The following is a 111,717-nucleotide window of genomic DNA, read 5'->3' on the forward strand; positions in this document are numbered from 1 at the left end:
CGTCCGGGAAGACCCAGGCGCGGAAGAGCAGGAAGCGCAGCACCGTCGCCGCGAGGTTGGCGGCGATGAGCACCGCCAGTTCGGTGGAGTGCGCCGGCTCGCTGGTCCCCGCGTTCAGCGCGACGAGCGAGCCGCTGGTCAGCGCGAGGCCGATACCGAAGACGACCAGGCCCTGCGCCTGGTGCCGGACGACACCCCTGCTGCCCCGCACCCCGAAGGTCAGCCGGCGGTTGGCCGCCGTGTTGGCGACCGCGGAGACCAGCAGGGCGAGCGCGTTGGCGGTCTGCGCGCCGCCGGACTGCCGTAGGACGGTGTAGAGCAGCAGATAGAAGAGGGTGGACAGTCCGCCGATGACACAGAACCCGACGAGCTGGCGGGCCAGCCCCTTCGGTACGTCCTGGATCTCGCGGTCGCGCGGATCGTCACCGAACGGGCGGGTGAGCCGGTCCAGCGGAAGCGAACCCGTGGCCAGGGCCTTGCCCACGCGCCACACACCCTTGAGGTCCTCGGTCGCCGTCTTCACGATGTGCACCGTCGAGTCCGGGTCGTCGACCCAGTCGACGGGCACCTCGTGGATCCGCAGCCCCGCGCGCTCGGCGAGCACCAGCATCTCCGTGTCGAAGAACCAGCCGGTGTCTTCCACGAGGGGCAGCAGCAGCTGGGCCACTTCCCTGCGGATGGCCTTGAAGCCGCACTGCGCGTCCGAGAAGCGGGCCTGCAGCGAGCCGCGCAGGATGAGGTTGTACGCGCGGCTGATGAACTCCCGCCGGGGCCCGCGGACGACGCGCGAGCTGCGGGCGAGCCGGGAACCGATCGCCAGGTCGGAGTGGCCCGAGATCAGCGGTGCCACCAGCGGCAGCAGCGCGTTGAGGTCGGTGGACAGGTCCACGTCCATGTAGGCGAGGATCGGGGCGTCCGAGGCCGACCAGACGGTCCGCAGCGCACGGCCGCGGCCCTTCTGCTCCAGGCGGAAGGACATGACCTCCGGGAACTCCGCCTCCAGCCGCGACGCCACCAGCGCGGTGGTGTCCGTCGACGCGTTGTCCGCGATCGTGATGCGGAACGCGTACGGGAAAGTGCGCTCGAGGTGGTCGTGCAGCCTCAGCACACACGGCTGGAGGTCTTTCTCCTCGTTGTAGACGGGGATCACTACGTCCAGGACAGGCGGACCGGCGTCTGTGGCCGGGAGGTGCTCCCGCGCCGGCAGGGAGCCGGGAGAAGAGTCGGTTCGCATGGCACCGACTCTGGTCAGGCCCCCTGTTGCACCCCTATGGCGGCGCTGTGCTGCACCTGTGAGTGCGATGGCCGGTTCGTCTCCGGCGCCGGACGGGGTCCCTGCGGGCGGCCGAGCGCGGGCAGGTGCAATGTGAACACGGTGCGGCCGGGGATGCTGTCGACGGTCACGGCACCGCCGTGCGCGGACGCGACGGCCTGCACGATGGCGAGGCCCAGTCCCGTCGAACCGGAGGCTCGGGAACGCGACGAGTCGCCTCGTGCGAACCGTTCGAAGACACGCGGGAGCAGGTCGGGCGGGATGCCCTGGCCGTCGTCCTCCACGTCCAGGCACAGCCACGGCCCGCGCCGCTGGACGCGTGCGGTGACGGTCGTACCGGGGGGTGTGTGCGTTCTCGCGTTCGCCAGCAGGTTGACGAGCACCTGTTGCAGGCGCGGGGCGTCCGCGGACACGAGCGCGGGCTCGTCGGGCAGGTCGAGCCGCCAGATGTGGTCCCGGCCGGCCGCGCGCGCGTCGCTGATGGTGTCCACGACGAGCGGTACGAGGTCCGTCTGCTCGAACTGCAGCGGCCGCCCGGCGTCGAGACGCGCGAGCAGCAGCAGATCCTCCACGAGCAGCGTCATCCGGCCCGCCTCGGACTCGATGCGTCCGAGCGCGTGCCGGGTGTCGGGGCCGACCTCCTCGCGTCCGCGTCTGGTGAGTTCCGCATAGCCGCGGATGGAGGCGAGGGGCGTTCTGAGTTCATGGCTGGCGTCGGCCACGAACTGCCGTACCCGCATCTCGCTCTGCTGGCGGGCGTGCAGCGCGCCGTGCACATGGTCGAGCATGCGGTTCAGCGCGGCGCCGACCTGGCCGACCTCGGTGCACGGATCGGTCTCCGACTCGGGCACACGCTCACTGAGGTGCACTTCGCCGGTGTGGAGGGGGAGTTCGGAGACACGGGTGGCGGTGGAGGCGACCTTGCGGAGGGGGCGGGTGGCGAGGCCGACGAGCACATAGCCGGCGAGGACGGCTGCGGCGAGGCCGGCTGCGGTGACGCTGATCTCGACGAGGATCAGGGTGTTGATGGTGCTGTTGACCGTGTCGGTCGGCAGGGCGACGTAGTAGTTGGTGCCGTTGTAGCCGTGGACGTACGTCACCCTGTACTCGCCGAGGCCGGGAATGGTCACGGTGTGCCGGCCGGTCGTGGGCACGTCGGCGAAGACGGCCCGCTGGACCGCGCTCAGCTCGGTGGCCTTCATCCGGCGGAAGGTGTCGGTGGGGTCCTGGTCGGCGACCACCGCCTTGGTGATGGTGCCGCCCGCACCGACCTGGGCGGCCACGGTGTTCTCCTGCGTCGGCCCGTTGGTGGCGAAGCCGTCGAGCCGGTCCTGCCCCGTCGGGTTCGGGTCGTACTGGTCGCCCGCCTTGCCGAACGGAGGTCCCGCAAGGCGCTTCCCGGCCTCCACGACCTGCCCGTTCAGCTGCTCGTCGAGATGGGTCCGCAGCACCAGTGTCGTCACCGTGCCGATCACCGCGCAGACCACCGCGATCAGCACCACCGACGCGACGACGAGCCGCGTCCGCAGGGTGCGCGGCTTGTCGGCTCGCTTCTGCGGATACGTCCGTCGTCGCGCGTTCATGACACGGCGGGCTTGATCAGATAACCGGCACCCCGCCGCGTGTGGATCATCGGCTCCCGGCCGGCGTCGATCTTGCGGCGCAGATACGAGATGTAGAGCTCGACGACATTGGCCTGGCCGCCGAAGTCGTACGACCACACACGGTCGAGGATCTGCGCCTTGCTGAGCACCCGGCGCGGATTGCGCATGAGGAAACGCAGCAGCTCGAACTCGGTGGCGGTGAGGTGGATGCTGTCGCCGCTGCGGGACACCTCGTGGCTGTCCTCGTCCAGGGTGAGGTCACCGACGACCAGGACGGAGTTGCTGCGGCGGTCGGTGGCACCGGAGCGGCGGATGAGCCCGCGCAGCCGGGCGACGACCTCTTCGAGGCTGAACGGCTTGGTGACGTAGTCGTCCCCGCCGGCGGTCAGGCCCGCGATACGGTCCTCGACGGCGTCCTTGGCCGTCAGGAACAACACGGGAACGTCGGGCAGCTCGCGGCGCAGCCGGCCGAGGACGGTCAGTCCGTCCAGGTCGGGCAGCATCATGTCCAGGACGACGGCATCGGGGCGGAACTCGCGCGCGGTCTGGATCGCGCCGGTCCCGTCAGCCGCGCTCCGGATCTGCCAGCCTTCGTAGCGAAGGGCCATGGACAGCAGTTCGGTGATCGACAGCTCGTCGTCCACCACCAGCACCCGGACGGGGCTCCCATCCGGCCTCAGCAGTTCGGTGCGCCCCTTGGGCGAGGTCGAGGTCGAGGTCGTGGTCATGGTGAACACCTTGTCCGTGCCCTCTGAGAACACGCTTTCACCAATCTGTGATTTTCCTGAGAAACGCACAGGCGGCTCTCAGGTAGCCCCTGGGGGGATTCCGTGCCTGCAGTGCGTGCCTGCAGTACGTACCTTCAGAACAGCCCGTCCTGAAGCGCGGCCGTGTCCGCCCTGAACTCCCTTACGGGCACCGAGAGTTCGTCACCCGTGGCGGGGACCAGCTCCCACCCGGTGATCAGCCGGGTGTCGAGCACGACGACCCCGCGCCGCGTCGCCAGATGCAGATCCGGCCCGGCGGCGGCAACCAGCTCACCGCTCACCGCGCCGCCCGCGACGAGCTCGCTCACGCTCCCGACGGCAGCCGGCACCCCTTCCAGCCCGAACACCCCTACATGGTCGACGGGTTGGCAAGGCTCACGCTCCAGCGACTCCGGCCAGTCGCCGAGCGCCACGGCCCGCGCATGCAGCTCCACCACCTCGGCCGCCCGCCCGGCCGCAGCGCGGGGCAGCACGGACCGCACGGCGCGCTTGTCGGCGTAGGGAATCCGGTCCGGGACCCGGAGTGCGGCGCGCAGCAGCTCCTCCGTGCGCCGCGCCGCCATCAGAGGCCCCGCACCCAGCCAGCTGAAGCAGACGGCCCCCTGCTCCAGCAGCCGCGCCGGCCCCCGCTCCAGTGCGGTGATCCCGACCTTGACCATGCCGGGCCCGAACCAGGCCAGATATACGTGGTACGGCCGCGGGTCGTCCGCGATCGTGTCCGCGGCGACGGAGTGCGCCCGGTCCAGCCGTGCACACTCCTCGCACCGCGCCCCCGTGCTCCGCCCCGGCACACTCGCCCGCATCGGGCAGACATGCCCACGCGCCCCCACACACCACCGCACACCCCCGTCCGCGACCTCGAAGGCCACCTGTTTCCCCCAGGTCAGCGCACTGCGCCGACCGCCGTCCCACATCAGCACGGGACCGTCCGCCGACCATCGCAGCCCCGAGCATCTCCATGCCTGTGCCATCGCTCCCGAGAGTAGGGGGCACCACTGACAACGGCGCCCGCGACGAGGTTCGGCTCGCGGCGTCGGCGGCGGGTTATGCGGCGTCGTTCAAGTCCGCTCGCGCCGGCTCTCCGCGGCCGACGGTCAGGGACCAGTGGACGCTGGGCGGGGCCTCGACCGAGACCGTGCCGGCCTGGCTTGCGCCCGTTACGGCTGCCTCGTTGTAGATCGTGCCGGCCTCGTCGGCGCGGCACTCCACCGGGAAGGACATGCCGACGGAGGGCACATCGACCTTGATCTTCCCCTTGCCCTGGCAGCGGACGGCGACTAGGAGGGCGTCGCCCTTCCGGCCCTTGGTGAATGCGATCTGCGCGTTGCCCGTGGTGCCCTTCCGGCGGCCGGCGAGTGTTTCGCCGTCGTCCAGCTCGGGCGCCTGCCGGACCGACGGCCGGGTCGGCGTGGGAGAAGCAGAGTGCCTTCGCTTCGCCGGGTGTTCGGCGACGCCCGTGTCGCTCGATGTGCACGCCGGAACCGTGAACAGCACCGCCGCGCAGGCGATGCCCACACTTGCCAGGGCCTTACGGGACATGACGGATCTCCTTGGTCAGGGGAGGAAGTTGATTTCTTGCCCAACAGGCAACCTGTACACCCTGTTCACCGGTCTCACAGATTGCTCACAGACCGGTACGAGGCGCGTGGGGTGCGTCCGAACCACCGTCCGGCCGTGGGCAGTTCAGTCCGATGCCAGTTGACCATGGCACTCGCAGACGAGGAACCGATGACCAGACAGTTGCACCGCAAGCGCCTGAGAAACTCCGCGCTCGCCACAGGGGCCGTACTCACCGTCGTCGTCACCGCGGTCCAGGCCGCTCCCGGCGCCGGAGCCGCCCCGGCGAGCACGGCCGGCAAGCCGAAGGTGAAGCTGGTCGCCGCGTCGAAATCCGTGACGCTCGACCGCTGGAAGGGGGAGCCCGGGGTCTACCTCGACCTGGGCACGTACGTCACCGTGGACGGCGCGCCGCTCGAGTTCAAGGTGACCCGCAAGTCGTACAAGGACCCCGTCGTTGCCAAGCAGATCCTGCGCAACGGCAGCCGTACACAGACCAAGACCCTGCCCGCAGGCCTGGTGAAGGACTTCTCCGGGCTGCCCGGCTTCCTCCAGGTGACGGTCAAGAACGCGGCCGGCGAGGTGGTCTCGAAGTCGAAGGGGACCTTCTGTCCCAACAATGCCTCCGGGCGCCTTCGTCCGGACGCCCCGGCGACCTCGCACTATCCGGAGAGCTGCCCGACCAACCCGTTCACGCTCGGCTCGGTGTGGGGCGTCGAGAAGGGATGGGCGTCCAACTCCAGCACGGTCGACTACGACAAGCCGGTGGACCTGCCGGCCGGCGAGTACACCGCCAAGGTCTCGGTCGCGAAGAAGTACCGCGAGCTCTTCGGCATCCCCAACGACCAGCCGACCATCAAGCTGACGGTACGGGAGCTCACTGACGAGGGCGGTGGCGAGGGTGGCGGCGAGGGCCTGACCGGCTCGCACTCCTCCGCCCACCACGCAGCCGGGCACGGCGCGCGCTCCGCCCACCACTACGGCCCCCGCGGTGCCGACGCGCCCACCCCGCCGGCCCTCAGCCATGCGCTCGAGGACCTCGGCACGGCCCACCACCTGGGCGACGGCCGCGGCCACACCGACGGTTCGCGCATCGCGCCCGCCCTGAAGGCCAACGCCAAGCGGCCCACCGGCCGCGCGGGTGTCCCGGCGAACGTGCCCAAGCCGGACCTGCGGGCGCTGCCGGCCTGGGACATCACCGTCACCGACGGCGAGGACGGCGACGTACCGGGCAAGGACTACCTCGCGTTCAGCGCGAACGTCTGGAACGCGGGTCCCGCGCCCCTCGTCGTGGACGGCTTCCGCAGCCCCGGCCAGGACCTGATGGACGCGTACCAGTACTTCTACGACGCGAACGGCAAGCAGGTCGGCTACACCCCCACCGGCACCATGGAGTGGGACCCGCGTGTCGGCCACGAGCACTGGCACTTCACGGACTTCGCCAGCTACCGGCTGCTGAGCGAGGACAAGACGAAGGAGGTGCGCAGCGGCAAGGAGGCGTTCTGCCTGGCCAACACCGACGCCATCGACTACACGGTCAAGAACGCCAACTGGCACCCGTACAACACGGACCTGTCGACGGCGTGCGGCGAGCGGAGCTCGATCTCCGTACGTGAGGTCCTCGACGTCGGCTCCGGCGACACGTACACCCAGTACCGTCCCGGCCAGTCCTTCGACATCACCGACCTGCCGAACGGCACGTACTACATCCAGGTCATCGCCAACCCCGCGAAGCGGCTCCAGGAGACCAGCAGGAAGAACAACGTCGCGCTGCGGAAGGTCGTCCTGGGCGGCACGCCGGGCGCCCGTACGGTGAAGGTCCCGCCGTACGACCTGATCAACGCCCCGTAGCAGCTTCCCTTCTCAGGGACGAGGGTCCGTCAGCGAGCTGACGGACCCTCGTTCAGGTCGGGGCTGGAGGCTGCAGCGACCCCGGAGTGCCGACCGTCTCCGACGTCGATCGCCAAGGTTAGCGATCACACGCGTCCACAGAGCGGTCAATTCCGCTCAGTCCGCGACCGGGCACGGCCGAGGGACCACGCGCCGAGCGCCACCAGTACGGCCGCCCCGAGCCCGTACGCCGGCAGCCACCGCGTCGTGGTGGCTGCCAGGCAGTCGGCGACCGCGTCCTGTCGCTGCCTGTCCTGCGCGTACGCAAGGGCGGCACTGTCGCGACCGGCCAGGTTCGCCAGCGAGGCCTGTGTGCGGAGGCTCTCGTACCTGCCCAGCTTCTGACAGGCGCTGCGGGTGTCCGACATGGGAAAGAGCCACGCCGAGCGCTGCAGCACCGGGGCCAGCGCGATGGCGACGCACAGGCCCAGCACCATCGAGTACGCGACCAGATTCTGCATGTACGTGGTGCGCAGGCCGGGCGTCCACGGCGGCAGACGGTAGAAGGAGAAGATCACCGCGAGCAGCGTCACTCCGATGTAGGCCGCGAACCACTCCCAGGAGCCCTCCGCGAGGCTGAAGGTCAGCACGGCGGCGAGCCCGATGCCGATGACCCCCGCCTGGGAGGAGGCGCTCTGGCCGCCCGCGCCGACCGGCTTCGTCTTCTGGGCTTCTTGAACGTCGAGGCCGTCCACGGTCTCTCCTCCCTCGTCCTGCTCGCTGCGCCATTCGCACCGCACTTCTTGGACCACGCATGCCGACGGCGCCGACAAGCCCGGGTTATCGCCTGATCGCCTGATCGCTTGACGGTGCGTCAGCTTAGGTGCTGGACGGAGGCATCAGCGGCAACACGGCTCAGAGAGTCGCCGACATCCGCACCTGACAGCAACGACGCCGGACGGGGCGTACACGTGCGCGTCCGGTCAAGGGCGTTCGTAGAGCTGAAGGAGGCCGCCGAGGGAGAAGCACGAAGCGCCGGTGAGGGTGGCCCAGTTGGCGATGTCGGCGTTGACCAGGCTGCCGGTGGCAGGACGGGTGAAGGCGGCGAGCGCCGAGACCATGAAGAGGACGGAGCCGAGCTGGTTCACGGCCACGATCCACCAGCCCAGACTGCGGCGGCGGAGGCAGAACCGGCCGTGACAGATCTCGACGAATGCGAGGTGGCCGGAGATCAGGAAGAGCAGGCAGCCGATCACGTCCGGGGCCCAGATCAGCCGGTTGATCTGCTGGACGCTCAGACCCTGGAGGAAGGAGTCCAGCAGGTCGACAGCGAACACCAGGGTGCCGGCGAACAGGACGAACGTGCTCAGCCAGTCCACCCGTGTCGGCTCGTAGCTCCACCAGCGCCAGCTGTGGGTGACCAGTCGGCCTTCGCCACCGGGTACGTGGCGGGGAGCATTGATGACCTGGAGCAGCGAGACGTAGCCACCGGTGTTGAAGAAGAGGCCGCCGGCGAAGTAGATCGACGCGCAGGTGGTGGCGTCGCCGGAGCCGAACTGGGCGACGGCGGCACCGGCCGCGAAGAGGGCTCCGCCGATGATGAAGGCGGTCGCGGCGATGGCATTGAGCCGGCGCAGGCGACGGAGCGCGACCTCGTCGGCGCTGGTGTGCCGGCTGATGGGTGCCCCCGGCGAGCGGACAGCGATGAGTCCGCGCCGCCGGGCGAGCCGCGACTCCCACACGGCTGTGCCACCGCCGGGGAGGTGCCAGGTGAGCCGGGTGGTGAACGGTCCAGCACCCTCGGCGGGCTGCTCGGGTTGTCCCACGGGCCGAGACTAGAGCGCCCGCCGGGGCGGTCTCGCGAGCGAAACGCCGCCTGTGGGCGGCGCCGAGACTGGCTGACCGACCATCGCTGCATTTCGCTGAACTTCTCTGTACTTCGTTGTACTTCGGTGCAAACGCCCCCGAACATCGAGGGCCCCGGATCTCGGAATTCGCCTCTCTCCGGGGCCCTCGACCTGTGACGACAGCGCTGACGGCAACGGCAGCGCTGTCAGCCGGTGGCGGGTGAACTGGGCGAAGTGATCGACGCAATGCTCAGCCATGCTCCAGAGGATCGGCCCACTCTCTACGAGGTGGCGAAGGCACTGCACTAATCCCGAAGCGCTGGATCAGCCGACGCCTCCGGATCACAGACCAACAAAAGACCGCATCCCGCTCAGCCTGGACAGCACAGGCGCGTGGTCCGGGCTGCGCGATGCTCTGCGGGCCACGCTCACGCACGCCGTAGCCGAGAGCGGCGGCCCAGTCGCGCACGGCGCCGCCTGAAGGGCCTGCCAAGCTCGATGCGTCACGCGAATGGAAGCCGCGAGCGGCCCCTGAGTCGCGCGCCCGAAGGCGTTGTCCGACGCTAAGGCTATGACCGAACCCACCCCCGGGCAGGAGTCCCGTCCCGATCCTTCCCAACAGCGTTGGGGGCAAGACGCGCTGCAGCGACAGCCAGGGGGAGGGTGGCAGGCACCTTATGCAGCAGCACCGCCGACGAGGAAGCGGCGAAAGTGGCCATGGGTGGTGCTCGTGCTGGTCCTCTTGATGGCGGGCGGGTGTGTGGCCATCGTTGTCGGCATCTCGCACGAAGCATCGAAGACGGTCGAGGTGGAGTACGCGGTCACCGGCAACGCACGAGACGTGACGATTGCATACTCTGTCTGGAACGACGACGGCATCTCGACAAGATCCGAAACCGTCAGGACGTTGCCGTGGCGGAAGGTCTTGAAAGCGAAGGGGTTCACGAAGGGCGGCTCCCTCGTCATCAGCCTCAGCGGGTCAGGGGGCACCGCCACCTGTTCGGTGACCGTGGACAACGACAAGCCCAAGACGGCCACCGTGTCAGGGCCGTCAGCCGCTGCTAGCTGCTCCGGCTTCTGAGGCGTGCTGCGTGCCGGACGTTGATCTCATGCGCCAACGTCAAAGGCCCCTTGGGATGATCCCAAGGGGCCTTTGACCTATGTGCACTCGGCAGGATTCGAACCTGCAACCTTCTGATCCGTAGTCAGATGCTCTATCCGTTAAGCTACGAGTGCTTGTTCTGTTTTTTCGCCGCTCCCCGGCCCTTCCGGCCCGCTCGCGGCGACAGGAAGAACATTACATGACTGCCGCCGCCATGTGAAATCCATTAGCCGTAGCCCTTGTGACCTGCGAAAACAGCTATTCGGGCGGCCGGCGGTCCGAGGAACCGGCGAAGCCCCGGTCGGGCGGACCGGGGCTTCGGTGATCTTGCGCGGAGGCGGAGGGATTTGAACCCTCGATGGGCTTTAAGGCCCAAACCGCATTAGCAGTGTGTTGCCCCTCGTCCGATATGGACGGGGGGCAACCCCTCAAGACTCGATCACGCAGCTCACGGGCGGTTCGCTGTCGGGCCGGGTTTGGCCTCGTCGGAACGCGACCCGTCCTCTTGGTGCCATCGCCGTGCCATCAGGTCGCGCCAGCTTCACCGTCGCCCGCCGGCCCATCTGAGCCCCCTGCTAGCACGATGCGGCGGACCTGCTGGCGCGTGTACCCCGTCGCCTCGCAGATGTCCTTCTGTGCGACGCCGTCGGTGTCCGCCTGCCTGATCGCTGCCGCCAGCTCCTGCCGCAGGATCTCGGCCCGCGTCTCCGCATCTCTGAAGCGCTGGGCCATCTGCGTCAGTGATCGCTTATCCATGGCACATAGTGTTCCATCAGTCGTCATGGAACATGAGGTTACTCAAAACTGACTCAATGTCCATGGCTATACCGCTTGACGATGGAACACGATGTTCCCTAGAGTGGAGGTGTCGGCGGGGAAACCAGCCGACAACGCAAGCGGCCCCCGGAAGGTGCGTCAACACCGACCGAGGGCCTGACGGATCACCTGCTAGAGACAGGAGAGCCGCTGTGGCTCATCGTCCCATCCGCCGCGAGCACCGCGCCACGCGCCGTGCCCTTCGCGCCACCCTTCGCCGTCGTGCCGCCGAGACGCGTCTCGTGTCCTCGTGCCGCCGTCGGCCGCGCTCCATCACCACGGTGGCCATCGCCGCCGGCATCGACCGCGACACCGCCTCGGGCTGCGCCAACGGACTCCGGTCCGTCGCGAAGCGCCTCGGCGTCACCCCGGCTCTGACCGCCCGTACCCGCCGCACCGCCTGCGGTGGCCGCGCCCGGCAGACGCACACGGTGCACCGCTACACGCTCCGCCAGGTCGCCCGCCTGGTCGCCAACTACCGGCCGCGCAAGGCCGAGTACGTGACGGCCGCCGCCCGTATCGCCGCCTTCGCCGCCGCTGCCTGATCGGAGTGCCCGCAATGAACGAGACCATCACCGCCACGTCCGAGACGTCCACCGACCAGGCGCCGCCCGTCGAGCCGCGCACGATCACCTACCCGCTGCGTGGGGGCGGCCAGCTCGTCGCCACCTGCCCCGACTGGTGCACCTACGACCACACCGACGACGCCGAATTCGGCATCGAGCCGACGAACCTGTACCACCACGGCGACAAGATCGGGCTGGAGTACAGCGCGGACGGCGTCGACCTGAGCATCCTCGAGGCCCGCCTCGTGCAGTGGCCGTTCGACTCCGGCGAGGACGCGCCGTATATCGAATTCATCCCCGAGGGGCGTACCGCGGCGAGCCTGCCGCTGCTGGACCCGCTGATGGTGGGCGAGGAGATCCGCAAGGTTCGCGGGCAGCTGCGCGCGCTGGAGGAGCTGGGCGACCGGCTGTCCGAGGCGCAGGCCAAGCACCACGCCCGCCGCTCGCACGACAGCGAGGCGCCGTGGCTGTCGCTGACGCGCACCGACCTGCTGTCGATGCCGGTCGCGTACCTGCTGAAGGTGTTCGGCGTCACCGTCGTGGAGACGGAGGACACCGGCAGGAAGGCCCTGGTCGCCCTGCACGGCGAGCCCGGGGCGATGGAGCTGCGGGTCAAGCCGGACGTTCCGCAGCACCTGCGTGAGGACGAGACGCGCCGCAACTTCCTCGACTGGTACGAGGCCCGCCTCGGTGGTGCGGCGTGAGCGATGTCAACGTGAGGCAGCCCCTGTGCGGGGCTGCCGCCCGTCCTGTGGGCGACCAGCTGCACGAGCCCAGCGACCTCGAGGTCGCCATCAGCGTCGCCCAGCAGCTGCACGACAGCGACCAGATCCTCTCCCTGCGCGAGGCCCTGCGCCTCCTGCTCCGCGCCCTCGACGCCGAACCGGCCAGTTCCGTACCGGCGAACGGAACTGGCGACCGCTGCCCGGCCGCCCACCCCGACGACCCCAGCCCCTGCAACGGCCCGGCCGTCGTCACCGTGCTGGACGCGACCAACGCCGGCGCGGACGGCTGCGAGCACCACGGCGCCCGGCTCCTCGCCTCCCTCGAAGGTGGCCGCGTCTACGGCCTTCCCGACGCCCCGGACGGTGCCGCGGTCCGCGTCTTCCAGACCGCCGACACCACCCGCCCGTTCGCCTGGGTCGACGCCCCGCGCACCAAGCCGTCCCAGCGCAGCCACGCCGAGAACCGCCACGGAGGTGAGCACGCGTGACCGAGCACCTGCCCACCTACGGGCCGACCGAGGTGTTCCGCGAGGAGGACACGACGCCGGACGTGGTTGTGCGTGTGGCGTTCGCCCTGTCTCGCGAGCAGCTGATGACGGCCCTGTCGATCGGTTTCACGGAGCTGGTCCCGGACGTCGATGCCGAGACGATCACGGTGGAGGAGACGCGTACCGAGGTCGAGGGCTGGCTGCACGCCGCGGCCGTCATCGAGCTGGACCGGTACGTGAGGCAGGGCCAGCTGACGGCGTACCCGGTTGAGGCGCAGCCCGTCATGGATGCGCTCGCCGCGGCTCTCGACCGCGCTTATCCGCCCCGCAGTCCGCAGCCGGTCCGGCGGCCGCCCCGCTACGGCGACGGCACGGTAACGCTGGAGACGCTCGACCATGGCGATGTCACGGTGCCTGAGCCGGCCTGGTGCATCGGCCACTCGTGGCAGCCGAACCCGCACCGGGCGGACATCACCCACAACTCCACGCGGGTGAAAGCTTCGGCGATGACCGACAGCGCCGGCCCTGTGCACCTGCTGCACGCGTACATCAGCCACTCCCCGTATCTGGAGATCCGGCCGGAGCCGCACCCGGTCGTGTCCGTGCAGCTGGAATGCACGGATGACTTCGCGGCCGAGGACATCCCGCAGCTCGTCGAGGGCCTGAAGTCGGCTGAGCGGGTTCTCGAGAACGTCGCGGCCGAGGCGATCCGCCTGCGGGGTGAGCAGTCGTGAAGAAGAAGTGGCCGATCCCGCGCCCGACGGAGCACGCCGCCTTACGCGCCCTCGACCGCGAGCAGCGCCGCACCCGTCGCCCCCAAGTCCCGTATGTCCCCGCCCTGATGGCTGCTCTGGTTGACGCCGTCGACCGCAGCGACCGAGAGGGCATCTGCCTGGCCGCGCACCGCACGGTGCGGGCTGCTGCCCCGGAGGTGGGCAAATGACCAGCACGACCAGAGAACTCACCCGCGGTCAGGCCGTCGTGCTCGGCGCCGCGGCCGTCGCCATGGCTGTCGTGGGCGGCTTCGGCGCTTGGGGCACGTACACCAACGCCGTGTCTGCGTTCCATCGACAGGCGACCGCGGCCGGCGTGGTCGCCGCGGGCGAAGGCCTCACGCTGATCCTGGCCCTGATCATGCTCGGGCGGACGATGCTCAACCAGTCGTCGCCGACTGTCGTGCGCGGCGGCATGTGGCTCGCCCCGCTGTCCGCAAGCTGCATCGGCGTGACGATCGCCAGCGACGCCCGCGAGGCCGCCGTGTACGCGGTCACCCCGCTGGCCATGTCCGGCGCGGCCGAGGGCCTCGGGTTCATCGCCCGCAGCATCGTCGTCTACACGACCGGTGTGGACGCCGAGGTGATGCGCCGCAACGCCGACTCCGCCCGGCAGTTGGCGTTCAACCGTGCCGTCGCCGACGGTCACCCCGACAAGCGGAAGCAGAAGTGGGCCGTGCGCCGGTACTGGCGCCTCGCCCGCCATGTGGGTGTCGGCGACACCGAGCTCGGCGCCGGCCTGGTCGACGTCCAGCGCGTCCGGGTGCGGGAGGGAGCTGATGCGGCCCTCGCATCCATGTACGGCACGGCGCCCGCGGCAACCGTGGCCCAGAAGACCACGGTTGACCGATCGGCCTCCGCAACGGAGATCCTGCGCGCCCGCTTCGCCGAGATGGACCCGGCTGACGCGATCCGGCTTGCCCGCGATGCGCGACCTGATGCGCCCCCGACCGAGCTGGCTTCCATGCTCGTCACCTACGGCGTGCCCGTGGACGCCGTCGCCGTCGCCCTGGTCCTCGGCCAGCAGCCGCCCGAGTACGAGGTGACCCGCCCTGATGCGGCTGTTGCGCCACAGGTCAGGGAGCTGGCCGCGTTGAACCTGCAGGGCGCGATCGAGGAAGCCGCAACAGCCCTCGGCGAGGCCGCATCACCCCGCGACATTGCCGAGCACCTCGAGCGGAACCGGCGCCTGGTTGTCCCCGAGAACCACATCCGCATGGCCCTTTCGCGGGCCGCGAAGAAGGTCGAGCCGGAGACCCCGGCCAAGCCGATGGAGGGTGGCTACGCATGATGCGCATCCTGTTCTTCGGCGCCCTGCTCGGCCTGCTGTGGGTTCTGTTCCCGGCCCTGCTGTCCCTCGCCGCCGGCCTGCTGGTGGGGCTGGCCGCGAACACGGTGGTCGTCGGGTTCGGTCTGGGCTTCGTGCTCCGGCCTGCCATCACCCGCAGGTGGGCGTCATGACCGATCCGACCCCGCTCGCCAAGGCTGAGGCCGCGGTCAGAGAGGCCACCGTGGACACGGCCGCCGTACAGGTCGCCCTCGCCGCTGTGGAGCTCGCCAAGCTCGCGAGCGCCCAGCCGCAGCATCAGGGCTGCCAGCACACGCCGCAGCAGCAGTTCGACGCCCGGAAGTGGCTCACCATCGGCGGTCTCGCGATCGTCGGCGGCTGCGTCGCCTGCGCCCTCGCCCTCGCATTCGCTCTGGCGTCCATCGCCATCGCCATCGGCGCGACCTGCGCCACCGGCTGCTTCATCGTCCTGCGCTCCATGTGGCGCGACTACATCAAGACCCGCTGACCAGGAGGAACTGTGAGCAACGAGTTCATCGAGACCAAGACCGCCGAGGCGCTCGCCGCGAACGCGGCCGGAGACACGCAGGGCCTCGCCCACGCGATCGTCGAGGCCATCAACGAGAACGACGCCCCGTTCGAGCAGACCGTCGCCGCCATGACGGACGCCGTCCGCCGCCAGAACGGGAGCTGACCATGGCGCTCACCCCTCAAGACCCGCACAGCCTCGGCGACCTGGCCCGCGTGCTCGTCCTCGGCGCCCGCATCAGCCGGCGCGAGGCCCGCGGCAAGTCCACCAAGCGGCTGGAACGGCGCGTCGAGCGGATCCGCGAGGACGCCGTGAAGCGCGAAGAAGCCGACGCGAAGAAGCCCCTCGGCAAGAAGAAGACGAAGTAGCTCCACCCCGGGGGCGGCGTCCTACCGCCAAGCAAGCCGCCGCCCCCGGGCCCCTGCAGTTCCGTCACGCAATACGTCACGAAACCCGGAGAGACCAGCATGACCGAGATCGCCCCCGAGCGAGTGAATGGGCACGCCGACCCGGCGGTGTCCCTGCTGAAGTTCGCCCCTGATCCGGCGCTGCAGGACGGCCCGGCCGAGACCATCATCGACGTCATCGAGAACGCCGAGCCGCGGCCCGTCGACGACCCCAAGGCGGCCGCCGAAGCGGGCACATGGCTAGCGGAGAAGCAGGCGTACCTTGCTGAGGCCCCGCCCGTCATCCCCACGTTTTTGCGCAACGCTGCCCAGTTCGTCGACGCCACCCGCTGGACCGTGTCCTACTACGCGCACGTCACCGCCTTCCACACCGTGCGCGGGCCCGTGTACCTGGCCCGCCTGCTGCTGCGCGCCCCGCGCGGTGCTGGCCGGCTCATCGTCCGCTGGGGCAAGTGGGTTGCCGACACCGAGGCACGGCCCGTCGAGGCAAAGGCCGCCGTGACAGCGGACATTGAGGCGTGGCTCGCCCTGTCCCGCGAGCACTCCCGCCGCGTGCGGCCGCGCCGTATCGCGTCCCTCGCGGTCGCCGCCTCCACCAGCATCACCACCCTGATCAGCTCGGTCCTCGTGCCCGGCTGGACCCTGATCGGAGCTGTCTCCGCCGCGGCCCTGGTCGGCGTGGCCGGGAAGAAGGGCGACAAGCCCCTCATCACCCGCTACGTGGCCACCAACGTGCTGCGCCGCCTCGACTCCACCGAGGTGTTCGAGGCGCTCGCCGCGATCGGCATCGAGGGCAAGCGAGGCAAGAGGGGTGTCGAGTTCGCTGCCGAGGTCATGCGCGACGGGCCCGGCTGGCGTGCCGAGGTCGACCTGCCCCCGGGCATCGAGGCCACCGCCGTGCTGGAGAAGCGGGCCGCCCTCGCCGCGGCCATGCGCCGGCCCATCTCCACCGTGTGGCCCGAGGGAGACCGCAGCGCACACCCCGGCCGCCTGGTGCTGTGGGTTGCCCAGCGCGACCCCGCCAAGGCTGCCCGGAAGCTGTGGCCGCTGATGAAGGACGGCCAGGCCGACGTGTACGAGCCGCTGCCCTACGGCTTCGACCCGCGCGGCAACCTCGTCGAGATCACCCTCATGTACTCCAACCTGCTCGTCGGAGGCATCCCCGGCTCCGGCAAGACCTCGTGCGCGCTCGCGATCGTCCTCGGCGTGGCCCTCGACCCCACCGCCGAGCTGTGGATTTACGAGCTCAAGGGCTCCGGAGACCTCGACTCCGTCAAGCCCATCTGCCACCGGTACGTGTCCGGCGACGAAGACGAAGACCTCGAGGCCGGCCTCGCCGGGATGCGGTCCGGGATCGCCGAGTACCAGCGGCGCGCCAAGTTCATCAAGTCCCTGCCCGCCAGCGAGGTACCCGAGGGCCGCAAGGTCACCCGGGCGCTCGCCGAGAAGTACCCCGAGCAGGACCTTGGGCCTCGCGTCATCGTCATCGACGAGGTGCAGGAGCTGTTCACGCACGCCGACTACAAGGACGAGGCTGCCGCCCTGGCCACCCGCCTGATCAAGAAGGCCCGCGCCTACGGCATCATCCTCATCCTGCTCACGCAGAACCCGGACGCTCCGTCCCTCCCGACGTCGGTCTCCAGCTCGGTCGGTACCCGCCTGTGCCTCGCGGTCATGGACTGGCGGGCCAACAACAACGTCCTCGGCACCAGCGCCTACGAGCGCGGCCTGCGCGCCACCGACATCAGCATCGACGAGCAGGGCACCGGCATCCTCGCCCGCGGCCGTGAAGGGACCACTGTCCGCGCCGCATTCATCAAGCAGACCGAAGCCGAGGACATCGCCAAGCGGGCCCTCGCACTGCGCACAGCAGCGGGCACCCTCTCCGGCCAGTCCGTCGGCGCGGCCGTCGAGGAGCAGGACGTCGAGACGATCGTCGACCACCTGCGCGCCGTATGGCCCGACGGCATCGACTCGGTGCACTCGCACCGGCTCGTCGAGGCCCTCGCCGCCTACCGGGCCGACCTGTACAGGCCGTGGACAGAGATGGACACGGCGGGCTCGTCGACGGCCCTGAGCAACGCGCTGAAGCCGTTCAGGGTGGCCACCCGGCAGCTCACGATCCGCGAGTGCTGCGGCGGCGCCAAGGGCCTTCGCTACGCCGATCTGCCGACCGTTGAGGACGGCGAGTAGGGGGGCGCAGGCCGGTTTCGAGGCGGGGCTGTGGTTTCACCCCACCCCGAAACCGGTTTCGCCCCCGATATCGCACCTGACCTGCGAAGTTTCGAGTTTCGACCTTCGGCGCCCGACCCCGAAAACCGGGTCTGGCGCCGCTTCCCGGAGAGGCATCACGTTGAAATCAGCTTGGCTCGAACCGGCTCAGACGCTCGGCGACCACATAGCGCGCCTCGCCGCTATCGAGGCCGCAGCCGACAGCGTGCAGGCATGGCAGCCGCTGTTCATCCCCGGCCTGCTGCAGTCCTACGCGTATGCGGTCGAGGCCATCCACGCGACCACACCGGCCCTGCCGCTCGAGGTAGTTGGCCAGCGCGCCGAGGAGCGCCGGCAGCGCATCGACCGCCTCGGCCGGCCGGGCGCCCGCAGCATCCGCGTCATCGTCGACGAGGCGGCCCTGTACCGGCCTGTCGGCGGCTACGGCACGCTCGTCGGGCAGCTGGAACACCTGCTCTCCCTCGTCGCCCTACAGCCGTCCCTGAGCGTGCAAGTGCTGCCGCAGGGCGCAGGCGCCCATCCCGGTCTCGTCGGCGCCTTCACCCTGTACCGGGCCGCCGGGCAACGCGCGGCGTTCGTAGAGTCGTTGACGTCTTCCGAGATCACCACCCGCCCCGAGGACGTCGCCGCCTACGCTTCCAGTTGGGAGCGGCTGCACGACTTGGCGCTATCGCCGCAGGAGTCGGTGCAGCTCATTGAGGGAACGAGGGAGACCCTGTGCCGGAGACTGAAGACGGCCCGCTGATCTGGAAGACGTCGACGTACACGGACAGTGGCAGTTGCGTGGAGTGGGCGCGCCCCGGCTTCGGGGCTCTGGTCCGGGACACCAAGTGCCGGCAGCGCGCGACCGTGCCCGTCTCGGCTCCCGCCTGGCAGGAGTTCGTCAACTGGGCGAAGGATGCGACCGTCTGAACACGACACGGCCCCCTGCATGGCCACGCGACCGCGCAGGGGGCCTTTCGTCATTTCCGAGGGCTACTCGCCGCGGGGCTCAGCCGGAACACTGGCCCGATGGCACACAACTTCTCAAAGGGCGCCCCTGCTCCACTGCCCGAACCGCAGGCCTTCAAGGGCTACGCCGCGACCGTGACCCTTTACGCAGACCGGGTCGAGATCAAACGCAAGCTGATGGGGAAGATGACCGGCGCAAGGGACTCAGTGATCCCCCTCCGCAACGTGATCAAGGTTCTCTCCAAGGAGCCCACCCGTCTCATCAACGGGTACGTGCAACTCGCCACCGAGCAGGACCGGGGCCGGCTCGTCATCGTCACGAGGGAAGCCGAGAAGGCCATCGCGAACAACTCCCGCACGATCCTCTTCACGTGGAACCAGCGACAGGCGTATGCCGCCTACTTGGCCGCCGTCACCGCTGGTGTGCAGGCACAAGGCGGCAACCCGCTCGGGTAAAGGCGGCCTGCTCAGGGGGTGGCGCCAAGCAGCAGGTGCCCGTGCTCGTCGAGGACGGCCCGCACCTCGGGTACGTCCTCGTAAGCCTGTAGGCGCTCGAGGACCGTGCGGGTACGGGACGCCGTCCGGTCCGACGCCAGATCCCCGGACAGCTCGATGACCCGCACCGCCTCCTCCGCGGCCTGCTCCGGCTCGTTCGCGTCCGCCAGGGCGACGGCCAGCCACGACCGGTACAGCGCCAACTCGCGGGCGTGCGTGGCGTCGTACCGCTCGAGGACATCCGTCAACAGGGGCACGGCGCGCAGCGGACGGCGCAGCTCCGTGAACACGCGGGCGTCCATCACCTCGAGCTCTTCACGGCTGACCCAGTACGCCCACTGCGGCGCCTCCTGGCCGTCCTCGACCGTGAGCGCGTCGTGCGCCTCACCGAGTGCCCGCATGGCCGGCTGCGGGTTCCCTGCCCGCGTGTGTGCCCACGCGACCCTGTCGAAGAACAGTGCCCGCGTCTTGCCCGGCGCGTCCTCGCCGGCCTCGTCGACCGCTGCCCGGGCCAGGTCGAGGCCCTCGCCCTCCCGCCCCGTGTTCGACCACTGGTAGGCCAGCGAGCCGGCGAGGTTCGCCACCAGCGGCCCATCTCCCGCCTGCCGCGCCGCTGAGATGCCGAGCCGGTAGGCGCGCTCCGCGTCCTCGAGGTGGCCGGCATCCGACGCGATCCATCCGGCGATCTGTGACAACTCGCCGATCTGCACGAGCAGGGCGCGGCCCACGTCGTCGCTGTACGTCGACTCGCGATGTAAGGCCACCGCGGCGGACAGCTCACGGAACGCGGGGGCGATCAGGTCGCCGCCGGAGAGGACGTCATCAGCGAGTCGCAGGCCGTGCACCCGGCCGGCGAGACCGGTAACCGTGTCCGCCCCGATACGGCGCCCTGTGCGGGCCGTGAGCGGCGCCAGCGGGTCGCCGGGCGGCAGCAGTTGGGCGAGGGTGACAGCAGCCCCGGGGAGCTGCGCCAGGCGGTCACCGCGGGCGTAGTCGACGGCCTGCTGCAGCTGCGCCAGCGGCGTGCCCAGGGCGGCGGCGAGGAACGGCAGCCACGTATCCGGCACCCGCCCGCCCCGCTCCCAACGGGACACCTCGTTACGGGTGATGGACGTCGTACCCGAGAGTGCGCACAGGGCCGCGGCGAGCTGGCGTTGCGACTTGCTGGTGCGGCGGCGCAGCCCGGCGAGGTACAGGCCGAACTGGCGTCTGCGGTCGTCTCTCATCGGGCCCCCTTCCCGCGGACAGTGTGGCCCCCTCCTGGCCCCCCGTGTGGCTCCTTCCCCGACACGTCACCCGCGATTGCATGGCAGGGACAGCAGGACCCCGGCGACCGCTGTGAACGGCCCCGGGGCGTGGCCGACTGACTGGAGTCGACATGGCGCACCGTACCGCCCCACCAGCCGCCGAGGCAGGGCTCGCGGAACCCCCGCCAGACATCGCCACGATGCGCGAGACCGTGAACCGTCTGCTCGACCCGGACGCCGTCCCCGAGGCTCTGCCGCCGGCCGCCGAGGAGCTCGACACGCTCACCCTCCAGCTGCAGGGGCACCTCAACGTGCTGATGCCGGAGGTCGAGCAGGCTGCGCGGCAGCTCTCGAGGCAGAGCATCCCCCGATACTGCATGCTCGCCTGCCTCGGCGAGGCCCGCGGCAAGCTGGCCGAGCAGCCCCGCGGAGGTCCGAACGGCGCCCTCGTCCACGCGCGGCGCCTGGCCCGCGTCCTCAACGCCCTCGCCGACCATTACGAGAACCTCGGCAGCGCCCACGGCTGCCGATAGTCGCCACACAAAACACCGCAGCCCCGACGGGATCGCCGTTGCGGGGCTGCGGATAGTTCGGAGCATTAGAGTGGGGTCGCCACCCAGGTGCCAAGCGGAACAACTAAGCGAGGCGCCAAACGATGTAGCCCATGATCAGGAGACTCGCCAAAGCACCGATGATCAGGGCACATGTCAGAAGGATGGCGATCAGGCGGGCGGTCGGGCCGTTCTCACCGAGAGCGTGCCTGACCGTTCGCCACCACTCCCGAATCGCGACGTTAATCCATTCGAACAAATTGCCTCCTTGTAAGACCTGTCGACAACCCGCGGGCATGCCAAAGAAGGCCTCTATCCGCCCTGGGGAAGTTCGGTCGGAGTCCGATTGCTTCGACCGCTGCAAGGACACTAGTCGACCGCGGAAAATCCCCCCACAAGCGAGGGCCTCAGAATCAAGAGAAAGACCACCCTTGCGAATGAGGTTGTCCCGTCACCTGGCAACAAATGTGCAGGTCAGGAGAACCACATGTGCGGCGGAGCCCGCGTCGTAGCTTCACCCTTTTAGCCCAACGGCAACCCCCGGAACAACGGTTCCGGGGGTGGTCTCGCGCACTAGTGGGACGCCCCGAGCCGAGGCGGCCAGCCGGGGACGGGGATCTCCTCGCTGAGGAAGTTCAGGACGCGCCAGCCCGCGGCCTGGTCATAGCGCATGAGCAGCTGCAGGAACGGCGAGTCTGCCGCCGCGATGTCGCCCTCGGCCGGCTTCGGCATCATGTACAGCATCTCGAGGTCGAGGCCGGCCACGATGTGCCGCGCCGTTGCCCACCACTCGTGCACGCCAGGCTTCCACTCCAGCAGCGCGCGCACCTGCAGGTCCTCGAACACGGACCACAGCGAATGCTGCGGCTCCTCCTCGGTGAACGCCTCGACGACCTCGTCCGGTTCGAAGCCCAGCTCTCGCGCACGACCGCGCTGGTCGTGCAGCCAGCCCTGCGCCCAGCATCGGCGCAGCACCGGGTCGACGTGCGGCCAGGCAGCCGTCATGCTGCGGTCCCTCCAGATGGCGGACGTGAACGCGAAGCCTGCGTTGCAGAGCACCGAGTGCATGGCGTCCTCGAGCTGCTGCGGGGTGAGGTCGCCGAGGTTCACCGGGCGCGCTCCTTGTTCCACTTGCGGAGGGCTTCGTTCATGTAGCCGGGCATGGAGTTCGCCAGCCGCTGCAGCGCCTGCCTGTTGGTCAGGTCGAGCGTGCCGTCGATGTTCACCTCAAGGCGCTCGATCGTCACCGCACCACCCCTGCCGCCGCGCACCAGCTCCTCGAAGAGGGCGTTCTGCGCGGGCGTGAGGATCCGTTCAGGCTCGCGCGTCTTGTTGATCGCCAGGGTTGCGCCCTTGGCGAGCAGGCCGCCAGCGTCGTACTTCGTGGCCGGCGCGTAGCCCCAACGCGAAGTGAAGAGGGAGTCGTTGTAGCCGCGGGCTCCCCGCCCGATGATGACGCCGTCCCCGCCCCGGCTCTCCACATTCACTCCGCCGATGGTGCCCGCCGTGTGGCCGACCCCGGCGTTCGTGATGCCGATCATGTAAGGAGAATTCAGGTTCCGCACCCACCCGGACGGGCCAGATGTTCCGCTGAACGCGCCCGTGGCCCAACGGCGGTGCGGGCTCTCCCCGCGAATTACCGACTCAATCGCCGAGACCAGACCACTGCAGTCCCAGCTGGGATTGCCGTTACCGCCCCACTGATACGGCTTGCCATTCTGGGTTTTCGCCCAGGAGAGCCCCCGCTGTACCGCCGGCCCGCCTACAGCCTTCTTGTCCTCATTCCCGAACCAGCCGAGCATGCCGTCAACGGCCTTGTTCGCCAGGCCGCGCATGAGATTGCCGATGCCGCTCTGAGGGATGCGGTTGATGAGGGGCCTCACCAGCGCGCTCAGCGCCTTCCGCGCCGCCGACTTGAGGCCGCCCACGACGACATCCTTGGCCCACGACGCAATGGATCCCACGGTGCCGCCGATCGCGTCCGTCACCGTGCCGATGATGCCGCCGTCCGCAAATCCCGGTACGGGCTGGCGGCGCTTGCGCTCCTGCGTGCTGGTCGGGTTGCCGCCCGTGCCCGTCGGCCGGTCCTTCCCGAGCATCGCGTCGATAGCGCGGTATCCGCCGAGTCGGTCGACCTCGGTGTTCGACAGGACCCGCTCACCCGGGGCGAGCATGGCGGGCACGCTGTCACGGTTGCTGCGCTGCCCCGGAACGACACCGCCCGTACTGAAGCCGAGCGAGATCGTCGGCAGCGTGATACTCGAACTGATCTTGCCCGCAATCGAGTTCCACATCCTGCGGATGCCGTTGTTGTAGACCGTCCCCACAACGAACTTCACAGGGCTAGCGATCTTCGACTTGACGCCGTTCCAGATCGTTCCGAGCGAATCCCGCAAGGTGGAAAAGGCCAGCTTCATCGCTGCCTTGAAGTCGCTGATCTTCGAGCGGATCGTCGTGAATATCGAGCTGATCTTGTCGCGGGCGCCGTTCCACAGACCGTTCCACGTGCCGCTGATGGCCGTGCGCAGGCCGGAGACGCTGTCACGAACCCACTTCCAGGCTCCCGACACCGCCGACTTCAGCCCGGACCAGAAGGAATCCCAGCGCGCCCGGATACTTCCCCACAGGTTCTTCCACGTGTCGACGAGCCAACTCTTCAGCCCAGTAAAGATCTCCTTGGTCTTCGTCCACAGGCTGGTGAACCAGCCGATGATGCCGCGCACCAGATCCGGAATGATGCTGTGCCCGACGAGCTTGTCGTACAGCCACTGGAACGGCTCAACGATGTACTCCTTGATCCAGTCCAGCGTGGCCGAGAAGGCCGTCTTCACGGCATCCCAGACGCCCGTGACGATGTCCCGGAACGTCTCCGACTCATGCCAGGCGTAGGCGAAGGCGCCAGCCAGCCCGATGACCGCAAGCGCGATCCATGTGAACGGGCTGGCCGCCATGACCGTGGACAGGATCGCCTGCGCCGTCGCCACCGCGGCCGTGCCCAGCGCCCACAGCTTCATGCCGGCGGCGATGCTCAGCACTGCAGTAGCCAGGGCGCCGAAGATCGTCGAGTGTTCGCCGACGAACTGGAAGAACGACGTGAGCGGGCCCTTCACGTTCTCGGCGATCGACGCGATGGCGTCGGCGAACGGCGCGAGGATCGGCAACAGGCCAGCGAGGGCCGCGCCGACAACACTTGTCACCAACGAAGCGATCTCGTGGAACGCGCGAAAGATCCGCCGCAGGCTGTCCTGCATCTCCGGCAAGCCGGTAACCCGGCGGAGCTCCTTGAAAGCGTCGCCGAGCGTCGTCAGGGCGTCAGCACCGCCGGCCGACGCCGCACCGAAGATGTTCTTCAACGTGCCGAACGCGTCCGCGAGGAGCCGGCCGAACCGCTTGGCCATGTCGATGCCATGGTCGATGGCTTCTTGCAGCCGGCCCGATTCGAAAGCGTCCGTCAGCTTCTGGGAGATCCGGTCCGCCGAGCCGGCCATAGCCTTAGTGATCCGCTCGAATGCCGGCGCGGCAGCAATCGACAGTTGCACGAACGCCTGCCCCAACTGCCCGGGGATCTTCTCCAGCGGCTTCATGCCGTTGGTGAAACCGTCGAACATGCGCTTCAGCAGGCCCTGGTCGGCAAGGCGGGTGAAGGTGTCCATCAGGTTGCGGGCCATGCCGTTCAGCACGTCCGCCATACCGCCGAGCCCCGACCGCAGGGCGGGAAGCGCTGCGCTCGCCATACGGCTGACGGAGTCGCCGAGCCCGCGGAACAGCCGGTCCTGCACCTCCATACGCAGGTCGGAGAATGCGGGCCCGAGGCGGCGAATGGAGTTGACGAACTCGCGGGCGTTCGGGCTGAGCTTCGCCATGGCCTCGGCGAACTTGTCGGTCTGCGCCGCGCCCTGAGCCTGCGCCGTGTTCACAGACCGCTGCGCGTCCGCCAACGACTCCTGAGCCGCGCGCACCTGCCGGGCCGCCGCAACCTGGGCGTCGGCCACACCCTGCTGTGCCTCGGCCAGGCGCTCCTGAGCGTCGCGCACGGACTCGGCGCCATCCTTGGCCACCTTCGCCGCCTCGGCCTGCGCGTCCCGCACATCGCGGGTGCGGTCACTGACGTTGCGCTGCGAGTCGGCCACCTTGTCCTGAGCGGCCTGCACCGTCTCGGAACCCTGCACGCCGGCCTCGTTCGCGGCGGCCGTCTCCTCCCGCAGCCTGGCCGTCTCGGTCTGCTGCTCCTTCAACCGCTGGTTGGCGCGGTCATAGCCGAGCTGCGCCTGCTCCAGCTCCTCCGCGGTCGCCGCGGAACCCTTCGCCTTGACCGCGGCGAGGTTCTCCTCGGCGTCCCTCAGGTCGAGGACGGCCTGCCGCTGGTCGAGCTCGGCGTCCGCGAGCCGGTTGTTGAGGTCTTCGAGCTCCTCGGCGGCTTTCTTGCGGGCCTCGGTGAGGTCTTCCTGCGCCTTGCGGGCGTCCTTCTGCGCTTCTGCCAGGGCGCGTTCGGCGTCAGCGACGCGCTGCAGGGCTGCCTTACGGTCGGCGGCTGCCTGTACCTCGGCGTCGCGGACGTCCTCGACCGCGTCCTTCACTCGCTTCTGGGCGTCGACGATCTGCCGGGCAGCGTCCGCCTCCGCCTCCTTGAGGGCACGTGCGGCACGGGCGACGTTGAGGTGCGCTGCCTCGAGGGCGCGGCCGGCCGCAGCAGTTGAGGCGGCGCCCTTGGTGCCGCTGGAGAATGCGGCCTGGAACGCGTTGCCGATGCCGTGCAAGCCGACGGCGAGGGTGGCGCCCATGGTGACGAGCGAGCCGAGCGCGGGCACGGCAACGGCCGCAGCAGGGCCCATCTGCGCGATCGATGAGGCGAGCGAGGCGACCGTGGGCAGTGCCGAGAGGGCCATCGCGGCGAGGCCGGCAAGGCGAGTCGACAGGAGGCCAACGGACGCCGCACCAGCGCCGGCACCGTCCACGCGGACGTTGACCGTGCGCGTCCGTGTGAGAGCGGCCAGCCGCGCCGCCGCTGCCGCAGTATCGACGTCGGCGACAACTCGGACCTGCCGTCGGCGGGTGAGGTTGGCGAGCTCGTCTGCCGCAACGCGGGTGTCGACGTCGACGCCGAGCCGTACACGACGGCGCTGGGTGAGATTCCGCAGCTCCTCCGCCGCCACCCTGGTGTCCACGGTGGCGCGGATGTTCACGACCCGGTCGGCGGTCAGCCGGTCCAGCTGCTGAGAGACGCGCCGCGCCGCGCTCGCCGAAAGGTCAGCGTCGATGACCGCCTTCAGAACGGTGCGGGCGTGCTGGTCGGCGAACTGCCGCAGCTTCGCCAGGGCTGCACTGTCGTCGAGTTCGAGGGTGATGCCGACCTTGTTCTTCTTGGCCCGCAGGCGCTGCATGGCGCGGTCGTAACCGCTCTCATCCGCCGTGACCTCGACGAACCCCTCCGCGATGCGAAATGAGCCGGCCACCTACGCCACCGCCTTCTCGGGGGTGCGCGTGAGCAGCTGCTCGACGTGAAGGTCGAGGGCGTCGGCCAGGCCGGCGGCGATGTCGACGGACGGCCGGATGCGGCCAGTCTCGTAACTCCACACCGTCCACTCCGTGCGGCCGATCGCGGCGGCAAGTTGGGCGGCGGGGATTCCGGCAAGGCGTCGCGCGTCACGCAGCGCGGCACCGTCAAAGGCGCGGGCCATGAGGGCTCCAGACGAGCGCGTGGGAAAGGTGCTGGCCCTACCTGGGCGAACTGTGAGCGACCTGCTCCGTACCTGTGAGCGACCTGCTCCCTGCCCTCGGCGCGCCCATCACGGACGCCTGCGGTCCCATCACGGTCACCGCGGCCTACTTGAGTGTAACTCCAGTGTCCTACGATTCACAGGCTATGAGGGCTCGCTACCTTTGATTCATCGATCGATAAGGGGTTCTCGGCATGGCGTCGACGACTTCCCCGCGCTGGAGCCCACTGCCGGACGGCTTCGGCGACCTGCTCCGCCGGGCCCGACTCCGTGCCGGCCTGTCACGGGACCGCCTGGCCGCAGTCACCCAGACATCGAAGGGCCTCGTGCAGGCGCTCGAAGAAGGGATGCGGCCCCCATCCGCGACGATGGCCGCCCGCCTCACCGAGGCCCTCGCCCTCGACGACTGGGATGCGGCAGTCATTCACGCGGCGGCCGTCGACGACGCGGCCCTGCGCACCCGCCGCGGCATTCGACACACCCGCCCGCGGCGCCCCCGAACCCCCTCCCCCACGCGTGCCATCACAGTGCCAACAGCACCAGAAATGCGCAGGTGAGAGGTAGGCAATCGCATCCTCTATGCGGTTAGACCCCTGCCGAGTGGCGCCCTCGGGTGGGGCGAGGAACGCTGGAGATGTGGACATGTACACCACCGACAGGCTTCCCACCGATGACGATCGCCCCGTCGTCTCCGCCTTTCTCGTCTGGGCCTGCGGCGAAGACCTTGAGAAGACCCTGAAGGACCTCGAGGGCAAGGCAAAACGGGGTGGGGGCACGGCGGTCATTGGGCTTCGAATCACAGCCGTGGATGGGACGTACTACGTCCCGGGCGAGCCATTTATCGGCGGCGGAACAACCCAGAGGGGCGTGGGTTCTCGGGGATACACGGCCGGCGGGACGAACTGGACGGTGTACGGGACCGCAGTCCGCCGCGAGGGCGAGAAGGATCCCCGCGAAATCGAGATCCGCATTGGGACAGGGATCGATGCAAGGAGCATGGAGTTGAGGTACGTGGAGGAGCTCGTGAGACGTCGACGCCGAACATGAGTGCGCCCGGTCACCGTGGGGGAAGCGGCCGGGCGCAATTCGTCGGGCGGTGAATTCAGGCGGCGTCCCCGCCTCCCGGGCGGTAGACCATCCGCTGTGCCCACCCCGGAAGCGGGCGCGACTCCTCCTCCTCGACGGCCGCCTCCCGCGCCGGCTCATCCGCCCGCACCCCGCCCAGGGAACGCCTGGCGTACCAGTCGAACGTCTGCACGTTCTTCGGCTTCGCCGACTGCGGCACCTCTGCCAGCCGGGCAGCGTGCTGCGCCGCGGACGGGGTCACGTCCACCTCGACCTCATCCGGCTCCGGCCGGCCCAACGCGCGAGCAGCATGCCGCTCCGCCGACGTCGGCGGCCTGGTCGTCGTCTTCCGCTCCACGGTTCCCCCTCTCAGGCCAACTCGGGCGCGGTCGGCATGTTCTTCAGGGCGTCGGCGAGCAGGTGCAGCTGCACGGTAGTCGTCGACCGGTCCCGCGCGTCCGGCTTGAAGCCGACCCCCGACGGGTTGTCGGCCTGCTGCGCATGGTCGGCCATGGCCTGCACCGCGGCCTCGACGTCGCCGAGGGCCCGCTTGAACTTGGCGGCGGCGTAGGCGTAGCCCTCCTCGTGGTGCTGCCGGTCCGCCCGGCTCGTCGACGAGGCTCGGTCGTACAGGTCGCCGACCGCGTCCCGGAGGGCGTCGGACGCCTCCTGCTGCGCCTTCGCACCGCGCGCGCCTGCCGTCGCCCTCACCGCGTCCTGTACGGCCTCGAGCGCGGCCAGCGTCTTGGGCGGGATGGTCGTGCGGTCGAGCGGCAGACGGAAGTCGTGCGTGCGGTCACCCGCAACGCTCGCGGACTGCGGGCTGCCGTTGAAGTCGATCACTGCGTCTCCTGGTGCTGTCGTATCGGGGTGGTCGTGTCCGTCGGCTACGCGGCCGGCGGGGTCTCGTCGTCGGTGAAGCCGAGCCGCTCGAGGATGCGCCGCTCGGTCACCGTCCGCGGCCGGCGCTTCCAGCGGTGCGCGGCAGCCACGTCCTCCGGCTCCGGCTCGAGGCCCATCGCACGGGCCGCCACCTGCTCCGCCCACGTCTTCTTCTCATCGGCCACGACGGGCCTCCTTCCTTCCGACTTCCGTCATCGCGTCCCGCACGACGTCGAGCGGGGACGCGTCAGGCTTGATTCGGAGCCGCGCCGGGGGACGCAGGCGCCGCTCGGCTACGGCCAACAGGCCCCGCCCGTACAGGGCGTTGCGGTACTGCTGCTCGAGGGCCTGAAACGCGGGGTCGGTGCGCCGCCACCTCCGCACCGTCGCGGAGCTGATCGTGAGCCGGGACGCGATCCAATCGGCGCTCCGGCCCTCGGCCAGCAGCCGCGCGGCTTCCTCACGCTTCTCCGCGCTGATCCGAGCCATCAGTCGACCGCGTCCGGCAGGCTGCCCGCGGCGTCCTGCACCAGGCCGCGAGCGAACATGGCCGCCTTCCGGCCCGGCGACTCCTGGCCACGCTCGAGGTTCACGCACGGCTTCCCGTCGCGCACGCTGCCGTGCACCGCGGCGAAGCCGGCTGCCGCACGGAGTTCAGCCTCGGCCGCCTGCAGGTGCTCGCGCGCCCGCTCCACTGCCGCCGCGAACTTGGCGTGCGCGTGCTGCCGCATCTCCAGCGGGTGTTCGCGGGTGCCCTCGAGGAGCGCCGCGTGCGCCTCGCCAGCCTTACGGTTGGCCTCGTCGAGCGGAGCCTGCAGGAGATGCTTGCCGCGGACGGGCGCGACCCGCTGGTCGTTGAACGCGTCGGCGGCCTGGCCGCGGGCCTCGAGGTACGCGGCGAGCAGCGGGCGCAGCTGCTCGGGAAGCTGCTCGGCGGTGATCTCAACTCGGGTGGTCATGGGTTTCTCCTAGAGCGGGCGGACAACTACGGGCGAGACGGTTTGTGGTGCTATGCACCAGATGCGGCGGGTGTGGTGTTGTCGAGGATGGGAGCCAGCTCCCACCCCTTCTCGGCGAGGCGCCGAAGCTTCTGGGCGTGCCGGCGGGCGAGGCCCTTGGTGCGGGCCGCGGCGAGCTCCTCACGCTCCTTGCGCTTGCGCTCCTCCTCGGCGCGCACCCGGGCGATGCGCTCCTGTATCTGCTGCTCGACGTGGCTGGTCATGCCGCCCTCCGCAGTGCTCGCAGGTAGCGTTCGCGGGCGGCGATGAATGCCTCGTCGGTGCCGCCGCGGTCGGGGTGGGCGGCAGCCATTGCGGCCTTCAGTTCCTTGACGCCGGGCGTTGCGGCTGGCTTGGGGATCTCGGGCGGCTGGGCGAAGAGCAGCAGCCAGTGCGGGACGTGCACGGATCCGTGGCGTTCGAGTTCCTGCCGGTCGACGTACCCGGACTCCCAGTCGGGGCCGGGCATGTACAGGAAGCGGGGGCGCAGGTAGTAGACGCGCTTGGCGGTCTTCCGGGTGATCGGGAACTGGACGACCTTGCCGGGGATCCAGGTGACGTCGTCGAGTTCGTACCGGCCGGGCTCGATGGCGTACAGGTAGCCGACCGGGTTCGGCGGCGGTACGGCTCCGGTGCGGGCGCTGCGAGGCGCCTTGGCCTGACGCTTGGCAGCGTTGAGCTGCTTCAGCTTCTCCGTAGCGACGCCGTGCAGGACGCGCACGTTGGCGTACCGGCCGGCGGCGAGGCGGAGGGCGGCGGCGTTGGCCTGGCTGGATGCGGCGTCCGGGGTGTCGGCCCATCCATGGACCTGGTCGCCGTCGTACTCGCTGGCGGTCCAGAACCAGCGGCGCCCACTACGGCAACGCCCCCAGAAGATCAGCGGCGGATCGTTCGTGGTGGCCACGGGTGCCTCCTTTCGTAGATGCTGGGCGGGTGGCCGGGCCCGATGTCCGCGGGCCCGGCCTTCTGTGTGCGGATCAGTCGGTGACGCCGGCGCTGGCGAGGAACTCGGCGCGCTTGACGGGGTCCTGGAATTCGCGGGCGTCGGCCACCCACAGCTCGTGCATCCGTGCGGCGTCGTCCTGGTGGTCGGCGCAGAGCGTGACCCGCAGGGTGCTGACCTCCTTCGGGTGCTGCTGGTCGATGGTGTTCCGGACGGCGACGACGCCGGGCTTGCCACAGCTGTCGTGCTTGTGGCTGCAGGTGCCTTCGCTGGTCGGCACGGTCTGCACGATGAACTTGGTGTCGCGGTCGTCGCCCAGGGCGATGACGGTCGGAGTGGTCATGACGGTCTCCTTCGGGTGGGGCTTATGGGACGTGCAGGGATGGGTGAGGTGGGGGTGGGCTCACGTTCCACCCCTCTTTAGAGGGGGGTGGAAACGTGAAGCTGAGAGCGTGAAGCGCGTGAAAGAGAGCGTGAAGCTGTGACCTGCGAAAACTCCGTGAGCGTGAAGCGCGTGAGGGTGGCGTGTAGCTTCACGCTGAAATGGCCGCGTGAAGCAGTTCGTGAAGCCGCCCGCCCGCTTCACGACGCCTGCCGCAACTGGAGGTAGTAGGTCGCCGGGCTGGTCTTCGTAGGGCCGTCGTGCCGGATCAAGTGGCCCGCCTCTCGGAGGGTCTCCAGCTTTCGCCGGGCCTTCTCAACCTGGGCCGCGCTCGGCTTGCTCGTGTCGAACAGCGACTCGGCTGCACGTCGTGCTGTGAGTCCCTCGGGTCCGCCGCTACGGACAAGGTCGAACAGGTCCGTCGTGTGCTGCACGCTCGAGATGCCGGTCGGGTGGTCGTGCACGACGCGGAACGGGCCCACCTCGTTCATGGGCTGCTTGAGATGCCGGAAGGAAACGACTGGGTCTCCGGGCTCGCCGTACAGGGAGATGATCGAGCCGCTTCCGGAGGTGATCCAGACAGATCCGTAGACGTCGGCGATGGTGTTGGGCTCGCCTCCGTTGGTCCCCGCCTTGCGGTTGTGGTGCAGCTCGAGGACTTGGACGCCGGCGGCCAGAGCGCGTTGCCGTGCTCGGTTCCAGCCTGCTCCGACGGGGTCCTCGGACAGTCCGATTGCCGCGTCCTTGAGGCTGTCGACGATGACCGTGTCGGCTTTGGCCCGCTCACACATGGCGGCGAGGACGTCGGTGCGCTTGGCCAAGTCGAAGGGGGGCGGCCCCTTCCAGACGACAAGGTTCTCGTCGAGGACTTCCCGACTGTCCTTGGTGAAAAGCCTGTTGGCGGCCCTCTGTGCCTGCGCCGGGCGGTCCATGGCCAGGTAGAGAACGCGCTCCCCCTTGGTCACAGGTAGGCCGAGGACTTCGTTTTGGAGCCCGAGCCGGGCGCGAACGAGCTGGAAGGCGACGGTCGTCTTTCCAACGCCCTGCGGTGCGGCAATGATCAGGGACTCGCCCTCTGCCCACAGGACGTCGCCGCCTGCTCCCCAGATAGCGGGCGGAGTGTCGGGCACGTCGAGGACGAACGAGCCGCCAGAGACGAACGCCTTGGGCAGGTCGTCGCTCTGGTCGTTCGACTCGGCTTCCGCGTGGGCGTCGCTGTCGCCTTTGACGTCGTCGGCCCATTCCGGGTTGTTGGTCACGCGCCCACCGCCGCATCCCCCGGGTACGGGATCGGCGACCACACCTTGAGGAACTCGGAGTCGGTGTGCCCGGCGGCGAAGTGGTCGGCGGCGTCTTTGCCCGTGCGGGCCTGCACGACGTACACGGAGCGTGCGATTCCGCGGAGGGTCTCGACGACGTGCTCGGCGTGACGGCGGCCGGGGATGTCTCGGTCGGCGACGATGGTGACGTCCGCGCCGCGCAGGAACTGGGCGTGTTCCTCAGTCCACTTGCCTGCGCCGGCTGCGTTACACGTGGCCTGCAGCCCATGGTCGACGAGGGCGTGTACGTCCTTCTCGCCTTCGGCGATCCAGATGACGCGGTCCTCGGCGATGGCCTTGAGGATGTAGGGGAGCCTGTACGGCACGACGCGGACGAGCCGGTTCCCCTCCTTGTCGTTCAGGCTCCAACGTCGCCCGGACTTGGCCCCGTTGTCGGGCCGCCACTGGGCGAAGCACTTGTGATCGCATCGGGTGACTCCGTGGACGACGCCGCCGTTCTCGTCGCGGTACACGTACTGGGCCACGCGCTTGTGCCCGCGCTCCCGGCAGGGGATCCACGTGTCGTCGGCCGGCCGGTCCTGCTGACGCTCAAGGGGCTCGTCGTACAGGTCGGCCTCGGTCCAGCCGATCGCGGCGAGGAACTCCCGGTTGCCCTGGCACTTGTGGCAGAAGATGACGACGCCGCCGTTGTTGCCTCGCTTGATCGCAACGGTGTCGGGAGAGTCGCCGTCGTGGCAGATGCCCTGTGCCCGCAGCGCGCCGCCCTGGTAGCGGGTCGGCACGCCACGGTCGCGGAGGATGTCCGCAAGGCGGTTGAAGGCGATGCTCACTCTTCGTTCTCCGTGCTAAGGACGGCGACGACGCCGTCGGCGAGGTAGTTGATGTCTGCGATCCAGCGGCGCGCGCATAGGCGGACGGCACGCGCGTTGGGCTGTTCGGCGAGATGGCAGCGGAGGCTGTCGATGACGAGTTCGCGGCGGGCGCGTTCACGCATCCACTGCTCGCGCAGCTGGTTGCTGTGCATGGCGTCCGGCATGTCGGGCCGTTCGCCCGGCAGTCGCATCGCAGGCCGAACTACACTGGTGGTTGAGGAAGTCGGCGTTTGTGTCGTCGCGAGGGGCCCGGTGGCGCGGGCCCTTTCTCGTGTCGCCATGCTGGTTGTCCTTCGCGGGCGGCGAGCCGGTGCGGGTGCCCTGTGGGCCGACGCGCGATGGATGTGGAGTTGGTGGCCGCGCCCACAGTGGAGCGCGGCCGGGGCGCTACAGGTCTGCCTGGATGCGGGCGAGTTCGACGTAGGCGGCGAGCAGTTCGGGAAGCCGCTGGTCCTGCTGCTGCGAGTCGAGCTGCGACCAGGCCTTGAGGCCGACGACGGCCGCCGACGCCCCAGGGTTGAGCTGCTCAGCCTGTGTGACGGCCGCCTGCAAGTCGTTGTCGTCGTAGCCCTCGATGACGTCCGCGAACTGTGTGGCCTCGTCGCCGGCCGACTTCACGGCGACCTGCCGTCCGTGGACGCTGTCGCCCCATCCCTGCTCGGGGATGGTGAAGGAGCGGCCAGCGATGCGGAGCAGGTTGCGGACGATGGCCTTGGTCTCGCTGTTGTTGAAGCCGGAGGGGCGCCGCTCGAGCTGGTGCCCGAGGGCGAGCCACGCCTCGTCAGCCGCGGTCGACTTGAGATACGCGGCGCCGCAGCTGGCGTGCCACCAGGCGTGGAAGATCTTCGTGATGCGCTGGCCGGCGGCGGGGACCTTGTCGCATCCGGGGCAGACGGTTCCCCAGTCGGCCATCTGGACGGCTTTGCCGACGGTGTCCTCGCGCCAGCCGCCGGGGATGGCGCCCTGGGATTCGCTGATGGCGAGGCGGACGACGGTTGCGGCGTCCGGGCTGTTCTGCTTCATTGGCTGTGTCCGTTTCTTTCGTGGGAGCCCCGGTCGCTGGCGAGCGATGAGCCGGGGCTCTTGCGTGTGCGGGAATGGACTGGCCCCTGCCGCGTCGGTGTTGGTAGCACCGGCGGTCTGGTGGGGGCCGCTTCTATGCGCCCCGGAGCTGGTGGACGACGCCCGAGACAGCTGGGGTGCAACCGCATTGAGACTGCGATTGCTGGCCTGTCACCTGCGCCAATGCATGGTGTTGGCACGGTGATGGTGCGGCCGGGGCGGCGCCGTAGAGGAGCGCGATCAGGTCGAGGGTCGGGATGCGGATCTTCCGGCCGAGGCGCAGCACGCGGGTAGCGGTCCACTCGTCTCGGCGGATCTGCCCATAGACCGTGTCCTTGTCCACGTTGAAGATCGCGGCCGTGGTGGGGACGTCCGTCGTCGGACCGAGCGCTTCGATCGCCTCGCGGGTCCACGCGGACATCAGGCGGCGCTCGCCGTCTGGTCGCCGGCGATCCAGGCGAGCACGTCGCTGCGCCTGTACCGGATGCGGCCGCCCTTGCCCGGAGACAGCTTCCGATAGGGCGGGCCGGTCTTCTTCCAGCGCTTGTCCGAGAGCGTGCGCACGCTGAGCTTGGCGAGCTTGGCGGCCTCTGTCGGCGTGAGCCACTCTTCGGAATCGAGCGCGTCAGCTGCGCTTATGCGCATTGGTACCTCCAAGATTCGCAGCGGTCACTGCGACACTTGGACTGTACGGGACTAACGTTGACTGCGCAAGAAGCGCATGAGACGCTGCGAAAGTGACAGCGAATGAGACTCCTGAGCCCTCGAAGGGTCCCGGCTGGGGCCCCACAAGCCGGCACGTAGCGGCCAACCTGAAACGGCTGCGGACGGCCCGCGGACTGTCGACGACCCGGTTGTCGGACGCGCTGAAGGAGGCCGGCCAGCCCATTCCCGCAACTGGCATCACCCGCATCGAGAAGGGCGAGAGGCGCGTCGACGTCGACGATCTGACCGCTCTGGCCGTTGTGCTCGGCGTGTCGCCATCGGCGCTTCTGCTGCCGCCCACCAAGTCGCCGCAAGAGGTCGTCGAGATCACGGGTGGCGGCGAGGTCGCGTCGGACACGGCTTGGGCCTGGGCGGACGGCACACGCCCGCTTCGCATGGAGGCTGGTCACGAGTACGCCGCCACGCTCGAGTACGCGCTCTACTCCCGACCGCCGTGGCTTCAGCCCGGCGGGCCTCAGGGGTACGTCGGCGAGCACGCAAAGCAGGCGGCGAAGACGACAGAGCTCGCGGATCTGATCGGTGCGCTACTGAGCAACCCGACGGCGCTGCGGGAGTTCCTGAAGGAGCACGACCGGCCGGAGGCCGGGGGGGAGTAGATGTGAAGCCCTACAAGGCCTGCTCGTGCCGTGACCCGGAGACGAAGCGGCTGCTAGGAAAGAAGTGCCCTGACCTGCAGAAGAAGGGTCACGGCGGCTGGTTCGCCAGGTACGAGGCGCCCAAGTCTGCGGACGGGAAGCGCCGACAGCCGCGCATCGGCCCGTTCGACACGGAGCGGGAGTGCCGGCAAGAGCTCGCCAAGGTGCTCGGCACTGCCGCCAACCCGAAGGCGCACGACGAGCGGAAGACGACGCTCGGGGAGTACCTCGAGCGCCGCTACGCCTGGCGGACGTCCGAGGCTGAGACGGGCGAGGGCCTGAAGAAGAGCACGCTCGACGCCGAACGCGAGGCCATCGACCTGTACGGGAAGCCGGGGCTCGGTCACATCAAGGTCGTGGATCTCACGGACGAGCACTTCCGCGAGCTGTACGCGGCGATGCGGAAGCTCAACCGGCCGGAGGAGCAGGGCGATCGGTCGGAGATCCTGCGCCGCCTGAAGGATGTGCGGGCGACCCGCGACGGGAAGCGGCTGCACTCACGGCCGATCAGCGAGGGCCGCATCCGCCGCGTGCACGCGGTCCTGCACGGTGCCATGACGGACGCCGTGAAGCTGTCGAAGATCCGCCCGGACAACCCCACTGACGGGGTCTGGCGTTCGAAGGGTGGCAAGCGCAAGCAGGGCCGCGCGAAGCCCCTGCTGTGGACGGCCGAGCGCGTCGAGTCGTGGGAGAAGACCGGCAACGTCCCGGCGAAGGTGATGGTCTGGACGAGCGACCAGTGCGGCGCGTTCCTCGACTTCGCCGAGGCCGAAGGTGAGCGCCTGTACCCGGCGTTCCACCTCGATGCGCACTACGGGCCCCGCCGCGGCGAGCTCGTCGGCGCCGAGGAGAAAGACCTGAGCCTGGAGCGCCGGCGGCTGCACGTCCTGCAGTCCCAGTCCGATGACGAGCTGGACGACACGAAGACCGAAGCCGGGTATCGACAGATCCCCCTCGACGACGAGACGGTGCGCGTCCTGCGGGCCTGGCACAAGAGAAAGCTGGAGGAGCGGCTCGCTTGGGGCGAGGCGTACCAGGACGCCGGCCGCGTGTTCTCCTACGAGGACGGCACCGCGCTGAAGGCGGAGTACCTGTCGAGCCGCTTCCGGATCCTGATCGAGCGGTACGGCAACATCCGCGCGAAGGCCGCCGAGAAGTGGTCGGTCGAGCGGATCGCGCGGAAGTACCGGACGACCGAAGCGGCCGTCGAGGTGGCCGTGCGGATGCCGCTACCGCCCATCCGTTTCCATGATCTGCGTCACGGTGCGGCAACGATGTTGATCGCTGCAGGGGTCGACGACAAGTTCGTGTCGGAGGTCCTCGGCCACGCGTCGGTGTCCTTCACGAAGGACGTGTACGCGGTCGTCGCGGAGGAGTTGGCGGAGGACGCTACGCGGAAGATCGCGGCGTTCATCCCGCGCCAGAATCGCCTTGCGGCGGTTGGTGCCAACAACGTGCCATCAAGGGGCTAAAAGTGCCTCTGAAAGCAACTCAGGGAGCTCAGCCGTATGTGGCCGAACTCCCTGGTCAGGTGGCGGAGGCGGAGGGATTTGAACCCTCGATGGGCTTTAAGGCCCAAACCGCATTAGCAGTGCGGCGCCATAGACCGGACTAGGCGACGCCTCCAGCACAGCCGCCCGCGCGAGCGCGAGTGGTGTGTGCAGATGATGACACAGTCGAGCGTGCTGTCACCAATCGCCTCCCACGGTACTAGGCGGGCGGGCGGCAGGGCAAAGCCGTTGCCGGTGTCGGCACGGGGCCGACACGGGTCGGCACAGATCGGCACGGGGTCGGACAGCGGCGCGCAACGTCCGGGCGTGCGCCGCGTTAGTCAGGTCATGTCGCAGGTCAGTCGTTCTCGCCGCCCCTCCGGCCCGGCCCGTCTCGCACGGCTCCGCCGGCTCCTCGTCTCCGCCGCCGCCTCCCTCGCCGTCGTCGGTTCCACGGCTGCGGCCCCTGAGGCCGCCGCCCTCGCGCCGCCCCCCGTCCGGGACGAGGACCGAGCGCCAAGCGATCACCTCACCGGGACCGGGACCGGAGCCGGAAGCGGAGCGGGAGCCGGAGCCCGAACCGGAACCGGAACCGGAAGGGATCGTCTCCCCGGCATCGGGCGGGATCACCTCGCCCACGGCGCAGCGGGACAGGACCGGCTCGTCGTCACCGTGCGGCACGCGGGACGCGGGGCCGACGGGACGTATGTGGTGCGCTGCCATCCCAGTCGCGGCAGCCACCCCGACGCCCGCGGGGCGTGCGCTGTGCTCGACCGGAACACGCGGTGGGGGCGGGACACCTTCGCGCCCGTGCCGGAGGGCAGCTTCTGCACCATGCAGTACGGCGGGCCGGCCACCGCGCATGTCACCGGGACCTGGGCCGGACGCCCCGTCGACGCGTGGTTCGACCGCGGCGACGGGTGCCGGATCGCCCGGTGGGACCGGTTCGTGCCGCTGCTGCCCGCGCTCGGATCCCGGTCCTCGTAGCGGCGCCGGAGCGGCGTCGTAGAGGGGTCCGGGCGATGGGGACACGGCGGCTTCACCGGCATTTCACGGCGGAATCCCCGGTCCCGTAAGAGTCCGGCGAAGGTGTTGCGGAGCGACAGCATGCGGTCACACGTTCTGCTTCACTTCCTCGTGCGACCTCCCTCTCATCCGGCGTCGCGAGCGCAACCACTGCGCTTAGACTCGCTCGCGTGACACGTTGCGGGCCGGTTGGCAAGATGGCCCACGCGGTCGGCAAGATGCGGTAACAGGGAGGAAGCGTCTCGTGAGCAGCAGGCCATCCCGAGGCGCTGCTCGCCTCGCAGCCATACTCGACGCGCTCCCCGACGCGTTGGTGCTGGTCAACGCCAATGGCACCGTCGTCAACGCGAACACGATCGCACTCGAGGCCTTCGAGGCGCCCGGCACCGCTCTGGTCGGCCGGGGGCTGCTCGATCTGCTCCCGCAGTTCGACTCCAAGCTGATCCCCGGTTCCATGCGACGGCCCGACCACATGGGCCCGCGCGGCCGCACCAAGCCGACCCGGATGATCGCCCGGCGCACCGACGGGAGCGAGTTCCCGGTCGAGGTCACGAGCGCGAACCTGGAGAACGGGCAGCAGGCCTACGACAGCTATGGCCAGGCCGCCGACGAACTGCTGATGCTCGTCGTACGCGATCTGTCCGGGACCGTCGACACCGAGGCCGAGCTGGCGCGTTCGCAGCGGCAGACCGAGATGATCCTGCGGGCCGCGTCGGAGGGGGTCGTCGGGACGGACACGGACGGGCGGATCGTCCTCGTCAATCCCGCCGCCGCCCAGATCCTGGGCTACCGGGCCAGCGACCTCGGCGGCCGCGAGCTGCACACGCTCGTGCTGCACTCGCGCGCCGACGGTTCCCCCTTCCCGTACGAGGAGTCGCCGCTCGCCGACACCCTGCGCTCCGGGCGCAAGCACCGGGTGCGCGGTCAGGTGCTGTTCGCCAAGAACGGCGGCAAGGTGTCGGTCGATCTGACGACCGCGCCCGTCCGCGACGGCGACCAGCTCGTCGGCGCCGTGATGACCTTCACCGACCGGCGGCCGTACGAGAAGCTCACCGAGGAGAAGGCGGCCGGGGAGAAGCGGCACCAGGAGGAGCGGGAGCGGCTGGAGGAGGAGCACGCCTCCGAGCTCACCGCCCTGCGCCAGAAGCAGGTGACGGAGCTGGAGGAACTGGGCGAGCAGCACGAGGAGGAGCTCGCCGCGGGCGAGGAGCGGTACGCGGCGCTCGGCGAGCGCGAGAAGGACCGGTACGAGGCGCTGGCCGCCCGCCATGACCAGCTGCTGACGCTGCTCGGCGGCTCACTGCGCGGGCCCCTCGACGAACTGCGCCGCGAGCTGGCCGCACTGGCCGCCGACGACGCCGGGCAGTTGTGGCCCGAGGCCAACCAGGTGCTGCACCATCTGTCGGCCGGCTACTCGCGTATCACCACCCTCATCGACAACGTCCTCGGCTACCAGCGCCTCGACGTCGGCGCGCAGGACGTCGCCCGTACGAAGGTGATGCTCGACTCGGTCGTCGCGGCCGGCGTCGACGGGGCCGTGGAGCTCATCGGGCCCGGGCGGGTGCAGTTCGCCGTGCACGCCCCGCCCATCGAGGCCGAGGTCGACCAGCAGCTGCTCGCCACGGCGCTGGCCCATCTCGTCGCCGATGTCGCCGGCGTCGACGCGACCGGCAACGCGCCCGTGTCCACGGGCGGTTACATGGACAACACCGTCGTCGTGGCGGCGGCGCAGCGCGGCGAGGTCGTACGGATCGAGGTGCGCGGGCCGTATGCCGGGGGAGATCCGGTGCACGAGCCGATCGTGCGCGGCATCGTGCGCGCCCACGGCGGAGTGCTGCAGACGCACGAGGTGCCGGGCATGAGCGGCAGTGCTTACGTGCTCGAAGTGCCGATCGGCGGCGGGGCGGGGGCCGTTGCGGCCAACGTCCAGGCCGCGCAGGACCAGCCGCCGGCTCTGGCGCCGGGCGCTTCGGGGTCCTCGGGCGGCCTGCCCGAGCAGACCTCCGGTGGCAGGGGGCGGCGGCGGGCCCGGCGCTCCTCCGTGGACGCCTTCCTGGAGAGCGAGGTCCCGGGCGAGGATCCGGGCGAGGGGCCGGGCGGTGCGGAGCCGCAGGGCGGCGCGCCCACCGGACGGCGCCGGCGGCGGACCGCCGAGCCGGACACCACGCCGGTTCCCGCGCAGGCGTCGGCGGGCGCCACGGAGACCACTGCTTCCAGCGGTACCGGACGGCGCCGTGGCCGCTCCGCCGAGGATGCCGCCACCCCCGCCGAGGGTGCCGTCGTCATGGCCGCCGAGCACGCCGCGGGAACAGCGGCGGCCGGAACGGGACTGGGCGGGACCGTGCCGCCGCAGGGTGTGCCCGCGCCCGGCGGACGGCGTGCCCGGCACGGCGCCGGGGAACAGAACGCCCTGCCGCCGGCGCTGCCCGCGGCTTCCGCGGAACCGGCGCGGACCGCCGTGTCCGCTCCCGGTGAGGGCGGCCCGGCGAGCGGACGCCGCCGGCGTGCCCTGGCCGCCGCGTCGGAACGTGCCGCCGCGCAGGAGGCGGCTCCCCGTACGGTGTTCGCCCTGCCGCCCGCCGGGGCGGACCGCCCGTCCGGCGCCCCGGACGTGGCGGGGCAGGGCGGAAAGCAGGCGCCGGCGCCGGGCCTCGTGCAGATTCCCGGTCCGGGTGTCCCCGGTGACGGCCTCGTCGACGCGGGCCGGCACGACGCCGTGCCGCACGACCAGTCCGACGACCACACCCCGCCGCAGCCGCACCCCACCACCGCGCCGACGGGGCGACGCCGACGCGTCGTGGCCCAGCCGGAGACCCCGGGCCAGGGAACGCCCCTCGCCGGTGGGGTGGGTCCGCAGACCGTGCCCGCGCAGGGCACCGGCGCTCAGGGCGTTCCGGTGACGGCAGCGGAGACGGCCGGCGTACCGGGGGCTCCCGGGCAGCCGGTCCCGGCGCAGGGTGCCGCCGCGCAGCCGGGGCCCGCTCCGGTGCAGCCGGGCCAGGCACCCGGCGTCCCCGTGAACGCTTCCGGGCAGCTCGGCCTGCCCGCCCAGGCGGCGCCCGCCCAGCCCGCGCCCTCTCAGGGCGTCCCCGCACAGTCGGGACCGGCCCAGCCCGGCGCCGGCGAGCCGCTGCCGGCCGAGGCGGCCACGGCTCAGCCCGTTCCGGCCCCTCAGCCATGGCCCGCCGCCGACGGCACCCCGGGCGCCGGCACGCCCGTACCGGCGAGCGGCGCCGCCACTCCCGTACCACCGCAGTCGAACCACCCGCAGACGGACCGGGCACCGCAGGCCCAGGCCGCGCAGCCCGCGTCCACCCCGTCCTCGGGCACCCCCCTGCCTCCCGAGGCCGCGGCCCCGCAGCCGCCGCGCGCGGCTCAGCCGCTTCCCGCCGAGGCCTCGGCGGCGGCCGCGCCGGTCGATCCGAACTCGACGCAGGGCCGGGCGATCAGTGTGCGGACGCTGGGGCAGGGCGTGCCGTTCACCCGGCAGGCCGCCCAGGTGCAGCAGCCGCAGTCGTCGGCCACGCCTCCCCCGCACCAGACGAACGGTTCGGGCCGCCGTCGCAAGCTCGGCACGCCGCCCGACCCCGCCGCCGGGCGCCCGCATCCGCAGGGCGAGCAGTCCCCGACGCCACCGCAGCCGTCCCTGGGCGGACAGTCCCGGCCGGAGCAGGCGGTCGAGGCCGCCGGACGGTCGTATGCGATAGGCGCACCGGACGAGAACGCCGCCGAGGGGCCCGAACCGCTCGACGGTCCCGGCGGGGCCATCGAGGTGGCGGACACCCCGCGGCCGCAGCCGATGGACGACGAGCTGCCCCCGGAGCCGCTGGACAACCCGCGCCGGCTGCTGGTGTGGCCCGCGCCGGACGTCACCACCCAGCAGGCGCTGAGCGACCGCGGCTACCGGCCCGTCATCGTGCACTCGCGCGAGGAGGTCGACGCGCAGATCGCGGCGTTCCCCGCCGCGCTGTTCGTCGACCCGCTGACCGGGCCGATCACCCGCACCGCGCTCCAGTCGCTGCGGCAGGCCGCCGTGGCAGCGGAGGTGCCGGTCCTGGTCACCGCCGGGCTCGGGCAGGCGACCCGGGAGGCGGCGTACGGAGCCGACCCCGCCGTGCTGCTGAAGGCGCTCGCGCCGCGCGACACCGAGCAGCATCCGCCGCGCGTGCTGCTGATCGAGGAGCACGCGGAGATCGCGCTGGCGCTGACTGCGACGCTGGAGCGACGCGGGATGCAGGTGGCCCGTGCGGCCAGCGACGCCGACGCGGTGACGCTGGCGGGACAGCTGCGGCCGAACCTGGTCGTGATGGATCTGATGCAGGTGCACCGGCGCCAGGCCGGGTTCTCCGGGATCATCGACTGGCTGCGCGCGAACGGTCAGCTCAACCGCACCCCGCTGGTCGTCTACACGGCCGCCGTCGACCAGGCCGACCTGCCGCGGCTGGCCTCGGGCGAGACGGTGCTGTTCCTCGCGGAGCGGTCCACCAGCACCGAGGTGCAGAGCCGGATCGTCGACCTGCTGGCGCGGATCGGCATCAACTAGAAGCCGCTGACATACGCGTACGCCGGGCGGGGCTCAGGCCGCCCGGCGTACGCGTTCCGTCGTCAGAGCTCGGTGACGTCCAGCGCGCCCTCGGCGTACTGCCTGCGCAGCACCTTCTTGTCGAACTTTCCGACGCTCGTCTTCGGGACCGCCTCGATGATCGACCAGCGCTCCGGGAGCTGCCACTTGGCGATACGGCCCGCATCGGCGAGGAAGGCCCGCAGGGACTCGAAGTCGGCGGTGGCGCCCTCCTTGAGGACGACCGTGGCCAGCGGGCGCTCGCCCCACTTCTCGTCGGGGACCGCGACCACGGCGGCCTCGGCGACGGCCGGGTGGGCCATCAGGGCGTTCTCCAGGTCGACGGAGGAGATCCACTCGCCGCCGGACTTGATGACGTCCTTGGCGCGGTCGGTGAGGGTGAGGAAGCCGTCCGGGCTGATCGTCCCGACGTCTCCGGTCTTCAGCCAGCCGTCCTCGCTGAACTTGTCGGCGGGGCGCAGGGGTTCGGCGTCGGGGCCGTTGTAGTAGGAGCCCGCGATCCAGTTGCCGCGCACCTCCAGCTCACCGGCCGACTCGCCGTCCCAGGGCAGGCGCTCGCCGCCGGGGCCGGTGAGGCGGCCCTCGACGCCGGCCGGGAAGCGGCCCTGGGTGAGGCGGTAGGCGAACTCCTCGTCCGTGCCGATCGCGTGGGCCGGCGGGCGGGCGATCGTGCCGAGCGGGGAGGTCTCCGTCATGCCCCAGGCGTGACAGACCCGCATGCCCAGGTCGTCGAAGGCCTCCATGAGGGCGGGCGGACACGCGGAGCCGCCGATGGTGACCTGGGTGAGGGAGGAGACGTTGCGCGGCCGGGCGGTCAGTTCGGCGAGCAGGCCCTGCCAGATGGTGGGGACGGCCGCCGCGTGCGTCGGCTTCTCGCGCTCGATCATCTCGGCGAGCGGGCCGGGCTGGAGGAAGCGGTCCGGCATCAGCATGTTGACGCCGGTCATGAAGGTGGCGTGCGGCAGGCCCCAGGCGTTGACATGGAACTGGGGGACCACGACGAGCGAGGTGTCCTGGTCGGTGAGGCCCATGGACTCGGTCATGTTGACCTGCATCGAGTGCAGAAAGATCGAGCGGTGGCTGTAGACCACGCCCTTGGGGTCGCCCGTGGTGCCGGAGGTGTAGCACATGGCCGCGGCCTGGCGTTCGTCCAGCTCCGGCCAGTCGTACGTGGTCGGCTTGCCGGCGAGCAGGTCCTCGTACTCGTGCACCTGGGCCTGTGCGCCTTCCAGGGGCGAGCGGTCGCCGGGGCCGGAGACGACGATGTGCTCGACGCTCGACAGCTTGGGCAGCAGCGGCGCGAGCAGCGGGATCAGCGAGCCGTTGACGATGATCACGCGGTCGGCCGCGTGGTTGACGATCCACGCCAGCTGCTCTGCCGGAAGGCGGAGGTTGAGCGTGTGAAGGACCGCGCCCATGGACGGGATCGCGAAGTAGGCCTCGACGTGCTCGGCGTTGTTCCACATCAGTGTGGCGACCCGGTCGCTGTCCTGGATGCCGAGGTCGTCACGGAGGGCGTTGGCCAGCTGCACTGCGCGCCGGCCGGCTTCGGCGAAGCTGCGCCGCTGCGGTTCTGCCTCTCCGGTCCAGGTGGTGATCTGGGACCGTCCGTGCACCAGCACACCGTGTTCGAGGATGCGGGTGACGGTCAGTGGTACGTCCTGCATGGTGCTCAGCACGGCGTCCTCCCGGGGCGACATTGCCTACGCGGTAGTAAGGGTTCCGCAAATTCTGCGCACATACCGCGCGGTATGTCACTAGGGGAAGGAAAACTCGCCGGACCGGCGCTACCGCACAAGATCGAGTTCGGGGTCCTCGCGCAGCTTGCCCAGAGCCCTCGACACCGCCGATTTCACCGTGCCCACGGACACCCCGAGCACCGCCGCCGTCTGGACCTCGCTCAGGTCCTCGTAATACCTGAGGACCACCATCGCCCGCTGCCGGTCCGGGAGTCTCATGATCGCCCGCCACATCGCGTCGTGCAGCGCCTGCCGCTCCGCCGGGTCGTCCCCGCCCGGCCGCGGCTCCGGCTCGGGGATCTCGTCGCACGCGAACTCGTCGACCTTGCGCTTGCGCCACTGCGAGGTCCGGGTGTTCAGCAGGGCCCGGCGCACATAGCCGTCGAGGGCACGATGGTCCTCGATGCGTTCCCAGGCGACGTACGTCTTGGTGAGCGCTGTCTGCAGCAGATCCTCCGCGTCGCTCTGGTTCGCCGTGAGCGACCGGGCGGTACGCAGCAGCACCGGCCGGCGAGCCCGCACGTACGAGGAGAACGACGGGTAGGCCGCGGGGTAGGCGCGGGTCGGCGTCGCCCACGTCGCGGCGTTCGAAGCGCTGGTGCAGACGGGTGTGGTCATGGCTCCAAGCTATGAGCGAGGTGCCGCCCGGCGGATCGCCCGCAGGTGCCGAAGGATTGTCCGCCTCAGGTTGTAGGGAGGGGGCCGGCCAGACCTCCTGTAGGTGGACCGGCGGCCGGGTCTACTGCGGGATGTCCCCTGAGGGCTCAGTCGCCCGCCGCGAGCACCAGCCCCGACGTCGGCACCCCCGTCCCCGCCGTCACCAGGACCCGGCCGGCACCCGGTACCTGGTTCACCGCCGTCCCCCGCATCTGCCGTACCGCTTCCGCGATCCCGTTCATCCCGTGGAGGTACGCCTCCCCCAACTGTCCCCCGTGGGTATTGAGCGGAAGCCGTTCTTCCGCCACGTGGTCCGCCGCCTCGCCCCTCGCACAGAAGCCGAACTCCTCCAGCTGCATCAGCACGAACGGCGTGAAGTGGTCGTAGAGGATCCCCACGTCGATGTCGGCCGGGGCGAGTCCCGAGGTGCGCCACAGCTGGCGGGCCACTACGCCCATCTCGGGCAGACCGGTCAGATCGTCCCGGTAGAAGCTGGTCATCTGCTCCTGCCCGCGCCCCGCGCCCTGCGCGGCCGCCGCGACGACGGCGGGCGGCTGCGGCAGGTCCCGGGCCCGCTCCACCGAGGTGACGACGAGCGCCTGTCCGCCGTCGGTCTCCTGACAGCAGTCGAGCAGCCGCAGAGGTTCGGCGATCCAGCGGGAGGCGGCATGGTCGGCGAGCGTGATGGGCCGACGGTGGAAGTAGGCCGCCGGGTTGGTCGCCGCGTACGCGCGGTCCACGACGGCCACGTGCCCGAACGCCTCCGGGGTCAGCCCGTAGGTGTGCAGATACCGCTGGGCCGCCATCGCCACCCAGGAGGCCGGTGTGAGCAGCCCGAACGGCAGGGACCAGCCGAGCGCCGCGCCCTCCGCCGAGGGCTCGCGGTGCTGCACTCCGGAGCCGAATCTGCGGCCCGACCGTTCGTTGAAGGCGCGGTAGCAGACCACCACCTCGGCCACACCGGTGGCGACGGCGAGCGCCGCCTGCTGGACGGTCGCGCAGGCCGCCCCGCCGCCGTAGTGCACCCGGGAGAAGAAGGACAGCTCGCGCATTCCGCAGGCCTGGGCCACGGTGATCTCCGGGCTGGTGTCCATCGTGAAGGTGACGAGGCCGTCCACGTCCCCGGGGGTCAGCCCCGCGTCGTCCAGCGCGGCCCGCACGGCCTCCACGGCCAGCCGCAGCTCGCTGCGCCCGGAGTCCTTGGAGAACTCGGTGGCTCCGATACCGACGACCGCCGCCCGTCCGCCGAGCGTGTCCCGGGTCCGTACGCTCATATGGCGTCCTCCGCGGGGAGGGTGACCGTCACGGTTCCGGTCACATGTCTGCCGATGCCGTTCACGCCGACGACCCGTACCGTCGCCGTACGGCCGTTGATCTCCTCGACCGTGCCGGTCAACACCATCGTGTCGCCGGGGTAGTTGGGCGCACCGAGGCGTATGGTCACTTTGTGCAGGACCGCGCCGGGGCCGAAGTGGTCGGTGATGTACCGGCCGACCAGGCCGTTCGTCGTCAGGATGTTCATGAAGACGTCGGGGGAGCCCTTCTGCCGCGCCAGCTCCGCGTCGTGGTGGACGTCCTGGTAGTCGCGTGAGGCGAGGGCCCCGGCGACGATCAGCGTGCGGGTGACCGGGATCTCCAGCGGGGGGAGTTCGTCGCCGGGGTTCATACGGCGGCCTCCCGGGGGCGGAAGACGGGGAGCACCAACTCCGCGTCACAGTCCTGGAATTCGAGCCGTACGGGCATCCCGATCCGCACCTTGTCGTACGGCACCCCGATGATGTTGCTGATCATCCGTACGCCTTCGGCGAGTTCGACCAGGGCGACCGCGTAGGGGGGGTCGAAGGCCGGAAAGGGCGGGTGGTGCATGACGACGTACGAGTAGACGGTCCCGTCGCCGCTCGCCTCGACGGTGTCCCAGTCCAGGGAGCCGCAGCCGTTGCAGCCGGGCAGCCACGGGTGGCGCGGGGTGCCGCAGCCGGTGCAGCGCTGGATGAGCAGGCGGTGCTGGCGTACGCCCTCCCAGAAACCGGCGTTGTCGCGGTTGACGACGGGGCGGGGGCGGCGGGGTGTCTGCTGGTTCGGCTGGTTCGGCTGGTTCCTCTGGTTCCTCTGGTTCCGCTGGTTCTTCTGGTTCCGCGCCGCGGGGGCGTACTTGAGGATGCGGAAGCGGTGTGTGCCGACGAGGTCGCGGCCCACGCGGACGTCCATGCGGGTCGTGACGAAGTACCCCGTGCCGAGCTTCGTCGTCTTGCGCTCCGAGACCGACTCGATCACCGCGTCGAAGGTGACCTCGTCCCCCGGCCGCAGCGGAAGCAGATACTCCTGCTCGCAGTCCGTGGCGACGACCGAGGCGCAGCCCGCCTCGTCGAGCAGGCCGAGCAGTTCGTCGTACGCCCCCGAGCGCCCCGTGTGCCCGGAGAGGCCGCCCATGGTCCACACCTGGAGCATGGTGGGCGGGGCGATGGCGTCCGGGCCCGTGTAGGCAGGGTCGTTGTCGCCCATGGCCTCGCACCAGTGGCGGATCATGGGCGCGTTGACGGGGTCCTTGCCCCGGCCGGCGACCGCGGCCGGCCGCCCTTCGAAGGCCTTCAGCCGCACGGCCAGCTCGTCGTTCACGGTCCTGCCTCCGCCCTTCCCTCGCAAGGTTTCTGACTGTCCGTCAGATACAGTCCACTGTCAAGACGACTTGGGTCCGGCGAGCCCGCACACGTCTGCGCGGCGGCACCGGAGTGCCGCCGCGCAGACGCACCGCATCTTGCAGAGCACACCCTTGGGCACAGAGAGCCGACCGGCCCCTCAGATCACCACCACAGCGGAGCGAAGGTGACCGCTGTGTTCTGGTTCCCCTGATTGATCACCGTGAACGGGGAGCCCTTGACCTGGGCGGTATTGCTCTGGTTCGAGGCGCCGGAGCCGTTCGCCTGCTGCTGTGTGGTGGCCGAGTTGCCGTAGTTGTCGAAGATGACCCCGCTGAGGGTCGCCACGCCCGCGTTCGATCCGTCGTCCGCGAGCGCGATGCCGTTGTCCGCCGCCGCGACCCCGCCGAACAGCGCGGCGGCGAGCGGGAGGGCGGAGACGGCGACGATGACGCGGGCGGTACGGATGCTTGCCATGTTGTTCCTCCAGAAACGTGAAGTACGGCTTCCACCAGGGCAGTTGACCCATCGCCCCGGCACTGTGCACGACGTCGCGAGACCAGAGTTGCCCACCAGATCACCGGCGAACCGCACCAGACGACATGATTCGCCCTCAAGCGTGAGGACCGGTCGATAAACCCCCAAAACCATTTCCGGCCCATCCCTCCACCACGGCGAGTCGGAGCCGCCGCCCCTTCCCTTTCTCGAACATGTGTACGAACATAGAGGCATGGCCACCACCGACCGGCAGGCCACGACGCTGGCCCTCGCACACGCCCTGTCCGCCGCCGAACGCGGCCTGGCCGTCATCCCCCTGTCCCGGACGAAGCTCCCGGCCCTGCGCTCCCCGCACCGCGACATCCCCGACCCCGCGCCCTGCCACGGCGAGTGCGGCCGCTTCGGCCACGGGATCTACGACGCCTCCACCGACCCGGCACGCATCCGCGAACTGTTCGCCGCAGCCCCCTGGTCAACCGGCTACGGCATCGCCTGCGGTCTGCCCCCGCACCATCTGATCGGCGTCGACCTGGACACCAAATCGGGCACGGACTCCTCGGCCGCCCTGCGCGAACTGGCCCTGCGCCATCTGTTCACGATCCCCGACACGGTGGTCGTCCTGACCCCCAGCGGCGGCCGCCACCTCTGGCTGAGCGGCCCCGCGGAGGTCGTCGTCCCCAACTCGGCCGGACGGCTCGCCCCCGGCATCGACATCCGGGGCGCCGGCGGCTACCTCGTCGGCCCCGGCTCCCGCACGGACCACGGCGTGTACACCACTGCCCCCGGCACCGCCCACCTCGCGCCCGCGTCCTGCCCGCCCGCCCTGCTGCGCCTGCTGCTCCCCCCGCCCCGCACCCACCACCCCACTCCGCCGTCCATCGGCGGACACGGCCAGGGTCTGGTCCAGTTCGTCCTCGCCGCGCACGAGGGCCAGCGCAACACCCGTCTGTTCTGGGCGGCTTGCCGTGCCTACGAGGACGGCATCGGACCCGCCCTCGTCGACCCGCTCGTCGACGCGGCCCTCAACACCGGTCTGTCCGAACGCGAGGCCCGCACGACGATCGCGTCGGCGGCACGGATGACGGGACACCGGCCGTGAGACCCGCGGGGGCAGTGCAGATCGAGGGAGCGAGGGAGCGTTATGGAGCGGCGGCGTCCCAGAGTGCGGACCATGTCGCTGACCCGTGTCGTCCTCGCCACCGGCCGTTCCCTCGACCTCACCGAGCTGCAGCTCTCCGCGACATACGGCGGCATGCTGGAGGGCTACCCCTGCAAGCCGATCAACGACATCCGGATCAAAGGCCTGTTGCGAGCGTGCGAGCGCGCCTTCCCCACCGCCCCGGTCCACCTGGTCCCGCCCCCGCGCGAACACCCGGACCAGTTCGCCGGCGGGTTCGGCCCGGTGGAGGTGCTGCCGCCGGTGGCCTGCGTCGGCACGTTCCACTCCACGCCACTGGACCCCGCCCACGACCCGGTCCTGTACCGCTCGTCCCTCACAGTCGTCTGGTTCCAGCCAGCCCCACAGGTGCCGTCGGACTGCGACGCGGAGAACGACCTGCGGGAGATCGCATGGGAGGAGCTGGCGCGGGACCACGAGCTCCAGAAGGGGCCCCCGGGATGGAGGAACCCCTTCTGAACTGCGAGGATGCCGTTAGCTCACGGTGATCCGGTAGCGCACGCTCACGTCCGTGCCGGGTGCCGTTCCGTGGAAGGTCAGTACGTGCGAACCCCGGCGCAGGGGCTTGAGCAGCACCCAGTACCCGTCGCTGACCGCGTCGTACAGTCCGGAGGGCGCTCCGAAGAGGTTGTCCTCCGGCAGCGTGAGGGGGAACGGCGGTGGCGGCGACGCGGCGCGGAAGGCGCGGCTGAGCCGGAGACGCTTGCCGTCCAGGGTGGCCTCGTACGTCGCCTGGTCCAGGTCGATGGCCGCGCGGAGCTCCTCCCGCAGTTCCTCGTACGTGAACTCACCGGGCGGTTCGGCGGCGAAGCCGTTGATGATCGGGAAGAACACCGCCCTGCCCGAGGGGATGGTGCAGGCACGGTCGGCGGTGCCGGAGCCGAAGGTGCCCGCCAGGAACCAGACCGGACCCGACTGACCCACCGCGCAGTCCTCCCCCGTGGGGTCGGTGAGCGGATTCACGGGGGTCGGGATCCCGAGGGCCCAGCGCGTCCACTCCGCTCCCCACTGGCCTTACGCCCTGCCCGCATATCTGGCCCAGGGCGGAACGACACGGTCCCATGAGGTGCCGTCGCCGGCCTTCACGGTCTGTGCGGGGGCCGGGGTGGCCGATGCGGAGGTCGGAATCAGCAGCACGAGCAGCGCGGACAGCAGCGCGAAGACAGCTCGGTGTGTTCTCACAGAGCACACCCGTTGCGACGTGAGAGTGCTCATCAAGGCCCTTCGTGTTCCGTTCGGCCGCGCCGGCTCAGCCGTTGCGTGGCGGCGCGTCCACGCGACAACCGATGCCCCCGCACGCCGGGGCCCCGTCGCAACTGCCCCACAGGTCCACCGAACGGCCGGAGCCAATGACCGGTGTGGCCCATCGGCCGACGGACATTGCGAAAGGGGCGCCACTGCGGAGAGTGGCACCCCTTCTGCGTACAAGCGGTGGGTGTGGGATTTGAACCCACGGTGACATCGCTGCCACGACGGGTTGGCCGATGTGCCAGGTCCGCGACAGGACGACCTCGACGGGAAGGAAGGGGGTTGGATCGACGCCTATATCACCACGCCGGACCGCGTTCCGTCCGAGCTGGACGCGCGCCAGCTGCGGCGGGCCCGTCGCCGGGCGCTGACCGCGTGAGTGGAGCTGACCCGCCAGTCCGCCACGACCCTGGAGGTCGGGGCATGAGCGGGCGGCTGACGCTGGCCGGCCTGTCCGTCCCGATGCGAGCGCTGCGTGTGCTGGCCGCCGAATACGGCAGCGGCACTGGACATACGCCCGGATCAGGTGGAGTTCGGCGAGCAGGCTGGTGACACGTGGACGTTGAAAGCGTCCGCCTCGTATGCCGGTGCTGAAATCCGGCAATCTCGCCGCGGTGCCGTACTCACTCCGGCACGCGGGAGTATCGCTCTGGATCAAGTCGGGGGTGGACCCTGCGGAGGTCGCTGCACATGCCGGCCACAGCATCGCCGTGCTGTACCGCTTCTACGCAAAGATCCTGAAGGGTGGCCAGCAGCACTCCAACAGCCTGATTGCCCGCGCGCTCGACGCGGGGGGCAACCCTGAAGCTCCGCCATCTTGAAGTGGCTGGTGAGCGCGGGGTGGCGTGACCTTGGTGCTCGTGCTGGTCGTAGGCGGCAGTCCGTGTTGTAGATCGTCCGGCGGGGTGGTTTTGCCGATGAGTTCACCGTCCTCGAACGGTCTACCCAGCGACACGACCGTTCTCGACAGGAGTGCCATGTCCACCATCCAGCCAGTGATCTTGACCGCCGACCACGACGTCCTGCTCGGCTTCTATACGAATTTGTTCGGCGCCAAGGAGATCTTCCGGGTACCGGCGGAAGGCCCGGCCTTCTACCTCGGCTTGCGCATCGGCGACACCGACCTCGGGCTGGTGGCCAAGGCGAACCCGGGGACTGGGGCGGCGCCGCGGATCCTGCTCAGCATCGGTGTCGACGACGTCGACGAGACGCTAGGCCGGGTGGCGGCGCTGGGCGGCTCGGTCCGCAGCGGCCCCAACGACATGCCGTGGGGACAGCGCGTCGCCCACATCCAGGACCCCGACGGCAACCCGGTGAACCTCACTCAGCCGAGCCCGGCCCGGTGACACTGTTCCGGGGGGCATGTGCTGATCGTGGGCTACCTGCGGTAGAGAACCTTCCCTGATCCTGGCCCACAGATGGCCCATACGCACTGGTCAAAGCTGGGATACCGGCGAGCCAGGGTGAGACAAGGTACACGCAGAAGGGGTGCCGTTCCGGAGAATGGCACCCCTTCTGACCTGCAACGTCTATGACCTGCGCGGTGGGTGTGGGATTTGAACCCACGGTGACATCGCTGCCACGACGGTTTTCAAGACCGTTCCCTTAGGCCGCTCGGGCAACCCACCTGGGCCCCGACCACCTGGGGTGGGGCGGGTACAGCGTACCGGGCGGGGGCGGGATCATGGGGCGCCGGTCCGTGGCCGTCCCGTGGCTGGCCCATGAGTCCCGGAGAGGCAGGAATCCTGGGCCATGCGGATCGTCGGCCGGCTGGCCGTCGACGCTCTGGTTTCGATGCTGCAGCGCGCCGCGCCCCAGCACGGCGTGCGCCACGGCACGCACCCGGACAAGGCCGTACCGGCGCAGCCCTTCCTCATTGAGTTCATCCGTGCCACCGCGGAGAGCCTCGACGACTCCGATCCCCTGGACGGCTATGTGGTCGAGGGCGACATCGTCACGCCGGCCGCGGCCACCGCTGCCGCTGGTCTCGGGATGCCACTGAGCTGCGTCTTCCTTGGAACGCGGAGCTGACCACCGAACACTTGAGGGCCGCCCCGGACTGGCTCGACGGAGCCGATGAAACCACCTATCGGGAGATCGCCGCGTGGGTCGGAGAACAAAGCACTGCCCTGCGTGAAGCCTGTGCGGCCGGCGGGCACGTCTACGTCGAGTTGGGGGCGGGCTACGCCCAGGGCCTTGAGAGGGCCTACTCGACACTGGTGGAGAAGCGCTGACCGCCCCCTACCAGGCGGCACAGCGAATCAGGCCATGTGCGCCAAGTAGTCGCCCTGTCTGCACACTTGGTCGCCTTGCTCTGCATCCATGACAGCTGCCCACGTCGGACCAACCGGCGTGGGCAGCCGTCACTGCGCTCTGTCAGCTGTGAGCGTCGGGATTCCCTGAGGGCGTGGACACGGCTGATCGTGGCGGTGAACCACAGCAAAGCCGAGCTGACCGCAGTCTGGATCTCAACCTGTGCTGCTTCTGCTGCTGTTATGTATACGGCGGCTCCCAAGACCACACCGGATACGTTCAACTCGGGCTCCGGCAAGGGGTTCACGGCAGTGCAGCATTGGCCGTATGGCTCGCCTGCCGTACGCCAGCACTCCAACTCAGGCTTCTTTCCTACCGCCTACAGGTCGCCAGGCGCTTCAGGTGGGCTTGTGCCTCGGCGAGATCGACCATGCGGATGGCTATCAGCACGTTTCGGTTCTCCTCCGCACGTCTGTTTCTTCGTACGCCCGGAGTCGTAGCAAGACCGCCCTGCAGAGGGATTCGCCCGTCTGCCCTGACACGAAATGGTCGTGCCGTCCTGGAAGTTGATCGAAAGGAACGGCCATCGTGCGGATACGACGCGTGGCGCCCTTACTCGCTGTGGGGGTTACGGCAACCTTGGTCCCCGCCCTCGCCCCGGCGCAGGCATCCGCGGCAGAACCGCTGAAGAGATTCGAGAGCCAGAAGCCCGCGTGGCACCGATGCGACGCATCAATGCCCGCGGCATTCCAGTGCGCGACGCTCAAGGTCCCCCTCGACTACAGCCGCCCCGACGGCAAGACCATCAAGCTGGCCATCTCCCGCCAGAAGACCAGTGTCCCGGGCAAGCGGCGTGGCGCGATCCTCTTCAACCCCGGTGGTCCGGGCGGCGAGGGCCTGGAGATGCCGGTCATGATGAAGGAGATGATGCCCAAGAAGGTTCGCGAGCAGTACGACCTCATCGGGTTCGACCCGCGCGGCGTGGGGCGCAGCAGCCCGCTCACATGTGGTCTCACGGCCACGCAGCAGAACACCGAACACCCCTATAAGCCAGAAACGTTCAACCGTGACGTCAAGTGGGCCCGGACCGTCGCCGACAAGTGCCGTGCCAAGGACGGCGACAGGCTGCCGTACATCACCACCCGCAACACCGCCCGCGACATGGACGTCATCCGCGCTGTTCTGGGCGAGAAGAAGATCTCCTACCTGGGCTACTCCTACGGCACGTACCTGGGCGCCGTCTACGCGCAGATGTTCCCCCAGCGGACCGACCGCTTCGTGCTGGACAGCGCGGTCGACCCTGCCCGGGTCTGGCGCGGCATGATCCAGGTCTGGGCGGAGGGCACCGAACCGGCGTTCACCCGCTGGACGAAGTGGACCGCGCAGCGCCACCGCACCTACAAACTCGGCAACACCCCGGCCAAGGTGAAGAAGACGTTCTGGAAACTGATTGCCCGGGCCGACCGCACACCCATCGACAACGATGGCACCAAGCTCACCGGGGACGACATCCGCGCCTCCCTGCGCGCCGAGTTCTTCAGCCCCAAGTCCGCGGCCGAGGCGGTCGTCGACCTCAAGAAGGCCGCCGACGGCCATGCGACCGCCCGCCGTTCCCCCACGCCGGACAACCGGCCCGGGCCGCGCCGGTCCGCCGCCGCCCAGCCGCCGGCCGACAACGGCTCCGCCGCCTTCTGGACCGTGGTCTGCGGCGACACCGCAGCCTGGCCGCGCGATCCCGAGCAGTACCGGCGTGACGCGATCCGGGACAAGGCCAAGTACCCGCTCTACGGCGACTTCGGCTCCAACATCACGCCCTGCGCGTTCTGGGACGCGCCGGCCGAGCCCGTCACCACGGTGGACAACGACCTCGGCCTGCTCACCGTCCAGAACCAGTGGGACTCCCAGACGCCCCTCACCAGCGGCCTCGGCATGCACCATGCCCTGAAGGGCTCGCGCATGGTGTACGTCAAGGGCGGCGAAGGCCACGGCGTCTACGGAGACCCGCGCTCGTGCGCCGACCGCACCGTCAACGCCTACCTGAGCAACGGAAAGCTTCCAGCCCAGGACGTCACCTGCAACACGTCCGGCCGCCGCAGCCCCGGCGCGGCCCAGCCCGTCATCCCGACACCGCAGCACACACCGGGGGCGCCCCGCTTCTGACACACCTCCCCAAGCCCACCTCCCCGAGCCGGGCAAGCCGTTGGGGGGTGGCGCCATTGCGGCTCGTCGATCGAGCACGGTCTCGACCTCGATATCCGCAGGGCACTCGACGCATTCGGGCGTCGGATCACCAAGCAGCACCACGAGGGCCCGCGCGACAGTCCTTTCGTGCCGACGGCCGTGCCTCGTCCCCGACCCCCACCCCCACCCGCACCCCGACTCCGACCCCGACCCCGACCCCGACCCCGACCCCGACCCGAATCGTGGTCCACGCCTGGTCCACACGCACTGATCCACACGCACTGATCCACAGCGCGATGGAGCGGATCAAGGTGAGACACGCCCCCTGCAGATGGGGTGCCCCTCGTTGAGAGGGACACCCCGGGTTGGGGACCGCGTGGGTGGGTCAGCCGTCGCCCTCGCGGGAGGCCAGGGTGAGTTCGATGGTGTGTTCCTTGCCGCCGCGCTCGTAGGTGATCGTGACCTTGTCGCCGGGCTTGTGGGTCCAGATCTCGCCGATCAGGGTGGGGCCGCTGTCGATCACCCTGTCGTCGAGCTTGGTGATGACGTCGCCGGGCTTGAGGCCGGCCTTGTCCGCCGGGCCGCCCGGCTCCACCGCTTCGGAGCCGCTCGCGCCCTGTTCGGTGATCTTCGCCCCGCTCACCGATTCGTCGAGGGAGACGGACGCGCCGATCTTCGCGTAGACCGGCTTGCCGGTCTCGATCAGTTGCTGGGCGACGTACTTGGCCTGGTTGATCGGGATGGCGAAGCCCAGGCCGATCGAGCCGGACTGGCTGGTGCCGCCCAGGCCGCCGTTGCTGGTGGACTGGATCGCGGAGTTGATGCCGATGACGTTGCCCTTGGCGTCGAGCAGCGGGCCGCCGGAGTTGCCCGGGTTGATCGAGGCGTCGGTCTGCAGGGCGCTCATGTAGGACGCGTTGCTGCCGCTGCCGTCGCTGGAGGCCACGGGGCGGTTCTTGGCGCTGATGATGCCGGTCGTCACCGTGTTGGACAGGCCGAAGGGCGCGCCGATCGCGATCGTCGAGTCGCCGACGGCCACCTTGTCCGAGTCGCCGAGGGTCAGCGGCTTCAGGTCCGAGGGGGCGTTCTTGAGCTTGATCACCGCGACGTCGTAGCCCTGTGCGTGGCCGACGACCTCGGCGTCGTACTTCTTGCCGCTCGGGAACGTCGCGGAGAGCTTGCCGCCGTCGACGGCGCCCGCCACCACGTGGTTGTTGGTGACGATGTGGCCCTCGGTGTCGAAGACGAAGCCGGTGCCGGTGCCGCCCTCGCCGCTGGTGCTCTCGGCCTGGATGGTGACGGTGCTCGGCAGCGCCTTCGCGGCCACGCCCGCGACGGTTCCCGGGTCGCGCTTGAGGGAGCCGCCGCTGTCGGATGCGGAGACGGTCGTGGACGAGCCGCTCTCGTCGTTGTTCTTGGCCAGGGTGTAGCCGAGGCCGCCGCCCAGGCCGCCCGCGACCAGCGCGGCCACGAGGATCGCGGCGAGCATTCCGCCGCGCCCCTTGCCGGGCTTGGGGGCGGGCTGCTGGTAGGTGGAGCCCCAGCCGGATCCCGCGCCGCCCCCGTCCGCGTACGAGGGGGTCGGGGGCGGCGGGGGCGGCCAGCCGCTCTCGGGGGCGGGCCCGGCGGCGGGGGTGTGGCCGGCGCCTGCGGGTGTCTGACCCTGGGAGCCCGTCGAGGCGTACGCCGGGGGCTGGCCTGCGTGCACCAGTTCCTGCTCGGGTGTGGCGGGGGCGCCCGGAGGCACCGCCGGCAGTGGAGTCGTCGGCGCGCCGCTCCCGGGCGCGGCGGCCTGCGGGGAGGCTGCGGGAGATTCCACCGGCACGGGAGGTGCGGACGGGGCCGGGGGTACCGCAGTGCCCTCGTTCTCGGTGCTCACAGCTTTTTCTCCTAGATCCACGGCTGTTGTTCGGTTCGCACTCGGCCACGCGCGTTCACGCTTGTCGGCGCTTGTCGGCGGACGGCGCGATGCAGCTGTGCATGTTTTTTTGTATGGCGCCAGCTTTTCCCACGGGACGTCAGGGCACCATAAGCAGTGACTGTGCGTCCGGGACCACCCTTTATATAGGATCATCAGGACTTAAAGGACGCATTCTGTTGCCCTCCCGTAGCCCGGCTGTGGCCCTCCTGCGCCACGCATACCCCGGCACGGTGGCACCATGACGCGGTGACCCAAGCACGACCGCACCGGACTCAAGTCGTCGCCCACCGCGGAGCCTCCGAAGAGGCCCCGGAGCACACCCTGGCGGCGTACAGGAAAGCGATCGAGGACGGTGCCGACGCCCTCGAGTGCGATGTACGCCTCACGGCGGACGGCCATCTCGTCTGTGTCCACGACCGTCGCGTCAACCGTACGTCCAACGGCCGCGGCGCGGTCTCCGCGCTCGAGCTCGCCGACCTCGCCGCGCTGGACTTCGGCTCCCGCAAGAGCCGGGACTTCTGGCGCACGCGCGACGAGGAGCCGGACTGGGAGTTCCGTCCCGAGGACCGCGAGGACACATCCGTCCTCACCCTGGAGCGGCTGCTGGAGCTCGTCGCCGACGCCGGGCGCCCGGTGGATCTGGCGATCGAGACCAAGCACCCCACGCGCTGGGCGGGGCAGGTCGAGGAGCGGCTGCTGGTCCTGCTGAAGCGTTTCGGCCTGGACGCCCCGGCCCCGGCCGCCGACTCGACGGTCCGCGTCATGAGCTTCTCGGCGCGTTCGCTGCACCGTGTGCGGGCAGCGTCGCCGACGTTGCCGACGGTGTACCTGATGCAGTTCGTCTCGCCCCGTCTGCGGGACGGACGGCTGCCCGCCGGCGTCCGGATCGCCGGCCCCTCGATCCGCATCGTGCGCAATCAGCCGGCGTACATCGAGCGTCTGAAGCAGGCCGGCCATCAGGTGCATGTGTGGACCGTGAACGAGCCGGAGGACGTGGATCTCTGCGTCGGCCTGGGCGTCGACGCCATCATCACCAACCGCCCGCGCGCGGTACTGCGTCAACTCGGTCGCTGACTGATAAAGACCTGGGCACCTGCCTTGACCCGGCCATGCCTCTGAACCATCCTCCGGAGTCGGCCACACCGTCGAAATCCGGCCATACGTTACAGGGAGTGCTCCGGCGCGTTCGGTCCGTGTTCGATGTTTGCGAATGCGTCACAGGACGGGGATTGGCCGGTTTCCGGTACAGGCCAATGGGGCATCCACACCGTGGCGTGGGGCAAAGGAGGTCTCGGGGGTGGCGTTGGTGGTGGCACAGGAGGTGCCCACGTCGTCAAGCATGGCCGTTCCCCATGGCCCTGCGGGCGTGGGGAAGGCGAGACATCGTATGCGCGCTCAGTTGCGCAGGGGAGGCGTCTCGGAATCGGTCATCGAGGACGCAGTTCTGATTCTTTCCGAACTCTTGAGCAATGCGTGCAAGCACGGCCGGCCGCTGGGTGAAGCCCTGGCCGGGGACGGCGACGTCCGCGCCGCCTGGCGCGTGGACTCGGGCGGCAGACTCACGGTCGAGGTGACGGACGGCGGCGGGCCCACCCGCCCTGCTCCGGCCACGCCCTCGGTCACCGCGCACGGCGGCCGTGGGCTCAACATCATCACAGCGCTCGCCGACGACTGGGGCGTACGGGACGAGATCCGTGGCGAGGTCACGGTGTGGGTCGTCGTCCACGCGGATCTTCGTGATCCGGACGCGGGTCACCGTCGCGACGACTTCGCGACCCGTATCACCGCCCCTTCGGTGGCGGCCATACCCGGCCTCGACTTCGCAGACGCCTTCGACGACCTGGACTGAGACCGAGTCCACGGGCCGGCAGGCAGGTCGTGGTGCCCACAGGATCGGCACACGGGCCGCGTTGTCCACAGGCGCCGTCGGTGTTGGCGTGAACGGCTAGGCTCCCGCCGTACGAGACGAGCCGTAACCGGGAGACACCCACGATGGCCAAGAAGCGACCCCAGACGAAGGCCAAGCGGCCGCAGCTCACCGACGGAGAGATCCCGGTCGTCGGCGCCCGCGAGCCCTGCCCGTGCGGCAGCGGCCGCCGCTACAAGGCCTGCCACGGCCGGGCCGCGGCCCACGCCGTGACCGAGCTGGTGCAGCGCCCGTTCGAGGGGCTGCCCGGCGAGTGCGACTGGGTCGCGCTGCGCGAACTGGTCCCGGCCGCCACGGTCGAGCTGACGCTGCGCGGCGGCCCCCCCGAAGGCGTCCCGTCGGTCACGCTGGCCACGGTCCTGCCGATGGCCTGGCCCGCGCTGCGCCGCGACGACGGATCGGTGCTGCTGGGCCTGCAGAACGACACGGCGTCTGGCGACATCAGCCGCGACCTCGCCGACACCCTGCAGCGCGCGCTCGCGGCCGAGCCGGGGACGCCGGTCCAGGGCCGCCGCGCCCCGGCCGACGGTCCGCGGCTTCAGGACCTGCTCGACCCGGAAGGCGCGTTCGAGCCAGTTGTGCACGAGGGCTTCGAGTTCTGGGTCCCGGACACCGAGAACGCCACACCGGACGTGACCGCCTCCCTGGAGCGGGCCAACGCCGCGGCCATCCCGACCGCGAAGCTTGCCGGGGTCGACTCCGCGTACTGGTGCGAGACCCCGGACAAGAACCATCTGCGCTGGGTCATGCCGCACGCGGAGGAGCAGCTGCTGGACGCCCTCGCGCGGCTGCACGCTGCGGGGAGCTCCGGCCTCGGTGAGGGCACCCGTCTGGTGGGCTCCTTCCGCGCTCACGGGCTGACCGTGCCGGTCTGGGACCTGCCGAGCGGGGTCACCGCGGACGACGTCGAGAAGCCCGCCGCCGAGTTCGCCGAGCGCCTCGCCGGTGCGCTGGCCACGGACGCGCCGCTCACCTCGGACGAGCGTCGCGCGCGCGGCGGCCTGACCAACCGGCAGGTCACGCTCAGCTGACGCAGCGAGTGCGGCTGACCGGTCGGTCAGCCGCACTGGGCAGGGCGGAACCAGACCCTCCGCCTTCAACTCCCGGTGAGGACAAGCCAGTCCGTGTCCGAATAGCCGAGGAATACCCGAGATCGAATTTGCGAACTGCCGATCTCTTGTTACCGTTCCAGTAGCCCGGTTGCTGGTGCATCCCCCGTCGCCAGCAACCGGGTCTTTCCATGTGCGTTCTCCTTTACGGAACCACGCCACATGTCAGCTCCCCCCGAGCGGCGCGGAGTTGCCCCGCCGCCGGGGGAGGCGAGTGCTACAGCTCGGGCGCGCTCACACCCGTACGGGTGAGCGTCTCGACGACCGTGTCCACCACGGCCTCCACATCGGGCACCCACGGAGAGGCCGAGCCGGGCAGCGGTGCACGCTCCCAGGTGATCGGCCCCTGTCCGGTCTCGGAGGGGGGCAGGGCGAGGTAGCCGCCCTCGCCGTGGAAGCGGAGGGAGCCGGGGACGAAGTCCTGGGCGTAGAGCAGCTCGCCCAACTGCTCCAAGGAGTACGGCTTCACGAGCAGCGCCCAGCGCGCCGGCGAGGCGATCACCGGGCCGAGACGCATGCCCCGGCGGTCGAGCACGTCGAGGGCGCGGGCGGCCGCGAGGGCCGGCAGGCTGACCGCGCACGGGGCATGGCCGCCGGTGGCGAGGAGGATCGGCGCGGCGGGCCGGTTGGTCCACCACCAGCGCACCATGCGCTCGTCGGTGGTGGCCGCGAGGAGTCCGGGGTCGAAGGGGTGCGCGCCGGGCACCGAGCACTCCGGGTCGGGGCAGCCGCAGCGGGAGCGCCCCTGCGGGTCCGCTGTCACGCCCGGGAGTACGGGCCACTGCCATTCCGTCGCGAAGGTCAGGGCCGCGCTGATCACATCAGGCCTCCCGTCGCCGCGCTTGGACAGGAGCCTGCGTCGCCTTCCGAGGATCTCGCGCATGAGCGCTCGTTCCTTTCCGTTGCACGCCTGGCAACACGTGGTCCACATCACACCATGTGTCGATCGCTTCACTGTGCGTACCTGCTGGCGCATCACACCCCTGCCCGAGGCAGGGGGAACCCCTATGGGTCGAGCGTTGGCCGCGTCCACGGCAACCTGACCCATACCGCTTCTCTCAACAGCATGGGCATGGCGTGGGGGTGGCGAAGTCTGGCGTTTGCCGTCCCGCGTATTCCTCTTCGCCTCCGCCACGGGAGGATGGGGCACGATCGTCGGTGGCTAAGACGCCCGGGTCCGTCGCCAGGTTCCGGGCGGCTGTCAACCGCCCCTGGCCTTCTCCGAGTACGTACCCATCACGACCGTTGTGACGCTCCGTCGAGCAAGCCCAGTCGACCGCAATAGGGCGTTACCCGAGGCTTTTTTAGGCCAACTTTGCCATTCAGCACGAAGCGCGCCGGTTGCTCATGGACACCAGGAATCCCGGCAGGACAATGCTGGACATCCCCCCACGAGCGCGTGTACATGTGGAGACACTGCTAGCGGCGCAGAATGACATGGGGGTTTGCGATGCTTTTGAGCAATACGCACCGGTCGGAAAGCCGGACGCCATGAACGCCCCGCACCCTCCGAAAGTGGCTGGAATCGATTCAACGGTTCCATCGCCCGCACACACTGTCGCGCCCGCGCACACCGCCTCGGACACCTCCCCGGTCTCGCCGCCGCACCCACCGGGCGCCCTGCTCCAGGACCGGCTCGCCGGCTGGATCTCGGACCTCACGACCCTCCACGAACTCATCGAACGCCTCGTCCGCACGGACACACTCTCCGATGCCCTCCAGGAACTGCTGCGCGCCGGTGCCGCCCTGGTGGGCGCCCGGCGCGGTCTCGTCGTATTGGAGCCCGGCGACGGACTCGGCCCGGACACCACCATCGGCCTGGGACTCGCGCGGGCCGACCTCGGCCACATCGAGACCGTGCCGCGCAGCTCCCTGTCGTACGGCCGGATCCTCGACGGACTGCCGGGCGGGGACGGTGAGATCGCCGAGCCGGACCTGTTCGCCGAGGACGCCCTCGATCCCCGGCACCGCGAGGTGGCCGCCCGCCTCGGCTACGCTGCCAGCTACGCGCTCCCCCTGACCTCCGAGGACGCCGGCCGGCTCGGCGCCGCCGTATGGCTCTACGACGAGCCCGCCGAGCCAGGCGAACGCCAGCGCCATCTCGCCGGCCTGTACACCCGCTACGCCACCGAGCACCTGGCCCGGCTCCTCGAAGTCGAGCGCACGCGCGCGTCCATGGCGACGATGGCGGAGGAACTGCTGCCGTCCCGGCTCCCCCGCGTGGCCGGAGTGCAGCTCGCCGTCCGGCACCGCACCGGCCCGCGCGGCGGCGGCGACTGGTACGACGCGCTGCCGCTGCCGGACGCCGCGCTCGGTCTCGCGGTGGGCTCGGTGACCGGGTCCGGTCCGAGCGCGGTCGCCGCGATGGGGCGGCTGCGGGCCAGTCTGCGCGCGTACGCGGTGATGGAGGGCGAGGACCCCGTCGCCGTCCTGTCCGACCTGGAGCTGCTGCTCAGGCTCACCGAGCCCGCCCGTTCGGCGACCGCCCTGTTCGCCTACTGCGAGCCCGCGCTGCGCAAGATCACCCTCGCCGGTGCCGGGCACAGCCCGCCACTGCTGATCGGCGAGCGGCGCACCGAGTTCGTGGAGACCTCCGTCTCCGCGCCGCTGGGCATGCTCGCCTGCTGGGAGGCGCCGAGCGTGGAACTGCAGGCAGAACCCGGAGAGACGGTTCTGCTGTACACCGACGGGCTGCTGCACCGCACCGGCGACCCCACCGACCGCGCCTTCGCACGACTGCACGCGGCCGCGGCCGGCGTACCGAAGGCACTGCGGCGCGACCCGGGCGCGGTCGCCGACCACGTCCTGCGGGCGGTGCTGCCGGACGGGCTGGACGCCGGGGACTCCGAGGAGGACGTGGTCCTGCTCGCTGCCCGTTTCGAGTAAGTCGGCCGTCCTGTCGAGCAGTCGGCTGTAACAGGTGTATCGGCCCTGGGCCCCCTTCCGTACGACCGTACGATGGAGGGGGTCCAGTGCCGTACCGAGGAGGATGACCGTGGCGGAGGAGCTTCCGGAGACCCCGGAGACTGCCGAAGAGGAGCCCATCAAGCAGCGCAAGAACGGCCTGTACCCGGGCGTGTCCGACGAGCTGGCCGAGAACATGAAGTCCGGCTGGGCCGACACGGAGCTGCGTGACCTGCAGCCGATCGCCCAGGTCGCGGAGACCGCCGCGAGGCGCTCCGCTCTGTCGGCGCGATTCCCGGGTGAGCGCCTCGTGATCCCCGCGGGCAACCTGAAGACGCGGTCGAACGACACCGACTACCCCTTCCGGGCGTCGGTCGAGTACGCGTACCTCACGGGCAACCAGGTCGAGGACGGCGTGCTCGTCCTGGAGCCCGTGACGGACGGCCACGAGGCGACGATCTACCTCCTGCCCCGCTCCGACCGTGAGAACGGCGAGTTCTGGCTGTCCGGCCAGGGCGAGCTGTGGGTCGGCCGCCGGCACTCGCTCACCGAGTCCGAGGCGCTGTACGGCATCGCGGCCGCCGATGTCCGCGAGCTCGCCGACAAGCTGCGCGAGGCGACCGGTCCGGTGCGTGTGGTGCGTGGCTACGACGCAGGCATCGAGGCCGCGCTGACCGACAAGGTCACCGCCGAGCGCGACGAGGAGCTGCGCGTCGTCCTGTCCGAGGCGCGGCTGGTCAAGGACGAGTTCGAGATCGGCGAGCTGCAGAAGGCGGTCGACTCGACGGTGCGCGGTTTCGAGGACGTCGTGAAGGTCCTCGACAAGGCCGAGGCGACCTCCGAGCGCTACATCGAGGGCACCTTCTTCCTCCGCGCGCGCGTGGAGGGCAACGACGTCGGCTACGGCTCCATCTGCGCGGCCGGGCCGCACGCCTGCACGCTGCACTGGGTGCGCAACGACGGGCCCGTGCGGTCGGGTGATCTGCTGCTGCTCGACGCGGGCGTCGAGACACACACGTACTACACCGCGGACGTCACGCGCACGCTGCCGGTCAACGGGCGGTACAGCGAGATCCAGAAGAAGATCTACGACGCGGTGTACGAGGCGCAGGAGGCCGGTATCGCGGCCGTGAAGCCGGGGGCGAAGTACCGGGACTTCCATGACGCCTCGCAGCGGGTGCTCGCCGAGAAGCTCGTCGAGTGGGGGCTCGTCGAGGGGCCGGTGGAGCGGGTGCTGGAGCTCGGGCTGCAGCGGCGGTGGACGCTGCACGGGACGGGTCACATGCTGGGCATGGACGTCCATGACTGTGCCGCTGCGCGCGTGGAGTCGTACGTCGACGGCACGCTGGAGTCGGGCATGGTGCTGACCGTTGAGCCGGGGCTGTACTTCCAGGCCGACGATCTGACGGTGCCGGAGGAGTACCGGGGCATCGGGGTGCGGATCGAGGACGACATTCTCGTGACCGAGGACGGCCATCGGAATCTGTCCGATGGACTGCCCCGACGGTCGGAAGAGGTCGAGGCGTGGATGGCTTCTCTGAAGGCGGCCGCGAGCTAGCCGGTCGTCCGGGGTCGTTCGTGGCCGGTCGCGCGGTTCCCCGTGCCCCTGAGGGCGTCGGTGTCGACCTGCATCTGAAAGCCGACGTGGGTGAAGGGCGTCGCGTGGGGCTTGAGCGTGCCCTGCGTGACGCCGTGCGGGACGGGCGGCTGGCGCCCGGGGCGCGGTTGCCCGCGACTCGGCGGCTTGCGGCCGAGTTGGGGGTCTCGCGGGGGACCGTGAAGGCGGCGTACGACCAGTTGATCGCCGAGGGTTATCTGACGGCGCGGCAGGGGTCGGGCACCCTGGTCGCGCCGCTGCCCTCCGTCGACGCCGAGCCGCCCAGGGCCGCCGCACACGTGCGTGAGCCGCGTTTCGATCTGCGGCCGGGCAGTCCGGACGTCGGCACATTCCCGGTGGCGGCCTGGCTGCGGGCGCTGCGCCGTGCGATCGCCACGGCGCCCTCACTGGCGTACGACTACGGGGATCCGCGCGGCCGGATCGAGCTGCGGACGGCGCTGTCGGGGTATCTGGGGCGGGCGCGCGGGGTGATCGCTCCGCCGGAGCGGATCGTGATCACCTCGGGGTATGTGCAGGGGCTGGCGCTGCTCACGCGGGTGCTGGACGGCGCCGAGATCGCCATGGAGGATCCCGGGCTGCCCTTCCACCGGGAGGTCGTGCGGCGCAACGGAGGGGTGGTCGTGCCCGCGCCCGTCGACGAACGGGGCGTCCTGGTCGAGGGTCTGGGGGACGGGGCCGCCGTCGTCGTCACGCCCGCGCACCAGTACCCGACGGGCGTGACCCTGCACCCGGAGCGGCGGCGGGCGCTCACCGACTGGGCACGCGCGCGTGGCGGGCTGATCGTCGAGGACGACTACGACGGGGAGTTCCGCTACGACCGGCAGCCCGTCGGTGCCCTCCAGGGGATGGCGCCGGGGCAGGTCGCGTATCTGGGCACGGCTTCCAAGACGCTGGGTCCCGCGCTGCGGCTGGGCTGGATGGTGCTGCCGCCGCACCTGGTCGACGCGATCGCCGACGCCAAGCTGCACAGCGACCACCACACCGAGTCCGTCGGCCAGCTGGCGCTCGCCGAGCTGATCGGCAGCCATGCCTACGACCGCCATGTGCGCGCGTGCCGGCTGCGTTACCGGCGCCGCCGGGACCGGCTCCTGCTCCGGCTGGGACCGGGCCGGCGCGTCCAGGGGATCGCGGCGGGGCTGCACGCGCTGGTGGAGGTCGACGACGAGACGGCGGTGCTGGCGCGGGCGGAGGCGGCAGGGCTCGCCGTCGGCCGGCTGGGCGACCACTGGCACACGCCGGGCGGCGGGGGGCGGCCGCAGGGGCTGGTCGTGGGGTACGGGACGCCTCGGGAGCGGGCGTATCCGGAGGCTCTGGAGGTGCTGGGGAAGGTGCTGGAGGAGGGCTGACCCCGGCGTGACGCCGCCGCCGGCACCCGCGGCCGGATTGGGCCAAGAAGTGGTTCGCCCATTGGGCCTGTCGAGGGGTCCGCCGTGCTTCTAGCGTCGATGGCATGAAGAACTCGCTCGTCCCTCCCGCGGGCCCGCAACGCGTCCTGGCGCTGGCCCAGTTGGCCAACTCCGTAGGCGACGGTGCCTACTACGTGACGTCGGCGCTGTACTTCACCCGGATCGTCGGGCTCGACCCCGCGCGCGTGGGGCTCGGGCTGACGCTCGCCTGGGCGGTCGGCTCGCTGGTGGGCGTGCCGCTGGGACGGCTCGCGGACCGGCGCGGGCCGCGCGGCACGGCGGTGCTGCTGGCGCTGGCCACCGGTCTCGCGGTGGCGTCCTTCCTGGTCGTGCGGGGCTTCGTGCCCTTCGTGGCGGCGGCCTGCGCCTACGCATCCGCCCAGTCGGGGCTGGCCGCGGCCCGGCAGGCGCTGCTCGCCGGGCTCGTGTCCGCCGGGGAGCGGACCGGGCTGCTCGCGCATCTGCAGTCGACGCTCAACGCCGGTCTGGCCGTGGGCGCCGGGCTGGGCGGGCTGGCGCTGCACGCCGGGACGCAGGCGGCGTATCTCGGGGTGTTCGCGCTGGACGCGGTGAGTTTCCTGGTGTGTGCGGGAACCCTGCTGCGGCTGCCCCCGGTGGCGCCGGCCGCTTCGCGGAAGGTGCGCGGCCTCGGTGTCCTGCGCGACCGGCCGTACGCCCTCGTCACGCTGCTCAACACCGTCCTGCTGCTGCGGATGCCGCTGCTCAGCCTCGGGCTGCCGCTGTGGATCGCGGAGCGCACCGACGCGCCGGCCTGGCTGGTGTCGGCGCTGTTCGTGCTCAACACCGGGGCCGTGATGGTCTTCCAGGTCCCCATGGCGCGCGGGGTCACCGGTCTCGCGCCGGCCACGCGCGCGGTGCGGCGGTCGGGGTGGGTGATGCTCGCGGCGTGCGCGGTGTTCGCGCTGTCGGCGGGAGCCTCGCCGGGGGTGGCCGTGGCCGCCCTGGTGGCGGGCGCGGTGCTGCAGGTGGCCGCCGAGATGGGGCAGTCGGCGGGCTCGTGGCAGCTGTCCTTCGACCTGGCCCCGGCCGACCGGGTCGGCGAGTACCAGGGTTTCTTCGGGACGGGCGTCACGGTGGCCCGCACCCTCGGCCCGCTCGTCCTGACCACGCTGCTGGTGGAGTGGGGGACGCCGGGCTGGCTGCTGCTGGGCGGGGCGACGCTCGCGGCCTCGTACGCGATCGGTCCGGCGGCGCGGAAGGCGGCGGCCGGCAGGACCGGGCAGGAGAGCAGGCAGCCCGTGCCCGTGAACTGACCGTCACCGTCAGCGAGTCCAGGAGCGGCCCGCCCGCCGGCAGCCCCGCGCAGGCTGAGAGAGCTGCGCAGGCTCAACTCCCCTGTTCGGCCCGTGCTTTCATCTCGTCCGATGAACACATGGCCCCGGACGGGGGACAGGGCCTCATCCGATGGGGCCATGTCAGGGAAAGGGCGTACCACCGGCGCGCGCGGTCGCGTTGGAGGTACATGGATTGCACCCTCACCACCGGGCGTCTCCTCCTCGACGGCGCGGACCAGCAGGCGTCGTACGGCGAACCCCTCGGGCCGTCCCGGGCGGATCCGCCCATCTACGCGGCCCTCGTACGGCAGTGGCGGGCCGGGGGCCGGATGTTCCCGGGCGCGCGGGACCCGCAGTGGACCGTTCTGACCTCCGTCAGCCCCGTCGTGATCAGCCGGTACTGGCACGCATGAGCCGGCCCTCCTGGTGTGCGCGCCCTCAGCCGGGCCTGCCGCCGCTGTGGACGCGGGGGCGTTCGGCCGGTTCCCCACACGTGGGGCAGCGCCGCCTCGCGCCGCCGTGCTCGGCGAGGCGCCCCATCCCCAGTTGCAGGGCCAGTTCGACGGCGGCGGGAACGAACAGCGCGCCGGTGCCGTCGGGCGGGACCAGCCAGCACAGCCGTCCCGCGGCCCGGTGCGGTGCGGGCACCGCGATCCACGCGCCCTGGCCGGCATACCGGATGCCCGTGCCGATCCAGCGGCCCTCGGGATCCGGCGGGAGGAAGAAGGCCACCCGGCGGGCCGCGGTGTCGACGAGCACGGGCCCGGGCGCCTGCGGAAGGCACAACAGGGCGTCGAGGGTCTGCCTGCCCAGGTCCTCCGGCACGCTCAGGACGTCCCAGAACCGCCCGCAGGCGAGCACCGCGATCCCGGACTCTCCGTGCCACTGCCGCTTGCAGGAGCGGGGGTCGGTCGCGGCGGCGGCCAGCCACTCGACGGCCGGTCTGGTCTGTCTTCCCATGGCTCTCCCTCGCGCTCGACGGCCCCGAACGGCCAGGGCGGGACCCGAGCGCGGAACGCAAGGATGTGCGAATTTCCGGTGATCTGACCCGATTCGGCTTGCCCATGCTGGTAGATATTTCTGTGCACCGGAAGGGGTGGCGCACCATGGCGTTTTACGGTGGCGAACCGCGCCGTCGCCCGCCCGCACTCAGGGCATGGCTCGTCCGCCTGCGCCAGGAGGGCGGCTGGGGCGCGCGCATCACGGGGCGCGACCCCCTGACGTCGCTGGTGCAGACCGCGCAGCGGCTCGACTACGGAGCCGGCGCGCGCCCTACACCGCCATCAGAGGGGCGTCTTCCCTCCACTTGAGCATCTTGTCGAAGCTCACCACCGCACCACCGCAGCCCGGCTCGCTGCCGATGTGCACATGGTCGGCGAGTTCCTCGATGAGACAGAGCCCGCGGCCGTGCTCGGCCTCGCCGGGCGCGGGGCGCACGGCCTGAACGCGGGCGAAACCGGGGCCCGAGTCGGCGACCTCGATGCGACACATCTCGCCGTCGAGATAGGCGGTGACGCGATACGCCTCCGAGGAGCCGCCGTGCCCGGCGCTCCCTCCGTGTTCGACGGCGTTGGCGCAGGCCTCGCTGAGGGCGACGGACAGGTCGTACGACACGTCCGGGTCGACGCCCGCCGTCTCCATCGTGCCGAGCAGCAGCCGCCGGGCGAGCGGAACGCTCGCAGCCTCACGCCGGAGATGGAGTGACCACCAGATGCTCATGCTCCAGCCTCCAGGCCGCGGCTCGACATACCGTTACGTATTGCCGCCCATGGCGGGGTATAAGCACACGGTTGACGTGATGCCGCCCATACGGCGGATGCGCCGGGGACGCTCAGGGTGTATGTGGGGCGACTGATACCAGAGGGTGTCCTTCCGGTCGTACGGCATCTTGCGGACCTGCCGTACGGCGCCTTTGGGGCCAGTGCGATGATGAGCGCGCCATGACTGCCCCCCACTCATGCACGGCACGTTGCGGAAACGATCTCCGGGTCCTGCGGGCCGCGGTGTTCGCCGCGGTCTGTGTCGTGCTGGCCGCGGCCGGTCATACGCTCGCGTCCTGCGCCACCGTTCCGCTGTGGACGCTGGGCGCGGGATTCCTGGGGATCGTTCTGGTGGTGGCGCCGTTCGCCGGACGGGCACGCTCGCTGCCCGGGATCGCCGCGCTGCTCGCGCTCGGCCAGACCGTGCTGCACACGCTGTTCGGGCTGGGCCAGCAAGGTACGGCGGCCATGGCGTCCGGTGCGACGTCCAGGGGCTCCATGGGCTCGATGGGCTCCATGCATTCCGGGGGCGTCCATCCAGGCACGGGCGGCGGGCACGGCTCCCTGCACCACGCGGCGGACGCCCTGTCCGCCTCCCCGGGCTCCCCCGTGTCGCTGCTGCCCTCCCTGCCGATGCTGCTCGGCCACGTCCTCGCGGCACTCGCCGCCGGATGGCTGCTGCGGCGCGGGGATCTGGCCCTGCTGCGGCTGCTCGAACTCTCGGCCCGGTCGGCCCATTCGCTCACCGAGGGAGCGCTCGTACGGTCCCTGCGCGGTGCGTTCGCCCTGGTGTGCGCCCTGCGTGCCGGGCTCCCGGGCGGGCTGCGGCCCGGTCCGCGCCTGCCGCGCACCGCTCTGCTCGCACCGCCAAGGCTCCGCACGACCGCACTCCAGCACACGGTGATCAGGCGCGGCCCGCCGTCGGCCGCCGCTCTCGACCTCGCCGCCTGACACGACCGGCGCTCCACGCGAACCCGCCTGGAGAGGGCCGCCGTCGTGCGGCACGCGCGTGTGCACCTGTCCCGATCGCCTGACCGCGACCGCAGAATCGCGACCGCTTCCACGTGATCGGTGACGCCCGTGCCCGCGCACCCCTCTTCATCACCGGTACGTCTCACAACTCAACGCGGAGTGCTCTTCATGAAGGCTTCTCGCCTCGCCGCCGTCGGCGCCGTCGCCGCCGCCACCGTCGTCGTCCTGTCCTCGCCCGCTCTCGCGCATGTCTCCGTGCAGCCCGAGGGCACGGCCGCCAAGGGCGGATACGCGGTCGTCGACTTCAAGGTCCCCAACGAGCGCGACGACGCCTCGACCACCAAGCTCGAGGTCACCTTCCCGACCGACCACCCGCTCGCCTCCGCAATGCCGGAGCCGATCAGCGGCTGGACCGTCAAGGTCACCAAGTCCAAGCTCGACAAGCCGATCGAGCTGCACGGCGAGAAGATCGACGAGGCCGTCTCCAAGATCACCTGGACCGCCACCGGCAAGGGCGTCGAGCCCGGCTACTTCCAGAAGTTCCCGGTCTCCGTCGGCACGCTGCCCGAGGACACCGACGAACTCGTCTTCAAGGCACTCCAGACGTACTCCAACAACGAGGTCGTGCGCTGGATCGAGGTGCAGCGGGACGGCCAGGAGAAGCCCGAGAACCCGGCCCCGGTGCTCGCGCTGTCCGCCGCCTCCGAGGAAGGGCACCACGGCTCCTCGGCCGAGGACAGCGACGACGACGCCAAGGCCGTCAAGAACACCGCCGCCGACACCTCGGGCTCCGCCTCCGCCGACAGCAGCGACACCACCGCCCGCGTCCTGGGCGTGGTGGGCATCGTCGTCGGCCTGGTGGGTGTGGCGTACGGAGTGCTCGCCGGCCGTCGGCGCACCGACGCCTGAGGTCCGCTCGACCGCGGCACGCGCCCGGGGCCGTACCTCGTCGGAGCACCTTTCGACGAGCCGTGCGACCCCGGCGCGGGCCGGAGTTCTTCCATCTGGGACATTTTTCTATGCGCAAGAAGACGTTCGCCGCGGCCGCGCTGCTCGCCGCCGCCACCCTGACCCTCTCCGCCTGCGGCAGCGGCGACGACGGCAACTCGCCCGTCGCCGTGGTCTCCGAGGAGTCCGGCTCCCAGAAGGCGGCCACCGTGCTCGACCAGCCCTTCGAGAAGCCGGACCTCGTCCTCACCGACACCCATGGCAAGAAGTACGACCTCCGCAAGGAGACGGCGGGCAAGCCGACACTCGTCTACTTCGGCTACACCCACTGCCCCGACATCTGCCCGCTGACGATGAACAACCTCGCCGTCGCCAAGAAACAACTGCCCAAGTCCGAGCAGGACCAGCTGCGCATCGTGTTCGTCACCACCGACCCCGCCCGGGACACCTCGACCGAGCTCGGCAAGTGGATCAAGGGAATCGACAGCGAGATCGTCGGCCTGACCGGCGACTTCGCCACCATCCAGGCCGGCGCCCGCACGCTCGGCATCTCCATCGAGCCCACGCACAAGGACAAGAACGGCAAGCTTGTCTCCGTGCACGGCACCCAGGTCATCGCCTTCTCCCCGAAGACCGACGGCGGCTACCTCCTCTACAACGAGGACACCAGCGTCGACGCCTACACCAAGGACCTCCCCAAGATCATCAAGGGGGAGAATCCATGAGGCGGACCGCCCTCGCCGCGACGGCCGTGGCGGGTGCCCTGACCCTCGCGGGCTGCGGCGCGGACGGCTCCGGCGCCTCTGACGGCAAAGCCGGCATCTCCGTCGGCTCCGCCTACATGCCCCAGCCCGTCTCGGACTCCATGGCCGCCGGCTTTCTGACGATCGTCAACGACAGCGGCACCAAGGACGAGCTGACCTCCGTCACCAGCGACATCGCGGGCGAGGTCACCGTCCACCGGACGACCGGCGGCACCATGGAGGAGGTCCGGAACCTCGCCGTACCCGCCCAGGGCCGACTCGTCTTCGAAAGCGGTGGCAACCACCTGATGTTCGAGAACCTGAAGCGGGCACCGAAGCAGGGCCAGACGGTCTCCGTCGAGCTGCACTTCGCCGAATCGGACCCGGTCGTCGTCACGATGCCGGTGAAACCGGCGACCTACACGCCGAAGACCGGGCACTGAGGGAGACAGCACCGTGACCCAGACCATCGCACCCCGCGTGCGGACCCTGGTGCTGCTGCTCCTGGCCGCGACCGGCCTGCTGCTCGCCGGCGCCTCGCCGGCCTCCGCGCACGCCGCGCTGACCGGCAGCGACCCCCAGCAGGGGGTGGTGGTCGACAAGGCACCCTCCCAGGTCTCGCTCACCTTCTCCGAGAGGGTCGCGACCTCCGACGACTCCCTGCGCGTGCTCGACCCCAAGGGCGAGCGCGTCGACGCCGGAAAGCCGGCCAACCTGAGCGGCACGACATATGCCGTGCAACTGCACAGCGGCCTGCCGGACGGCACATACACCGTCACCTACCAGGTGGTGTCGGCGGACAGCCATCCCGTCGTCGGCGCCTTCACCTTCTCCGTCGGTGCCCCCTCCACGACCTCCGTGACGGTGCCGGAACAGACGGCCGGCGGCGGGACCGTGGGCCGGCTGTACGGCTTCGGGCGGTATCTGTCCTACGCCGGTTTCATCGTCCTCGTCGGCGGCGCCGCGTTCGTCCTCGCCTGCTGGCAGCGCGGTGCCGGCGTACGGCCCCTGCAGCGGCTCGTCGTCTCCGGCTGGGTCACGCTCACCGCCGCCACGCTGATGCTGCTGCTCCTGCGCGGCTCCTACACCGGCAGCGGAAAGATCGGCGACGTCTTCGACCTGAGCCTGCTCGCAGACGTGCTCCAGACCAAGACCGGCGCGGCCCTCGTGTCCCGGCTGCTGCTGCTCGCCGCCGGGGCACTGTTCATCGCCGTGCTCTTCGGGGCCTTCGCCCGCACGTCTCCCACCACCACCCTGAACGACGGCGCTCCGCACCGAGAGCCTGATGCAGGCGAGGACGAGGAGAAGCGGGACCTGACCTTCGGGCTCGCGGTCGGCGGAGCCGTGGTGGCCGCCGGGCTCGCCGCGAGCTGGGCGATGGCGGAACACGCCTCCACCGGCCTCCAGCCGGGCATCGCGATGCCCGTCGACATCGTCCATCTGCTGGCCGTCGCCGCCTGGCTCGGCGGGCTCGCCGCCCTCCTCGTCGCGCTCTACCGGGCCCCCGAGGAGACCCCGCTCGACGCGGCGGCCGTCCACCGCTTCTCGACCGTCGCCTTCGGCAGTGTCGTCGCGCTGGTCGCCACCGGCGTCTACCAGTCGTGGCGCCAGCTCGGCTCCTGGTCGGCGTTCACCGACACCCGCTACGGGCAGCTCCTGCTCATCAAGATCGGGCTCGTGGCGCTGCTCGTCGGTATCGCGTGGATCTCGCGGCGGTGGACGGGCCGGCTGGCCAAGACCGCGCCCGTGGCGGCACACGAGCCGGAGGAGCGGGAGAAGGAGCACGTCAGCGCCGTTGCCGCGGACTCCAAGCGGGCGGCCCAGCTCGCCCGGCAGCGGGCCGCCGTCGACGCGGCACGGCAGAAGCGGCTGCGGGACGCCGATCCCGACCGGCTCGGGCTGCGCCGCTCGGTGCTCGCCGAGGCGGGCGTCGCCGTCGTGCTGCTCGCCGTCACCACCGTGCTCACCCAGACCGAGCCCGGCCGCACGGAGCAGGAGGCCAAGGCGGCCACCTCCTCGTCCTCCTCTTCGGGCTCCTCGGGTTCAGCGGACTCGTCGTCCGGGGCGCTGACCCTCGACATGCCCTTCGACACGGGCGGCGAGGACGGCAAGGGTGTGGTCACGGTCGACTTCGACCCCGCGCGCGTGGGCGGCAACGACCTGCACGTCTATGTCGAGCGGCCCAATGGACGCGCCTTCGACATCCCCGAGGTGAAGGTCGCCTTCACCCTCGACGCCCAGAAGATCGGGCCGCTGCCCGTCGTCCCCGACCACATCGCCACCGGACACTGGACCGCGAGCGGAGTGCAGATCCCCATGGCCGGCGACTGGCAGATCGCCGTGACCGTGCGGACCTCCGACATCGACCAGGCGACCGTCTCCAAGAACGCGCAGATCGGCTGACCGCACCATGGCTGACCAGTCCCATCCCAAGGCCCGGACACCCGGGGCGGCCTCTGGGGAATCCCCCGGAGCGAGCCCTGCGGATGGCGTGTGCGAGCAGGCTCCGTCCGCCGGGGGACTCTCGCGGCGGAGGCTGCTGAGCACGGCCGGTGCCACCGGGCTCGTGCTCGGCGCGGCCGGCGCGGCCACCGGGTACGCCGCCCGGCCCGCCGAGGCCGCACCGCTCAGCTCGGTGGGCGCCGGGCAGGTGATGTTTCACGGGAAACATCAGCCCGGTATCACCCAGGGCCTCCAGGCACGTGGACACCTCATCGCCTTCGACCTCGCGGCCGGCGCGGGCCGCAGGGAAGCGGCTGCCCTGCTGCGGCGCTGGTCGCAGACGGCGCGGCGGCTGATGGCAGGCGAGGCTGCGGCGCACGACGACACGGATGTCGCCCGGGACGCCGGCCCGTCCTCACTGACCCTCACCTTCGGCTTCGGCCACAGCTTCTTCTCCCGGACCGGACTGGAGAAGCAGCGCCCGGTCTCCCTGGACCCGCTGCCCGACTTCTCCTCCGACCAGCTCGACAGGACGCGCAGCGACGGCGACCTGTGGGTGCAGATCGGCGCCGACGACGCGCTCGTCGCCTTCCACGCCCTGCGCGCCGTCCAGAAGGACGCGGGCGCCGCGGCCCGCGTCCGCTGGCAGATGAACGGCTTCAACCGCACGCCCGGCGCCACCGCGCATCCCATGACGGCCCGCAATCTCATGGGCCAGAGGGACGGCACCCGCAATCCGAAGCCGTCCGAAGCCGACTTCGACCAGCGGATCTTCGTACCGGCCTCCGGATCGGCCGACCCCGCGTGGATGGCGAACGGCTCCTACGCCGTCGTACGCCGCATCCGCATGCTTCTCGACGACTGGGAGAAGCTGTCGGTCACCGCCCAGGAGAACGTCATCGGGCGCCGCAAGGCCGACGGGGCACCGCTGTCCGGGGGCACCGAGGCCACCGCGATGGACCTGGAGAAGACGGACGCCGAGGGCAGCCTCGTGGTCCCGGTCAACGCCCACGCCCGGATCACCCGCCCCGACCAGAACGGCGGCGCGGCGATGCTCCGCCGCCCGTTCTCCTACCACGACGGCATCGACAGCGACGGGGTCCCCGACGCGGGCCTCCTCTTCGTCTGCTGGCAGGCCGACCCGCTGCGCGGCTTCGTTCCCGTCCAGCGCAAGCTCGACCGGGGCGACGCGCTCTCGCAGTACATCCGGCACGAGGCGAGCGGTCTGTTCGCGGTGCCGGGCGGGGCGGCCGAGGGCGAGTACGTGGGGCAGCGGTTGCTGGAGGGGTGAGCATCACCCACCCGAGGGGTCTCGTGAAACACGTGCGCCGCGGTTCCGTGGGCCCATTAGGGTGAGGGCATGCCAGCGAGCTACGCGTATCTCGGCCCTGAGGGCACCTTCACCGAAGTCGCCCTGCGCACGCTCCCGGAGGCGGCCACCCGGGAGCTGATCCCCTATGTGTCCGTGCAGTCCGCGCTCGACGCGGTGCGGGGAGGCGAGGCCGAGGCCGCGTTCGTACCCATCGAGAACTCCGTCGAGGGCGGGATCACCACCACACTCGACGAGCTGGTCGCGGGCACGCCGCTGATGATCTACCGCGAGGTGCTGCTGTCGATCACCTTCGCGCTGCTGGTCAGGCCCGGCACCAAGCTGTCGGAGATCAAGACGGTCACCGCCCACCCGGCCGCCCAGCCGCAGGTGCGCAACTGGCTCAAGGCCAACCTCCCGGACGCCGTCTGGGAGTCGGCCGCCTCGAACGCGGACGGCGCCCGCCTGGTCCAGGAGGGCCGGTACGACGCGGCCTTCGCCGGCGAGTTCGCGGCCGCCCGCTACGGCCTGAAGGCCCTGGAGACCGGCATCCACGACGCGGAGAACGCCCAGACCAGGTTTGTGCTGGTCGGCCGGCCCGCCCGGCCCGCGGCACCGACCGGCGCGGACAAGACCTCCGTCGTGCTGTGGCAGCGCGACGATCATCCGGGTGGACTGCGCGACCTCCTCGGCGAGTTCGCCACCCGGGGCATCAACCTGATGCTGCTGCAGTCCCGGCCCACCGGCGCCGGCATCGGCAACTACTGCTTCTGCATCGACGCCGAGGGCCATATCTCCGACCGCCGGGTCGCCGAGGCACTGACGGGCCTCAAGCGGATCTGTCTCCAGGTGCGGTTCCTCGGTTCGTACCCAAGGGCGGACGGGGACACGGACGGCGTGCGCGCCGTACTGCCCGGAACCTCGGACGACGAGTTCGTAGCCGCGGCGGACTGGGTCGCGCGGTGCCAGGACGGACGCTTCTAGCCGATTCCCGGCCGGCTCACCACCTGAGGCCAGTTATCCACAGGCGTTGTCCACAGGGTGCCCCGTCGATGCTTCTCGATCTGGGGACAAGTCGACAACGGGGGCCGGTCCGGTCGACAAATCGCTCCAGAGCGCCCGAACCCGTCCACCGTCCCGTGGGTCACTCTTCGTCCACTCGTTTCCTTCGTTCAATCCTTTGGAGCGACGCATTTCCATCCGAAAGTGGGCACAAGGAACGTTTGGGGCAGGAATTCATCAGCCCGGAGACCCGCAGCGGAATGATCATTTCCGAAGTCCACAGATCTTCCGCACAGCCTGTGGATAACTTTTCGGAGGGTGTGGATCCCTGTGGACAACCCGGACCCCAAGTCCCGTTCCCCACAAGGAAATCGAGTCAACCAGACGCGCTCCGTCTGCCCCGTTCCAGGGAATGAGGCACCTTTTATTGACACCTGCGAGCACTCCGGGCAATTGACCCACAACCGACCGTAGGCCGCCCCACGGAATAGTGAGTCGTGGGCGGTCACCCCGCACCGGTAGCCTTGAGCGCGTGATTGACCTTCGCCTGCTCCGTGAGGACCCCGACCGTGTGCGTGCGTCGCAGCGCGCCCGTGGAGAGGATGTCGCGCTCGTCGACGCTCTCCTGTCTGCCGACGAGCGGCGCAGGTCGTCCGGCGTCCGCTTCGACGAACTGCGTTCCGAGCAGAAGGCGCTCGGCAAGCTCATCCCCAAGGCCTCGGGTGACGAGAAGGCCGAGCTGCTGCAGAAGGCCGGCCAGCTGGCCGCCGACGTCAAGGCGGCCGACGCCGCGCAGGCCGAGGCCGACGAGGAGACCAAGCGCCTCCTCCTCCAGCTCGGCAACCTGGTCCACCCCGACGTCCCCGTGGGCGGCGAGGAGGACTTCGTCGTCCTGGAGACGCACGGCACCATCCGCGACTTCGCCGCCGAGGGCTTCGAGCCCAAGGACCACCTGGAGCTCGGCGAGGCGCTGGGCGCGATCGACGTGGAGCGCGGCGCCAAGGTGTCCGGCTCCCGCTTCTACTACCTGACGGGCGTCGGCGCCCTGCTGGAGCTGGCGCTCGTCAACGCGGCGATCGCGCAGGCCACGGAGGCGGGCTTCATCCCGATGCTCACCCCGGCGCTGGTCCGCCCGCGCGCCATGGAGGGCACCGGCTTCCTCGGCCAGGCCGCGGAGAACGTGTACCACCTGGAGAAGGACGACTACTACCTGGTCGGCACCTCCGAGGTCCCGCTCGCGGCGTACCACATGGACGAGATCCTCGACGCCGACCGGCTGCCGCTGCGGTACGCGGGCTTCTCCCCGTGCTTCCGCCGCGAGGCCGGCACCTACGGCAAGGACACCCGGGGCATCTTCCGCGTGCATCAGTTCGACAAGGTCGAGATGTTCTCGTACGTCGCTCCCGAGGACGCCGAGAACGAGCACCGGCGGCTCCTGGAGTGGGAGAAGCAGTGGCTGACCGGCCTTGGGCTGCCCTTCCAGGTCATCGACGTGGCCACGGGCGACCTCGGCGCGTCGGCATCCCGCAAGTTCGACTGCGAGGCGTGGATCCCGACCCAGGGCAAGTACCGTGAGCTGACCTCGGCCTCCAATTGCGACGGCTTCCAGGCGCGCCGGCTGTCCGTCCGTCTGCGCGACGGCAAGAAGGTGCAGCCGCTGGCCACGCTCAACGGCACACTGTGCGCCGTACCGCGCACGATCGTGGCGATCCTGGAGAACCACCAGCAGGCCGACGGCTCCGTACGGGTGCCCGAGGTGCTGCGTCCGTACCTGGGCGGCCGTGAGGTGCTGGAGCCGGTCGCCAAGTGAGCTCGGGCTTCCCCTTCGGACTCGTCGCCACCGATCTGGACGGAACGCTCCTGCGCTCCGACGAGTCGGTCTCGGAGCGCACCCGTGAGGCGCTCGCCGCGGCCACCGCGGCGGGCGCCGCGCACATCGTCGTGACGGGGCGCGCGGTCCCCTGGACCCGGCACATCCTCGACGACCTCGGCTACCGGGGCCTCGCGGTCTGCGGGCAGGGCGCGCAGGTGTACGACGCCGGAGAACACCGTCTGCTGACCTCGGTGACCCTGGACCGCCGGCTGGCCGGTGTCGCGCTGGCCAAGATCGAGGCGGAGACCGGCCCGCTGTTCCTCGCGGCGAGCCGCGACGGCCTGGACGGCGAGGTGCTGGTCGGGCCCGGTTACGCGGTCACGGGCAGGCTTCCGGCGACCCCGTTCACGGACGCGTCCGACCTGTGGAGCGCACCGCTGAACAAGATCTACATCCAGCACCCGACTCTCTCGGACGACGAACTCGCCGAGGCGGCGGCCCAGGCCGCCGGCGGCTTCGTCACCGTGACTCTGGCGGGCGAGGGCATCGTGGAACTGCTTCCCCTCGGCCTGTCCAAGGCGACGGGACTGTCCCTGGCGGCACGCCGACTGGGGCTGAGGACGGCGGACACGATCGCCTTCGGCGACATGCCCAATGACATTCCGATGTTCGGCTGGGCTGCCCGGGGCGTGGCCATGGCCAACGCCCACGAGGAACTGAAGGCGGTCGCGGACGAGGTGACGTCCTCCCACGAGGAGGACGGGATCGCGGTCGTGCTCGAACGGCTGCTGGGCGACTGCGGGTAGTCGAGGGCTGGTCGCGCAGTTCCCCGCGCCCCTGGTCATGTCCGCTCACTTCGGCTGCAACGCCGGGCGCCCGGTTCACATGTCCCAGCTCTACAAATCGGTCCAGTCCCAGTGACAACGTCTCGTGGAGGATGCACGGATCGAACGTGCGCGGGGATCAACCCCGACCACGACTTGCTTTTGATCGAACACAGCGCAAGCCGGTGCCTTACCACTCGGCCAATCCTCCGGGAAGGCGGCCCACGCGAAGCGTTTCGCGTGCTCGAAGCGGCCGCCCCGGGCAGTTCCCCGTGCGGGACGGACTCGACGGAGGGGTAGCTACTCCGGAGTCCGCCGCGGGCTGCCCTGAAGGGAGCTCGGCGTACTGTCGTGCAGGGACATCGCCCAGCTCCTCTCCCCGTGCATGGCGCCGGTCCGGCCCGGCGTCGTGGACACAACCACTGTGCCTGTACGACGTGTTGGCCGCCACTGATTAAAAGTGGCGGCTCACGTCCCTACCGGCGGCGCCATCGTCGCCGGCGCGCCTTGCTGAAGAACCAGCCGGCGGGCGGCTCGTCGGAACGCCACGGCTGCGGCTCGGGCTCCTCGGCACGCCAGCGGGCGGCGAGCATCCGGGCCCGGGCGGACGGCTCGGCCGTCTCGGCGGACCGGATGAACTGCTCGTCCAGGACGAGTTCGTCCCAGACGTCCCCGGGCCGCTCGCGACCGTCGCTCTCGGATGTCTCGCCTGCCATCCCCGTTCCCCTCAGCCGTGCGTCTCCGTGCGTCTCCGTGTGTCCTCGTGCGTCGTGGTGCGTCCTTGTGCATCCCCTTTGCCCAGTGTGGCCGGACAGAGGTGAAGCCCCCGTCAAGACGGCGTGGTCACTCCTCGCCGGCCAGCGTCAGCGTCCGCAGCTTCTGTCCGGCGTACCAGGTGGCGAGGACGGTGACGACGGCCAGCAGGATCGTCGCGGTCGTCAGCCCGACGTCGGAGGTCACCAGGTCCCCGCCCGCGACCTTGTGGGCGACGGCCAGCGACCACTGCTGGACGCTGAGCGTGCGCGCGCCCGACACCAGGGAGCCGAACAGCGCCTCCCAGACCAGTGCGTAAACGAGGCCGAACACCACCGCGTGCCGCGACACCGTGCCCAGCAGCAGGAAGATCGCCGCGTAGGCGATGGAGGCGACCAGTGCGGCCACCGTGTAGGCGACGGCGATCTGCTGGCCGTTGCCGTTGAGGATGAAGCCCGCGATGAACGTCGGCACCGCGGAGAACACCATCGTCACCGCGATCGCCACGATCAGTTTCGTGAAGATGATCGTCGGACGCTTGACCGGCTTGGACAGCAGATACACCACGGAGCCGTCGTCGATCTCCGGTCCGATCGCTCCGGTGCCGGCGATGACGCCGATGATCGGCACCATCGTGGCGAGCGCCAGCCCGCCCAGCAGGTCCGAGGCCGTCTGGTCGTCGGCTCCGGCGAGGCCGCGCACCACCACGGAGATGGCGATCAGCAGCAGGGGCAGCGCGCCCAGGATGAGGGCCCGGCGACGGCCGAGCAGGGCCCGGTAGGTGAGCCGGGCGACTGTGGGGTCGTACATCTTCGGCCTCCTACGCGGCGACGAGATACGAGAAGACGGACTCGAGGGACTCGTCGGACGGCGAGACCGTGAGCAGCCGGATGCCGTGGTCCTTGGCGACCTTCGGCAGCAGGGCCGTGAAGCGGCCGAAGTCGACGGCCTGGATGCGCAGCGCGCCCTCCGCGAGGTCGACCTCGATGCCGGAGGTCGACGGGTCGGCGATCAGCGCCGCCGCGAGCGCGCGGTCGTCGCTGGAGCGCACCAGGTAGCGGTGCGGGCGGTCGGTCATCAGACGGCGGATCCTGCGGAAGTCGCCGCTGGCCGCGTGCCTGCCCGCGACGACGACCTCGATGTGCCGGGCGAGTTGCTCGACCTCTTCGAGGATGTGGGAGGAGAACAGCACCGTGCGGCCCTCGTCTCCCATGCGCCGCAGCAGGTCCATGAGCTGCATGCGCTGGCGCGGGTCCATGCCGTTGAAGGGCTCGTCGAGCAGGAGCAGCGACGGGTCGTGGACCAGCGCGGACGCCATCTTCACCCGCTGCCGCATGCCCTTGGAGTAGGTGGCGATCTTCCGGTCCTGCGCGTACTCCATCTCGACCGTGGCGAGCGCCTTCTGGGCTGCCTTGGCGCCCAGGCCGTGCAACTCGGCGTTGGCGACGACGAATTCGCGTCCGGTGAGGAAGTCGTACATCGCCTCGCGCTCGGGGACGAGGCCGATGTGCCGGTAGATGCTCTCGTTGCGCCACACCTGCTGCCCGTCGAGGGTGACGGTTCCGGTGGAGGGGGCGAGGAAGCCGCCCATCATGTTGATGAGGGTGGACTTTCCGGCGCCGTTGGGGCCGAGGAGGCCGGTGACGCCGGGGCCGATCGTCATGGTGATGTCGTTGACGGCAACCACATTGCCGAACCAGCGCGATACATGGTCGATGTTGAGCGTGGTCACAGTCCGACCTTTCGGTAGCGGCGCATCAGGAGGCCGTATGCGGCGGCGATGAGGCCGAGGGTGACCAGGACGTACACCACTCCCTCGCCGTTGGTGGGTCCGACGCCGCCGGGGAACGCCGATTTCGCACCCAGGAACGCGGACTGCAGGCCGTCGATGAGCGTGACGGGCGAGAACAGGCCGATCCAGGTGATGGCTCCGGCGCTGCCCTGCCCGTCGCCGAGGGACTGCGCGTCGGCGATGGCCTGGAGCGTGGAGACGGCGCCGTAGGAGATGGTCAGGACGGCGATCACGGCCGCGATGCCGAAGCCGCGGCGCGGGGTGACCGACGCGATGACCAGGCCGAGGCCGGCGAAGAGCAGTGAGAGCAGTGCCACGGAGACGAGTCCCTGCGCGAATCCCTTGGTGTGGTCGGCGAAGTCGAGCTTGGCCAGCAGCGCGCCCACATAGAGCACGAGCAGCGGGGCGGCGGTGAGGATGAACATCGCCGAGGCCAGCGCCGCGTACTTGGCGCGTACGTAGTCGGCGGTCTCGATGGGCCGCGAGAAGTACAGCGGGACGGTCTTGAAGCGCAGGTCCCGCGAGACGGACTGGGGTGCCTGCGAGGCGACGTACAGGCTGATGACGGCCTGCATGATGATCGCGTAGCGCGTGTAGTCGACGGGGAGGTCCTTCGCCTTCGTGGCGACGGCGACCGCGACCATGATGGCGGCGGGCACGCACATCACCACGAACAGCAGCATCGGCAGCACCTTGGACTTCACCGAGCGGCCGAGGCCGTAGGCGCCACGCAGGGACTGCGAGTACAGGGAGCGGCGGGCGTAGGCGCGGCCCAGGCGGGGGCCGTCGTAGGTGCGGTAGCCGATGTTGTGGATGCGGGTCTGTTCGCCCGACGGCGAGACCTGCAGGGGCTGCTCAACTGCCATGGCCGACCGCCTCCTTCCGCTGCTGCTGCTCGTCGCTGTCCTTGAAGACCTCCGAGATGTGGTGCCGGCGCTGCTCCATGCGGACCAGGCCGAGCCCGAGGTCGGCGACCACGTCGCGGACGAGGTCGTAGGTCTCCTCGCCCTGCGCGGTGAGCAGCAGGATGTGGCCGGCGCCGGGCAGGCCGCTGCCCTCGTGGACCTCGACCCCGCGCGTGTGGAGCGCTTCACGCACCGCGCGGGTGCCGTCCGGGTGGGCGTCGGTGTCGGTGACCTCGATCGCGAGGGTCGTGGTGGTCTGCGTGAAGTCGGTGGTGGAGCTGGAGCGCAGCAGCTTGCCGCCGTCGATCACGACGACGTGGTCGCAGGTGCGCTCCAGTTCGCCGAGCAGATGCGAGGTGACCAGGACCGAGATGCCGAAGTCGGTGTGGATGCGGCGGATCAGGCCGAGCATCTCGTCGCGGCCCACCGGGTCGAGGCCGTTGGTCGGCTCGTCCAGGAAGACCAGTTGCGGGTCGTGCACCAGGGCCTGGGCGAGCTTCACACGCTGCTTCATGCCGGTCGAGTAGCCGCCGATGGGGCGGTAGCGCTCCTCGTACAGACCGACGTGGCGCAGTGTGTCCGCGGTGCGCTCGCGCGCGGCGGCCGGCGGGAGTCCGGACATCCGGGCCATGTGGACGACGAACTCGGTGGCCGAGACGTCGGGCGGCAGGCAGTCGTGTTCCGGCATGTAGCCGACCCGCTCACGGATGGCGCCGCCCTTGGTGGCGACGTCGAGGCCGAGCACTTCGGCGCGGCCCTCGGTGGCGGGGGACAGACCCAGCAGGATCTTGATCAGTGTGGACTTGCCGGCTCCGTTGGCTCCGACGAGTCCCGTCACACCGGGCCCGACATCCACGGAGAGCCGGTCAAGCGCGGTCACCCGGGGGAACCGCTTGCTCAGGCTTTCGGTCGCGATCACAGTCACGTCCAAGACGGTAGTGACGCGGACCACGTGCCGTCGTCAGACCGGAGAGCCGTCCTCGCATCAGACTCCAGATGTACGGGTCCCTAGGGGGCTCTCACCCTGAGGTCGAACAACGCCGCCACGCTTTTCCGCATCGGCGTGGCTTTCCCCGGCCGGGGCAGCCCTGTTGACGTGGCGTCTAACAACTGCCACATTCGCGGTGTCATGTTACGGACACGTAGCGGGTTCGGACGGGACAGTGGGGGCGGCGGCATGAGGGAACGCTGGGTGCGGACCGGCGGGGTCGAACTGTGCGTGGCCGAGCTGGGGGACCCGGCCCGGCCGACGGTCGTCCTCGTGCACGGCTACCCGGACAGCAAGGAGGTGTGGTCCGAGGTCGCCGCACGACTGGCGGCCCGCTTCCACGTCGTGCTGTACGACGTCCGCGGACACGGCCGGTCGAGCGCACCGCGGCCGCTGCGCGGCGGGTTCACGCTGGAGAAGCTGACGGACGACTTCCTCGCGGTCATCGACGCCGTCAGCCCGGACCGGCCGGTGCATCTGGTGGGGCACGACTGGGGCTCGGTGCAGTCCTGGGAGTTCGTCACCGTCAAGCGCACCGAGGGCCGCATCGCCTCCTTCACCTCGATGTCCGGTCCCTCCCTGGACCACATGGGCCACTGGATCAACAAGCGCCTGAAGCACCCCACTGTGCGCCGCATCGGCCAACTCCTCGACCAGGGAGCCAAGTCCTGGTACGTGTACCTGCTGCACACGCCCAGGCTGCCCGAACTTGCCTGGCGCGGCCCGCTCGGCACACGCTGGCCGAAGATCCTGGAGCGCGTCGAGAAAGTCCCCGGCGGCGGCTACCCGACCTCGTCGCTGCCCACGGACGCGGCACACGGCGCCTGGCTGTACCGCGACAACGTACGGGCCCGGCTGCGCAGGCCTCGCACGGACGCGTACGCACACGCGCGCGTGCAGCTCATCACTCCCCTCGGGGACGCGTTCCTGTCCCAGCAGCTCTACGACGAACTGGAGACGTGGGCCCCCGGGTCGGTCCGCCGGACGCTGCCCGCGCGGCACTGGATCCCCCGCACCCGGCCCGATCAACTGGCCGCCTGGATCACCGAGTTCGTGACAGCCGCCGAGGACGGTACGCCCGAACCGACAGCGACCGGCAGGTACGCCGACCGGTTCGGCGGACAACTCGTCCTGGTCACCGGCGCGGGCAGCGGCATCGGGCGCGCGACTGCGCTGGCCTTCGCCGAGGCGGGCGCGCGCCTGGTGGCCGTCGACCGGGACGCCGAATCCGCCGCCCGCACCGCCGAGTCGGCCCTCACGCTGGGCGCGCCGGCCGCCTGGGCGGAGACGGTGGACGTCTCCGACGAGCAGGCCATGGAGAAGCTCGCCGGGAAGGTCGCCGCCGAGTACGGCGTGGTCGACATCCTGATCAACAATGCCGGAATCGGCCTGGCCGGCTCCTTCTTCGACACCACACCGGAGGACTGGAAGAAGGTCCTCGACGTCAACCTGTGGGGCGTCATCCACGGCTGCCGCCTCTTCGGAGGACGGATGGCCGAGCGGGGACAGGGCGGCCACATCGTCAACATCGCGTCCGCAGCGGCCTATCAGCCGTCCAGGACACTGCCCGCCTACAGCACCTCCAAGGCGGCCGTGCTGATGCTGAGCGAGTGCCTTCGCGCCGAACTCGCAGGCCGGTCGATCGGCGTGACAGTGGTCTGCCCCGGCATCGTCAACACAGGCATCACCTCGACCGCGCGCTTCGCGGGCGTCGATGCGGAGGAGGAGAAGCGCCTTCGGAAGCGCGCCGCGCGGCTGTACGGACTGCGCAACTACCCACCGGAAAAGGTCGCCCACGCGATTCTCCGGGCCGTCGCGCGGAACGAGGCCGTCGTCCCGGTCACCCCCGAGGCCCGGGGCGCCCGCGTTCTGTCCCGTCTGGCACCGTGGACGCTACGGGCGGTCGCCCGGCTGAGGCCGCCCATGTGATCAGGCTCCCCAGGGAGTTGAGAGCGAGCTGTCGAACGCGCAGTGGACATCTGGTACTTGGGTCGATTGGTCCCAAACCCCATCCTGCCGAGTGATGTTGGCGAACTCCCGTGGACCGACGTCTAGTTGTCCACAGAGTCGCCAATTCCCCTGTGGATAACCGCACTTGGCTGTGGACCAAACATCCGGAGCAAAATCATTCGCGTGATTCACATCTCTCCCGGCAGGCTGGGAGGATGAATGAAAGACGCACCGTGAAGGTGTCGAAGTACCTCTCGAAGCATCTGCGTCACCAGCCGGAGCGGATCGGGCTGACGCTGGACGAGGGCGGCTGGGTCGAGATCGACGTGCTGATGGCCGCGGCCGCCGCGCATGGATTCCGCATCACGCGGGACGAGCTGAACCATGTGGTCGCCGCCAACGACAAGCGGCGGTTCGCCGTCGAGGGCACCCGGATCCGCGCCAGCCAGGGCCACACCGTCGAGGTCGATCTCGGCCTGTCCCCGGCGACCCCGCCGCCGTACCTCTATCACGGCACCGTGGCCCGCAACCTGGAGGCGATCCGCACCGAGGGGCTGCGGCCCATGACCCGGCACGACGTGCACCTCTCGCCGGATCGTGACACCGCGACCCGCGTCGGGGCACGCAGGGGCCGCCCCGTCGTTCTGTCCGTGGACGCGGGCGCCATGCACCGCGACGGCCATGTCTTCCATGTGAGCGCGAACGGGGTGTGGCTGACGAAGGCGGTACCGCCGCAGTACCTGCGAATTCCCGAGACGCACTGAGCTGCCTTCCGACATGATCGGTGGTATGGACCATCTCCCCACCACCGAGGCCGCTGTCACCGCGCTCCGGGCGATCGCCGCCGAGTACGCGCGTGAGATCGAGGTCACGCATGACATCGGCGCCGACCAGACATCCCGCCGCACCGCCGCGGGCGTCGGCGTCATCGCCGACCCGGACGGCTCCCTGCCTCATGAGGCATACGCCGAGTTCGGCGGCATTCCCCGGGTGAGCGTGCGGCTCTACCCGGACGACGACGCACTGATCAGCATCGAGGGCGTCGAGTGCCCCGACATCCCCCGCGACGACGTGCCCGCGTTCCTGCGCTCCGTCTTCGGCGGCCTCGCCTGGGTGAAGGCCCGCCGTTTCCCGCCCGGCCACTTCCTGATGGTGCCGCTGCCCGGCGGCCGTACCCACAAGGAGTACGTCGCGGTCGGCCTCAGCCCGTGGCTGAGCGGTCGGGTGCGATGACCGTCGGTGACCGTTTCACGTGAAACCCGTTCGGCCGCATACGCTCGAATCCATGAGTCTGCGTCTGAGTACCTTGATCCTCCCCCACCGCCGCTGGCACGAGGGAGGTCGCGCCACCTGGCAGCGCGCGGAGCAGCTCGGCTTCCACACCGCTTTCACCTACGACCACCTCTCCTGGCGCAGTTTCCGGGACGGCCCGTGGTTCGGTGCTGTGCCGACGCTGACCGCCGCCGCGGCCGCCACCGACCACCTCCGCCTGGGCACCCTGGTGACCTCGCCCAACTTCCGCCACCCGGTGACCCTCGCCAAGGAGCTGATCTCCCTCGACGACATCTCCGGCGGCCGGATCACGCTCGGCATCGGCGCGGGCGGTAACGGCTTCGACGCCACCGCGCTCGGCCAGGAGCCATGGGCCCCGCGCGAGCGCGCCGACCGGCTCGGTGAGTTCGTCCCGCTGCTGGACCGGCTGCTGACCGAGGACTCGGTGTCGTACGAGGGCGACTTCTACTCGGCCCACGAGGCGCGCAACATCCCGGGCTGTGTGCAGCGCCCCCGGCTGCCCTTCGCGGTGGCCGCGACCGGGCCGCGCGGGATACGGCTCGCCGCGCGGTACGGACAGGCGTGGGTGACCACCGGCGACCCCAAGCTGTATGCGGACGGCACGCCCGAGCAGTCGGTTCAGGCCATTCGCGGGCAGGCCGAGAAGCTGGCCGACGCGTGCGCCGAGATCGGCCGGGACACGGCCGGTCTCGACAAGATCCTGCTCACCGGTTTCACCCCGGACCGTGCCCGGCCGCTGGAGTCGCTCGACGCGTTCGTGGACTTCGCCGGACGCCACCGGGACCTGGGTTTCACCGAGATCGTCGTCCACTGGCCCATTGCCGGCACGGACTTCGCCGCGGACGAGAAGGTCTTCGAGCAGATCGCCATGGAGGCGTCCGCCCAACTGGACTGAGCCGATGGAGTGCGACGCTGCGGGTGAGGGCGGTAACCACTCACCTGTGCGGACTCCCGCACGACCGTGCGGGCATATGCGGGAGAATGGCGGGGTGACCTCAGCGACTCGACAGCCCGCGCCCCCGGCCCGCACCGTCCCGCCCCGGCTGATCGCCACCGACCTCGACGGCACTCTGCTGCGGGACGACAAGTCGGTGTCCCCGCGCACGGTCGCCGCCCTCGCGGCGGCCGAGGAGGCGGGCATCGAGGTCTTCTTCGTCACCGGCCGCCCGGCCCGCTGGATGGACGTCGTCAGCGGACACGTCCATGGACACGGCCTGGCGATCTGCGGCAACGGCGCCGCCGTGGTCGACCTGCACGGCGGCCCCGGCACGCACCGGTTCGTGAAGGTGCGGGAACTGGCCCGGGAGAACGCCCTCGACGCCGTACGGCTGCTGCGGCAGGCGGCGCCCGGCACGATGTACGCGGTCGAGCAGACGTACGGCTTCCACCAGGAGCCGGACTACCCGAAGCTGCACATGGAGATCCCCGACAGCCTCGTACCCGCCGAAGGGGTTCTCGCGCCGGACGGGCCCGGCGCCGACGAGCCGGTCCTCAAGATCCTCGCGTTCCACCCCGAGATGGAACCGGACGCGTTCCTCACCCTCGCCCGGCTCGCCATCGGCGACCGTGCCAACGTCACCCGCTCCAGCCCCAGCGCCCTGCTGGAGATCAGCGGCCCCGGCGTCTCCAAGGCCAGCACGCTCGCCCTGTGCTGCGCCGAGCGCGGCATCTCCCACGAGGAGGTCGTCGCCTTCGGGGACATGCCGAACGACGTCGAGATGCTGACCTGGGCGGGCCAGTCGTACGCGATGGGCAACGCACACCCGGATGTGCTCGCGGCCGCGTCGGGACGGACGGTAGCCAACAACGACGACGGTGTGGCGATCGTGATCGAGCGGATGCTGGCGGAACGGGCGTAGGCGCCACCACGGACGGAGACCCCACCCGCACCGCCCTGTCCGACCGGACAGCCCTGGTTCGCTAGCCGATCGGCACCCCTCGCGACGTCAGCCATGGCACCGGGTTGATCGCCGAGCCCGATTCCGGTGTGACCCGTACCTCGAAGTGCAGATGCGGTCCGGTGGAGTTGCCGCTCGTGCCCGACTGCCCGATCCACTGCCCGGTGGCAACGCGTTCCCCCTGGTCGACGGTGACGGCCGCGAGATGGGCGTAGTGGGTGTAGTAGCCGCCCTGGTGCTCGATCACGATCTCGATGCCGAACGGGCCACCGCACGACACCTTCACCACGCGGCCGGCGCCGACCGTGCGCACGGGCGTGCCGATCGGCACCGCGAAGTCCTGTCCGGTGTGCCGGTTCGCCCACCGTGAACCGCCGCTGCCGAACGACGCGGACAGCTCGTACCGCTCCACCGGCGCGACCCACGCGCGCGTGAGGTCCGTCGGAGGCTGGTCCAGCCGGACGGCACCGCGGCAGGAACCGGCAGCGACGGAGGCGTTCGCCTGGTCCTGCAACTGCCACCGCGCCGCTTCGAGCTTCTGCTCGATCCCCTGCTTCAGCTCGGCGAGCTCGGTGTTCCGCTTGTCCAGCGCCTGCCAGGCCGCGGCGGCCTTCGCCTCGTCCGCGGCGAGCCGTGCCTCGGCCCGGCGGCTCTTGGTGATGGCGTTGTTGACGGCGAGATCCGCCTGCCACACGGCGTGCTGACCGCGCATCAGCTCCTCCGGGTTGTCCGCCAGGATCATCTGCGCGGCGAGCGGCAGACCGCCGCCGTCACGGTACTGGGCCCGTGCGATACGGCCCAGGTCCCCGCGCATGACGGCGATATCCCGCCGCTCGCGGTCGAGGAGCTCCTCCAGCCGCTGCGCCCGCACGCGCTGCGCCTCGGCCTCGCTGCGCCCCGCCTCGTACTGCTGCGTGGCCAGGGCAGCGTCCTCATAGAGGCGCGCCACCTGGCCGCTGAGCCCGGAGTCGGTGCCGCCCTCGGTGCCGTCGCCGTCGCCCGCCGCGCCCGCCGGGCGGGCCATGAGCAGGGCGAGCGCACACAGCAGTACGGGAACGAGCAGCGGACGGCGGCGAAGTGATCGCATGTCAGCGATCGTGGCCCGCACCACGGTTCGCGGTCCTGTTCAAGGCGTACGGTTGGGGGAACCGTTGCTGCGGACGGGGCACACGCCCGACTGGTGCCGTGCGACGGGTTCGGCCGCCGGGGCCCCGGAGACCGCTAGCGCGCCCCCGCCAGCAGCTCCGCCTCCGCCTCCCGCTCCAGCATCGTCCGCAGGGGCCCGTCGACGGCGGCCAGCTCGGCGTAGGAGCCCTGCTGCACCACCCGCCCGTCGGTCAGCACGATCACCTCGTCCACCGCCGCCAGTCCGGCCAGCCGGTGGGTGATGAGCAGGGTTGTACGGCCCTCGGTGGCGGCCAGCAGATCGGCGGTGAGCGCGTCGGCCGTCGGCAGGTCGAGGTGTTCGGCGGGCTCGTCGAGCACGAGAACGGGAAAGTCCGCGAGCAGCGCACGGGCGAGCGCAAGCCGCTGCCGCTGTCCGCCCGACAGCCGTGCCCCGTACTCGCCGACCAGGGTGTCGAGGCCGTCGGGCAGGCTGTCGGCCCAGTCGAGCAGCCGGGCCCGTGCGAGCGCGTCGCGCAACTCGCCCTCGGTGGCGCTCTTCCTGGCGAGGAGGAGGTTCTCGCGCACCGAGCTGTCGAAGAGGTGCGCGTCCTGCGCGCACAGCCCCACCAGCCGCCGTACGGCGTCGCCGTCCAGGGCGTGAGCGTCCACGCCGCCCAGGGTGTACGAGCCCGCGTCCGCGTCCAGGAAGCGCAGCAGCACCTGCGCGAGCGTCGTCTTGCCGGAGCCCGAGGGACCGACCACGGCGATCCGCCGGCCTTCCTCCAGCTTGAGGTCGAGTCCGGACAGGGTGTTCCGCTGCTGCCCCGCGTGGCGGGCGGCCAGACCCTCGACGACGACCGGGAACGGCGACACGGGCGCCTGCCGCGGCAGCTCCGGCTCCCGTACGGGTTCGGGGGCGTCCAGCACCTCGAACACGCGCTCCGCGCTTCTGCGCACCCGCTGCCGGTACTGGACGGCCGACGGCAGCCCGAGCACGGCTTCGAACGCGGCCAGCGGGGTGAGGACGACGACGGCCATGGCCACGCCGCTGAGCCGTCCGGCAGCGACCGCCTGGGCACCGAGGAGGGCGCTCACGGCGACGGTCAGGCCGGAGAGCAGAGCGGTGAGTCCGTCCCCGAGCGCGGTGGCGGTGGCGGTCCGCGAGGCGATCCGGGTGAGGGTGCCGTCGGCCCGCCGCGCCTCGCAGGTCCGTGCGGGCAGGGCGCCGGCGACGGCCAGTTCCGCGGTGCCGGTGAGCAGATCGGTCACGCGCGTCGCCAGCACTCCACGGGCGGGCGCCAGTCTGCGTTCGGCCCGCCGCGCCACCGTACCGGTCACCAGCGGGACTCCGGCCCCGGCCGCCAGCAGCCCGGCCGCGAGCGCGGCTCCCGCCTCGGGCAGCAGCCAGGCCGTGAAGGCGACGGACGCGGCGGAGACGACGACCGCGGAACCGGCGGGCAGCAGCCAGCGCAGCCAGTAGTCCTGGAGGGCGTCCACGTCGGCGACGAGCCGGGAGAGCAGATCTCCTCGACGGGTTCTGCGCAGTCCGGCGGGCGCCAGCCGCTCCAGCCGGCGGAACACCGCGACCCGGGTGTCGGCCAGCATCCGCAGTACGGCGTCGTGCGACACCAGCCGCTCGCCGTACCGGAAGACGGCCCGCCCGATCCCGAAGGCCCGCGTCGCCGTCACGGCCACCATCAGATACAGCACGGGCGGCTGCTGCGAGGCGCGCGAGATGAGCCAGCCGGAGGTGGCCATGAGGCCGACCGCACTGCCGAGGGCGAGGCTCCCGAGCAGCAGGGCGAGGGCCAAGCGCCCGCGGCGGGCGCCGGACAGGGCGCGGACCCGGGCGAGCACGCCGACGGCAGTCGTCGTAAGGTCCGTCTCCGGTTCGGCAGGGGTGGTCGTGACGGGCTCGGCCCTGACGTGTTCTGCCTGAGGCCCCTTGGTTGCGGCTTGGGCGCGCGCACGCTCCTCGGGCTGGGCCGGCCGGGCCACGCTGCCCGGGGCCTCCAGCCGTACGACCCGGTCCGCCACACCCAGCAGCGCCGGCCGATGCACCACCAGCAGCACCGTCCGCCCGACGGCCAGCCGGCGTATCGCCTCCACGATCTCGGCTTCGGTGGCCCCGTCCAGGGCGGCCGTCGGCTCGTCCAGCAGGAGCACGGGCCGGTCCGCGAGGAACGCCCGGGCCAGCGCGAGCCGCTGACGCTGGCCCGCGGACAGTCCGGCCCCGTCCTCGCCGAGCAGGGTGTCGGGCCCCTGGGACAGTGCGTCCACGAACTCCAGCGCCCCCGCGTCCGCGAGCGCCCGCCGTACCTCTGCCTCGTCCGCGTCGGGCCGGGCGAGCCGCACGTTCTCGGTGATCGTCCCCGCGAACAGGTGCGGTCGCTGCGGCACCCAGGCGATCCGCGAACGCCACTGCTCCAGATCGACGTCGGCGAGATCGGCTCCCCCCGCCAGGACCCGCCCCGAACTCGGCCGTACGAACCCCAGAAGCACGTTCAGCAGCGTCGACTTACCCGCACCGCTCGGCCCGACGAGCGCCACGGTCTCGCCCGGCTCGACGCAGAAGGACACGTCCGACAGGGCGTCCCCGGACCTGCCGGGGTAGCGGACCGTGACCCGCTCGACGGTGAGGGGACCCGCCGGCACGGCGCCGGTCCCCGACTCCGGAACCGGCGTCTGAAGGACCGAGAAGATCTCCTCCGCCGCGGCGAGCCCCTCCGCCGCCGCGTGGTACTGCGTCCCCACCTGACGCAGCGGCAGATAGGCCTCCGGCGCCAGCACCAGGATGACCAGGCCGATGTACAGGTCCATCTCGCCGTGGACCAGCCGCATGCCGATCGTCACGGCGACCAGGGCCACCGAGAGCGTGGAGAGCAGCTCCAGCGCGAAGGAGGAGAGGAAGGCGATCCGCAGGGTGCGCATGGTCGCCTGCCGGTACTCGCCGGTGATCCGCCGGATCGACTCGGCCTGCGCCTTGGCCCGTCCGAACACCTTCAGGGTCGTGAGGCCCGCGACCACATCGAGGAAGTGCCCCGACAGCCGGGACAGCAGCCGCCACTGGCGGTCCATCCGGGACTGCGTGGCCCAGCCGATCAGCATCATGAAGACCGGAATGAGCGGCAGGGTTCCGGCGATGATGGCTGCCGAGATCCAGTCCTCAGTCACGATCCGCGCCAGCACCGCCACCGGGACGACCACCGCGAGTCCCAACTGCGGGAGATAGCGCGCGAAGTAGTCGTCGAGGGCGTCGACTCCCCGTGTGGCGAGGGCGACGAGTGATCCGGTCCGCTGCCCGCTCAGCCAGCCGGGGCCGAGCGCCACCGCCCGCTCCAGCAGCCGCCCTCGTAGCTCCGACTTCACCGCCGCACTCGCCCGGTGGGCGGCGAGCTCGGTGAGCCAGGACACCAGGGCGCGGCCGAGCGCGACGGCGGCCAACAGCAGCAGGGGAGTGCGGAGTTCGGAGACCGACATCCCGTGCTGGAACGCGCCGACCACCGCCTCGGCGATGAGCATCGCCTGCGCGATGACCAGTCCCGCACCGACGGCGCCCAGGCCGACGACTGCCGCCAGGAAGAGGCGGGTGGCCCGGGCGTATCGCAGCAGACGCGGATCGATCGGTTTCACGTGAAACACACCTCAGTGCGCGGCATCGGCGATGTGCTGAGTGCCGATCCGCTTCCGGAACACCCAGTAGGTCCAGCCCTGGTAGAGCAGGACGATCGGTGTGGCGATCGCCGCGCACCAGGTCATGATCTTCAGGGTGTACGGGCTCGACGAGGCGTTGGTGACCGTGAGGCTCCAGTCCTCGTTGAGCGAGGACGGCATGACGTTCGGGAAGAGCGTCAGGAAGAGCATGGCCACGGCGGCCACGATGGTGACGCCGGACAGGGCGAATGACCAGCCCTCACGACCGGCCTGGTTCGCCACCAGTGCCGCGACCAGGGCGGCGACGGCCACGACGAGTGCGACGAGACTCGCGCCGTCACCGCTGTCGATCTGCGTCCACAGCAGGAAGACCAGCGCCGACACGGCCGTGGCGAGACCGACACGCAGCGCCAGCTTCCGGGCCCGTTCCCGGATGTCCCCGACCGTCTTGAGCGCCGTGAACACCGCGCCGTGGAAGGTGAAGAGCGTCAGGGTCACCAGTCCGCCGAGAAGGGCGTACGGGTTGAGCAGGTCCCAGAAGGTGCCGACGTACTCCAGGTCCCGGTCGATCTTCACGCCCCGCACGATATTGCCGAAGGCCACGCCCCACAGGAACGCCGGGATCAGCGAGGTCCAGAAGATCGCGGTCTCCCAGTTGCGCTGCCAGCTCTCCTCGGTCCGCTTCGCCCGGTACTCGAAAGCGACGCCCCGGACGATCAGGCAGATCAGGATGATCAGCAGGGGCAGATAGAAGCCGGAGAAGAGGGTGGCGTACCACTCGGGGAAGGCGGCGAAGGTCGCGCCACCCGCTGTGAGCAGCCACACCTCGTTGCCGTCCCAGACGGGACCGATGGTGTTGATCAGCACCCGCTTCTCGGCCCGGTCGCGGGCGAGCAGCCTGGTGAGGATGCCGACCCCGAAGTCGAAGCCCTCCAGGAAGAAGTAGCCGGTCCACAGGACGGCGATGAGGACGAACCAGACGTCGTGAAGTTCCATGGCTGTGCAGCTCCCTCGGCCTAGTACGAGAAGGCCATCGGCTTGTCGGCGTCACGGGAGTCGCCGCCGATCTTCGTGGGCGGGTTGAGGTCGGCCTCGGTGAGCTCGGGCGGGCCGGCCTTGACGTACTTCACCAGCAGCTTGACCTCGACGACGGCAAGGATGGCGTAGAGGGCGGTGAAGACGATCATCGAGGTGAGGACCTCGCCCGTGGAGACCCCGGGGGAGACCGCGTCGCGGGTCTGGAGGACGCCGTAGACGACCCATGGCTGACGGCCCATCTCGGTGAAGATCCAGCCCCAGGAGTTGGCGATCAGCGGGAAGGCCAGAGTCCAGATCGCTGCCAGCCAGTACAGCCTGGTGAGCTGGGGGCTGAGCGCCTTGTTCCGGAAGAGGACCAGGTGCGGCACCTCGTCGTCTCCGACGCGCAGGTGCTGCGGCAGCATGAACTTCTTCCGCGTGAGCCACAGGCCGGCCACACCGAGGGCGAGGGACGCCATGCCGAAGCCGATCATCCAGCGGAAGCCCCAGTAGGCGACGGGGATATTGGGCCGGTAGTCGCCGGGCCCGAACTGCTCCTGCTCGGCCTTGTTGACGTCGTTGATGCCGGGGACGTACGAACTGAAGTCGTCCTTGGCGAGGAAGGACAGCAGTCCCGGGATCTCTATGGCGACCTTGTTGTGGCCCTTGTCGACATCGCCGTAGGCGAAGACGGAGAAGGGCGCGGGCGCCTCGCCGTCCCACAGCGCCTCGGCGGCGGCCATCTTCATCGGCTGCTGCTCGAACATGATCTTGCCGAGCACGTCGCCGCTCACGGCGGTCAGCAGACCGCCGACGGCGACGGTGACCAGGCCGAGCCGCAGCGAGGTCTTCATCTCGCGGATGTGCTTCTTGCGCAGCAGGTGGTAGGCGGAGATGCCGACCATGAAGGCACCGCCGGTGAGGAAGGCGGCCGAGAGCGTGTGGAAGACCTGGGCGAGGGTGGTGTTCTGGGTCAGCACCAGCCAGAAGTCGGTGAGCTCGGCCCGGCCCTTCGCCTCGTTGATCTTGTAGCCGACCGGGTGCTGCATCCATGAGTTCGCGGCGAGGATGAAGTACGCGGACAGGATCGTGCCGATCGAGACCATCCAGATGCAGGCGAGGTGGATCTTCTTCGGCAGCCGATCCCAACCGAAGATCCACAGGCCGATGAAGGTGGACTCGAAGAAGAAGGCAATCAGGGCCTCGAAGGCCAGCGGGGCTCCGAAGATGTCGCCGACGAAGCGGGAGTAGTCCGACCAGTTCATACCGAACTGAAACTCCTGCACGATGCCGGTGACGACGCCCATCGCGATATTGATCAGGAAGAGCTTGCCCCAGAACTTGGTGGCTCTGAGGTACTTCTCGTTCTCCGTGCGCACCCAGGCGGTCTGCAGCCCGGCCGTGAGGGCGGCGAGCGAGATCGTCAGGGGGACGAACAGGAAGTGGTAGACGGTGGTGATCCCGAACTGCCAGCGCGCCAGGGTCTCCGGCGCCAAAGCCAATTCCACGTCGTCAGTCTCCTTGCCTCGCAGTGCCCCACACGAGCAGTTTGTTCCCTGTGTCACACGGATCGAGGGAGCATATCGGGACACGCTTGTGAACGCGTTCACATTCACAAGCAATTATGACGCATGCCCGCTCGAGACGGCAGAGGCGGGGGGTCCCCAGTGCGACCCACCCGCCTCATCAGGCATGGACCCGTCGGCATCAGGCATGGACCGATCGGCCCCTTGACCCCGTGCCGACGCCTACCCCCATACCTACGCCTGCGCCGGCGGAAGCTCCTTGCGGAAGGTCTCCGCGGCCTTCAGGAAGATGTCGTTCGCCTCGGTCTCCCCGACCGTGACCCGCACACCCTCGCCCGGGAAAGGCCGCACGACCGCGCCCGCCCGCTCACACGCGGCGGCGAAGGCGACCGTCTGGTCCCCCAGCCGCAGCCACACGAAGTTCGCCTGTGTCTCGGGGACGGTCCAGCCCTGCGCACGCAGCCCGTCGATCACACGCGTGCGCTCGCACACCAACGAGCCGACCCGGCCGAGCAGTTCGTCCTCGGCGCGCAGGGAGGCGATGGCCGCGTCCTGGGCGAGCTGACTCACGCCGAAGGGCACGGCCGTCTTGCGCAGCGCCGCCGCCACCGGCTCATGGGCGATCGCGAACCCGACCCGCAGGCCGGCGAGACCGTACGCCTTGGAGAACGTCCGCAGGACGCAGACGTTCGGCCGGTCCCGGTACAGCGTCACACCGTCCGGCACCTCCACATCGCGGATGAACTCGCGGTACGCCTCGTCCAGCACCACCAGCACATCGCCGGGCACCCGGTCGAGGAACCGTTCCAGCTCGGCCCGCCGGAGGACCGTTCCCGTCGGGTTGTTGGGGTTGCAGACGAAGATCAGCCGGGTCCGGTCGGTGATCGCGTCCGCCATCGCGTTCAGGTCGTGCACATCACCCGGCGTCAGCGGCACCTGCACCGGAGTCGCGCCGCTGATCCGCGTGATGATCGGGTACGCCTCGAAGGACCGCCAGGCGTAGATCACCTCGTCGCCGGGTCCGGACGTCGCCTGCACCAGCTGCTGGGCGACACCGACCGAGCCGGTGCCGGTCGCCAGATGGGACAGGGGCACCCCGAAACGCTCGGACAGCTCGTTCATCAGGCCCGTGCACGCCATGTCCGGGTAGCGGTTGAACGACGAGGCGGCGGCCGTCACGCTCTCCATCACGCCCGGCAGCGGCGGATAGGGGTTCTCGTTGGACGACAGCTTGTACGCGACCGGGCCGCCCGCCGCGGCCGGCTTGCCCGGCTTGTAGGTGGGGATACCCTCCAGCTCGGCGCGCAGCTTGGGGCTCGTCTCGCTCACCGCAGTCCTCCTCGCGACCACCGGCGGACCGTCCCACCACCGGCTTTCCAATACTGCTCACCTTATGAGGATTCGGCCCCGCTGCGTACAGGTGAGGGCGACCTCCCTTCGGCGGGAGATCGGCGGGACGTCGGCGCGGGGTCGGCGGGAGGCTGTCGCGAGGCAAGGTGGCCGGAGGCTGCCGCGAGGCCGGCACGGAGCCGGCGGGACCGAACCTCATCCGTCACAGCCGCATCAGGGGCATCACCCCACGAAGCCCTACGAATCGGGGGGCGCGGCCACATATATCTACGCGCCGGTGGCTCACGCCGTGGCGCGCATCCCTCGTGAAGGTGAGTTGAGACCTCTTCGAAACATCGGGGGCTTGGCAGGCCGGTGCGCGCCGACACGTAACGTCCTGCCATGGAATCCCCCAACTCCCTTGCTTTCCAAGGAAATTGATACCCAACGGCCATGCAGAAACGTGCCTGTCAATGCGTGCATATGCGTCCGCCCTACCCCACCTGATGAGCCCTACTATCGGCTCGCCATGACAGCAGCAGGGAAGCACCAGGTGAGCCGCGCGGATACCTCACGCCGAGGCAGCCGGCCGGGCCGGGCGGGCATCAGGGACGTGGCCGCCGCCGCCGGAGTCTCCATCACGACCGTCTCCGACGCCCTCAACGGCAAGGGCCGGCTCCCGGACGCCACCCGACGCCATGTCCGCGAAGTCGCCGACCGGCTGGGCTATCGCCCCTCGGCCGCCGCACGCACACTCCGTACCGGCAAGTCCGGCCTCATCGGCCTGACGGTGACGACGTACGGGGATGAACCTTTCACCTTCACCGAGTTCGCGTACTTCGCCGAGATGGCACGGGCCGCCACCTCCGCCGCGCTCGCCCGCGGCTACGCCCTCGTCATCCTCCCGGCGACCTCCCGCCACGACGTGTGGTCGAACGTCGCGCTCGACGGGACCGTGGTCATCGACCCGTCCGACCAGGACCCGGTCGTCAGCGAACTGGTCCGGCAGGGCTTACCGGTCGTCTCCGACGGCCGCCCGGCCGGCGCCCTCCCGGTCACCGCCTGGGTGGACAACGACCACGAGGCCGCCGTACTCGGCATCCTCGACCACCTGGCCGACGCCGGCGCCCGCCGCATCGGCCTGCTGACCGGGACCACGACCGACACGTACACCCATCTGTCGACCACCGCGTACCTGCGCTGGTGCGAGCGCGTGGGCCAGGCTCCGGTGTACGAGGCCTATCCGGCACACGACCCGTGCGCGGGCGCCGTCGCCGCCGACCGGCTGCTCGCCCGTCCCGACCGGCCCGACGCCGTGTACGGCCTGTTCGATCCGAACGGCACCGATCTGCTCGCCGCCGCCCGCCGTTACGGGCTGCGCGTCCCCGACGATCTGCTGCTGGTGTGCTGCAGCGAGTCGACCGTGTACGCCAACACCGAGCCGCCCATCACGACGCTCTCCCTGAAGCCGCGCCGTATCGGCACCGCGGTGGTCCAGCTCCTCATCGACGCCATCGAGGGGGTCGAATCGGACCATCCGGTCGAGCAGGTGATACCGACCGAGCTGATCGTGCGTACCTCATCCCAGCGACGCCCACCGCGTACGACCGTCAGCCCACCGCGATCGCACGGCTAGGGCCCCGGTCCCGTCCCGGCGGATGAGGTCGCAGGGCCCCGCCCCGTGTCTGCGCAGGATCCGCCGGACAGACAGGGGGCCCTGAGGCCTTTCGTCCGGGCCGGGTCGGCTCCACACCACCGGACCTTTCGGCCGAGCCGAGCGCGGGAGGCGTTGGGGCAGCGTTCAGCTGAGCGAGCCAGGCCCCACGCCCCCCGGCAGGATCCGGAAGACAGTCCCGAGGAGTGGATCATGGTTGACCCCGCGGCGGCAGAAGCCCTGCCCAACCGGGGCGAAAGCCGCGTTGAAGTGGAGTCCTGCTCTGATTCACTACCCCTGGGTCATCACATGTAGCGATCCGCATTCCTATGATGGGCCCACGACACCGCGGGCCGCTGCGACCAGGCAGTCCGACGCGGTGCAGTTGCGGCGCAATGGTGGAGGGGTCGATGACTCAGGGGGCCGGTCAGGGACCCGAAGTGGAGCGGACGGCGACGTTGCGCGACTTCCGGGTACCGGCATACGTCCACGAGGCCGGACCGCATCCCCCCGACGCGCACGCCGACGAGGCCGTCAGACCCGTAGAGGCGCCGGTGGACCATCCTGAGGGCTACACACCCACGCAGCGCGATCTGCCCGTGATCAACCGTGGTGACACGCTTCAGGTGACGGTCGACCCGGCGTCCGTGCCGGCCCCGCAGTCCACCGCGGGCCCCGGCCCCCTGTACGTCGTCGGTGATGTACACGGCTACCTCGACGAACTGGTGGCCGCCCTTCAGGAGAAGGGCCTCATCGACTCCGAGGGGAACTGGTGCGCGGGCACGGCCAGGCTGTGGTTCCTCGGCGACTTCACCGATCGCGGACCCGACGGCATCGGCGTTATCGACCTCGTGATGCGGCTGTCCGCCGAGGCCGCCGCGGCCGGCGGCTACTGCAAGGCCCTGATGGGCAACCACGAACTGCTGCTGATCGGCGCCAAACGCTTCGGCGACACACCGGTCAACTCCGGCGCGGGGACGGCCACCTTCCAGGCGGCCTGGCTGCTCAACGGCGGCCAGAAGACCGACATGGACCGGCTGCAGGACCACCATCTCCAGTGGATGGCCCGCCTCGACGCCGTCGAGGAGGTCGACGGACACCTGCTCGTCCACTCGGACACCACCGCCTACCTCGACTACGGCGACTCGATCGAAGCGGTCAACGACACGGTCCGCGAGACCCTCACACGCAATGACGCGGACGAGGTGTGGGACCTGTTCCGCAAGTTCACCAAGCGTTTCTCGTTCCGCGACGAGGGCGGAGCCGACGCCGTGCGCTCCCTGCTGGATACGTACGGCGGCACCCGCATCGTTCACGGCCACAGCCCCATTCCGTACCTGCTCGGCGAAGTCGGCTCCGAGGAGGGCGAGGACAGCGGCGACCCCGTCGTCGAAGGACCGCACGTCTACGCCGACGGACTCGCCATCGCGATGGACGGCGGGGTGACCATGGCCGGAAAGCTGCTGGTCCAGCAACTTCCGCTGGACATCTGAACGTTCACGGGGCAGGCATCCCCACAGGGCGGACTCATGGGCGACGGGCCGGACCGGGGCCAATTTCTGCAAACCCCCTGTCACCGCGTGCCGTCGCCGCTCTACCATCGCCTTATCCGTAGCAGGCTCCCCTCCGTTTCTGCCCGACGGCTCGTCGCCATGCCGAGTCCCAAGCCCTACGGAGCATCGGGGGATGCACATGAACAGCGTTCCGCAGCACCTGCTGAACGAGGACCGCCAGGAATACGAGCGGATCCTCGATGAGGCGCTGCGCTCCGCACCACACCGCCCGGAACTTGCCGCTGTCGGACAGCGGCTCAACCCCGAACAGCTGCGCACCATGGCGCTCAACGCCACCGCACTCATCACGGCGGCCGCGGCGACCGAGTACCAGCACTACGTGAAGGTCCGCGAGGAACTGCGCCAGCCGGCGCCGTCCACCCCGTCGTCGTCCGTCCGCGAAACCGGCTCCGTGGAGCCGGGCGCGGGCACGATGGGGCTCGCCACCACCATGGGGGAGGTCGCCGAGACCGCCGGCGCCGGCGCGGGCGCCGTCGCCGTCGTCGCGGTGCTGGCCCCCGTCCTCGCCGGAACCGCCGCGGCGATATTCCTGCTCGTCGGCTACGTCCTGAGGATGCTCGACCCCGAGCAGGCGTTCGCCCGGACCATGCTCACCACCGGCTGGGTGTTCGGCGCCGTGACCGCGGCCGCGATCCTCGTCGCCGCCGTCGGACTGCTGCTCACGGCCCTGCGCAACCGGCCCTCGCTCGCCACCGGACCGTACGGCGAGATGAGCGAGGAGGTCGCCCGGGCCAGGGAAGTCTGGCGCGAAGCCCTGCTGGAGCGCGGCATCCTGCCCTTCCTGCGCGAAGCACTGGCCGATCCCGGCACCGCCGCGCTGCGCCGCACGGCACCGCCGGCCCCGACCAGCCGCATCCCGCACCTCGGCTACGACCGCCCGGGCTTCACCAGCCCCGACGACGGTCCGGCCCCGGGCCCGCGTCCGAGCTTCACGAGCCCGGACTACACCAGCCCGGACTTCGGAGGGCCGGAACACCAGCCGGAGTAACCCCTCGGCTTGCGCCCCCACGGGGTGCGCAAGCCGAACACCCGGCCACCGGCCCGGCCCCACCGACTCGGGGTCAGTCCGCGATGGGCAGATACAGCCGGCTCCCGCTCGCCGCGAACTCCGTCGACTTCTGGAGCATCCCCTCAGCGATCTCCTCGGGCGAGGCCCCCTCAGCAACTGCACCACCGAACCGCTCTGTGATGCTGTGGCTGATCTTCATGCTGCAGAACTTCGGCCCGCACATCGAGCAGAAGTGGGCCGTCTTGGCCGGTTCGGCGGGCAGGGTCTCGTCGTGGAACTCCCGTGCCGTGTCCGGGTCGAGGGCGAGGTTGAACTGGTCCTCCCACCGGAACTCGAAGCGGGCGTCGGACAGTGCGTCGTCCCACTCCTGGGCACCTGGGTGCCCCTTGGCGAGGTCGGCCGCGTGGGCGGCGATCTTGTAGGTGATGACGCCGGTCTTGACGTCGTCGCGGTTGGGCAGTCCCAGGTGCTCCTTGGGCGTGACGTAGCAGAGCATGGCCGTGCCCCACCAGGCGATCATCGCGGCGCCGATGCCGGATGTGATGTGGTCGTACGCGGGCGCGACGTCCGTCGTCAGCGGGCCGAGCGTATAGAACGGAGCTTCATCACAGATCTCCTGCTGAAGGTCGATGTTCTCCTTGATCTTGTGCATCGGGACATGGCCGGGGCCCTCGATCATGGTCTGAACGTTGAAACGCTTGGCGATCCGGTTGAGCTCCCCGAGCGTGCGCAACTCCGCGAACTGCGCCTCGTCGTTGGCGTCCGCGATCGAGCCCGGCCGGAGGCCGTCGCCCAGCGAGTAGGTGACGTCGTAGGCGGCGAGGATCTCGCAGAGTTCCTCGAAGTTTTCGTACAGGAAGCTCTCCTTGTGGTGCGCGAGGCACCACGCGGCCATGATCGAGCCGCCGCGGGAGACGATGCCGGTCTTGCGGTGGGCGGTGAGCGGCACATACGGCAGCCGTACTCCCGCGTGCACCGTCATGTAGTCCACGCCCTGCTCGGCCTGCTCGATGACCGTGTCCTTGTAGATCTCCCAGGTCAGCTCCTCGGCGCGGCCGTCGACCTTCTCCAGCGCCTGATAGAGCGGCACGGTGCCGATCGGCACGGGGGAGTTGCGCAGCACCCATTCGCGGGTGGTGTGGATATTGCGGCCGGTGGACAGGTCCATCACCGTGTCGGCTCCCCAGCGGGTCGCCCAGGTCATCTTGTCCACCTCCTCCTCGATGGAGGAGGTGACCGCCGAGTTGCCGATATTGGCGTTGACCTTCACCAGGAACCGCTTGCCGATGATCATCGGCTCGATCTCCGGGTGATTGACGTTGGCGGGCAACACCGCACGGCCCGCCGCGATCTCCTCGCGGACCACCTCGGGCGCCACGTTCTCCCGGATGGCCACGTACTCCATCTCCGGTGTGATCTCGCCGGCGCGCGCGTACGCGAGTTGGGTGACCGCCTTGCCGTCACGGCCGCGGCGGGGCTGGCGAGGGCGGCCCGGGAAGACCGCGTCGAGGTTGCGCAGGCCGCCTCGCGGAGAGGTGTGCTTGATGCCGTCGTCCTCGGGGCGGACCGGACGGCCCGCGTACTCCTCGGTGTCACCGCGGGTGATGATCCAGTTCTCCCGCAGTGGTGGCAGTCCCCTGCGGACGTCCGTGTCCACGAGAGGATCCGTATACGGGCCCGAGGTGTCGTACAACGTGACCGACTGCCCGTTGGTGAGGTGCACCTGGCGGACCGGCACCCGCAGATCGGGGCGCGAGCCCTCGACATACGCCTTGTGCCAGCCGATGGACGGTTCCTGCATGGAGGCAGGCGTGCGTGCGTCCTTGTTGGTCATGAGACCTACTCCCTACGCCGGCATTACCCGGTAACAGGTTCGGCGGTCGACGCAGCGGTTTCCGTCTGCCGATGTTTCATGTGAAACATCGCTGGGACGGAGGTCAGCGCCCTCTCAGCCCGGTGCTCCGAGCTCCCGCGTGTGCAAAGGTGACCCCACGCTAGCGTCCTTTGTGGCGCGGTGAACAGTGGGCCCTTGACGTTCTTGCGATGATCGGGCGGTGACCACGACGCATCAGCCCCCGTACCCACCGCCCGAGCGGCCCCGCAGGCCCGGGGCGGGCAACGGCAACGGCTTCGGAGACGGCAGTGGTTTTGACTCCGGGCACGGCTTCGACGACGGGCACGGTGCCGGCGGCCGTGGCCTTGGTCCTGGCCATGGGCAGGGGCAGGGGCAGGGGCACAGTGCTGACAGGCGTGAGCCTGACCACCGGCCCGGTAATGTGCACGGCCACGGACAGGGATCGGGTGGCGGCCACGGCCACAGCCACGGACCGGCCGCGCCGGTCTCCAGGCACCTGCGCAAGATCATCGCCGCGATCCTCATTCCGTTCGCCGCGGCGGTGGTGGTCGGCCTCGTGGTGATGTGGCCCGGCGGTGCCCCGGCGCACGAGCGCACCGGTGTCGGCTTCGACCGGCAGACCCAGCAGGCCACGGTCACCGAGGTGGTGAGCGTCAGCTGCAAGTCGGTGAACGCCTTCGGGGGCACGCCGACCGGCGACACGTCCACCGCCGAGGGTTCGTCCGCACAACAGCAGGCGAACGGCACCTGCAAGAAGGCCACGATCCGGGTCGACACGGGCAAGGACAAGGGCCGTACGTTCACGGAGATCGTCCAGCCCGACCAGTCACGGCAGTTGGACGAGGGCGAGAAGGTCGTGGTCGCCTACGAGCCCTCCGCGCCCAAGGAGCTGCAGTACTCGGTCACCGATGTGAACCGCCGGATTCCGATGACCGTGCTCGTCGGCATCTTCGCGCTCGCCGTCGTGGTGGTGGGCCGGATGCGCGGCGTCATGGCGCTGGTGGCGCTGGCGATCAGCTTCCTGGTGCTGAACTTCTTCATCCTGCCCGCGATCCTGGAGGGCTCCAATCCGCTGGTCGTGGCCGTGGTGGGGTCGAGCGCCATCATGCTGATCGCGCTCTACATGTGTCACGGTCTGTCGGCCCGTACGTCGGTTGCGGTGCTCGGCACGCTCATCTCACTGGTACTGATCGGCATTCTGGGCTCGGTGTTCATCGGGTGGGCCGCGCTGACCGGCAACACCGAGGACAACACCGGGCTGATCCACGGCCTGTATCCGTCGATCGACATGAGCGGTCTGCTGCTCGCCGGCATCATCATCGGTTCGCTCGGTGTCCTCGACGATGTGACGGTCACGCAGACGTCCGCGGTCTGGGAGCTGCACGAGGCCAATCCGACGATGGGGCGGCGCGGGCTGTACCGCGCGGGCATCCGCATCGGCCGCGACCACATCGCGTCCGTCGTCAACACGCTCGTCCTCGCCTACGCGGGCGCCGCGCTGCCGCTGCTGCTGCTCTTCTCCATCGCCCAGAGCAGCGTGGGGTCCGTCGCCAACAGCGAGCTCGTCGCGGAGGAGATCGTGCGCACGCTGGTCGGTTCGATCGGCCTGGTCGCCTCGGTGCCGGTCACGACGCTGCTCGCGGCCGTGATGGTCTCGGCCGACCGTCCGGGCCAGGTGACGGTGGCGGCCGAACTCCACCCGGCGCCGGCGCGGGGCAGGGGGCGGCGGCGCAAGCGGTGAGGCGCCGACCGCTTTGGCCGCCCCCTGACGCAGAAGCGTTACTGCTCAACCCCCGTACCGAGGACAGGCCTGCCGCCGCCCGCCCGGCCGTGAGATCTCAGCCCGCGCTCTGCTCCTCCGCCAGGATGCGGTCCAGCGCCTCGTCGAGGTGGGCGTCGAAGTCGCCGAGCGCCCCTTCCTGGCCCAGCGGCACCAGCTTGTCGGTGCGGTCCAGGAAGGCGATGAGCGGGGCGGTCGACGAGCGGAACAGCGCGTGGTCGCCGCCGACCTGAAGCCGGATCAGAACGTCGCTCAGCGACTCGGGATCCGCGGGCGAGACGCGCACATCCCCCTCCCCGCACGGCCGGCCCACTCCGTCGATCAGCAGTTCACGCCCGAAGGCCCAGGTCACCGGGGCGTCGCCGGGCAAATGGAAGGTCAGCCGGACGGCATAGGGATCGCACGTCTCGTAGCGCAGTTCCACCGGGATGCGGAAGGAGAGCTCCTCGGACACGAGAAAGCTCATCATGACCTCTGCCTGTACGGACTCGCGCATCGCCTACCCCGTCATTTGCCGTCGACTGGCCGGGAATGAATCTCTGACACTGAGGGCATCTTGCTGAACGTACACGGCAGATCACAAGGAGTGAGTTTTCAGATACTGATAGAGATCGCGAGCGACCCGAGAAAACAGCTGATCTCGTGCTGCAACTGCTGTGCCGCGGGGAGCAGTTGGTCGGCCTGGTGAGCAGGCAGGGAGATGGCGATCGTGGCCGCCGTGGTACCCACCGTGACCGGGATCGCCGCACACACCGTCCCCAGCGCGTACTCCTGACGCTCGGTCACCGGTTCCATGCGCCGCACCCGCTCCAGGCGCCGGAGCAGGGTGTGGTCGTCACGCACCGTGTACGGGGTGAGCGAGCGCACCGGGTGGCGATCGAGGTGATCGCGGCGAGCGTCCTCGTCCAACTGGGCGAGCAGGCACTGACCGACGGCGTGTGCGTGTCCGGTCTCGCGGAAGTCGGCCCATTCCTCGACGGCCGGACTGCCCGGGGAGTCCGAGACACACATGACCTCGATCTCACCGTCGCGGTACATCGCGTAGTAGACGGGTACGCCGATCGCCTCGCGCCACTGCGCGAGGACGTCGGCCACCGTGCTGCGACGTTTCTGCTGGGCTCCGCTGCTGCCCAGACGCTCCGCCGCCTCACCGAGGAAGAACAGGCCCTTGTCACGGCGCAGATAGCCCTCGTGCACAAGGGTGCGCAGCAGGTGGTACGCCGTGGGGAGGGCCAGGCCCGTCTCACGGGCCAGTTGCTTGGCGGGGGCTCCGTGCTGGTGCTCGGCGACGCGTTCCAGCAGACGCATCGCCCGCTGCACGGAGCCGATGAGGGTGGCCGAGTTCGGTTGCCCGGGTGATGGGGCCGGATGCCGCTGGACCGGAGGTGCCGGCGGGTGCGGCCGCGCCGGGGGCGCGGGCTGCTCGGGCGGCCGGAGGCGGGTCCCCGGGGAGGGGACGGCGGACCGGGTGGTTGCTGGGCGTGCCTGGGTTTCCGTGGGTGCGGTGTCAACCGTGGCCAAGGGTCACTCCGAAACGCGAGGGGGCTGCCCGTGCGGGGGAACACGGGAGGGGTGTTGCGCCGCCCGCGGGGGTCGTCCCCGCGTCGAGTTCCGGACTCTAATCCCGCTCCACCGCTGGCAGACGGCCTGTCCGGGAAACTTCCCCCGCCCGAGGGAACCGGTGATTCCTGTTACCGGTCACCGGTCGCCCCAGGTGCTCACCAGTCGCTGCGCGACGAGGAGCTCGACGTGAACTTCCGTACCACGTAGACCAGTCCGGCGACCAGCGCGACGAAGATCAGCGCTTTGAAGAGCAGGCCGATGACGAAGCCGACGACGCTGGCTATCAGCCCACCGAACACGACCAGGGCGATGACCGGCACCGCCACCCACTTCACCCACCAGGGCAGTCCCGCGAAGATCTCCTTCATTGCCCTCGTCCTTACCTCTCCGCCCGTCGCAGTGCCGGGTTCGCTCGGTCCTGATTGATGTCCTGCACTCGATGCTAGGGCGGCGAGGGGGCCCGGCGGGGGCTTCGCAGCCCTTGTCCTCCCCTGACCGAACCCCTAGGGAACCCTGAGGCGGCGCATCAGCTCTCGGGGGGAGAGAACATCACCAGGACCCTCAGGTCCTCGCTGATGTGGTGGAACTTGTGGGCGACGCCTGCCGGTACGTACACCACGCTGCCGCGTGCCACCTGGGTGGTCTCCGGACCGACGGTGATCGCCGCACGGCCGCTGACGACGAAGTACACCTCGTCCTGGTTGTGCGGCTGCTGCGGGTCGTGCTCACCCGCGTTGAGTGCGTACAGGCCGACGGACATGTTCCGCTCCCGCAGGAACTGCAGGTAGGCGCCCTCGTTCGCGGCGCGCTCCGCCTCCAGCTCGTCCAACCGGAATGCCTTCATCGACTTCGTCCGCCCTCGCCCATACTCGTAACCGATCTCTTCTGCCACGATCAGACACATGAAGAATTTTGTAGTCAAGACGCTCGCCAACGCGGGCGCCCTCGCGGTCGCCGTATGGCTGCTCGACAAGATCACCCTGACCGGTGACAGCACGGGCAACAAGGTGGGCACGCTGATACTCGTCGCGCTGCTCTTCGGCCTGGTGAACTTCTTCGTCAAGCCGATCGTGAAGGTGCTGACCTTCCCGTTGTTCATCCTCACGCTCGGCCTGATCACCCTGGTGGTCAACGCGTTGATGCTGCTGCTCACCTCGTGGCTCGCCGACGAGTTCGACCTGAGCTTCCATGTCGAGGGCTTCTGGACCGCCGTGGTCGGCGGCCTGATCATCTCGGTCGTCTCCTGGGCGCTCAACGTCGTCCTGCCCGACGGGGACTGAGCAACGCCATGACCTACCGCGTCTGCTTCGTCTGCACCGGCAACATCTGCCGCTCTCCGATGGCCGAGTCCGTCTTCCGCGCCCGCGTCCGGGAGGCCGGACTGGACGAGCTGGTCGAGGTCGACAGCGCGGGTACGGGCGGCTGGCACGAGGGCGACGGCGCCGACCCGCGCACCGTCGCGGTCCTCGAGGACAACGGTTACGACAGCGCCCACACGGCCCGGCAGTTCCAGGCGTCCTGGTTCTCCCGCCTCGACCTCGTCGTCGCCCTCGACGCCGGCCACGTCAAGGCGCTGCGCCGCCTCGCGCCCGGCGGAGACGACGCGGACAAGATCCGGCTGCTTCGCTCCTACGACTCCGCCGCCGGCGACGATCTCGACGTGCCGGACCCGTACTACGGGGGCATGGACGGCTTCGAGGAGTGCCTTGAGATGGTGGAGGCGGCGAGCGAGGGGCTGCTCGCCGCGGTACGTGAACACGTGGAGGGACGAGTGGCATGAGCGGTACGGATACGCCGGGGCGGTGCGCCGGCGGCGGCGACGGCACGCGTGCGGTACGGGCCGGGCTGCCCGAGCCGGTCAAGCACGAACCGACCCTGCCCGGGCCGGTGTTCGCCGCCCACTTCCATCTGCCGGGCGACCCTACAGGCCCGTACACCTACGGCCGTGACGAGAACCCGACCTGGACCCTGCTGGAGCGCGCCGTCGGCGAGCTGGAGGCTCCCGGGCAGGACGGCACCGAGACCCTCGTGTTCGCCTCGGGCATGGCCGCGATCTCGTCGGTGCTCTTCTCGCAGCTGCGTGCCGGGGACACGGTCGTCCTGCCCAGCGACGGCTACCAGGTGCTGCCCCTGGTACGCGCCCAGCTGGAGGCGTACGGCATCGAGGTGCGCACCGCGCCGACCGGCGGCAACGCCCAGCTGGGCGTCCTCGACGGCGCGAAGCTGCTGTGGATCGAGAGCCCGTCGAATCCCGGCCTGGACGTGTGCGACATCCGCGGGCTCGTGGAGGCGGCACACACGCGTGGTGCGCTGGTGGCCGTCGACAACACCCTCGCGACCCCGCTCGGGCAGCGTCCGCTGGAGCTCGGCGCCGACTTCTCCGTGGCCAGCGGTACCAAGCAGCTCACCGGGCACGGCGACCTCCTCCTGGGATACGTGACCGGCCGCGACGCCGCGACCATGACCGCCGTACGACGCTGGCGGAAGATCGTCGGGGCCATTCCGGGGCCCATGGAGGCATGGCTCGCACACCGGTCGATCTCCACGCTCCACCTCCGCGTCGACCGGCAGAACGCGAGTGCCCTCGCCCTCGCCGAGGCCCTGCGGGAGCGGCCCGAGGTCACCGGGCTGCGGTATCCGGGGCTGCCCGACGATCCCTCGCACAAGATCGCCTCACAGCAGATGCGCCGCTTTGGGTGCGTGGTGTCCTTCACGCTGCCCACGCGCGCGCGTGCCGACCGTTTCCTCGACGCGCTGCGGCTCGTGGACGACGCCACCAGCTTCGGAGGAGTGCGCTCCACGGCCGAACGCCGTGGCCGCTGGGGCGGAGACGCGGTGCCGGAGGGTTTCGTCCGGCTCTCGGTCGGTGCCGAGGACCCCGAGGACCTGGTGGCCGATGTGCTGCGTGCGCTGGAGGAGTCGGCGGACTGACCGCTGTGCGCAGGGCCGGTCGGTCTCCGGCTACGCACAACGGACGGTCCGAACCTCCCCCCTCGTGGCTCGGACCGCCCCGGTTCTGCGCGCGAAGAACCGCGCGAACAAGGCTAGTTGACTCTGTGTCAGTGTCCAATCACAGTAGCGACAGAGGCCTATCGACTTATTTATAGTTGAGCGCGGGCCGGGGGGCCGGGGAGAAGGGCAGGCAAGGGGAGGGCGTGCGATGGATCTGGCCTTGTTGCGCACGTTCGTGACCGTGCACCGGGCCGGTTCCTTCACCCGCGCCGCCGCACTGCTCGGACTGTCCCAGCCGGCCGTCACCTCGCAGATCCGGACCCTGGAGCGGCAGTTGGGCCGCCCCCTGTTCCTGCGGCAGGCCCGCGGAGTGACTCCGACGACCATCGGCGACGAACTTGCGCACAAGGCCGCGCCGCATCTGGACGCACTGGTGGAAATCGCCGAGACCGGGCTCGGCGACGACTCCTCGTTACGGACCCTGCATCTCGCCGGCCCTCCTGAGTTCACCGCCGAGCGGGCGCTGCCCGCACTCACGGAACTGACCGGGGAGGACGGACAGGGCTTCGCTCTGCGCGCCTCGTTCGGAAACGCCGAGGAGGCCCTGGAGGGACTGGCCGCCGGACATCATGATCTGGCCATTGCCACGGTCCGGCCGCGGGGTGCTCTGCTCACGGCGACTCCCCTCTGCGACGAGGAGCACGTCCTGGTCGCCGCCCCCCGCTGGGCCGATCAGATCGGCACCGGGGCACCCCGCCGCAAGGGGGCGCTCGCACTCGAGAACGTCCCCCTGGTCGAGGTGCACGAGTCGCTGCCGTTCGTCTCCCGCTACTGGGCCTCCGTGTTCGACTCCCGCCCGGCCGCCCCGGGCACCGTCATCGTGCCCGACCTGCGTGCCGTCCTCGCCTGCGCGGTCGCGGGCGCGGGTCTCGCGGTACTGCCCCGCTATTTGTGCGGGGCCGCTCTGAAGCGGGGTGAGCTTCTCGCTCTACATGATCCCGCGGTGCCGCCGCTGCGGACGTACTTCCTGGTGGCCCGCACCGGCACGCTGGCGATGCCACACATCGCGCGGGCCCATGAGTGGCTGTTGCGCGCTGCCGTCGACTGGTGCTGAGACCGGTTCCGCGGGAGATCGAGAGGCCCGGCCACGCGGACATCACGCCATGAGACCGATCGATGACATTTCGCGATGTTTCACGTGGAACGAGCCGGGCCACATTTCTCCCATGACCGTCCGACCCGTGGTCAAGCGCACCGCCCGAGCCGTTCTTCTGGACGGCGACGACCTGATCCTGATCAAGCGCACCAAACCCGGTGTGGATCCCTACTGGCTCACCCCCGGCGGTGGGGTCGAGCCGGACGACACGACCGTTGTGCATGCCCTGCATCGCGAGGTGTACGAGGAGCTCGGCGCCAAGATCACCGATGTGGTGCCGTGCTTCGTGGACACCGTCGAGCACATCGGCGAGGACGGGGGCGCGACCGGTGTGAAGGTGCAGCACTTCTTCGTGTGCCGTCTCGAGTCCATGGACCCGTCCCTGCGTCACGGTCCCGAGGTGGACGAGCCCACTGGTGAGTACGAGATCGTGCGGGTGCCGTTCACCCGGGTCGGGATCGCCTCCGTCCATCTCGTACCGCTGTCGCTGCGGCACTACCTCGACGGCAACATCGAGGGCGTCCGCGCCATGCACGCCCCTGACCTTGGCTGACACGCGCGCGGGAGTCAGTGGCCCACCGTGACGAGTTCCTCCACGGAGTCGTGGCGTATGCGTTCCGTGGGGATGCCGATGTCCCTCAGTGCGTCCACTCCGCTGCGGATCATTCCGGGCGGGCCCGAGAGATAGGCGTCGTACTCGTTCCACGGCCCGTACGCGCGTATGGCGTCGGGCAGCTGGAGACGCGCCTGCTGGTCGATCACGGCGCGGACCGAGAGCCAGGGGTGGGACTGCTGGAGCCTGAGCATTGTGTCGATGTCGTACAGATCGTGGTCGGTACGGGCGCCGTAGAAGACCTCGACCGGACGCCGCT

At 70.2% G+C, this 111,717-nt stretch carries 115 protein-coding genes, 4 tRNA genes and 1 pseudogene (2 of these 120 cut by a window edge); 62 read left to right on the plus strand and 58 right to left on the minus strand.

Features of this window, described 5'->3' with window-relative positions:
- The 5 genes from F7R91_RS05455 to F7R91_RS05475 all read right to left on the minus strand — a co-directional run.
- Positions 1-1,234: the 5' portion of a bifunctional glycosyltransferase family 2/GtrA family protein gene (locus tag F7R91_RS05455; protein ID WP_150945044.1), read on the minus strand. The gene continues 200 nt to the left of window position 1, outside the view; the window shows 1,234 of its 1,434 coding nt (coding positions 1-1,234); its start codon is at positions 1,232-1,234; its stop codon lies beyond the left edge, outside the window.
- A gap of 14 nt (positions 1,235-1,248) precedes the next feature.
- Positions 1,249-2,856: a HAMP domain-containing sensor histidine kinase gene (locus F7R91_RS05460; RefSeq protein WP_150945046.1), complete on the minus strand. Its 1,608-nt coding sequence runs from the start codon at positions 2,854-2,856 to the stop codon at positions 1,249-1,251.
- Positions 2,853-3,605, minus strand: a complete 753-nt coding sequence (locus tag F7R91_RS05465) for a response regulator transcription factor (RefSeq protein ID WP_331000534.1) — start codon at positions 3,603-3,605, stop codon at positions 2,853-2,855. The genes F7R91_RS05460 and F7R91_RS05465 overlap by 4 nt, the downstream gene beginning before the upstream one ends.
- Before the next feature lie 134 nt (positions 3,606-3,739).
- Entirely contained in the window at positions 3,740-4,615 is an 876-nt protein-coding gene (locus tag F7R91_RS05470; protein WP_150945050.1) for a DUF2797 domain-containing protein, read from the minus strand.
- A 73-nt stretch (positions 4,616-4,688) separates the two neighbouring features.
- Positions 4,689-5,183, minus strand: coding sequence for a hypothetical protein (locus F7R91_RS05475; protein ID WP_150945051.1), 495 nt, complete (start codon positions 5,181-5,183; stop codon positions 4,689-4,691).
- Between the two features lie 189 nt (positions 5,184-5,372).
- Between F7R91_RS05475 and F7R91_RS05480 the strand changes: the two genes are divergently transcribed.
- Complete coding sequence (locus F7R91_RS05480; RefSeq protein WP_225320536.1) at positions 5,373-7,052, plus strand: lysyl oxidase family protein; 1,680 nt, start codon at positions 5,373-5,375, stop codon at positions 7,050-7,052.
- 146 nt (positions 7,053-7,198) lie between these two features.
- On the opposite strand, the gene F7R91_RS05485 is transcribed toward F7R91_RS05480, so the two are convergent.
- Positions 7,199-7,786: a hypothetical protein gene (locus tag F7R91_RS05485; RefSeq protein ID WP_150945055.1), complete on the minus strand. Its 588-nt coding sequence runs from the start codon at positions 7,784-7,786 to the stop codon at positions 7,199-7,201.
- Between the two features lie 228 nt (positions 7,787-8,014).
- Positions 8,015-8,857 (minus strand): hypothetical protein, encoded by an 843-nt coding sequence (locus tag F7R91_RS05490; protein WP_150945056.1) that lies wholly within the window; start codon positions 8,855-8,857, stop codon positions 8,015-8,017.
- Positions 8,858-9,094: 237 nt separating this feature from the next.
- On the opposite strand from F7R91_RS05490, the pseudogene F7R91_RS42515 reads away from it, so the two are divergent.
- Positions 9,095-9,187, plus strand: a pseudogene (locus tag F7R91_RS42515) (protein kinase family protein); the annotation flags it as partial.
- A 412-nt stretch (positions 9,188-9,599) separates the two neighbouring features.
- Positions 9,600-9,959, plus strand: coding sequence for a hypothetical protein (locus tag F7R91_RS05500; protein ID WP_150945058.1), 360 nt, complete (start codon positions 9,600-9,602; stop codon positions 9,957-9,959).
- An 82-nt stretch (positions 9,960-10,041) separates the two neighbouring features.
- Here the strand turns inward: F7R91_RS05500 and F7R91_RS05505 are convergent.
- Positions 10,042-10,114: transfer RNA gene (locus F7R91_RS05505), tRNA-Arg, on the minus strand.
- 391 nt (positions 10,115-10,505) lie between these two features.
- Positions 10,506-10,763, minus strand: coding sequence for a hypothetical protein (locus F7R91_RS05510; RefSeq protein WP_150945060.1), 258 nt, complete (start codon positions 10,761-10,763; stop codon positions 10,506-10,508).
- A 185-nt stretch (positions 10,764-10,948) separates the two neighbouring features.
- Here F7R91_RS05510 and F7R91_RS05515 point away from each other — a divergent pair, with 185 nt between their 5' ends.
- The 14 genes from F7R91_RS05515 to F7R91_RS05570 all read left to right on the plus strand — a co-directional run bounded on the left by F7R91_RS05515 (position 10,949) and on the right by F7R91_RS05570 (position 19,211).
- A complete protein-coding gene (locus F7R91_RS05515) occupies positions 10,949-11,341 on the plus strand; it encodes a hypothetical protein (protein WP_150945062.1) in 393 nt (130 codons plus the stop codon).
- Between the two features lie 14 nt (positions 11,342-11,355).
- The gene (locus F7R91_RS05520; protein WP_150945064.1) at positions 11,356-12,066 is read left to right on the plus strand and encodes a DUF6907 domain-containing protein; all 711 of its coding nucleotides are present in this window, start codon (positions 11,356-11,358) and stop codon (positions 12,064-12,066) included.
- On the plus strand, positions 12,063-12,575 hold the full coding sequence (locus tag F7R91_RS05525; RefSeq protein WP_225320537.1) for a hypothetical protein: 513 nt from the start codon (positions 12,063-12,065) through the stop codon (positions 12,573-12,575). Before F7R91_RS05520 ends, F7R91_RS05525 begins: the two co-directional genes overlap by 4 nt.
- Positions 12,572-13,309 (plus strand): DUF6907 domain-containing protein, encoded by a 738-nt coding sequence (locus F7R91_RS05530; RefSeq protein WP_150945066.1) that lies wholly within the window; start codon positions 12,572-12,574, stop codon positions 13,307-13,309. Before F7R91_RS05525 ends, F7R91_RS05530 begins: the two co-directional genes overlap by 4 nt.
- Entirely contained in the window at positions 13,306-13,518 is a 213-nt protein-coding gene (locus tag F7R91_RS05535) for a hypothetical protein (protein ID WP_150945068.1), read from the plus strand. The genes F7R91_RS05530 and F7R91_RS05535 overlap by 4 nt, the downstream gene beginning before the upstream one ends.
- On the plus strand, positions 13,515-14,639 hold the full coding sequence (locus tag F7R91_RS05540; protein ID WP_150945070.1) for a hypothetical protein: 1,125 nt from the start codon (positions 13,515-13,517) through the stop codon (positions 14,637-14,639). The genes F7R91_RS05535 and F7R91_RS05540 overlap by 4 nt, the downstream gene beginning before the upstream one ends.
- Positions 14,636-14,809, plus strand: coding sequence for a hypothetical protein (locus F7R91_RS41860; RefSeq protein ID WP_191971363.1), 174 nt, complete (start codon positions 14,636-14,638; stop codon positions 14,807-14,809). Before F7R91_RS05540 ends, F7R91_RS41860 begins: the two co-directional genes overlap by 4 nt.
- On the plus strand, positions 14,806-15,144 hold the full coding sequence (locus tag F7R91_RS05545) for a hypothetical protein (protein ID WP_150945072.1): 339 nt from the start codon (positions 14,806-14,808) through the stop codon (positions 15,142-15,144). Before F7R91_RS41860 ends, F7R91_RS05545 begins: the two co-directional genes overlap by 4 nt.
- Before the next feature lie 12 nt (positions 15,145-15,156).
- Entirely contained in the window at positions 15,157-15,330 is a 174-nt protein-coding gene (locus tag F7R91_RS41865; protein WP_191971364.1) for a hypothetical protein, read from the plus strand.
- A gap of 2 nt (positions 15,331-15,332) precedes the next feature.
- A complete protein-coding gene (locus F7R91_RS05550) occupies positions 15,333-15,533 on the plus strand; it encodes a hypothetical protein (RefSeq protein WP_150945073.1) in 201 nt (66 codons plus the stop codon).
- 99 nt (positions 15,534-15,632) lie between these two features.
- Positions 15,633-17,765 (plus strand): FtsK/SpoIIIE domain-containing protein, encoded by a 2,133-nt coding sequence (locus F7R91_RS05555; RefSeq protein ID WP_150945075.1) that lies wholly within the window; start codon positions 15,633-15,635, stop codon positions 17,763-17,765.
- Positions 17,766-17,925: 160 nt separating this feature from the next.
- Positions 17,926-18,549: a DUF5753 domain-containing protein gene (locus F7R91_RS05560; protein WP_150945077.1), complete on the plus strand. Its 624-nt coding sequence runs from the start codon at positions 17,926-17,928 to the stop codon at positions 18,547-18,549.
- Positions 18,522-18,716 carry a DUF397 domain-containing protein gene (locus tag F7R91_RS05565; protein WP_150945079.1) on the plus strand — a complete coding sequence of 65 codons (195 nt, stop codon included), beginning with the start codon at positions 18,522-18,524 and terminating at the stop codon, positions 18,714-18,716. The genes F7R91_RS05560 and F7R91_RS05565 overlap by 28 nt, the downstream gene beginning before the upstream one ends.
- A 99-nt stretch (positions 18,717-18,815) precedes the next feature.
- Positions 18,816-19,211, plus strand: coding sequence for a hypothetical protein (locus tag F7R91_RS05570; RefSeq protein WP_150945081.1), 396 nt, complete (start codon positions 18,816-18,818; stop codon positions 19,209-19,211).
- An 11-nt stretch (positions 19,212-19,222) separates the two neighbouring features.
- On the opposite strand, the gene F7R91_RS05575 is transcribed toward F7R91_RS05570, so the two are convergent.
- Positions 19,223-20,476, minus strand: a complete 1,254-nt coding sequence (locus F7R91_RS05575; RefSeq protein WP_150945082.1) for a helix-turn-helix domain-containing protein — start codon at positions 20,474-20,476, stop codon at positions 19,223-19,225.
- A 152-nt stretch (positions 20,477-20,628) separates the two neighbouring features.
- Between F7R91_RS05575 and F7R91_RS05580 the strand changes: the two genes are divergently transcribed.
- Positions 20,629-21,030, plus strand: a complete 402-nt coding sequence (locus F7R91_RS05580) for a DUF6415 family natural product biosynthesis protein (RefSeq protein WP_150945085.1) — start codon at positions 20,629-20,631, stop codon at positions 21,028-21,030.
- Between the two features lie 591 nt (positions 21,031-21,621).
- Here F7R91_RS05580 and F7R91_RS05585 read toward each other — a convergent pair.
- Genes F7R91_RS05585 through F7R91_RS05595 form a run of 3 tightly spaced genes read right to left on the minus strand, consistent with a single transcriptional unit; the run spans position 21,622 to position 26,726 of the window.
- The gene (locus F7R91_RS05585; protein ID WP_150945087.1) at positions 21,622-22,158 is read right to left on the minus strand and encodes a hypothetical protein; all 537 of its coding nucleotides are present in this window, start codon (positions 22,156-22,158) and stop codon (positions 21,622-21,624) included.
- Positions 22,155-26,501, minus strand: coding sequence for a hypothetical protein (locus tag F7R91_RS05590; RefSeq protein WP_150945089.1), 4,347 nt, complete (start codon positions 26,499-26,501; stop codon positions 22,155-22,157). The genes F7R91_RS05585 and F7R91_RS05590 overlap by 4 nt, the downstream gene beginning before the upstream one ends.
- Positions 26,502-26,726: a helix-turn-helix transcriptional regulator gene (locus tag F7R91_RS05595; protein ID WP_150945091.1), complete on the minus strand. Its 225-nt coding sequence runs from the start codon at positions 26,724-26,726 to the stop codon at positions 26,502-26,504.
- A gap of 233 nt (positions 26,727-26,959) precedes the next feature.
- Here F7R91_RS05595 and F7R91_RS05600 point away from each other — a divergent pair, with 233 nt between their 5' ends.
- Both F7R91_RS05600 and F7R91_RS05605 read left to right on the plus strand, forming a co-directional pair.
- Positions 26,960-27,322 (plus strand): helix-turn-helix domain-containing protein, encoded by a 363-nt coding sequence (locus tag F7R91_RS05600; RefSeq protein ID WP_150945093.1) that lies wholly within the window; start codon positions 26,960-26,962, stop codon positions 27,320-27,322.
- An 85-nt stretch (positions 27,323-27,407) separates the two neighbouring features.
- Positions 27,408-27,812 carry a hypothetical protein gene (locus F7R91_RS05605; RefSeq protein ID WP_150945095.1) on the plus strand — a complete coding sequence of 135 codons (405 nt, stop codon included), beginning with the start codon at positions 27,408-27,410 and terminating at the stop codon, positions 27,810-27,812.
- A gap of 55 nt (positions 27,813-27,867) precedes the next feature.
- Here F7R91_RS05605 and F7R91_RS05610 read toward each other — a convergent pair whose 3' ends face one another.
- The 14 genes from F7R91_RS05610 to F7R91_RS05675 all read right to left on the minus strand — a co-directional run bounded on the left by F7R91_RS05610 (position 27,868) and on the right by F7R91_RS05675 (position 34,894).
- Positions 27,868-28,188, minus strand: coding sequence for a hypothetical protein (locus F7R91_RS05610; protein ID WP_150945097.1), 321 nt, complete (start codon positions 28,186-28,188; stop codon positions 27,868-27,870).
- An 11-nt stretch (positions 28,189-28,199) separates the two neighbouring features.
- Positions 28,200-28,673 carry a hypothetical protein gene (locus F7R91_RS05615; RefSeq protein ID WP_150945099.1) on the minus strand — a complete coding sequence of 158 codons (474 nt, stop codon included), beginning with the start codon at positions 28,671-28,673 and terminating at the stop codon, positions 28,200-28,202.
- Positions 28,674-28,717: 44 nt separating this feature from the next.
- Positions 28,718-28,897, minus strand: a complete 180-nt coding sequence (locus tag F7R91_RS05620; protein WP_150945101.1) for a hypothetical protein — start codon at positions 28,895-28,897, stop codon at positions 28,718-28,720.
- The gene (locus F7R91_RS05625) at positions 28,887-29,201 is read right to left on the minus strand and encodes a helix-turn-helix domain-containing protein (protein WP_150945102.1); all 315 of its coding nucleotides are present in this window, start codon (positions 29,199-29,201) and stop codon (positions 28,887-28,889) included. Before F7R91_RS05625 ends, F7R91_RS05620 begins: the two co-directional genes overlap by 11 nt.
- A complete protein-coding gene (locus tag F7R91_RS05630) occupies positions 29,201-29,671 on the minus strand; it encodes a hypothetical protein (RefSeq protein WP_150945104.1) in 471 nt (156 codons plus the stop codon). The genes F7R91_RS05625 and F7R91_RS05630 overlap by 1 nt, the downstream gene beginning before the upstream one ends.
- A 50-nt stretch (positions 29,672-29,721) precedes the next feature.
- Positions 29,722-29,934: a hypothetical protein gene (locus F7R91_RS05635; protein ID WP_150945106.1), complete on the minus strand. Its 213-nt coding sequence runs from the start codon at positions 29,932-29,934 to the stop codon at positions 29,722-29,724.
- Positions 29,931-30,614, minus strand: a complete 684-nt coding sequence (locus F7R91_RS05640) for a hypothetical protein (protein WP_150945108.1) — start codon at positions 30,612-30,614, stop codon at positions 29,931-29,933. Before F7R91_RS05640 ends, F7R91_RS05635 begins: the two co-directional genes overlap by 4 nt.
- A gap of 73 nt (positions 30,615-30,687) precedes the next feature.
- Positions 30,688-30,996 carry a hypothetical protein gene (locus F7R91_RS05645; protein ID WP_150945110.1) on the minus strand — a complete coding sequence of 103 codons (309 nt, stop codon included), beginning with the start codon at positions 30,994-30,996 and terminating at the stop codon, positions 30,688-30,690.
- A gap of 239 nt (positions 30,997-31,235) precedes the next feature.
- On the minus strand, positions 31,236-32,294 hold the full coding sequence (locus F7R91_RS05650; RefSeq protein ID WP_150945112.1) for an AAA family ATPase: 1,059 nt from the start codon (positions 32,292-32,294) through the stop codon (positions 31,236-31,238).
- Positions 32,291-33,145: a toprim domain-containing protein gene (locus F7R91_RS05655; protein WP_150945114.1), complete on the minus strand. Its 855-nt coding sequence runs from the start codon at positions 33,143-33,145 to the stop codon at positions 32,291-32,293. Before F7R91_RS05655 ends, F7R91_RS05650 begins: the two co-directional genes overlap by 4 nt.
- Positions 33,142-33,378 carry a hypothetical protein gene (locus tag F7R91_RS05660; RefSeq protein ID WP_150945116.1) on the minus strand — a complete coding sequence of 79 codons (237 nt, stop codon included), beginning with the start codon at positions 33,376-33,378 and terminating at the stop codon, positions 33,142-33,144. The genes F7R91_RS05655 and F7R91_RS05660 overlap by 4 nt, the downstream gene beginning before the upstream one ends.
- Before the next feature lie 196 nt (positions 33,379-33,574).
- On the minus strand, positions 33,575-34,210 hold the full coding sequence (locus tag F7R91_RS05665) for a hypothetical protein (RefSeq protein ID WP_150945118.1): 636 nt from the start codon (positions 34,208-34,210) through the stop codon (positions 33,575-33,577).
- Positions 34,211-34,343: 133 nt separating this feature from the next.
- Entirely contained in the window at positions 34,344-34,670 is a 327-nt protein-coding gene (locus F7R91_RS05670) for a MerR family transcriptional regulator (protein WP_150945120.1), read from the minus strand.
- Positions 34,670-34,894, minus strand: coding sequence for a helix-turn-helix domain-containing protein (locus tag F7R91_RS05675; RefSeq protein ID WP_150945122.1), 225 nt, complete (start codon positions 34,892-34,894; stop codon positions 34,670-34,672). The genes F7R91_RS05670 and F7R91_RS05675 overlap by 1 nt, the downstream gene beginning before the upstream one ends.
- A gap of 92 nt (positions 34,895-34,986) precedes the next feature.
- Between F7R91_RS05675 and F7R91_RS05680 the strand changes: the two genes are divergently transcribed.
- Positions 34,987-35,571 carry a helix-turn-helix domain-containing protein gene (locus F7R91_RS05680; protein WP_150945124.1) on the plus strand — a complete coding sequence of 195 codons (585 nt, stop codon included), beginning with the start codon at positions 34,987-34,989 and terminating at the stop codon, positions 35,569-35,571.
- Between the two features lie 2 nt (positions 35,572-35,573).
- Positions 35,574-37,082, plus strand: coding sequence for a site-specific integrase (locus F7R91_RS05685; RefSeq protein WP_150945127.1), 1,509 nt, complete (start codon positions 35,574-35,576; stop codon positions 37,080-37,082).
- A gap of 60 nt (positions 37,083-37,142) precedes the next feature.
- On the opposite strand, the gene F7R91_RS05690 is transcribed toward F7R91_RS05685, so the two are convergent.
- Positions 37,143-37,236 (minus strand) — tRNA-Ser (locus F7R91_RS05690).
- Between the two features lie 212 nt (positions 37,237-37,448).
- Here F7R91_RS05690 and F7R91_RS05695 point away from each other — a divergent pair.
- Together F7R91_RS05695 and F7R91_RS05700 are read left to right on the plus strand one after the other, a co-directional pair.
- Positions 37,449-38,087, plus strand: a complete 639-nt coding sequence (locus tag F7R91_RS05695) for an SSI family serine proteinase inhibitor (RefSeq protein ID WP_150945129.1) — start codon at positions 37,449-37,451, stop codon at positions 38,085-38,087.
- A 283-nt stretch (positions 38,088-38,370) separates the two neighbouring features.
- Complete coding sequence (locus F7R91_RS05700; RefSeq protein ID WP_150945131.1) at positions 38,371-42,669, plus strand: PAS domain-containing protein; 4,299 nt, start codon at positions 38,371-38,373, stop codon at positions 42,667-42,669.
- A gap of 62 nt (positions 42,670-42,731) precedes the next feature.
- Here F7R91_RS05700 and F7R91_RS05705 read toward each other — a convergent pair whose 3' ends face one another.
- The 6 genes from F7R91_RS05705 to F7R91_RS05735 form a co-directional block, all read right to left on the minus strand.
- The gene (locus tag F7R91_RS05705) at positions 42,732-44,408 is read right to left on the minus strand and encodes a long-chain fatty acid--CoA ligase (RefSeq protein WP_150945133.1); all 1,677 of its coding nucleotides are present in this window, start codon (positions 44,406-44,408) and stop codon (positions 42,732-42,734) included.
- A gap of 87 nt (positions 44,409-44,495) precedes the next feature.
- Complete coding sequence (locus tag F7R91_RS05710) at positions 44,496-45,065, minus strand: SigE family RNA polymerase sigma factor (protein ID WP_150945135.1); 570 nt, start codon at positions 45,063-45,065, stop codon at positions 44,496-44,498.
- 146 nt (positions 45,066-45,211) lie between these two features.
- A complete protein-coding gene (locus F7R91_RS05720; protein ID WP_150945137.1) occupies positions 45,212-46,378 on the minus strand; it encodes a lipid-transfer protein in 1,167 nt (388 codons plus the stop codon).
- A complete protein-coding gene (locus F7R91_RS05725; RefSeq protein ID WP_150945139.1) occupies positions 46,375-46,770 on the minus strand; it encodes a MaoC family dehydratase in 396 nt (131 codons plus the stop codon). The genes F7R91_RS05720 and F7R91_RS05725 overlap by 4 nt, the downstream gene beginning before the upstream one ends.
- A complete protein-coding gene (locus tag F7R91_RS05730; RefSeq protein ID WP_150945141.1) occupies positions 46,767-47,720 on the minus strand; it encodes a bifunctional MaoC family dehydratase N-terminal/OB-fold nucleic acid binding domain-containing protein in 954 nt (317 codons plus the stop codon). The genes F7R91_RS05725 and F7R91_RS05730 overlap by 4 nt, the downstream gene beginning before the upstream one ends.
- A 185-nt stretch (positions 47,721-47,905) precedes the next feature.
- A complete protein-coding gene (locus F7R91_RS05735) occupies positions 47,906-48,217 on the minus strand; it encodes a hypothetical protein (RefSeq protein ID WP_150945143.1) in 312 nt (103 codons plus the stop codon).
- 253 nt (positions 48,218-48,470) lie between these two features.
- On the opposite strand from F7R91_RS05735, the gene F7R91_RS05740 reads away from it, so the two are divergent.
- Positions 48,471-49,337, plus strand: a complete 867-nt coding sequence (locus F7R91_RS05740; RefSeq protein ID WP_150945145.1) for a bifunctional DNA primase/polymerase — start codon at positions 48,471-48,473, stop codon at positions 49,335-49,337.
- A 72-nt stretch (positions 49,338-49,409) separates the two neighbouring features.
- Positions 49,410-49,874 (plus strand): hypothetical protein, encoded by a 465-nt coding sequence (locus F7R91_RS05745; protein WP_150945147.1) that lies wholly within the window; start codon positions 49,410-49,412, stop codon positions 49,872-49,874.
- Between the two features lie 15 nt (positions 49,875-49,889).
- Here F7R91_RS05745 and F7R91_RS05750 read toward each other — a convergent pair whose 3' ends face one another.
- Complete coding sequence (locus F7R91_RS05750) at positions 49,890-50,378, minus strand: hypothetical protein (RefSeq protein ID WP_150945149.1); 489 nt, start codon at positions 50,376-50,378, stop codon at positions 49,890-49,892.
- A 51-nt stretch (positions 50,379-50,429) separates the two neighbouring features.
- The gene (locus F7R91_RS41870) at positions 50,430-50,597 is read right to left on the minus strand and encodes a hypothetical protein (RefSeq protein WP_191971365.1); all 168 of its coding nucleotides are present in this window, start codon (positions 50,595-50,597) and stop codon (positions 50,430-50,432) included.
- 304 nt (positions 50,598-50,901) lie between these two features.
- On the opposite strand from F7R91_RS41870, the gene F7R91_RS41875 reads away from it, so the two are divergent.
- The 3 genes from F7R91_RS41875 (at position 50,902) to F7R91_RS05760 (ending at position 52,009) form a co-directional block, all read left to right on the plus strand.
- Positions 50,902-51,042 carry a DUF6284 family protein gene (locus F7R91_RS41875; protein ID WP_191971385.1) on the plus strand — a complete coding sequence of 47 codons (141 nt, stop codon included), beginning with the start codon at positions 50,902-50,904 and terminating at the stop codon, positions 51,040-51,042.
- Positions 51,043-51,244: 202 nt separating this feature from the next.
- Positions 51,245-51,484 carry a site-specific integrase gene (locus F7R91_RS05755; protein WP_225320538.1) on the plus strand — a complete coding sequence of 80 codons (240 nt, stop codon included), beginning with the start codon at positions 51,245-51,247 and terminating at the stop codon, positions 51,482-51,484.
- A 156-nt stretch (positions 51,485-51,640) separates the two neighbouring features.
- Entirely contained in the window at positions 51,641-52,009 is a 369-nt protein-coding gene (locus F7R91_RS05760) for a VOC family protein (RefSeq protein WP_150945151.1), read from the plus strand.
- A 195-nt stretch (positions 52,010-52,204) separates the two neighbouring features.
- On the opposite strand, the gene F7R91_RS05765 is transcribed toward F7R91_RS05760, so the two are convergent.
- Positions 52,205-52,291, minus strand: a tRNA-Ser gene (locus tag F7R91_RS05765).
- Positions 52,292-52,415: 124 nt separating this feature from the next.
- On the opposite strand from F7R91_RS05765, the gene F7R91_RS05770 reads away from it, so the two are divergent.
- Together F7R91_RS05770 and F7R91_RS05775 are read left to right on the plus strand one after the other, a co-directional pair.
- Positions 52,416-52,694, plus strand: coding sequence for a hypothetical protein (locus tag F7R91_RS05770; RefSeq protein ID WP_150945153.1), 279 nt, complete (start codon positions 52,416-52,418; stop codon positions 52,692-52,694).
- 810 nt (positions 52,695-53,504) lie between these two features.
- Positions 53,505-55,076, plus strand: a complete 1,572-nt coding sequence (locus F7R91_RS05775) for an alpha/beta hydrolase (RefSeq protein WP_150945155.1) — start codon at positions 53,505-53,507, stop codon at positions 55,074-55,076.
- A 406-nt stretch (positions 55,077-55,482) separates the two neighbouring features.
- Here the strand turns inward: F7R91_RS05775 and F7R91_RS05785 are convergent, their stop codons facing one another.
- Complete coding sequence (locus F7R91_RS05785; RefSeq protein ID WP_150945158.1) at positions 55,483-56,976, minus strand: S1C family serine protease; 1,494 nt, start codon at positions 56,974-56,976, stop codon at positions 55,483-55,485.
- Positions 56,977-57,264: 288 nt separating this feature from the next.
- Here F7R91_RS05785 and F7R91_RS05790 point away from each other — a divergent pair, with 288 nt between their 5' ends.
- The 3 genes from F7R91_RS05790 to F7R91_RS05800 all read left to right on the plus strand — a co-directional run bounded on the left by F7R91_RS05790 (position 57,265) and on the right by F7R91_RS05800 (position 59,976).
- The gene (locus F7R91_RS05790) at positions 57,265-58,092 is read left to right on the plus strand and encodes a glycerophosphodiester phosphodiesterase (protein ID WP_150945160.1); all 828 of its coding nucleotides are present in this window, start codon (positions 57,265-57,267) and stop codon (positions 58,090-58,092) included.
- 136 nt (positions 58,093-58,228) lie between these two features.
- A complete protein-coding gene (locus tag F7R91_RS05795; protein WP_150945163.1) occupies positions 58,229-58,867 on the plus strand; it encodes an ATP-binding protein in 639 nt (212 codons plus the stop codon).
- A 143-nt stretch (positions 58,868-59,010) separates the two neighbouring features.
- Entirely contained in the window at positions 59,011-59,976 is a 966-nt protein-coding gene (locus F7R91_RS05800; RefSeq protein ID WP_150945165.1) for a DUF5926 family protein, read from the plus strand.
- A 295-nt stretch (positions 59,977-60,271) separates the two neighbouring features.
- On the opposite strand, the gene F7R91_RS05805 is transcribed toward F7R91_RS05800, so the two are convergent.
- Positions 60,272-60,937: a bifunctional DNA primase/polymerase gene (locus F7R91_RS05805; protein ID WP_150945166.1), complete on the minus strand. Its 666-nt coding sequence runs from the start codon at positions 60,935-60,937 to the stop codon at positions 60,272-60,274.
- Positions 60,938-61,428: 491 nt separating this feature from the next.
- On the opposite strand from F7R91_RS05805, the gene F7R91_RS05810 reads away from it, so the two are divergent.
- From F7R91_RS05810 to F7R91_RS05830, 5 genes are all read left to right on the plus strand, one after another.
- Positions 61,429-62,940 (plus strand): PP2C family protein-serine/threonine phosphatase, encoded by a 1,512-nt coding sequence (locus F7R91_RS05810; protein WP_191971366.1) that lies wholly within the window; start codon positions 61,429-61,431, stop codon positions 62,938-62,940.
- Between the two features lie 103 nt (positions 62,941-63,043).
- Positions 63,044-64,516, plus strand: a complete 1,473-nt coding sequence (locus tag F7R91_RS05815; RefSeq protein WP_150945170.1) for an aminopeptidase P family protein — start codon at positions 63,044-63,046, stop codon at positions 64,514-64,516.
- 20 nt (positions 64,517-64,536) lie between these two features.
- Positions 64,537-65,922, plus strand: a complete 1,386-nt coding sequence (gene pdxR / locus F7R91_RS05820) for a MocR-like pyridoxine biosynthesis transcription factor PdxR (RefSeq protein ID WP_150945172.1) — start codon at positions 64,537-64,539, stop codon at positions 65,920-65,922.
- 104 nt (positions 65,923-66,026) lie between these two features.
- Positions 66,027-67,256 carry an MFS transporter gene (locus F7R91_RS05825; protein ID WP_150945174.1) on the plus strand — a complete coding sequence of 410 codons (1,230 nt, stop codon included), beginning with the start codon at positions 66,027-66,029 and terminating at the stop codon, positions 67,254-67,256.
- 209 nt (positions 67,257-67,465) lie between these two features.
- Positions 67,466-67,690, plus strand: coding sequence for a hypothetical protein (locus F7R91_RS05830; protein ID WP_150945176.1), 225 nt, complete (start codon positions 67,466-67,468; stop codon positions 67,688-67,690).
- A gap of 25 nt (positions 67,691-67,715) precedes the next feature.
- Here the strand turns inward: F7R91_RS05830 and F7R91_RS05835 are convergent, their stop codons facing one another.
- Positions 67,716-68,237 (minus strand): hypothetical protein, encoded by a 522-nt coding sequence (locus F7R91_RS05835; RefSeq protein ID WP_150945177.1) that lies wholly within the window; start codon positions 68,235-68,237, stop codon positions 67,716-67,718.
- 312 nt (positions 68,238-68,549) lie between these two features.
- Positions 68,550-68,996: an ATP-binding protein gene (locus tag F7R91_RS05840; protein ID WP_150945180.1), complete on the minus strand. Its 447-nt coding sequence runs from the start codon at positions 68,994-68,996 to the stop codon at positions 68,550-68,552.
- A 221-nt stretch (positions 68,997-69,217) separates the two neighbouring features.
- On the opposite strand from F7R91_RS05840, the gene F7R91_RS05850 reads away from it, so the two are divergent.
- From F7R91_RS05850 to F7R91_RS05890, 9 genes are all read left to right on the plus strand, one after another.
- Positions 69,218-69,988 carry a hypothetical protein gene (locus F7R91_RS05850; protein WP_150945184.1) on the plus strand — a complete coding sequence of 257 codons (771 nt, stop codon included), beginning with the start codon at positions 69,218-69,220 and terminating at the stop codon, positions 69,986-69,988.
- Positions 69,989-70,177: 189 nt separating this feature from the next.
- Entirely contained in the window at positions 70,178-70,918 is a 741-nt protein-coding gene (locus F7R91_RS05855) for a YcnI family copper-binding membrane protein (RefSeq protein ID WP_150945186.1), read from the plus strand.
- Positions 70,919-71,028: 110 nt separating this feature from the next.
- On the plus strand, positions 71,029-71,682 hold the full coding sequence (locus F7R91_RS05860) for an SCO family protein (RefSeq protein ID WP_150945187.1): 654 nt from the start codon (positions 71,029-71,031) through the stop codon (positions 71,680-71,682).
- Positions 71,679-72,143 carry a copper chaperone PCu(A)C gene (locus F7R91_RS05865; protein ID WP_150945189.1) on the plus strand — a complete coding sequence of 155 codons (465 nt, stop codon included), beginning with the start codon at positions 71,679-71,681 and terminating at the stop codon, positions 72,141-72,143. The genes F7R91_RS05860 and F7R91_RS05865 overlap by 4 nt, the downstream gene beginning before the upstream one ends.
- A gap of 13 nt (positions 72,144-72,156) precedes the next feature.
- Positions 72,157-74,103 (plus strand): copper resistance CopC/CopD family protein, encoded by a 1,947-nt coding sequence (locus F7R91_RS05870; protein ID WP_150945191.1) that lies wholly within the window; start codon positions 72,157-72,159, stop codon positions 74,101-74,103.
- Positions 74,104-74,110: 7 nt separating this feature from the next.
- On the plus strand, positions 74,111-75,433 hold the full coding sequence (efeB, locus tag F7R91_RS05875) for an iron uptake transporter deferrochelatase/peroxidase subunit (protein WP_150945193.1): 1,323 nt from the start codon (positions 74,111-74,113) through the stop codon (positions 75,431-75,433).
- A 69-nt stretch (positions 75,434-75,502) separates the two neighbouring features.
- Entirely contained in the window at positions 75,503-76,435 is a 933-nt protein-coding gene (gene pheA / locus F7R91_RS05880; protein WP_150945195.1) for a prephenate dehydratase, read from the plus strand.
- A gap of 550 nt (positions 76,436-76,985) precedes the next feature.
- Entirely contained in the window at positions 76,986-78,263 is a 1,278-nt protein-coding gene (gene serS / locus F7R91_RS05885) for a serine--tRNA ligase (protein ID WP_150945196.1), read from the plus strand.
- On the plus strand, positions 78,260-79,072 hold the full coding sequence (locus F7R91_RS05890) for an HAD family hydrolase (RefSeq protein ID WP_150945198.1): 813 nt from the start codon (positions 78,260-78,262) through the stop codon (positions 79,070-79,072). The genes serS and F7R91_RS05890 overlap by 4 nt, the downstream gene beginning before the upstream one ends.
- Before the next feature lie 125 nt (positions 79,073-79,197).
- Here the strand turns inward: F7R91_RS05890 and F7R91_RS05895 are convergent.
- From F7R91_RS05895 to F7R91_RS05920, 6 genes are all read right to left on the minus strand, one after another.
- Positions 79,198-79,301: transfer RNA gene (locus tag F7R91_RS05895), tRNA-OTHER, on the minus strand.
- 265 nt (positions 79,302-79,566) lie between these two features.
- Positions 79,567-79,806: an SGM_3592 family protein gene (locus tag F7R91_RS05900; RefSeq protein WP_150945200.1), complete on the minus strand. Its 240-nt coding sequence runs from the start codon at positions 79,804-79,806 to the stop codon at positions 79,567-79,569.
- Positions 79,807-79,933: 127 nt separating this feature from the next.
- Entirely contained in the window at positions 79,934-80,653 is a 720-nt protein-coding gene (locus F7R91_RS05905; protein ID WP_150945202.1) for an ABC transporter permease subunit, read from the minus strand.
- Positions 80,654-80,663: 10 nt separating this feature from the next.
- Positions 80,664-81,575 carry an ABC transporter ATP-binding protein gene (locus F7R91_RS05910; RefSeq protein WP_150945204.1) on the minus strand — a complete coding sequence of 304 codons (912 nt, stop codon included), beginning with the start codon at positions 81,573-81,575 and terminating at the stop codon, positions 80,664-80,666.
- Entirely contained in the window at positions 81,572-82,501 is a 930-nt protein-coding gene (locus F7R91_RS05915) for an ABC transporter permease (RefSeq protein WP_150945206.1), read from the minus strand. Before F7R91_RS05915 ends, F7R91_RS05910 begins: the two co-directional genes overlap by 4 nt.
- Positions 82,491-83,459, minus strand: coding sequence for an ABC transporter ATP-binding protein (locus F7R91_RS05920; RefSeq protein WP_150945592.1), 969 nt, complete (start codon positions 83,457-83,459; stop codon positions 82,491-82,493). Before F7R91_RS05920 ends, F7R91_RS05915 begins: the two co-directional genes overlap by 11 nt.
- Before the next feature lie 258 nt (positions 83,460-83,717).
- On the opposite strand from F7R91_RS05920, the gene F7R91_RS05925 reads away from it, so the two are divergent.
- The 5 genes from F7R91_RS05925 (at position 83,718) to F7R91_RS05945 (ending at position 88,630) form a co-directional block, all read left to right on the plus strand.
- A complete protein-coding gene (locus F7R91_RS05925) occupies positions 83,718-85,457 on the plus strand; it encodes an SDR family oxidoreductase (RefSeq protein WP_150945208.1) in 1,740 nt (579 codons plus the stop codon).
- A gap of 236 nt (positions 85,458-85,693) precedes the next feature.
- Positions 85,694-86,242, plus strand: a complete 549-nt coding sequence (locus F7R91_RS05930) for an RNA 2'-phosphotransferase (protein WP_150945210.1) — start codon at positions 85,694-85,696, stop codon at positions 86,240-86,242.
- 25 nt (positions 86,243-86,267) lie between these two features.
- Positions 86,268-86,711 (plus strand): hypothetical protein, encoded by a 444-nt coding sequence (locus F7R91_RS05935; protein WP_225320540.1) that lies wholly within the window; start codon positions 86,268-86,270, stop codon positions 86,709-86,711.
- Positions 86,712-86,763: 52 nt separating this feature from the next.
- The gene (locus F7R91_RS05940) at positions 86,764-87,666 is read left to right on the plus strand and encodes an LLM class flavin-dependent oxidoreductase (RefSeq protein WP_150945214.1); all 903 of its coding nucleotides are present in this window, start codon (positions 86,764-86,766) and stop codon (positions 87,664-87,666) included.
- 76 nt (positions 87,667-87,742) lie between these two features.
- Positions 87,743-88,630, plus strand: a complete 888-nt coding sequence (locus tag F7R91_RS05945; protein WP_191971367.1) for an HAD hydrolase family protein — start codon at positions 87,743-87,745, stop codon at positions 88,628-88,630.
- A 61-nt stretch (positions 88,631-88,691) separates the two neighbouring features.
- Here the strand turns inward: F7R91_RS05945 and F7R91_RS05950 are convergent, their stop codons facing one another.
- The 5 genes from F7R91_RS05950 to hisC form a co-directional block, all read right to left on the minus strand.
- A complete protein-coding gene (locus F7R91_RS05950) occupies positions 88,692-89,756 on the minus strand; it encodes a M23 family metallopeptidase (protein WP_150945218.1) in 1,065 nt (354 codons plus the stop codon).
- 134 nt (positions 89,757-89,890) lie between these two features.
- Positions 89,891-93,409 carry a thiol reductant ABC exporter subunit CydD gene (cydD, locus tag F7R91_RS05955; protein WP_150945220.1) on the minus strand — a complete coding sequence of 1,173 codons (3,519 nt, stop codon included), beginning with the start codon at positions 93,407-93,409 and terminating at the stop codon, positions 89,891-89,893.
- A gap of 12 nt (positions 93,410-93,421) precedes the next feature.
- Entirely contained in the window at positions 93,422-94,426 is a 1,005-nt protein-coding gene (gene cydB, locus F7R91_RS05960) for a cytochrome d ubiquinol oxidase subunit II (protein ID WP_150945222.1), read from the minus strand.
- A 20-nt stretch (positions 94,427-94,446) separates the two neighbouring features.
- Positions 94,447-95,955 (minus strand): cytochrome ubiquinol oxidase subunit I, encoded by a 1,509-nt coding sequence (locus F7R91_RS05965; protein WP_150945224.1) that lies wholly within the window; start codon positions 95,953-95,955, stop codon positions 94,447-94,449.
- Positions 95,956-96,207: 252 nt separating this feature from the next.
- Positions 96,208-97,302 (minus strand): histidinol-phosphate transaminase, encoded by a 1,095-nt coding sequence (gene hisC, locus F7R91_RS05970; protein ID WP_150945225.1) that lies wholly within the window; start codon positions 97,300-97,302, stop codon positions 96,208-96,210.
- A 529-nt stretch (positions 97,303-97,831) separates the two neighbouring features.
- Between hisC and F7R91_RS05975 the strand changes: the two genes are divergently transcribed.
- The 3 genes from F7R91_RS05975 (at position 97,832) to F7R91_RS05985 (ending at position 101,518) form a co-directional block, all read left to right on the plus strand.
- Positions 97,832-98,938, plus strand: coding sequence for a LacI family DNA-binding transcriptional regulator (locus F7R91_RS05975; protein WP_150945227.1), 1,107 nt, complete (start codon positions 97,832-97,834; stop codon positions 98,936-98,938).
- 413 nt (positions 98,939-99,351) lie between these two features.
- Entirely contained in the window at positions 99,352-100,449 is a 1,098-nt protein-coding gene (locus tag F7R91_RS05980; protein WP_269144739.1) for a metallophosphoesterase, read from the plus strand.
- Between the two features lie 193 nt (positions 100,450-100,642).
- Positions 100,643-101,518: a hypothetical protein gene (locus F7R91_RS05985; protein ID WP_150945231.1), complete on the plus strand. Its 876-nt coding sequence runs from the start codon at positions 100,643-100,645 to the stop codon at positions 101,516-101,518.
- A gap of 73 nt (positions 101,519-101,591) precedes the next feature.
- On the opposite strand, the gene thiC is transcribed toward F7R91_RS05985, so the two are convergent.
- Positions 101,592-103,373, minus strand: a complete 1,782-nt coding sequence (gene thiC / locus F7R91_RS05990; RefSeq protein ID WP_150945233.1) for a phosphomethylpyrimidine synthase ThiC — start codon at positions 103,371-103,373, stop codon at positions 101,592-101,594.
- Positions 103,374-103,593: 220 nt separating this feature from the next.
- Between thiC and F7R91_RS05995 the strand changes: the two genes are divergently transcribed.
- Positions 103,594-105,135: a YibE/F family protein gene (locus F7R91_RS05995; protein ID WP_150945235.1), complete on the plus strand. Its 1,542-nt coding sequence runs from the start codon at positions 103,594-103,596 to the stop codon at positions 105,133-105,135.
- Positions 105,136-105,232: 97 nt separating this feature from the next.
- Here the strand turns inward: F7R91_RS05995 and F7R91_RS06000 are convergent, their stop codons facing one another.
- The 4 genes from F7R91_RS06000 to F7R91_RS06015 form a co-directional block, all read right to left on the minus strand.
- Positions 105,233-105,670 carry an SsgA family sporulation/cell division regulator gene (locus F7R91_RS06000; RefSeq protein ID WP_150945236.1) on the minus strand — a complete coding sequence of 146 codons (438 nt, stop codon included), beginning with the start codon at positions 105,668-105,670 and terminating at the stop codon, positions 105,233-105,235.
- Between the two features lie 98 nt (positions 105,671-105,768).
- Positions 105,769-106,503 carry an IclR family transcriptional regulator gene (locus F7R91_RS06005; protein WP_225320548.1) on the minus strand — a complete coding sequence of 245 codons (735 nt, stop codon included), beginning with the start codon at positions 106,501-106,503 and terminating at the stop codon, positions 105,769-105,771.
- Between the two features lie 389 nt (positions 106,504-106,892).
- The gene (locus tag F7R91_RS06010; protein ID WP_150945238.1) at positions 106,893-107,105 is read right to left on the minus strand and encodes a DUF5326 family protein; all 213 of its coding nucleotides are present in this window, start codon (positions 107,103-107,105) and stop codon (positions 106,893-106,895) included.
- A 158-nt stretch (positions 107,106-107,263) separates the two neighbouring features.
- Positions 107,264-107,581, minus strand: coding sequence for a cupin domain-containing protein (locus F7R91_RS06015; protein WP_150945596.1), 318 nt, complete (start codon positions 107,579-107,581; stop codon positions 107,264-107,266).
- 58 nt (positions 107,582-107,639) lie between these two features.
- On the opposite strand from F7R91_RS06015, the gene F7R91_RS06020 reads away from it, so the two are divergent.
- The 5 genes from F7R91_RS06020 to F7R91_RS06040 all read left to right on the plus strand — a co-directional run bounded on the left by F7R91_RS06020 (position 107,640) and on the right by F7R91_RS06040 (position 111,398).
- The gene (locus F7R91_RS06020) at positions 107,640-108,017 is read left to right on the plus strand and encodes a phage holin family protein (RefSeq protein WP_150945240.1); all 378 of its coding nucleotides are present in this window, start codon (positions 107,640-107,642) and stop codon (positions 108,015-108,017) included.
- An 8-nt stretch (positions 108,018-108,025) separates the two neighbouring features.
- Positions 108,026-108,517, plus strand: a complete 492-nt coding sequence (locus F7R91_RS06025; RefSeq protein WP_150945242.1) for a low molecular weight protein-tyrosine-phosphatase — start codon at positions 108,026-108,028, stop codon at positions 108,515-108,517.
- Positions 108,514-109,668: a cystathionine gamma-lyase gene (locus F7R91_RS06030; RefSeq protein WP_150945243.1), complete on the plus strand. Its 1,155-nt coding sequence runs from the start codon at positions 108,514-108,516 to the stop codon at positions 109,666-109,668. The genes F7R91_RS06025 and F7R91_RS06030 overlap by 4 nt, the downstream gene beginning before the upstream one ends.
- A 229-nt stretch (positions 109,669-109,897) precedes the next feature.
- Complete coding sequence (locus F7R91_RS06035) at positions 109,898-110,803, plus strand: LysR family transcriptional regulator (protein ID WP_150945245.1); 906 nt, start codon at positions 109,898-109,900, stop codon at positions 110,801-110,803.
- Positions 110,804-110,915: 112 nt separating this feature from the next.
- Positions 110,916-111,398, plus strand: a complete 483-nt coding sequence (locus F7R91_RS06040) for an NUDIX domain-containing protein (protein WP_150945247.1) — start codon at positions 110,916-110,918, stop codon at positions 111,396-111,398.
- A 14-nt stretch (positions 111,399-111,412) separates the two neighbouring features.
- Here F7R91_RS06040 and F7R91_RS06045 read toward each other — a convergent pair whose 3' ends face one another.
- On the minus strand, positions 111,413-111,717 hold the final stretch of the coding sequence (locus tag F7R91_RS06045; protein WP_408056008.1) for a globin domain-containing protein. 1,102 nt of this gene lie beyond the right edge of the window; 305 of the gene's 1,407 nt are visible here — the last part of the coding sequence; its start codon lies beyond the right edge, outside the window; its stop codon occupies positions 111,413-111,415.

The organism is Streptomyces luteolifulvus (assembly GCF_008806595.1).
In the GTDB taxonomy this organism is placed as follows: Bacteria; Actinomycetota; Actinomycetes; order Streptomycetales; family Streptomycetaceae; genus Streptomyces; species Streptomyces luteolifulvus.

Excerpts from the sequence above, each read along its gene's own strand:
- F7R91_RS05815 (WP_150945170.1), top strand. The coding sequence starts at position 63,044 with ATGACCGTGGCGGAGGAGCTTCCGGAGACCCCGGAGACTGCCGAAGAG.
- F7R91_RS05900 (WP_150945200.1), bottom strand. The coding sequence starts at position 79,806 with ATGGCAGGCGAGACATCCGAGAGCGACGGTCGCGAGCGGCCCGGGGAC.
- F7R91_RS05980 (WP_269144739.1), top strand. The coding sequence starts at position 99,352 with ATGGTGGAGGGGTCGATGACTCAGGGGGCCGGTCAGGGACCCGAAGTG.
- F7R91_RS05770 (WP_150945153.1), top strand. The coding sequence starts at position 52,416 with ATGCGGATCGTCGGCCGGCTGGCCGTCGACGCTCTGGTTTCGATGCTG.
- F7R91_RS05555 (WP_150945075.1), top strand. The coding sequence starts at position 15,633 with ATGACCGAGATCGCCCCCGAGCGAGTGAATGGGCACGCCGACCCGGCG.
- F7R91_RS05550 (WP_150945073.1), top strand. The coding sequence starts at position 15,333 with ATGGCGCTCACCCCTCAAGACCCGCACAGCCTCGGCGACCTGGCCCGC.
- F7R91_RS05840 (WP_150945180.1), bottom strand. The coding sequence starts at position 68,996 with ATGAGCATCTGGTGGTCACTCCATCTCCGGCGTGAGGCTGCGAGCGTT.
- F7R91_RS06030 (WP_150945243.1), top strand. The coding sequence starts at position 108,514 with ATGAGCGGTACGGATACGCCGGGGCGGTGCGCCGGCGGCGGCGACGGC.
- F7R91_RS05915 (WP_150945206.1), bottom strand. The coding sequence starts at position 82,501 with ATGGCAGTTGAGCAGCCCCTGCAGGTCTCGCCGTCGGGCGAACAGACC.
- thiC (WP_150945233.1), bottom strand. The coding sequence starts at position 103,373 with ATGACCAACAAGGACGCACGCACGCCTGCCTCCATGCAGGAACCGTCC.
- F7R91_RS05745 (WP_150945147.1), top strand. The coding sequence starts at position 49,410 with ATGTCGCTGACCCGTGTCGTCCTCGCCACCGGCCGTTCCCTCGACCTC.
- F7R91_RS06020 (WP_150945240.1), top strand. The coding sequence starts at position 107,640 with ATGAAGAATTTTGTAGTCAAGACGCTCGCCAACGCGGGCGCCCTCGCG.
- F7R91_RS05695 (WP_150945129.1), top strand. The coding sequence starts at position 37,449 with ATGTCGCAGGTCAGTCGTTCTCGCCGCCCCTCCGGCCCGGCCCGTCTC.
- F7R91_RS05740 (WP_150945145.1), top strand. The coding sequence starts at position 48,471 with ATGGCCACCACCGACCGGCAGGCCACGACGCTGGCCCTCGCACACGCC.
- F7R91_RS05830 (WP_150945176.1), top strand. The coding sequence starts at position 67,466 with ATGGATTGCACCCTCACCACCGGGCGTCTCCTCCTCGACGGCGCGGAC.
- F7R91_RS05635 (WP_150945106.1), bottom strand. The coding sequence starts at position 29,934 with ATGACCAGCCACGTCGAGCAGCAGATACAGGAGCGCATCGCCCGGGTG.
- F7R91_RS05465 (WP_331000534.1), bottom strand. The coding sequence starts at position 3,605 with ATGACCACGACCTCGACCTCGACCTCGCCCAAGGGGCGCACCGAACTG.
- F7R91_RS05570 (WP_150945081.1), top strand. The coding sequence starts at position 18,816 with ATGGCACACAACTTCTCAAAGGGCGCCCCTGCTCCACTGCCCGAACCG.
- F7R91_RS05675 (WP_150945122.1), bottom strand. The coding sequence starts at position 34,894 with ATGCGCATAAGCGCAGCTGACGCGCTCGATTCCGAAGAGTGGCTCACG.
- F7R91_RS06015 (WP_150945596.1), bottom strand. The coding sequence starts at position 107,581 with ATGAAGGCATTCCGGTTGGACGAGCTGGAGGCGGAGCGCGCCGCGAAC.
- F7R91_RS05580 (WP_150945085.1), top strand. The coding sequence starts at position 20,629 with ATGGCGCACCGTACCGCCCCACCAGCCGCCGAGGCAGGGCTCGCGGAA.
- F7R91_RS05950 (WP_150945218.1), bottom strand. The coding sequence starts at position 89,756 with ATGCGATCACTTCGCCGCCGTCCGCTGCTCGTTCCCGTACTGCTGTGT.
- F7R91_RS05810 (WP_191971366.1), top strand. The coding sequence starts at position 61,429 with ATGCTGGACATCCCCCCACGAGCGCGTGTACATGTGGAGACACTGCTA.
- F7R91_RS05825 (WP_150945174.1), top strand. The coding sequence starts at position 66,027 with ATGAAGAACTCGCTCGTCCCTCCCGCGGGCCCGCAACGCGTCCTGGCG.
- F7R91_RS05930 (WP_150945210.1), top strand. The coding sequence starts at position 85,694 with ATGAATGAAAGACGCACCGTGAAGGTGTCGAAGTACCTCTCGAAGCAT.
- F7R91_RS05905 (WP_150945202.1), bottom strand. The coding sequence starts at position 80,653 with ATGTACGACCCCACAGTCGCCCGGCTCACCTACCGGGCCCTGCTCGGC.
- F7R91_RS06025 (WP_150945242.1), top strand. The coding sequence starts at position 108,026 with ATGACCTACCGCGTCTGCTTCGTCTGCACCGGCAACATCTGCCGCTCT.
- F7R91_RS05470 (WP_150945050.1), bottom strand. The coding sequence starts at position 4,615 with ATGGCACAGGCATGGAGATGCTCGGGGCTGCGATGGTCGGCGGACGGT.
- F7R91_RS05940 (WP_150945214.1), top strand. The coding sequence starts at position 86,764 with ATGAGTCTGCGTCTGAGTACCTTGATCCTCCCCCACCGCCGCTGGCAC.
- F7R91_RS05800 (WP_150945165.1), top strand. The coding sequence starts at position 59,011 with ATGGCCAAGAAGCGACCCCAGACGAAGGCCAAGCGGCCGCAGCTCACC.
- F7R91_RS05945 (WP_191971367.1), top strand. The coding sequence starts at position 87,743 with ATGCGGGAGAATGGCGGGGTGACCTCAGCGACTCGACAGCCCGCGCCC.
- F7R91_RS05985 (WP_150945231.1), top strand. The coding sequence starts at position 100,643 with ATGCACATGAACAGCGTTCCGCAGCACCTGCTGAACGAGGACCGCCAG.
- F7R91_RS05575 (WP_150945082.1), bottom strand. The coding sequence starts at position 20,476 with ATGAGAGACGACCGCAGACGCCAGTTCGGCCTGTACCTCGCCGGGCTG.
- F7R91_RS05665 (WP_150945118.1), bottom strand. The coding sequence starts at position 34,210 with ATGAAGCAGAACAGCCCGGACGCCGCAACCGTCGTCCGCCTCGCCATC.
- F7R91_RS05925 (WP_150945208.1), top strand. The coding sequence starts at position 83,718 with ATGAGGGAACGCTGGGTGCGGACCGGCGGGGTCGAACTGTGCGTGGCC.
- F7R91_RS05520 (WP_150945064.1), top strand. The coding sequence starts at position 11,356 with ATGAACGAGACCATCACCGCCACGTCCGAGACGTCCACCGACCAGGCG.
- cydB (WP_150945222.1), bottom strand. The coding sequence starts at position 94,426 with ATGGAACTTCACGACGTCTGGTTCGTCCTCATCGCCGTCCTGTGGACC.
- F7R91_RS05480 (WP_225320536.1), top strand. The coding sequence starts at position 5,373 with ATGACCAGACAGTTGCACCGCAAGCGCCTGAGAAACTCCGCGCTCGCC.
- F7R91_RS05850 (WP_150945184.1), top strand. The coding sequence starts at position 69,218 with ATGACTGCCCCCCACTCATGCACGGCACGTTGCGGAAACGATCTCCGG.
- F7R91_RS06040 (WP_150945247.1), top strand. The coding sequence starts at position 110,916 with ATGACCGTCCGACCCGTGGTCAAGCGCACCGCCCGAGCCGTTCTTCTG.
- F7R91_RS05705 (WP_150945133.1), bottom strand. The coding sequence starts at position 44,408 with ATGTCGCCCCGGGAGGACGCCGTGCTGAGCACCATGCAGGACGTACCA.
- F7R91_RS05935 (WP_225320540.1), top strand. The coding sequence starts at position 86,268 with ATGGACCATCTCCCCACCACCGAGGCCGCTGTCACCGCGCTCCGGGCG.
- F7R91_RS06035 (WP_150945245.1), top strand. The coding sequence starts at position 109,898 with ATGGATCTGGCCTTGTTGCGCACGTTCGTGACCGTGCACCGGGCCGGT.
- F7R91_RS05755 (WP_225320538.1), top strand. The coding sequence starts at position 51,245 with ATGCCGGTGCTGAAATCCGGCAATCTCGCCGCGGTGCCGTACTCACTC.
- F7R91_RS05805 (WP_150945166.1), bottom strand. The coding sequence starts at position 60,937 with ATGCGCGAGATCCTCGGAAGGCGACGCAGGCTCCTGTCCAAGCGCGGC.
- F7R91_RS05660 (WP_150945116.1), bottom strand. The coding sequence starts at position 33,378 with ATGCGACTGCCGGGCGAACGGCCCGACATGCCGGACGCCATGCACAGC.
- efeB (WP_150945193.1), top strand. The coding sequence starts at position 74,111 with ATGGCTGACCAGTCCCATCCCAAGGCCCGGACACCCGGGGCGGCCTCT.
- F7R91_RS05835 (WP_150945177.1), bottom strand. The coding sequence starts at position 68,237 with ATGGGAAGACAGACCAGACCGGCCGTCGAGTGGCTGGCCGCCGCCGCG.
- F7R91_RS05760 (WP_150945151.1), top strand. The coding sequence starts at position 51,641 with ATGTCCACCATCCAGCCAGTGATCTTGACCGCCGACCACGACGTCCTG.
- F7R91_RS05540 (WP_150945070.1), top strand. The coding sequence starts at position 13,515 with ATGACCAGCACGACCAGAGAACTCACCCGCGGTCAGGCCGTCGTGCTC.
- F7R91_RS06010 (WP_150945238.1), bottom strand. The coding sequence starts at position 107,105 with ATGAAGGAGATCTTCGCGGGACTGCCCTGGTGGGTGAAGTGGGTGGCG.
- F7R91_RS05860 (WP_150945187.1), top strand. The coding sequence starts at position 71,029 with ATGCGCAAGAAGACGTTCGCCGCGGCCGCGCTGCTCGCCGCCGCCACC.
- F7R91_RS41860 (WP_191971363.1), top strand. The coding sequence starts at position 14,636 with ATGATGCGCATCCTGTTCTTCGGCGCCCTGCTCGGCCTGCTGTGGGTT.
- F7R91_RS05855 (WP_150945186.1), top strand. The coding sequence starts at position 70,178 with ATGAAGGCTTCTCGCCTCGCCGCCGTCGGCGCCGTCGCCGCCGCCACC.
- F7R91_RS05475 (WP_150945051.1), bottom strand. The coding sequence starts at position 5,183 with ATGTCCCGTAAGGCCCTGGCAAGTGTGGGCATCGCCTGCGCGGCGGTG.
- F7R91_RS05605 (WP_150945095.1), top strand. The coding sequence starts at position 27,408 with ATGTACACCACCGACAGGCTTCCCACCGATGACGATCGCCCCGTCGTC.
- F7R91_RS05510 (WP_150945060.1), bottom strand. The coding sequence starts at position 10,763 with ATGACGACTGATGGAACACTATGTGCCATGGATAAGCGATCACTGACG.
- F7R91_RS05725 (WP_150945139.1), bottom strand. The coding sequence starts at position 46,770 with ATGAACCCCGGCGACGAACTCCCCCCGCTGGAGATCCCGGTCACCCGC.
- F7R91_RS05975 (WP_150945227.1), top strand. The coding sequence starts at position 97,832 with ATGACAGCAGCAGGGAAGCACCAGGTGAGCCGCGCGGATACCTCACGC.
- F7R91_RS05595 (WP_150945091.1), bottom strand. The coding sequence starts at position 26,726 with ATGGCCCGCGCCTTTGACGGTGCCGCGCTGCGTGACGCGCGACGCCTT.
- F7R91_RS05720 (WP_150945137.1), bottom strand. The coding sequence starts at position 46,378 with ATGAGCGTACGGACCCGGGACACGCTCGGCGGACGGGCGGCGGTCGTC.
- F7R91_RS05670 (WP_150945120.1), bottom strand. The coding sequence starts at position 34,670 with ATGTCCGCGTGGACCCGCGAGGCGATCGAAGCGCTCGGTCCGACGACG.
- F7R91_RS05460 (WP_150945046.1), bottom strand. The coding sequence starts at position 2,856 with ATGAACGCGCGACGACGGACGTATCCGCAGAAGCGAGCCGACAAGCCG.
- F7R91_RS05710 (WP_150945135.1), bottom strand. The coding sequence starts at position 45,065 with ATGACCACACCCGTCTGCACCAGCGCTTCGAACGCCGCGACGTGGGCG.
- pheA (WP_150945195.1), top strand. The coding sequence starts at position 75,503 with ATGCCAGCGAGCTACGCGTATCTCGGCCCTGAGGGCACCTTCACCGAA.
- F7R91_RS05735 (WP_150945143.1), bottom strand. The coding sequence starts at position 48,217 with ATGGCAAGCATCCGTACCGCCCGCGTCATCGTCGCCGTCTCCGCCCTC.
- F7R91_RS05630 (WP_150945104.1), bottom strand. The coding sequence starts at position 29,671 with ATGACCACCCGAGTTGAGATCACCGCCGAGCAGCTTCCCGAGCAGCTG.
- F7R91_RS05625 (WP_150945102.1), bottom strand. The coding sequence starts at position 29,201 with ATGGCTCGGATCAGCGCGGAGAAGCGTGAGGAAGCCGCGCGGCTGCTG.
- F7R91_RS05600 (WP_150945093.1), top strand. The coding sequence starts at position 26,960 with ATGGCGTCGACGACTTCCCCGCGCTGGAGCCCACTGCCGGACGGCTTC.
- F7R91_RS05865 (WP_150945189.1), top strand. The coding sequence starts at position 71,679 with ATGAGGCGGACCGCCCTCGCCGCGACGGCCGTGGCGGGTGCCCTGACC.
- F7R91_RS05545 (WP_150945072.1), top strand. The coding sequence starts at position 14,806 with ATGACCGATCCGACCCCGCTCGCCAAGGCTGAGGCCGCGGTCAGAGAG.
- F7R91_RS05645 (WP_150945110.1), bottom strand. The coding sequence starts at position 30,996 with ATGACCACTCCGACCGTCATCGCCCTGGGCGACGACCGCGACACCAAG.
- F7R91_RS06000 (WP_150945236.1), bottom strand. The coding sequence starts at position 105,670 with ATGCGCGAGTCCGTACAGGCAGAGGTCATGATGAGCTTTCTCGTGTCC.
- F7R91_RS05795 (WP_150945163.1), top strand. The coding sequence starts at position 58,229 with ATGCGTCACAGGACGGGGATTGGCCGGTTTCCGGTACAGGCCAATGGG.